The 115,343-nt window shown below is 44.3% G+C and carries 104 protein-coding genes, 1 tRNA gene and 1 pseudogene (1 of these 106 running past the window's edge); 45 read left to right on the top strand and 61 right to left on the bottom strand.

The window, feature by feature from the left end:
• Positions 1-1,148 carry the 3' portion of an aspartyl protease family protein gene (locus tag KJ365_RS05225; RefSeq protein ID WP_214450579.1) on the top strand. It extends 97 nt beyond the left edge of the window, so the window shows 1,148 of its 1,245 coding nt (coding positions 98-1,245); the start codon falls outside the window, past its left edge; its stop codon occupies positions 1,146-1,148.
• A 150-nt stretch (positions 1,149-1,298) separates the two neighbouring features.
• On the opposite strand, the gene KJ365_RS05220 is transcribed toward KJ365_RS05225, so the two are convergent.
• A complete protein-coding gene (locus KJ365_RS05220; protein WP_214450578.1) occupies positions 1,299-1,880 on the bottom strand; it encodes a putative outer membrane beta-barrel protein in 582 nt (193 codons plus the stop codon).
• 246 nt (positions 1,881-2,126) lie between these two features.
• Positions 2,127-3,338, bottom strand: coding sequence for a sensor histidine kinase (locus tag KJ365_RS05215; RefSeq protein ID WP_214450577.1), 1,212 nt, complete (start codon positions 3,336-3,338; stop codon positions 2,127-2,129).
• A 216-nt stretch (positions 3,339-3,554) separates the two neighbouring features.
• Here KJ365_RS05215 and KJ365_RS05210 point away from each other — a divergent pair, with 216 nt between their 5' ends.
• Positions 3,555-4,724, top strand: coding sequence for a serine hydrolase domain-containing protein (locus KJ365_RS05210; protein WP_214450576.1), 1,170 nt, complete (start codon positions 3,555-3,557; stop codon positions 4,722-4,724).
• A gap of 1,010 nt (positions 4,725-5,734) precedes the next feature.
• Here the strand turns inward: KJ365_RS05210 and KJ365_RS05205 are convergent.
• From KJ365_RS05205 to KJ365_RS05195, 3 genes are all read right to left on the bottom strand, one after another.
• Entirely contained in the window at positions 5,735-5,923 is a 189-nt protein-coding gene (locus KJ365_RS05205; RefSeq protein WP_214450575.1) for a hypothetical protein, read from the bottom strand.
• A 105-nt stretch (positions 5,924-6,028) separates the two neighbouring features.
• The gene (locus tag KJ365_RS05200; RefSeq protein WP_214450574.1) at positions 6,029-6,238 is read right to left on the bottom strand and encodes a hypothetical protein; all 210 of its coding nucleotides are present in this window, start codon (positions 6,236-6,238) and stop codon (positions 6,029-6,031) included.
• A 751-nt stretch (positions 6,239-6,989) separates the two neighbouring features.
• On the bottom strand, positions 6,990-7,250 hold the full coding sequence (locus KJ365_RS05195) for a hypothetical protein (RefSeq protein WP_214450573.1): 261 nt from the start codon (positions 7,248-7,250) through the stop codon (positions 6,990-6,992).
• A gap of 278 nt (positions 7,251-7,528) precedes the next feature.
• Between KJ365_RS05195 and KJ365_RS05190 the strand changes: the two genes are divergently transcribed.
• Together KJ365_RS05190 and KJ365_RS05185 are read left to right on the top strand one after the other, a co-directional pair.
• On the top strand, positions 7,529-8,410 hold the full coding sequence (locus tag KJ365_RS05190) for a DMT family transporter (RefSeq protein WP_250884041.1): 882 nt from the start codon (positions 7,529-7,531) through the stop codon (positions 8,408-8,410).
• 118 nt (positions 8,411-8,528) lie between these two features.
• A complete protein-coding gene (locus KJ365_RS05185) occupies positions 8,529-9,095 on the top strand; it encodes an acyloxyacyl hydrolase (protein WP_250884040.1) in 567 nt (188 codons plus the stop codon).
• A 79-nt stretch (positions 9,096-9,174) separates the two neighbouring features.
• Here KJ365_RS05185 and KJ365_RS05180 read toward each other — a convergent pair whose 3' ends face one another.
• Positions 9,175-9,687, bottom strand: a complete 513-nt coding sequence (locus KJ365_RS05180; protein ID WP_214450572.1) for a hypothetical protein — start codon at positions 9,685-9,687, stop codon at positions 9,175-9,177.
• 203 nt (positions 9,688-9,890) lie between these two features.
• Here KJ365_RS05180 and nrtS point away from each other — a divergent pair, with 203 nt between their 5' ends.
• Positions 9,891-10,151: a nitrate/nitrite transporter NrtS gene (gene nrtS / locus KJ365_RS05175; RefSeq protein WP_214450571.1), complete on the top strand. Its 261-nt coding sequence runs from the start codon at positions 9,891-9,893 to the stop codon at positions 10,149-10,151.
• Here nrtS and hslU read toward each other — a convergent pair.
• From hslU to priA, 4 genes are all read right to left on the bottom strand, one after another.
• The gene (hslU, locus tag KJ365_RS05170) at positions 10,141-11,472 is read right to left on the bottom strand and encodes an ATP-dependent protease ATPase subunit HslU (RefSeq protein WP_214450570.1); all 1,332 of its coding nucleotides are present in this window, start codon (positions 11,470-11,472) and stop codon (positions 10,141-10,143) included. The two genes, nrtS and hslU, sit on opposite strands and share 11 nt — an antisense overlap.
• 63 nt (positions 11,473-11,535) lie before the next feature.
• Positions 11,536-12,060 (bottom strand): ATP-dependent protease subunit HslV, encoded by a 525-nt coding sequence (gene hslV / locus KJ365_RS05165; protein ID WP_214450569.1) that lies wholly within the window; start codon positions 12,058-12,060, stop codon positions 11,536-11,538.
• A 131-nt stretch (positions 12,061-12,191) separates the two neighbouring features.
• On the bottom strand, positions 12,192-12,770 hold the full coding sequence (locus tag KJ365_RS05160; RefSeq protein WP_214450568.1) for an SPOR domain-containing protein: 579 nt from the start codon (positions 12,768-12,770) through the stop codon (positions 12,192-12,194).
• Between the two features lie 149 nt (positions 12,771-12,919).
• Positions 12,920-15,115: a primosomal protein N' gene (gene priA / locus KJ365_RS05155; protein ID WP_502793481.1), complete on the bottom strand. Its 2,196-nt coding sequence runs from the start codon at positions 15,113-15,115 to the stop codon at positions 12,920-12,922.
• Between the two features lie 239 nt (positions 15,116-15,354).
• Here priA and KJ365_RS05150 point away from each other — a divergent pair, with 239 nt between their 5' ends.
• The 4 genes from KJ365_RS05150 to KJ365_RS05135 all read left to right on the top strand — a co-directional run bounded on the left by KJ365_RS05150 (position 15,355) and on the right by KJ365_RS05135 (position 19,104).
• Positions 15,355-16,308, top strand: coding sequence for an exopolyphosphatase (locus tag KJ365_RS05150; protein WP_352109331.1), 954 nt, complete (start codon positions 15,355-15,357; stop codon positions 16,306-16,308).
• Positions 16,309-16,455: 147 nt separating this feature from the next.
• Positions 16,456-16,668 carry a 50S ribosomal protein L31 gene (gene rpmE / locus KJ365_RS05145; RefSeq protein ID WP_214450565.1) on the top strand — a complete coding sequence of 71 codons (213 nt, stop codon included), beginning with the start codon at positions 16,456-16,458 and terminating at the stop codon, positions 16,666-16,668.
• 212 nt (positions 16,669-16,880) lie between these two features.
• A complete protein-coding gene (elbB, locus tag KJ365_RS05140; RefSeq protein ID WP_214450564.1) occupies positions 16,881-17,534 on the top strand; it encodes an isoprenoid biosynthesis glyoxalase ElbB in 654 nt (217 codons plus the stop codon).
• Between the two features lie 325 nt (positions 17,535-17,859).
• Positions 17,860-19,104, top strand: a complete 1,245-nt coding sequence (locus KJ365_RS05135) for a malic enzyme-like NAD(P)-binding protein (protein WP_214450563.1) — start codon at positions 17,860-17,862, stop codon at positions 19,102-19,104.
• A gap of 81 nt (positions 19,105-19,185) precedes the next feature.
• Here KJ365_RS05135 and ahpF read toward each other — a convergent pair whose 3' ends face one another.
• The 4 genes from ahpF to KJ365_RS05115 all read right to left on the bottom strand — a co-directional run bounded on the left by ahpF (position 19,186) and on the right by KJ365_RS05115 (position 23,834).
• Positions 19,186-20,784 carry an alkyl hydroperoxide reductase subunit F gene (gene ahpF, locus KJ365_RS05130; protein WP_214450562.1) on the bottom strand — a complete coding sequence of 533 codons (1,599 nt, stop codon included), beginning with the start codon at positions 20,782-20,784 and terminating at the stop codon, positions 19,186-19,188.
• A 179-nt stretch (positions 20,785-20,963) separates the two neighbouring features.
• Positions 20,964-21,533: an alkyl hydroperoxide reductase subunit C gene (ahpC, locus tag KJ365_RS05125; RefSeq protein WP_502793485.1), complete on the bottom strand. Its 570-nt coding sequence runs from the start codon at positions 21,531-21,533 to the stop codon at positions 20,964-20,966.
• A 221-nt stretch (positions 21,534-21,754) separates the two neighbouring features.
• On the bottom strand, positions 21,755-22,327 hold the full coding sequence (locus KJ365_RS05120; RefSeq protein WP_214450560.1) for a rhomboid family intramembrane serine protease: 573 nt from the start codon (positions 22,325-22,327) through the stop codon (positions 21,755-21,757).
• Between the two features lie 16 nt (positions 22,328-22,343).
• Positions 22,344-23,834: a CYTH domain-containing protein gene (locus KJ365_RS05115; protein WP_214450559.1), complete on the bottom strand. Its 1,491-nt coding sequence runs from the start codon at positions 23,832-23,834 to the stop codon at positions 22,344-22,346.
• 82 nt (positions 23,835-23,916) lie between these two features.
• Here KJ365_RS05115 and KJ365_RS05110 point away from each other — a divergent pair, with 82 nt between their 5' ends.
• Positions 23,917-24,513, top strand: coding sequence for a TIGR04211 family SH3 domain-containing protein (locus tag KJ365_RS05110; protein WP_214450558.1), 597 nt, complete (start codon positions 23,917-23,919; stop codon positions 24,511-24,513).
• A 67-nt stretch (positions 24,514-24,580) separates the two neighbouring features.
• Here KJ365_RS05110 and putA read toward each other — a convergent pair whose 3' ends face one another.
• On the bottom strand, positions 24,581-28,393 hold the full coding sequence (gene putA / locus KJ365_RS05105; protein WP_214450557.1) for a bifunctional proline dehydrogenase/L-glutamate gamma-semialdehyde dehydrogenase PutA: 3,813 nt from the start codon (positions 28,391-28,393) through the stop codon (positions 24,581-24,583).
• Positions 28,394-28,706: 313 nt separating this feature from the next.
• Between putA and ftsB the strand changes: the two genes are divergently transcribed.
• The 9 genes and pseudogenes from ftsB (at position 28,707) to KJ365_RS05060 (ending at position 35,227) form a co-directional block, all read left to right on the top strand.
• A complete protein-coding gene (ftsB, locus tag KJ365_RS05100; protein WP_214450556.1) occupies positions 28,707-28,988 on the top strand; it encodes a cell division protein FtsB in 282 nt (93 codons plus the stop codon).
• Positions 28,989-28,994: 6 nt separating this feature from the next.
• Positions 28,995-29,705: a 2-C-methyl-D-erythritol 4-phosphate cytidylyltransferase gene (gene ispD / locus KJ365_RS05095; RefSeq protein ID WP_214450555.1), complete on the top strand. Its 711-nt coding sequence runs from the start codon at positions 28,995-28,997 to the stop codon at positions 29,703-29,705.
• Positions 29,702-30,181, top strand: a complete 480-nt coding sequence (gene ispF / locus KJ365_RS05090; protein ID WP_214450554.1) for a 2-C-methyl-D-erythritol 2,4-cyclodiphosphate synthase — start codon at positions 29,702-29,704, stop codon at positions 30,179-30,181. Before ispD ends, ispF begins: the two co-directional genes overlap by 4 nt.
• Positions 30,178-31,245, top strand: a complete 1,068-nt coding sequence (truD, locus tag KJ365_RS05085; protein WP_214450553.1) for a tRNA pseudouridine(13) synthase TruD — start codon at positions 30,178-30,180, stop codon at positions 31,243-31,245. Before ispF ends, truD begins: the two co-directional genes overlap by 4 nt.
• Before the next feature lie 16 nt (positions 31,246-31,261).
• Positions 31,262-32,014, top strand: a complete 753-nt coding sequence (gene surE, locus KJ365_RS05080; RefSeq protein WP_214450552.1) for a 5'/3'-nucleotidase SurE — start codon at positions 31,262-31,264, stop codon at positions 32,012-32,014.
• Positions 32,015-32,018: 4 nt separating this feature from the next.
• Positions 32,019-32,657 (top strand): protein-L-isoaspartate(D-aspartate) O-methyltransferase, encoded by a 639-nt coding sequence (locus KJ365_RS05075; protein WP_214451285.1) that lies wholly within the window; start codon positions 32,019-32,021, stop codon positions 32,655-32,657.
• A 141-nt stretch (positions 32,658-32,798) separates the two neighbouring features.
• The gene (locus KJ365_RS05070) at positions 32,799-33,608 is read left to right on the top strand and encodes a peptidoglycan DD-metalloendopeptidase family protein (RefSeq protein WP_250884039.1); all 810 of its coding nucleotides are present in this window, start codon (positions 32,799-32,801) and stop codon (positions 33,606-33,608) included.
• Between the two features lie 46 nt (positions 33,609-33,654).
• Positions 33,655-34,641 (top strand): annotated as a pseudogene (gene rpoS / locus KJ365_RS05065) (RNA polymerase sigma factor RpoS); the annotation flags it as partial.
• 64 nt (positions 34,642-34,705) lie between these two features.
• On the top strand, positions 34,706-35,227 hold the full coding sequence (locus KJ365_RS05060; RefSeq protein ID WP_214450549.1) for a hypothetical protein: 522 nt from the start codon (positions 34,706-34,708) through the stop codon (positions 35,225-35,227).
• On the opposite strand, the gene folA is transcribed toward KJ365_RS05060, so the two are convergent.
• From folA to KJ365_RS05040, 4 genes are all read right to left on the bottom strand, one after another.
• On the bottom strand, positions 35,197-35,664 hold the full coding sequence (folA, locus tag KJ365_RS05055) for a type 3 dihydrofolate reductase (protein ID WP_250884093.1): 468 nt from the start codon (positions 35,662-35,664) through the stop codon (positions 35,197-35,199). The genes KJ365_RS05060 and folA overlap by 31 nt on opposite strands.
• 51 nt (positions 35,665-35,715) lie before the next feature.
• A complete protein-coding gene (locus KJ365_RS05050; RefSeq protein ID WP_214450547.1) occupies positions 35,716-36,168 on the bottom strand; it encodes a GNAT family N-acetyltransferase in 453 nt (150 codons plus the stop codon).
• 62 nt (positions 36,169-36,230) lie between these two features.
• On the bottom strand, positions 36,231-39,335 hold the full coding sequence (locus tag KJ365_RS05045; protein ID WP_214450546.1) for an efflux RND transporter permease subunit: 3,105 nt from the start codon (positions 39,333-39,335) through the stop codon (positions 36,231-36,233).
• A complete protein-coding gene (locus KJ365_RS05040) occupies positions 39,335-40,414 on the bottom strand; it encodes an efflux RND transporter periplasmic adaptor subunit (protein WP_214450545.1) in 1,080 nt (359 codons plus the stop codon). The genes KJ365_RS05045 and KJ365_RS05040 overlap by 1 nt, the downstream gene beginning before the upstream one ends.
• 276 nt (positions 40,415-40,690) lie before the next feature.
• Here KJ365_RS05040 and pnuC point away from each other — a divergent pair, with 276 nt between their 5' ends.
• Positions 40,691-41,485, top strand: coding sequence for a nicotinamide riboside transporter PnuC (pnuC, locus tag KJ365_RS05035; protein WP_250884038.1), 795 nt, complete (start codon positions 40,691-40,693; stop codon positions 41,483-41,485).
• Positions 41,478-42,515: a multifunctional transcriptional regulator/nicotinamide-nucleotide adenylyltransferase/ribosylnicotinamide kinase NadR gene (nadR, locus tag KJ365_RS05030; protein WP_250884037.1), complete on the top strand. Its 1,038-nt coding sequence runs from the start codon at positions 41,478-41,480 to the stop codon at positions 42,513-42,515. The genes pnuC and nadR overlap by 8 nt, the downstream gene beginning before the upstream one ends.
• A 124-nt stretch (positions 42,516-42,639) precedes the next feature.
• Here nadR and cgtA read toward each other — a convergent pair whose 3' ends face one another.
• The 3 genes from cgtA to rplU all read right to left on the bottom strand — a co-directional run bounded on the left by cgtA (position 42,640) and on the right by rplU (position 44,576).
• Positions 42,640-43,800, bottom strand: coding sequence for an Obg family GTPase CgtA (gene cgtA / locus KJ365_RS05025; RefSeq protein WP_214450542.1), 1,161 nt, complete (start codon positions 43,798-43,800; stop codon positions 42,640-42,642).
• Between the two features lie 191 nt (positions 43,801-43,991).
• Positions 43,992-44,249 (bottom strand): 50S ribosomal protein L27, encoded by a 258-nt coding sequence (rpmA, locus tag KJ365_RS05020; protein WP_214450541.1) that lies wholly within the window; start codon positions 44,247-44,249, stop codon positions 43,992-43,994.
• A gap of 15 nt (positions 44,250-44,264) precedes the next feature.
• Positions 44,265-44,576, bottom strand: a complete 312-nt coding sequence (gene rplU, locus KJ365_RS05015) for a 50S ribosomal protein L21 (protein WP_214450540.1) — start codon at positions 44,574-44,576, stop codon at positions 44,265-44,267.
• A gap of 246 nt (positions 44,577-44,822) precedes the next feature.
• Here rplU and ispB point away from each other — a divergent pair, with 246 nt between their 5' ends.
• Positions 44,823-45,794, top strand: a complete 972-nt coding sequence (gene ispB / locus KJ365_RS05010; protein WP_214450539.1) for an octaprenyl diphosphate synthase — start codon at positions 44,823-44,825, stop codon at positions 45,792-45,794.
• 12 nt (positions 45,795-45,806) lie between these two features.
• Here ispB and KJ365_RS05005 read toward each other — a convergent pair whose 3' ends face one another.
• Complete coding sequence (locus tag KJ365_RS05005) at positions 45,807-46,283, bottom strand: MarR family winged helix-turn-helix transcriptional regulator (protein WP_214450538.1); 477 nt, start codon at positions 46,281-46,283, stop codon at positions 45,807-45,809.
• Between the two features lie 29 nt (positions 46,284-46,312).
• Positions 46,313-48,283, bottom strand: a complete 1,971-nt coding sequence (locus tag KJ365_RS05000) for a BCCT family transporter (protein ID WP_214450537.1) — start codon at positions 48,281-48,283, stop codon at positions 46,313-46,315.
• Between the two features lie 279 nt (positions 48,284-48,562).
• Here KJ365_RS05000 and KJ365_RS04995 point away from each other — a divergent pair, with 279 nt between their 5' ends.
• The gene (locus KJ365_RS04995) at positions 48,563-51,211 is read left to right on the top strand and encodes a TonB-dependent receptor (RefSeq protein ID WP_214450536.1); all 2,649 of its coding nucleotides are present in this window, start codon (positions 48,563-48,565) and stop codon (positions 51,209-51,211) included.
• 99 nt (positions 51,212-51,310) lie between these two features.
• Positions 51,311-53,278, top strand: a complete 1,968-nt coding sequence (locus tag KJ365_RS04990) for a tetratricopeptide repeat-containing sulfotransferase family protein (protein ID WP_214450535.1) — start codon at positions 51,311-51,313, stop codon at positions 53,276-53,278.
• Positions 53,279-53,301: 23 nt separating this feature from the next.
• Here the strand turns inward: KJ365_RS04990 and pepQ are convergent, their stop codons facing one another.
• Both pepQ and KJ365_RS17005 read right to left on the bottom strand, forming a co-directional pair.
• Complete coding sequence (gene pepQ / locus KJ365_RS04985) at positions 53,302-54,612, bottom strand: Xaa-Pro dipeptidase (RefSeq protein ID WP_214450534.1); 1,311 nt, start codon at positions 54,610-54,612, stop codon at positions 53,302-53,304.
• Between the two features lie 135 nt (positions 54,613-54,747).
• Entirely contained in the window at positions 54,748-56,730 is a 1,983-nt protein-coding gene (locus KJ365_RS17005) for a transglycosylase SLT domain-containing protein (RefSeq protein WP_214450533.1), read from the bottom strand.
• A 268-nt stretch (positions 56,731-56,998) separates the two neighbouring features.
• Between KJ365_RS17005 and fadB the strand changes: the two genes are divergently transcribed.
• The 3 genes from fadB (at position 56,999) to KJ365_RS04965 (ending at position 62,205) form a co-directional block, all read left to right on the top strand.
• The gene (fadB, locus tag KJ365_RS04975; RefSeq protein WP_214450532.1) at positions 56,999-59,149 is read left to right on the top strand and encodes a fatty acid oxidation complex subunit alpha FadB; all 2,151 of its coding nucleotides are present in this window, start codon (positions 56,999-57,001) and stop codon (positions 59,147-59,149) included.
• 19 nt (positions 59,150-59,168) lie between these two features.
• Complete coding sequence (fadA, locus tag KJ365_RS04970; protein ID WP_214450531.1) at positions 59,169-60,332, top strand: acetyl-CoA C-acyltransferase FadA; 1,164 nt, start codon at positions 59,169-59,171, stop codon at positions 60,330-60,332.
• Positions 60,333-60,573: 241 nt separating this feature from the next.
• Complete coding sequence (locus KJ365_RS04965) at positions 60,574-62,205, top strand: arylsulfatase (protein ID WP_214450530.1); 1,632 nt, start codon at positions 60,574-60,576, stop codon at positions 62,203-62,205.
• A 3-nt stretch (positions 62,206-62,208) separates the two neighbouring features.
• Here the strand turns inward: KJ365_RS04965 and KJ365_RS04960 are convergent, their stop codons facing one another.
• The 6 genes from KJ365_RS04960 to KJ365_RS04935 form a co-directional block, all read right to left on the bottom strand.
• Entirely contained in the window at positions 62,209-63,222 is a 1,014-nt protein-coding gene (locus tag KJ365_RS04960) for a formylglycine-generating enzyme family protein (protein WP_214450529.1), read from the bottom strand.
• Positions 63,223-63,512: 290 nt separating this feature from the next.
• Entirely contained in the window at positions 63,513-64,901 is a 1,389-nt protein-coding gene (locus KJ365_RS04955; RefSeq protein ID WP_214450528.1) for an ATP-binding protein, read from the bottom strand.
• 96 nt (positions 64,902-64,997) lie between these two features.
• Positions 64,998-65,534, bottom strand: a complete 537-nt coding sequence (locus KJ365_RS04950) for a redoxin domain-containing protein (RefSeq protein WP_250884036.1) — start codon at positions 65,532-65,534, stop codon at positions 64,998-65,000.
• A gap of 87 nt (positions 65,535-65,621) precedes the next feature.
• Positions 65,622-65,831 (bottom strand): transcription antiterminator/RNA stability regulator CspE, encoded by a 210-nt coding sequence (cspE, locus tag KJ365_RS04945; RefSeq protein ID WP_214450527.1) that lies wholly within the window; start codon positions 65,829-65,831, stop codon positions 65,622-65,624.
• Positions 65,832-66,099: 268 nt separating this feature from the next.
• Complete coding sequence (ilvN, locus tag KJ365_RS04940; RefSeq protein ID WP_214450526.1) at positions 66,100-66,597, bottom strand: acetolactate synthase small subunit; 498 nt, start codon at positions 66,595-66,597, stop codon at positions 66,100-66,102.
• The gene (locus tag KJ365_RS04935) at positions 66,597-68,315 is read right to left on the bottom strand and encodes an acetolactate synthase 3 large subunit (RefSeq protein ID WP_214450525.1); all 1,719 of its coding nucleotides are present in this window, start codon (positions 68,313-68,315) and stop codon (positions 66,597-66,599) included. Before KJ365_RS04935 ends, ilvN begins: the two co-directional genes overlap by 1 nt.
• A gap of 265 nt (positions 68,316-68,580) precedes the next feature.
• Between KJ365_RS04935 and KJ365_RS04930 the strand changes: the two genes are divergently transcribed.
• Genes KJ365_RS04930 through KJ365_RS04920 form a run of 3 tightly spaced genes read left to right on the top strand, consistent with a single transcriptional unit; the run spans position 68,581 to position 72,864 of the window.
• The gene (locus KJ365_RS04930) at positions 68,581-69,261 is read left to right on the top strand and encodes an ABC transporter ATP-binding protein (protein ID WP_214450524.1); all 681 of its coding nucleotides are present in this window, start codon (positions 68,581-68,583) and stop codon (positions 69,259-69,261) included.
• On the top strand, positions 69,254-71,785 hold the full coding sequence (locus KJ365_RS04925; RefSeq protein ID WP_214450523.1) for an ABC transporter permease: 2,532 nt from the start codon (positions 69,254-69,256) through the stop codon (positions 71,783-71,785). Before KJ365_RS04930 ends, KJ365_RS04925 begins: the two co-directional genes overlap by 8 nt.
• Positions 71,773-72,864, top strand: a complete 1,092-nt coding sequence (locus KJ365_RS04920; protein WP_214450522.1) for a lipocalin-like domain-containing protein — start codon at positions 71,773-71,775, stop codon at positions 72,862-72,864. Before KJ365_RS04925 ends, KJ365_RS04920 begins: the two co-directional genes overlap by 13 nt.
• A gap of 54 nt (positions 72,865-72,918) precedes the next feature.
• On the opposite strand, the gene KJ365_RS04915 is transcribed toward KJ365_RS04920, so the two are convergent.
• Together KJ365_RS04915 and KJ365_RS04910 are read right to left on the bottom strand one after the other, a co-directional pair.
• On the bottom strand, positions 72,919-73,299 hold the full coding sequence (locus KJ365_RS04915; protein WP_214450521.1) for a MaoP family protein: 381 nt from the start codon (positions 73,297-73,299) through the stop codon (positions 72,919-72,921).
• 243 nt (positions 73,300-73,542) lie between these two features.
• Positions 73,543-73,618: transfer RNA gene (locus tag KJ365_RS04910), tRNA-Gly, on the bottom strand.
• A 149-nt stretch (positions 73,619-73,767) separates the two neighbouring features.
• On the opposite strand from KJ365_RS04910, the gene KJ365_RS04905 reads away from it, so the two are divergent.
• A complete protein-coding gene (locus tag KJ365_RS04905; RefSeq protein ID WP_214450520.1) occupies positions 73,768-75,006 on the top strand; it encodes a GGDEF domain-containing response regulator in 1,239 nt (412 codons plus the stop codon).
• A 243-nt stretch (positions 75,007-75,249) separates the two neighbouring features.
• Here KJ365_RS04905 and KJ365_RS04900 read toward each other — a convergent pair whose 3' ends face one another.
• From KJ365_RS04900 to KJ365_RS04890, 3 genes are read right to left on the bottom strand one after another with little or no spacing between them, the layout of a single operon-like run.
• Positions 75,250-76,473 carry a hypothetical protein gene (locus tag KJ365_RS04900; protein WP_214450519.1) on the bottom strand — a complete coding sequence of 408 codons (1,224 nt, stop codon included), beginning with the start codon at positions 76,471-76,473 and terminating at the stop codon, positions 75,250-75,252.
• On the bottom strand, positions 76,466-78,820 hold the full coding sequence (locus KJ365_RS04895; protein ID WP_214450518.1) for a putative bifunctional diguanylate cyclase/phosphodiesterase: 2,355 nt from the start codon (positions 78,818-78,820) through the stop codon (positions 76,466-76,468). The genes KJ365_RS04900 and KJ365_RS04895 overlap by 8 nt, the downstream gene beginning before the upstream one ends.
• On the bottom strand, positions 78,813-79,475 hold the full coding sequence (locus KJ365_RS04890) for a methylamine utilization protein (RefSeq protein WP_214450517.1): 663 nt from the start codon (positions 79,473-79,475) through the stop codon (positions 78,813-78,815). The genes KJ365_RS04895 and KJ365_RS04890 overlap by 8 nt, the downstream gene beginning before the upstream one ends.
• A gap of 364 nt (positions 79,476-79,839) precedes the next feature.
• Here KJ365_RS04890 and KJ365_RS04885 point away from each other — a divergent pair, with 364 nt between their 5' ends.
• The 3 genes from KJ365_RS04885 (at position 79,840) to KJ365_RS04875 (ending at position 82,488) form a co-directional block, all read left to right on the top strand.
• Positions 79,840-81,537, top strand: a complete 1,698-nt coding sequence (locus tag KJ365_RS04885) for an alkaline phosphatase D family protein (protein WP_214450516.1) — start codon at positions 79,840-79,842, stop codon at positions 81,535-81,537.
• A gap of 298 nt (positions 81,538-81,835) precedes the next feature.
• Entirely contained in the window at positions 81,836-82,057 is a 222-nt protein-coding gene (locus tag KJ365_RS04880; RefSeq protein ID WP_214450515.1) for an AbrB family transcriptional regulator, read from the top strand.
• The gene (locus KJ365_RS04875) at positions 82,054-82,488 is read left to right on the top strand and encodes a type II toxin-antitoxin system VapC family toxin (RefSeq protein WP_214450514.1); all 435 of its coding nucleotides are present in this window, start codon (positions 82,054-82,056) and stop codon (positions 82,486-82,488) included. Before KJ365_RS04880 ends, KJ365_RS04875 begins: the two co-directional genes overlap by 4 nt.
• 91 nt (positions 82,489-82,579) lie before the next feature.
• On the opposite strand, the gene KJ365_RS17000 is transcribed toward KJ365_RS04875, so the two are convergent.
• The 5 genes from KJ365_RS17000 to orn form a co-directional block, all read right to left on the bottom strand.
• Positions 82,580-82,798 carry a type II toxin-antitoxin system RelE/ParE family toxin gene (locus KJ365_RS17000; RefSeq protein WP_352109351.1) on the bottom strand — a complete coding sequence of 73 codons (219 nt, stop codon included), beginning with the start codon at positions 82,796-82,798 and terminating at the stop codon, positions 82,580-82,582.
• Positions 82,799-82,871: 73 nt separating this feature from the next.
• The gene (locus KJ365_RS04865; RefSeq protein ID WP_250884034.1) at positions 82,872-83,114 is read right to left on the bottom strand and encodes a type II toxin-antitoxin system ParD family antitoxin; all 243 of its coding nucleotides are present in this window, start codon (positions 83,112-83,114) and stop codon (positions 82,872-82,874) included.
• Positions 83,115-83,382: 268 nt separating this feature from the next.
• The gene (locus tag KJ365_RS04860; RefSeq protein ID WP_214450512.1) at positions 83,383-85,737 is read right to left on the bottom strand and encodes a TonB-dependent receptor; all 2,355 of its coding nucleotides are present in this window, start codon (positions 85,735-85,737) and stop codon (positions 83,383-83,385) included.
• 182 nt (positions 85,738-85,919) lie between these two features.
• A complete protein-coding gene (locus KJ365_RS04855) occupies positions 85,920-86,507 on the bottom strand; it encodes a uracil-DNA glycosylase family protein (RefSeq protein ID WP_250884033.1) in 588 nt (195 codons plus the stop codon).
• Between the two features lie 18 nt (positions 86,508-86,525).
• Positions 86,526-87,071: an oligoribonuclease gene (orn, locus tag KJ365_RS04850; protein ID WP_214450511.1), complete on the bottom strand. Its 546-nt coding sequence runs from the start codon at positions 87,069-87,071 to the stop codon at positions 86,526-86,528.
• Between the two features lie 165 nt (positions 87,072-87,236).
• Here orn and rsgA point away from each other — a divergent pair, with 165 nt between their 5' ends.
• From rsgA to KJ365_RS04830, 4 genes are all read left to right on the top strand, one after another.
• Positions 87,237-88,271 (top strand): small ribosomal subunit biogenesis GTPase RsgA, encoded by a 1,035-nt coding sequence (gene rsgA / locus KJ365_RS04845; RefSeq protein WP_214450510.1) that lies wholly within the window; start codon positions 87,237-87,239, stop codon positions 88,269-88,271.
• A 79-nt stretch (positions 88,272-88,350) separates the two neighbouring features.
• Positions 88,351-89,211, top strand: coding sequence for an archaetidylserine decarboxylase (asd, locus tag KJ365_RS04840; protein ID WP_214450509.1), 861 nt, complete (start codon positions 88,351-88,353; stop codon positions 89,209-89,211).
• A 102-nt stretch (positions 89,212-89,313) separates the two neighbouring features.
• A complete protein-coding gene (locus KJ365_RS04835) occupies positions 89,314-90,195 on the top strand; it encodes a DMT family transporter (protein ID WP_214450508.1) in 882 nt (293 codons plus the stop codon).
• Positions 90,186-90,902 (top strand): glycerophosphodiester phosphodiesterase, encoded by a 717-nt coding sequence (locus KJ365_RS04830; RefSeq protein ID WP_214450507.1) that lies wholly within the window; start codon positions 90,186-90,188, stop codon positions 90,900-90,902. Before KJ365_RS04835 ends, KJ365_RS04830 begins: the two co-directional genes overlap by 10 nt.
• Here KJ365_RS04830 and KJ365_RS04825 read toward each other — a convergent pair.
• The 4 genes from KJ365_RS04825 to KJ365_RS04810 all read right to left on the bottom strand — a co-directional run bounded on the left by KJ365_RS04825 (position 90,899) and on the right by KJ365_RS04810 (position 94,234).
• A complete protein-coding gene (locus tag KJ365_RS04825; protein WP_214451281.1) occupies positions 90,899-91,297 on the bottom strand; it encodes a MerC domain-containing protein in 399 nt (132 codons plus the stop codon). The genes KJ365_RS04830 and KJ365_RS04825 overlap by 4 nt on opposite strands.
• 254 nt (positions 91,298-91,551) lie before the next feature.
• A complete protein-coding gene (locus KJ365_RS04820) occupies positions 91,552-92,088 on the bottom strand; it encodes a PH domain-containing protein (protein ID WP_214450506.1) in 537 nt (178 codons plus the stop codon).
• Between the two features lie 81 nt (positions 92,089-92,169).
• Entirely contained in the window at positions 92,170-92,985 is an 816-nt protein-coding gene (locus KJ365_RS04815) for a divergent polysaccharide deacetylase family protein (RefSeq protein WP_214450505.1), read from the bottom strand.
• A 121-nt stretch (positions 92,986-93,106) separates the two neighbouring features.
• Positions 93,107-94,234, bottom strand: a complete 1,128-nt coding sequence (locus KJ365_RS04810) for a MalY/PatB family protein (RefSeq protein ID WP_214450504.1) — start codon at positions 94,232-94,234, stop codon at positions 93,107-93,109.
• A 170-nt stretch (positions 94,235-94,404) separates the two neighbouring features.
• Between KJ365_RS04810 and KJ365_RS04805 the strand changes: the two genes are divergently transcribed.
• The gene (locus tag KJ365_RS04805; protein ID WP_214451280.1) at positions 94,405-95,193 is read left to right on the top strand and encodes an SDR family NAD(P)-dependent oxidoreductase; all 789 of its coding nucleotides are present in this window, start codon (positions 94,405-94,407) and stop codon (positions 95,191-95,193) included.
• Positions 95,194-95,386: 193 nt separating this feature from the next.
• On the opposite strand, the gene typA is transcribed toward KJ365_RS04805, so the two are convergent.
• Positions 95,387-97,222, bottom strand: coding sequence for a translational GTPase TypA (gene typA, locus KJ365_RS04800; protein ID WP_214450503.1), 1,836 nt, complete (start codon positions 97,220-97,222; stop codon positions 95,387-95,389).
• A 503-nt stretch (positions 97,223-97,725) separates the two neighbouring features.
• Here typA and glnA point away from each other — a divergent pair.
• From glnA to glnG, 4 genes are all read left to right on the top strand, one after another.
• Positions 97,726-99,135, top strand: a complete 1,410-nt coding sequence (gene glnA / locus KJ365_RS04795) for a glutamate--ammonia ligase (protein ID WP_214450502.1) — start codon at positions 97,726-97,728, stop codon at positions 99,133-99,135.
• Between the two features lie 123 nt (positions 99,136-99,258).
• On the top strand, positions 99,259-99,771 hold the full coding sequence (locus KJ365_RS04790) for a DUF4124 domain-containing protein (RefSeq protein ID WP_214450501.1): 513 nt from the start codon (positions 99,259-99,261) through the stop codon (positions 99,769-99,771).
• 118 nt (positions 99,772-99,889) lie between these two features.
• The gene (gene glnL, locus KJ365_RS04785) at positions 99,890-100,978 is read left to right on the top strand and encodes a nitrogen regulation protein NR(II) (RefSeq protein WP_214450500.1); all 1,089 of its coding nucleotides are present in this window, start codon (positions 99,890-99,892) and stop codon (positions 100,976-100,978) included.
• Positions 100,975-102,381, top strand: a complete 1,407-nt coding sequence (gene glnG, locus KJ365_RS04780; protein WP_214450499.1) for a nitrogen regulation protein NR(I) — start codon at positions 100,975-100,977, stop codon at positions 102,379-102,381. Before glnL ends, glnG begins: the two co-directional genes overlap by 4 nt.
• Positions 102,382-102,388: 7 nt before the next feature.
• Here the strand turns inward: glnG and panP are convergent, their stop codons facing one another.
• Positions 102,389-104,011, bottom strand: a complete 1,623-nt coding sequence (gene panP, locus KJ365_RS04775) for a pyridoxal-dependent aspartate 1-decarboxylase PanP (protein WP_214450498.1) — start codon at positions 104,009-104,011, stop codon at positions 102,389-102,391.
• A 184-nt stretch (positions 104,012-104,195) separates the two neighbouring features.
• Between panP and KJ365_RS04770 the strand changes: the two genes are divergently transcribed.
• A complete protein-coding gene (locus tag KJ365_RS04770) occupies positions 104,196-104,915 on the top strand; it encodes an EAL domain-containing protein (RefSeq protein WP_214450497.1) in 720 nt (239 codons plus the stop codon).
• Here KJ365_RS04770 and trmB read toward each other — a convergent pair.
• The 5 genes from trmB to nhaD all read right to left on the bottom strand — a co-directional run bounded on the left by trmB (position 104,876) and on the right by nhaD (position 109,416).
• Entirely contained in the window at positions 104,876-105,580 is a 705-nt protein-coding gene (gene trmB / locus KJ365_RS04765) for a tRNA (guanine(46)-N(7))-methyltransferase TrmB (RefSeq protein WP_214450496.1), read from the bottom strand. The genes KJ365_RS04770 and trmB overlap by 40 nt on opposite strands.
• Before the next feature lie 3 nt (positions 105,581-105,583).
• Positions 105,584-106,354, bottom strand: a complete 771-nt coding sequence (locus tag KJ365_RS04760; RefSeq protein ID WP_214450495.1) for an ABC transporter permease — start codon at positions 106,352-106,354, stop codon at positions 105,584-105,586.
• Positions 106,351-107,286: an ABC transporter ATP-binding protein gene (locus KJ365_RS04755; protein ID WP_214450494.1), complete on the bottom strand. Its 936-nt coding sequence runs from the start codon at positions 107,284-107,286 to the stop codon at positions 106,351-106,353. Before KJ365_RS04755 ends, KJ365_RS04760 begins: the two co-directional genes overlap by 4 nt.
• A 107-nt stretch (positions 107,287-107,393) precedes the next feature.
• Complete coding sequence (locus tag KJ365_RS04750; protein WP_250884031.1) at positions 107,394-107,924, bottom strand: hypothetical protein; 531 nt, start codon at positions 107,922-107,924, stop codon at positions 107,394-107,396.
• 70 nt (positions 107,925-107,994) lie between these two features.
• Positions 107,995-109,416: a sodium:proton antiporter NhaD gene (gene nhaD / locus KJ365_RS04745; protein WP_214450493.1), complete on the bottom strand. Its 1,422-nt coding sequence runs from the start codon at positions 109,414-109,416 to the stop codon at positions 107,995-107,997.
• 223 nt (positions 109,417-109,639) lie between these two features.
• On the opposite strand from nhaD, the gene KJ365_RS04740 reads away from it, so the two are divergent.
• Complete coding sequence (locus KJ365_RS04740) at positions 109,640-110,107, top strand: hypothetical protein (protein ID WP_214450492.1); 468 nt, start codon at positions 109,640-109,642, stop codon at positions 110,105-110,107.
• A gap of 84 nt (positions 110,108-110,191) precedes the next feature.
• Here KJ365_RS04740 and KJ365_RS04735 read toward each other — a convergent pair whose 3' ends face one another.
• The 8 genes from KJ365_RS04735 to tuf form a co-directional block, all read right to left on the bottom strand.
• Positions 110,192-110,635 carry a DoxX family protein gene (locus KJ365_RS04735; protein ID WP_214450491.1) on the bottom strand — a complete coding sequence of 148 codons (444 nt, stop codon included), beginning with the start codon at positions 110,633-110,635 and terminating at the stop codon, positions 110,192-110,194.
• A gap of 120 nt (positions 110,636-110,755) precedes the next feature.
• Positions 110,756-111,814, bottom strand: a complete 1,059-nt coding sequence (locus tag KJ365_RS04730) for a CNNM domain-containing protein (protein WP_214450490.1) — start codon at positions 111,812-111,814, stop codon at positions 110,756-110,758.
• 143 nt (positions 111,815-111,957) lie between these two features.
• Positions 111,958-112,146 carry a hypothetical protein gene (locus KJ365_RS04725; protein ID WP_214450489.1) on the bottom strand — a complete coding sequence of 63 codons (189 nt, stop codon included), beginning with the start codon at positions 112,144-112,146 and terminating at the stop codon, positions 111,958-111,960.
• Between the two features lie 141 nt (positions 112,147-112,287).
• The gene (locus tag KJ365_RS04720; protein ID WP_214450488.1) at positions 112,288-112,602 is read right to left on the bottom strand and encodes a hypothetical protein; all 315 of its coding nucleotides are present in this window, start codon (positions 112,600-112,602) and stop codon (positions 112,288-112,290) included.
• 22 nt (positions 112,603-112,624) lie between these two features.
• A complete protein-coding gene (locus KJ365_RS04715) occupies positions 112,625-113,524 on the bottom strand; it encodes a DMT family transporter (protein ID WP_214450487.1) in 900 nt (299 codons plus the stop codon).
• A 30-nt stretch (positions 113,525-113,554) separates the two neighbouring features.
• Positions 113,555-113,839 carry a hypothetical protein gene (locus KJ365_RS04710; RefSeq protein ID WP_214450486.1) on the bottom strand — a complete coding sequence of 95 codons (285 nt, stop codon included), beginning with the start codon at positions 113,837-113,839 and terminating at the stop codon, positions 113,555-113,557.
• Positions 113,840-113,913: 74 nt separating this feature from the next.
• Positions 113,914-114,318, bottom strand: coding sequence for a DUF6010 family protein (locus KJ365_RS04705; protein WP_214450485.1), 405 nt, complete (start codon positions 114,316-114,318; stop codon positions 113,914-113,916).
• Positions 114,319-114,449: 131 nt separating this feature from the next.
• Positions 114,450-115,343: elongation factor Tu (gene tuf / locus KJ365_RS04700; protein WP_214450484.1), on the bottom strand; the 894-nt coding region annotated here is incomplete at its 5' end.

Genomic DNA, 115,343 nt, shown 5'->3' with positions numbered 1-115,343 from the left:
ACAATGAAATCAAACCGATTTGGAAAACGGCACAGCACAATAAACAAATTCTCACTGCTTATTATATTGGCGAAAAACCATATATTAAATTGAAAGTTAATCAACAACACGAACTGCTATTCTTAATCGATACCGGCGCCTCATTCACGATGCTTTTCGATACGCCTGAAGTTTCAAAAATGGAGTTCGAAAAAGGCTTTTCACTTGCCGTGGCAGGCTGGGGCGAAGGCGAAAATACGCCAGCATATCAAACCCAGCTATCTGAAATTGAGATAAGCGATATTTCCTTCGAAAAGGTTGATGTAGCGTACATTCCTATAAGTACTAGCCAATATTATTTAAGAGAAGAAGAGGCGATTTTTGATGGTGTTATTGGACATGACCTAATGAAGCATTTTGTATGGACCTTTGATAAAAGAAATCAAACAATTTCTTTGTCGGCTAGATCAAGTCAGACGCTAGAAACAGACGTGGTACTACCGTTTAAGACCTCACTTTCAAAAATTAGCATACCAAGCACGGTCTATTTTAATGAGCAAGACAGTATCACTAGAAATATTGTGATAGATACCGGTAGTCGACACTATATGAAAATGAATACTGCCTATGCTCATCAAAATGATATCAGACTACCATCGTCTTCAATTAGCGCTGCAGATTTTGGTCTGAGCGGCAAGGCACCTCACCAGCGATTGACACTGCCAGCTTTGCAATTAGGGGACCTCACATTGCGCAATATCAAAACTAACATCATAAAGAGCAATGACGAAGACGATTGGTGGATATTGGGTAGCGCCTTGTTAAACCAATTTGTTACGATAATCGATTATCCAAATCAACAATTCATTATACGTCCCTACGCAGATGTAGAATTCAAAACTCTGTATAATTTAGCTGGTCTTGATCTCAGAAAGTTACGAGGAGGCAATCTTATCGTTCGTTACGTCTATCCAAAGCTTCCAGGAGACGTTGCTACCATTAAAGCAGGTGACGTTGTGAGTTCAATTAATAATAAGGCTAGTGACACAATCTCAGAGGAAGATTGGCTTTTGATGGCAAGCAAGCCCAGAGAGTTTACATTATGCTTTACAACCGACACATGTAAAAACTTTCAAACAGAAGAAATAAAAGGATATTCGGTTCCGTAACATCGCAGTTTGGTAATATTGTTGTGGATGAATTGCTCACAACAGCTGCCACGCCTAGAGCCGATAATAATTGGTGTTGACCGAAAAGCCCAACTTCGTTTTTATAGCGAGGTCAGGCTTCTTTATGTTAATACCGGCGTAGCTACTTAATCAAAATGCGTATCTAATGCTCATATTCACGACTTCTTGATCAGAGTACTTGGTATATTCAATGCCCGCGAAGAAACCCCACAGATCATACAGAGCACCAAGCCTATATGCTTTTTGGTCGGCATCACCATCCCAATTTTGTGCTTCTAATCCACCAAATACCTCTAAGTCTGGTGTTAGCTGGTAGCGGATGTTTGTTGCTGCACTGTAGAAGTCTGTGTCTGCGCTTGCAGAATCATTATCTCTGGTGCCCGTCATATCAAAATTACCTAAACCTAGTCTGTAATCAAGTGTTATTCTGGATGAAATATTATGGATATATCCAAGCGAGAACTGTCGTTGTAATACATCAAGTTTGAAACCATCTAGAGAATCTGAAGTATCGGTATGTTTGTATTCAGCAAAAAAGCCATACCCTATCTCAGCACTTGCTCTGAGTTCATATCCACTCAGATTAAATGATTCAATATCCGCTATTTCTGATTTTACATAACCTGCCTGAAGGTAACTATAAGAGGGTTGAGCTGCATTTGCGAAACTGCAAAGCGATAAGCATAAGGTAGGGAGAATAAATTTATACATGTTTGTCCTTTATTGGTTTATTTAAACGCCATAAAGGTTAGCGTCTCGTTGGTGAATTAATGGTGAAAGCAACATGGATATAACTGTTTGAGTCGATATGCACAATTGAAAGAAAATAAAGTGGTATTAACAATGACGCCGATTGTCCTTACCGGCTTCCTACTTAAAGCTGGTTTTTAATTTCTACACGGTAGATGGTGGCGCAAGCAATAGAGGTGACCTGAATAGGTTTCCGGCCGAGAGGTGCTAAGTTTTTGCTGTATGAATTTCTGCAATATAACGTGTACCTTTTTGCTCAAGATGCAGGGTCCAGTGCATAGCGTTGGCAATTCTTTCTACTAAATACTGGCCATGCCCAAGCCCTTGATAATCCGAGTTTTCATGTTCACCAATGTTGTTTTCAAAAACTAACGTACTGCCCTTATTATAAATCGACATACTGCCATCACCACTGTGATAATAGGCGTTGTTGACCAAGTTTTGACACATAAGAAGCACTAAATATGGATTGCCTATCACCTTAAATTGCTCGTCAAGCGACAGTTTGACATCAAATGTCATGTTTAAGTTGGCTTTGTACAAAGTTAATACACTACGTTCCAATATGGGCAGTACGCGTATTTCATTCAATATAAGGTTTTCGTCCCTTGCTAAGGCTAATAATACTTCTACCGTTTTCTCTAAGTCTTCTGAAACCTGCGTAAGTAAGACTTTGTCGTTTTCAGTAAATGGTGAATCGGCACGCAAAGCGAGAGTGTTTTTAAGCAGCGTAATGGGCGTTCTAAGTTCATGACTGACGTCTCGAGTAAAGTTTTTCTCACGGGCTAATAATAAAGATATGCGCTCGAAAGCAGCAGAAAAGGCAAAATTAAGTTTGCCAATTTCGTCGTTACGCCTCTGCGGCAGAGTAGCGTTAAATTTTTCCCCTACTTCATGATCGAGCACATTTTCAGTGAGTTGTTTTATTGGCTTTGCAATACGCTGAGAAAGCGCATAAGCAATTGTTGTTGATACCAACATTACTAAAGTAGTTACACCAAGCACAAACCAAAACATCATCGAGCTTACGTGGGTTATTACTTGAATGTCTGTACCGTCAATTGTTAACCAAAGGTCTGAGTTGTCACCAAGTAAATAGCGCTCAATATGTATGTTTCGGCCGTGAACTGAAAACTCTTTTTCGAACTTGTTTTGTTCATAACCACGTTTGATAGCCGGTGGAAACTCAGACTCCCTCGTGTACAGCTCAATATAATCCAATCGAGGCTGAATAATATGACCGTTTTTGTCGAAATATTGTTGAATATATTTTGCTTCTTCATGCATCACTTGCCTAACCACATCATCTTCAGTGATGGCGGCAAACAACCATGTAATACATGCAAATAGCACACATATTGCAGCTGATAGGCTGCCAAATGTGATAAAAACCCGGCGACTAATTGAGGCTGATGACATGTTTATTACTCAATTGATTAAAACATTACAGGGTGGTGTTGTTATGTATCAAAAACCACAATTACACTTCAGCGCTTTGTGAATGCAATGAACGATCCTAGCAGAAATCACTTCAAAAATAAGCTTGGTTAACAATGTTCGTTCACCCTTATTTCACTTTGAAGATTTTACTATTTGCTCGTTACGAAACGGTACATTACCTACGAGGATATAAGTATGATAAACATAAAGGTGTTTCAAAAAACGATGTTAGCGAGTGTCGTGTGTTTAGGTCTAGCCGCTTGTGGTTCAAGTAGCGATCCAAACTCATCGATTATACCAACCCCAAAGCCTACGCCAAGTGGCGATTATCAGGACATGTTACAAGCCGCAGTAGATTCTGGCGTGCCTGGAGTAGTGATGGCAATAGAAAGCCCCGAAATAAACTTTATCGGTGCAGCAGGAGTTGCAGACCTTGACACACTGGAACCTATGCAAACGTATCATCAAATGCCTACCGGTAGTTCAGGTAAAAAAGCCACTGCTCTATTAGTGGCTATGCTGCACGAAGAGGGCATGCTGGATATGGACTACCCAATATCAACATGGCTACCCAGTACTATTTTGTCCCGTATTGAAAATAGCGAGAGCATGACCCTTCGCCAGTTGCTCAATCACACTGCTGGTCTTTGGGATTACTTAGATGACGGTAGTTCAGACAAATGGTTTGAAGCTATTATTGACAACCCAACATCGGTTAAAACCGATATTTTTGCCTTGCAGTTTGCCCTTGATCAACCTGCATACTTTGCTCCTGGTGAAGCATTTAACTATTCGAATACCGGCTATTTATTAGCGGGATTAATTCTTGATGAGATACTAGGCGAGCACCACCACAACGCCATGCGCGAGCGCTTGTTTATAGGATTAGGCATGAATAATACTTATTACAATGGCCTAGAAAAAGACATGGGCAGTATTATTTCGGGATACGCAGAATTTGATGATGAAATTGAAAACACCAAATTCATTTACGAAAACATCGGTGTGGCAGATGCACCGTTAGTTTCGACAGTAGAAGACATGTCAATATTATTGCGTGCTATCGTAAGTGAAAACTCAAGCCTAGATAGCGAAGTTACTGATCACCTATTTGCCAATAATCGACTTGTACAGGTAAACAGCGAAACGCAATACGGCCTTGGGATATTTTATCAAAAAATTAACGGTAAAGACGTATATCATCATGGCGGCGGCGACCCCGGTTACATTACTGAAAATTACTACGTGGCAGACAGCGATCTTACATTAACTGTATTTTTTAACTGCAGTGGTTACCAAGCTTGCCAAGCTCCCGCGGCTAACTTTATGAACAATGTACTTGCAACTATTTTCGAGGATAACTAACAGGGTGATGGTTTGCTTTTTGTTGGACTAAGTGTATCAAAATGAATCGTCCAGATTTCATATGACAGCTTTACCAGTGCAGGTAGCTCGAGTCCGTCAGGCGGGGATGCAGAAGCAATACAAGGTTTGTTAATTCTTTAGATAGATGAAATGGTTATTTATACAGACCTAGTATCGGGAAAAGGAAGTAAACTCCAACTATTGAGGAGAGTTTCGAGTAATGAAGCTGGTAACTAACAGAAGAGTTCCCAGCTTCATCACGTTTTGCGGAGAGGGTGTTCTGGTCAATAAAACTCAATCTTACAGAATTCGTCGTATTTGAGTTTGAGGAACTTTAAGCTGATAGCGGTTTGAGATGGAGTCAACGCGGGACTCTAAATGAGGCTGTAACTTAATTTGTGCTACTGTCTACCATAAATTACTCCATTGAGAATTGAATACACGCTAGGACAAATGAATAAGAAAAAGCCAGTGGCTTTTGCCATGGAAGCTGCAAAAGGTATTAAATCCCTTGAAGACCTGCATGAGCTAATCGACAGCCTTTACTGGACAGGTTTCCGTTTGAATTCTTCTAGCTTTTGATATGCTAGCAGTGCATGAACCATCGGTCTATGAAAAAAGTTGAATACCGACTTGCTGATATCGTATTACATAGCGTTCAATGGAGCGATGAGACTTACTGAGTTACTTAGCAGTGTTGGCAATTGCTATCCTGCCTTCAACCACTATAGCAATAATATCAACGGTGAGTTGAGCTTTAGAATCCATCACGATCACCCTCAACATACTTCAAATATTCAAAAAAGAATATTACCAGACATATAAAAAAGTGACCGACAGTTTCCCTTGGTAATTAGCAATTACGACAGAATCGCTTGGTAATTAATATACGACAAAGTCGCTTGGTGTTAACAGCTTTATATGTGCTAGCTCAGACTTGATCTGACACTTACCCGTTATTCAAACAGCCAAACCAGATCTAAATTGACTGCTCGAAACACGGTATCTTTCTAGTTGGTGAGTTTTGCAAAGGCTTTAGGATGTTGCTCTTCACACGAGTCGCTAACGAAAACCTCAAGCAAATCGCTAAAATTAGCTTCTATTTTTTGCTTAATCGCTGATGATTTACCAAAAATCATCCACAAATCCTGTTTTAGCTGGTATTCAGCAATTTTTTTATCTCGTGTAATAGGAGGCAAACCCTCCTGACTTCTCTGATAGTTTTCGATTGAAGTGAACGGTGAAATACAAATTAAGATCCAATACTATTGAGTATTAACTCCAGTACTACGACAAACGTAGCGTTATTTGTCCAACCATTTATCGATAGTTTTTTGATTCTTATGCACCCAAAGATAAATGGCAAATGCACATCCACACAAGGCCAATACTAAAATGAAAACGCCACCGGTGTTTGCAGTTTCGAGCAGCCCAAACTGAATAAAAAATAGTGAAATAGATATTGTGAGCGCTATCCACGCAGCATATAAGAACCGTTTTTGGTTTGAATTCATTGTAAAACTCCTAAAAAGCGCCAACGCCATAGCCAATATACCGAAGCAGCTAGCGAAATCAACGCCAACGCCAAAGATGCCGCTGATAGGGGAAAGAGGCGTATCGGCTCTTCAAGCAGGTAGAGCGCTTGCTAAAAAAGACGAGTAGTTACGCGAAATCGGTGAGTCAGATCGCATGACACCTAAATTCGTTAAGCCCGCTAACTAATCCGCTATTGTAAAAACCAGATAAATTAGTTTAGTTTCCAAGACCTAAACTCGCTCTTGCTGAAGAGCGACTTATTTTCAAAACAGCGATGCTATTTACATTTTCGTTTTATGGTGCCGCTGTCCTCTAATTTGCCGAAAAAATATATAACTAGCTAAGCATCTCTTTGAACATCAATCTTCCAATCGCCCACATAATTTAAATACCCACGCTTAGGCACTCTGGGCATCTAAATGATCACCAGTAGCACCGGTGCAGCCCAATTAATTACTTGTTTTCTTTTTCGTATGATGCACCTTTGCCATAGCAATAACCAAACCATAGAGCTACAGTTAAAAAATACAATATTAGTCCAGTTTCAGATGTTAGGCTCGTAAAAGCCAGTATAATGGTGATTGTTGCCAACAAGATTATTAGAGCAATTAAGCGCAACGGTGTAACTGCAATTTTTAGATGTTTAAACGACATTATATTCTCCTTTTTATAGCTTCTTTTTTAGCTGGGACGGCTTAGAAAAGCCAAACCGACCCAGCTCGCAGTCTATCAGTTGATAAGATCGTACAGCTCAGAACCAAGCCACGCACCAAACTCATCAGCGCCGACAGATGTTGCAGCCAAATACCCAGCAACTCCTGCACCCGAAATCAGGCTGCCTGCAACTGCAGCACCCGCCACAACGCCTATAGATGCGCCAGACGCAGCAGCACCAAGGCCGCCAGCGAAAGCACCCCAAGCGCCTGCTTCACCCATTGAAATCGTACCACCACTCACTTGTATTTGCTCTTCAAGACTTAATTCAGTCATCAAATAATCCTTTATTTAAGTAATAATTAATAGTTAGTTGGAGAGTTAGTTTGTGCAAGCTTCTGATCGACCAGCTTATCTATAATTGGATATTGGCTTTTGTCAATTAGTAACTCTTGCAACAACTCTCAATAACGAGAATACCAGAATAATTATTGCTGTCACCGCAACAACAGGACAGTTTAACTTGCCCTTGATAACTTCACTGCTACAAATCCATAGGTTTGAAAAAGTCTTCATGTTAATCTTTAGTTCTTTGTATCGACGCGCCAGCCATTTTGCTTACAGTATTACGCCCTTATTTCCCAGTATTGTTCTTGCTCGTTTGGAGCGCAGGCTATGCGATGGCAAAGCTCGCGCTAGTCTATACGCAGCCGCTAAACCTGCTCGCATTTCGATTCTTCGGCGCATTCATCGCCTTATCTCCAATAGTGTTACTTTGGCGACTCCCACTTCCTAATCTAAAGCAATCGGGCGCACTCATGGCCACTGGGGTATTTTTGCATATTGGTCACTTTGGCAGCCTTTACGTGGGGATGAAACTTGGGGCGAGCGCAAACATTATGGCGCTTTTTGCGGCAAGCCAGCCGGTTTTAGTGATCATCTCTGCAGCTTTGTTAGCAAGAAAAATACCTGCGTGGAATGTTTGGGCAAGTCTGAGTCTTGGTCTAATCGGCGCAGCCTTGATCATTGGCGTAGACATGCAGGGTAATAAGGGGTATTTGCTCGGTGCAATATTAGGGTTTACCGCAGTTGTGGGCCTCTCTATTGGCCAAGTTATTGAAAAACAGCGTAAATTAGGCGTGCATCCGATTATGGCAACGTGGGTGCAATATGCCTTTGCGTCTGCTATCTCTATTCCTGTTGCGCTTTATTTTGAGGGACTGGTCTTTGAAGGCACATCTGAATTTTACCTCTCAACCGCATTTTTGATATTTGGAAACTCCATTGTGGGTATTTTATTGATGTTTAGCATGGTGCGCCAAGGGTCAATCGCAAAAGTTGCGTCTATCATGTTTTTAGTCCCCGCTGTAGGCGCAGTTATTGCCTGGCTTGTAGTAGGCGAAACTCTAAGTGCGGTGGCCATCCCCGGGTTTATCCTTGCCATGGTAGGCGCGCTATGGACCAATAAAATTGCAACAGGAGCCGTCAAAACCTAGTTTTACACATCACGTAGACGTACAGCCGCCTTAATTGGACTGATTGTATCTATATTGATGAAATTTAACTCAAATCATCTCGTTCTTATACAGCAACTAATGCTGATGAGAACCAACTATGCGCCATTTTAAATATCCCCTATTAAGCACGATTATGCTTGCTGGACTATTAACCCTACCCCATGTTGGACTAGCTGCTGAACAAGCATATAGCAACACCTTCGCGGTGGACTTACTGGTTGGCACCTACGACATTACCGGTGTTCGCTTAGCGTACCGCCCTTACACATATGAATTACAAGATGTGCCCTTTTTCGATAGCTTAGAAGTTTACTGGGAAGCCAGTATCAATCTTTGGGAATACGGTGAGCAAAATGAGCGAGATACCAATTTTGCTTTGGCATTGTCTCCGGTGGTCAAAAAGACCTTTTATCATATCGATAACAAATATCCCTTAAAATGGGAGTTTGGCATTGGCGTATCATTGGTCAACGACACGCAGTTTGCCGGTAAAGACATAGGCTCACATTATCAGTTTGAAGATAGAATAGGTTTGAGCGCCGATTTTGGCCAAGGCTTGCGCCAAACAGTTGCCATCAGATATATGCATTACAGTAATGGCGGATTAAACAGCAAAAACCCTGGGTTGGACTTTCTAAATGTCTCCTATGCTTACAAATTTTAATTCACCGCTTATTGAGCAGGCCAACGTTCGTAGGCCTACCTAACACCATCGCGGGATGCTATGCATTCAACCCACTTATTTACAAAATCCCTTTAGATAATACGAAAATAAGCCCTAGTATTTGAAAGCATAGAGCAATGTTTATCAGAACGTCATTATCCATTTGGGTCGACTGTGCTTGATCTAAAAACTGTTGCTTTACCAAAAATTTTTCATTGATTTGCTCAATGACTAGCTCGCTATAATCATCAAAACTACTTTCTAACACATCAAAGTCAATCTTAGGCTGTTGATCAGCACCATACATCGATAATGTCTCTAAGATAAATTGATTGGTATGAGGGTGTTCAGGCGCCGTTACCAGCAATATAACCGCTGTGTCTTTGCGTCTTTCCAATGCTCGACTGTTTTCCCAAATTTCCTCGATTTGCTGCGCAATATTATTTGCTTCTCGCTCCCAATCCCCTATGCGCTCGTTGTTTTTTGCAATAAAGTAATTCGAAATAACTGCCGAGGAAATGGTTAATGAGACTCCTAAGAATACTACTGCCCATTTAGCAATAAACTTCTTGATAGTTTTGGTACGGGGCATGACTTTCTCCTAAGGGGCAACGTGTGCATATATGAGCTACTTTTTGATGCTTTTCTTTCATCAGTATAGGCGTTTTCGAAAGAATTATGACGCTTTCCCTGTCTTGATGGTATTAGACGGTGTATTTAGAGAGGCTGTATGCATTGTGCGCACCACCACAAAGACTTAGATGGTATCAGCATGCTTTTTCAGGGGCCTTAGTAATGCGCTCACTTTTGACGCTGCTGATTGTGGGTAGCATACTTAACATGATTAATCAGCAAGACGCAATATTTGCTATAGCTGAAATATCGTGGGCGAATATGCTACTAACGTTTGTAGTGCCTTTTTTAGTGTCTACTTTTTCAGGTACCGCTGCTGCCTTACAGTGTCAGCAGCAGCGTACTAATGAGCACCAATATCGTTGCAACAACGGTGCTCAGTTAGCAAACGAAGATATGTCTTCTCACATCGTTACAGAATAAAACGACTCAAATCCTCATTCTCAATAAGCGCGTCTAGATGCGAGTTCACATATTCTGCGTCAATGGTAAAAGACTCACCACTTTTGTCTGAAGCGTCAAAAGAGATATCTTCCATCAAACGCTCAAGCACAGTATGTAGCCGTCTGGCCCCTATATTTTCGGTTTTTTCATTCACCTGCCAGGCCGCTTCAGCAATTTGTTGAATACCCGATTCGGTAAACTCTACATCCACGCCTTCGGTTTTTAGTAAGGCTTTATACTGCTCAGTTAGCGATGCGCTAGGCTCCGTTAGTATGCGCACGAAATCACCCACTTTAAGCGCCTGAAGCTCAACCCGAATAGGCAAACGCCCTTGCAACTCAGGAATTAAGTCAGAGGGCTTTGACATTTGAAACGCACCAGAGGCAATAAACAATATATGGTCTGTTTTTACCATGCCGTGCTTAGTAGAAACCGTTGAGCCTTCAACCAGTGGCAATAAGTCTCTTTGTACACCTTCACGACTGACATCGCCACCGCCGGTGGCGCCCTCGCGCTTACAAATTTTATCTATCTCATCGATAAACACGATACCGTTTTGCTCTAGCGCTTCGATTGCCTGCTCTTTCAAGTCTTCTTGATTCACTAACTTGGTAGACTCTTCTTCAATCAAAAGCTTAAAAGCTTCCTTAATCTTGAGCTTCTTCTTCTTTTTCTTTTCGCCCGAAAGGTTTTGAAACATACCTTGCAGTTGATTGGTCATCTCTTCCATGCCAGGAGGTGCCATGATTTCAACGCCGACTTGCGGTAGCGCGATATCCAACTCTATTTCTTTATCGTCGAGCTGACCCTCCCGTAGCTTTTTACGAAACACCTGCCTGGTACCTTTATCTTCAGTAGGTTGCTTATCGCCAAAGCTATTTTCTGCAGGGGGCAAAAGAATGTCTAAGATGCGCTCTTCGGCCGCTTCTTCTGCTCTGAACCTCACCCTCTTAGCCGCTTGCTCCTTGGTCATTTTAACCGCAATATCCGCCAAGTCCCTGATAATGCTTTCGACTTCTTTGCCCACATAGCCCACTTCGGTGAACTTGGTCGCTTCAACCTTGATAAAAGGCGCGTTAGCCAGTTTTGCTAAACGTCGAGCAATTTCGGTTTTGCCCACGCCAGTAGGCCCTATCATCAAAATGTTTTTTGGGGTAACTTCTTGTCTCAGCTCCGCGGGGAGCTGCATTCTGCGCCAACGATTTCGAAGGGCAATCGATACGGCTCTTTTCGCATCCGCCTGCCCAACAATATGATTGTCAAGCGCGTGAACAATTTCTCTGGGTGTCATTTCCGACATAAATATTCCTAGTAATTACTTTGACCGCGCGCAACTTGTATCCCAGCGCAGTGTAAAAAAAGGTTAGTACTCAAGGGTTTCTACGGTTTGGTGTGAGTTGGTAAAGACACAAATATCACCAGCAATCGCAAGGCTTTTTTCAGCGATATCTTGGGCACTTAAATCTGTATTTTCAATAAGTGCGGTGGCCGCTGCGTTTGCAAAAGAGCCGCCTGAGCCTGTGGTGATTAAGTCATTATCTGTCTGCACGACATCGCCATTCCCTATAATCATCAACGACGCGTCTTTATCTGCCACCACAAGCACCGCTTCAAGTCTTCTAAGTGAACGATCGGTGCGCCAATCTTTGGCAAGCTCGACCGCCGCTCTAGTTAAGTGTCCCTGGTGTATTTCAAGTTTGCTTTCAAAACGCTCAAAAAGAGCAAAAGCATCTGCGGTACTTCCCGCAAAACCGGCTAGTACTTTATTGTGATAAAGGCGGCGCACCTTGCGTGCATTGCCTTTCATGACGGTGTTGCCCTGTGAGACTTGTCCATCACCTGCTACCACAACCTGATTGTTGCGGCGTACGGAAACGATAGTGGTCATTTTACTGCTCCAATATAGACATGCGCAGATAGCGCTCTTTGCTTAAAAGTGGGGAGCAACTTAGAAATTTCAAGGGTGATTAAACGTGCTTTATGGCTTGCTCAGGATCATAAGCAAGCCTGACCGACCTGTTACCAGATTTTACACCCGTTAATACCAGCACGCCTAACCTGATGGCGATGCCTCTCAGCCTCGCGTTTGCGTTCATAAGGTCCAAGCACTACTCGATACCAAATACCAGTGCTTCCTTCACTTTGCAGAATTTGTGCTTCTAAACCTTGCAGAGCGAGTTTTGCACGAAGCTCTTGGGCACGCTCAGTGGTGCGAAAAGAGCCGCATTGCATAATGAATTGACGATCACTTTGCTCGTCTTCAGGAATATCGACTTCAACGGAGTATTCCGGCAGCGCGTCAATAAATGCCCACTGCTCTTCGCCAAGCGTAGGTAGGGGATCACTATTTGGGGGCGCAGGGGTTAGGGCAACATCTGATGTTGTTGGCGATTGCGGCTTAAGTTCAGACAACTGTGATGCGTCATCCGCCTGTTCACTTTCCACATTCAACGGAGTCTTCTGCAGTTGATACAGCCCAAACACAAACGCACTGACTACGCAGATGGCCAGCACAATTCGAAGCCAGGGTGTAGGTGGTTTTTTCGCTGCTTTTTTATTGCGCTTTTGACCACGCGACACATAGTCTGTCGGTGACATAATTCCCCTCTAATCAAACACGATACATGCGCTTTGTGTATCTTCGTAATATACGAAGCGGGTTCTAATGCCCGGTGCGCGTATCTCAATATTACTCAGCAGCAAAGTATAAGGAAGTTTTCAATTGCTTGCTCGTAAATTTGCGCTATTTACGTAAAATCAAGAGGTGCAACGTCTATGCTCCAACGGATTTTAGGACTATTAGGATGGCTTTCTAGGGCCTCTAACGCATTTTGCATTGCTCCATGCAGATATTGTCTTGAAGTCGATTGTACGATCAGCATGAAACGATATCGCCCCTGCTTTTTTTCAATCCCACAGGGCAAAGGTCCTATCATCTTTAACTTAGCGAATTGCGATAAAAGCCCTTGTGCATAATCTAAAAATGGATTGAGAAGAAATACATGTGCTGATTCTGCGCGTAACAGAATTTGATGTTGATAAGGTGGCAAGTTAGCATGCTCTCGCTCTAACAATAAGGTACGAGCATAATCTGCAAAGCCATTTTGCACCAAATCTTGCAGTAGCGGATGTTGAGGCTGATGCGTTTGTAACCATACCTCTCCGGGTTTGTTTGCTCTGCCGGCACGCCCACTTAGCTGCGTAATTAATTGACCTAACTTTTCTGGCGCACGGAAATCTGCGCTGAACAAGGCCCCATCCGCATTAACAATCACAGCCATGGTGACATTTTCGAAATGATGACCCTTCGACAGAATTTGTGTTCCAATTAAAATTTGGTGTTCGCCGCGATTGATTTGTTCAAGCAAATTAGTGAGCTTATTTTTACCTCGCGTCGAATCACTATCAATTCGCACGCAGGAATAATCAGGAAACAACGCTTGAAGACCTTGTTCAATTTGTTCGGTACCTAGGCCAAATGTGTCAAGGGAGGTGTTGCCACACTGTGAGCATTTTTGAACGATGGGCTTATGCTGGGCACAGCGATGACATTGCATATTGTTGGTGACTTTATGCACTGTGTAAGGGTTATCGCAATCAATACACGTTTCTACATGCCCGCACTGGTGGCAAATCAGCGCTGGCGCAAAACCGCGGCGGTGCACAAACACAATCACTTGATTGCCCTGCTGAAGTTGCACCTTCATCTTATCAAGTAACCCAGGTGCGATACCGTATTGAAGGTGCTGCCCGGTAATATTCAGCAACATTTGCGCAGGCATGGTTGCACTGGCTGCTCGCTCAGTTAACTGTAGGTGATGATATTTTTTACTAAACGCATTACATAAGGTTTCTAGCGATGGTGTGGCGCTGCCCATAATCAGCGGCACATTCAGCTGTTTGGCGCGATACACCGCAATGTCTCGCGCATGATACTTAAGCTTGTCTTGTTGTTTGAACGATTCGTCGTGTTCTTCATCCACTATAATCATCCCTGGCGTAAGCATAGGGGTAAAAATCGAAGAGCGCGTGCCAATGATAATCCCAACCTGATTTGCGATGGCTTGCTGCCAAACGCTGAGCCGCTGGGCATCGTTTAAGCCAGAATGCATCACCCCTACGATGTCGCCAAAACGTTTTTCGAATCGTGCAACGGTTTGTGGTGTTAGGCCAATCTCTGGCACTAAAATAAGTACCTGTCGACCACGACGCAGCACCGGTTCAATGACCTGCAGATAAACTTCTGTTTTGCCGCTACCGGTTACCCCCTCTAGCAAAAATGTCGCAAAACCACTGGCTTCATTGACAGCAGAAATGGCAATACTCTGCTCTACATTTGCGCGCATTGGCGCAGCAATATGAAGGCGTTCAGGCCAAGCAGCGATGCCTTTATTTGAGGTCAGTTGCACTTCAGCTAAACCTTTCTCGATAAGGCCTTTTACCACAGCACTTGAATATCTAGCTTTTGCTTGCGACAGTGGCACAGAGGTATAATCGAGTTCATTGCAAAGTGCCAACTGACGCTTGGCGTTAGAGAGGGTTTGGGCAAGCTCTTGAGAATTTGAAAACCGTTTTTCTAGTATCTCAATATCAGGCAAGGTGGCTGCTTGCCCTTTTCGTAGCGCTGTGGGGAGCATGGTGGCAAATACTTCGCCAATAGGATGCAAGTAAAATTGCGCCATCCAGCGACCTAGCTCTAAAAGAGCTTTGTTGATAACCGGCGAGTCGTCGAGCTTCTCAGTGATGTATTTTAGCTTGTCCGCATCGATGGAAGACTCAGTGCCAATAGCAAGCACAACTCCCACTTGTTCACGCCGCCCAAACGGCACCCGCACACGACACCCTACCCAGCTTTCATTTAAGGTTTCTTCGCTAGGTACCAGGTAATCGAATGTTTTACGCAGTGGCACAGGAAGTGCAACTTGCACAAGTTGAAACGTCACTTTGTTTATCATTTTATTGCTACGTCAGATAGCATGAAGAATAACAACAAGTAAGTCGCTCTACCACACACATTTCACGTGGGCTTAGGTGACTTTATGTTGCTTAACTAAATTTGTCACACAGACATGCAAGCGCTTTTGATGTTTGCGATATTGGCGCTTGTATATTTGTTGATACCTTAAAACTGTGCTCTCTACAGTATGCTTGTTTGCAAATGTAACATCCTTGGAGAATGGTCGTGTCAGCATTAGCAACGTCGGTAGAAAGTAAATTTAGATTAGTCACGCGCAGCGATTTTGATGGTCTTGTTTGTGCAGTTTTATTAAAAGAACTAGGGTTAATTGATGAAATAAAATTCGTCCATCCTAAAGATATGCAAGATGGCATTATTGAAATTACGCCAAACGACATCACCACAAATCTTCCGTACGTGCCCGGTTGCCATGTAGCATTTGATCATCACTTAAGTGAAGTGACGCGTAATAGTGCAAATAAAACCGTTAATCACATTATTGATCCAAAGGCGCCATCGGCCGCGCGAGTAGTATACGATTACTATGGCGGAAGAGATGTTTTCCCTGAGGCATGGGATGACATGATGGAAGCGGTAGATAAAGCAGATGCAGCGCAGTTTAGCCGAGATGAAATTCTCAACCCCACAGGTTGGGTGTTACTTAATTTTATTATGGACAGCCGCACCGGGTTAGGTCGCTTTAGAGAGTTTAGAATCTCGAATTATCATCTTATGATGGAGCTTATTGACTACTGCCGCGATCACACGATTGACGAAATCATCGCCTTACCTGATGTGCACGAGCGCGTAGAGCTTTATAATTCTCACAAAGAACAATTTGAAACACAGCTGAAACAATGTACAACCATATATGGTAATTTAGCCTTGCTAGACCTGCGCGAACAAGAGACTATTTATGCAGGCAATCGCTTCATCATTTATGCATTGTTTGAACAGTGTAATATATCTATGCACTTGATGTGGGGGGTTAAAAAACGTAACACCGTGTTTGCGATTGGCAAGTCTATTTTGAATAAGACCTCCAACACCAACGTAGGCGAGCTATGCCTAACCTTTGGCGGCGGTGGGCATCAGGCAGCCGGAACGTGTCAGGTCACTACCGGCAAGGCTGAAGCAACCAAAGCAGCGTTGATTGAAAAAATTAATGCCGATGGCTAAAGCCTATTGACCGAAAGGTATAGATCAAGTACACTCCGCGCTCGAAATTTACTGCTTCGTGCGTGATTGCGCGGGGTATTTTAACTTAACACGCTTGGTGTGCGACTTCGGGTTGTATAGCGAGGCGGCCTAACGGTAGGTAATCCAATGAAAGACGGTATCCATCCTCAGTACAATGAGATAAAAGCCACTTGCTCTTGCGGAAACGTAATGGACATTCGCTCAACACTAAACAAAGACATCTTCTTGGACGTATGTTCATCTTGTCACCCGTTTTACACTGGTAAGCAACGTAACGTTGACACTGGTGGTCGTGTTGACCGCTTCAAGAAGCGTTTTGGTGCACTTGGTAAAAAGTAAGCTAAACATTTACAACAAAAAGGCGCTACTAAGCGCCTTTTTTTATGCCTCTCTTTCGTCCTCACTGACAGGGACACATTTGAAACCTCTTTTTAAGAGTATCAATGCAATCCATTGCTATGACACGTCCTTCTCGCTTCGCGCTTTACACCTATATGTAGGCTCGCTATATTTATCACAGACGATTTTCTAAAAAATTAAAGGTACACAAAATGAAAAAAGTGGCTGTCGTATTATCTGGATGTGGTGTGTTCGATGGTGCAGAGATCCAAGAGTCTGTTCTTAGCCTTCTGCACATAGCTAAAGCTGGGGCATCCTACCAATGCTTCGCGCCCGATGTTGCACAAATGCACACGCTTAACCATATTACTGGCGAAGAAATGGGCGAGCCTCGCAATGTGCTTATTGAAGCATCGCGGATTAGCAGAGGCGACATCAAGCCAGTTGATGAATTGGACGCAGCATCTTTTGATGCGCTTATCGTACCTGGTGGGTTTGGGGCGGCAAAAAATTTATCGGACTTTGCCGTTAATGGTGCAAACTGCAATATTGAAAAAAGCACGTTTGAAGCCTTACAAAGCTTTGCTAAAGCAAAAAAACCAGCTGGCTATATTTGTATCGCCCCAGCAATGATTCCCTTGATTTATGGAGAGTCGGCTAAAGCGACGATAGGCACCGATCCTGATACTGCGGCCGCTATCAACACAATGGGTGGTCAGCATGTTGAATGTGCCGTTCGCGACATTGTCATAGATGAAGCAAACAAACTCGTTTCGACCCCCGCATATATGCTAGCCGAGTCCATTCTTCAGGCCGACGAAGGAATCAAGAAGCTCGTTGATGAAGTGCTTAACATGTGTGAGTAAATACCTTAAACATATTGATGCGGTGCGTATTTTACCACCGCATCAATACTCAATAAGGGACAATCGCATTGCAATGCTTTAACCATATTCGACTGCGATTTAAGTTAAAACACCACTATTCACGTAAGTATTGTAATTAATTCCCATCATCACACTGATGAATGTTGATTTAATTTCTCATTAAAAACATGGTCTTACCAGTATCCCTAAGCAAATAGGAATATACGATTTCGGATTTTATCTTAAAATATTTGTGTTATTGTTGTTTACGAGATGACGCATTGCGCGTTTCCACACAACACCTGAGTTAAGGATCCCATCCGAGATGTCTGATTTTCGCCAAAAAGCCTTGGACTACCATGCCCTGCCAACCCCCGGAAAAATAAGCGTAGAGTTAAGTGTACCTGCTGATAATGTAGAAGACTTAGCATTAGCCTACAGCCCTGGTGTGGCAGAACCTGTTAAAGAAATTGCAGCTGACCCAAACGCTGCTTACAAATATACGGCGAAAGGCAACATGGTTGCGGTGATTTCCAACGGCACCGCTATTTTGGGCCTTGGCAACTTAGGTCCGTTGGCCTCTAAGCCCGTGATGGAAGGTAAAGCGCTGCTATTTAAACGCTTTGCAGGCTTAGATTCCATTGACATTGAAGTGCAACATCGCACAACTGAAGAATTTATTAGCACGGTAGCCAACATTGCAGACACCTTTGGCGGCATCAATCTTGAAGATATCAAAGCACCTGAATGTTTTGAAATAGAAAAAGAGCTCATTAAACGCTGCAAAATCCCTATCTTTCATGATGACCAACACGGTACTGCCATTGTCACCGCCGCAGGTATGCTAAATGCCTTAGAGATTCAGGGAAAAAATATCAAAGATGTACGCATTGTGTGCCTTGGTGCCGGCGCCGCAGCCGTTGCTTGCATGGAGCTGCTTATAAAATGCGGTGCCCAGCGCGAAAAAATATACATGCTAGACCGTCAGGGAGTCATTCATACCCGACGTGATAACTTAACTGAACATAAAGCCTTGTTCGCAAACAACACCGACAAACGCACCCTTGAGGACGTAATGGATGGCGCAGATGTTTTCTTGGGCGTATCAGGCCCTGACTTGCTGCCCCCTGAAGTGCTCGAACTTATGGCAGACAAGCCTATTGTATTTGCCTGCTCTAACCCCGATCCTGAAATCAAACCAGAACTTGCCAACGCTGTACGCGACGATTTAATCATGGCAACCGGCCGCTCAGACTATCCAAATCAAGTCAATAATGTGCTGTGCTTCCCCTTTATCTTTAGAGGCGCGTTGGATGTACGAGCGACGCAAATCAATGATGAAATGAAGGTAGCCGCTGTTGAAGCATTGAGGAATATTTCAAAAGAGCCTGTTCCTGATGAAGTACTCAAAGCCAGTAATACAAAGTCACTTAGCTTCGGGCGCGATTACATTATTCCAAAACCTATGGACCCGCGTCTTTGCCAGCGCATTGCCACGGCAGTTGCGCAAGCTGCAATAGACTCAGGCGTGGCGCAAATAGATGAATTGCCTAAAAACTATCTAGCCTAGACAATAAAAAAGCCCTGAAAGTATGTTCGTCTTTTCAGGGCTTGTTTTATTGCATTTGATGTTAATCTAAGCGTATTTTTATTAAGCAGCTTGCTCTTCGCCGGCCTCTTCACTCACTTCCACAGGGTGCATCAGTAAGTAATCATAAGCGGCTAATGCAGCTTTTGAACCTTCACCCATTGCGACCACGATTTGCTTGTATGGCACAGTTGTAACGTCGCCACATGCGAAAATGCCTTCTTCGCTGGTTAAGCCTTTTTCATTGATAACCACTTCGCCATACTTCGTCAAATCCACCACGCCCTCAACCACTTTCGAGTTAGGTACTAAGCCAATTTGTACAAAAATACCGTGTAAGGCTTGTTGATGCACTTCTTCAGTTACTCGGTCAATGTATTCAATGGCATTGACTTTACCGTTTTCAGCAAGTACTTGCTTAGTTGCTGCATTGGTTACTACCGATACATTGTCGCGCTTCATCAATTGATCAATGAGTACTTGGTCGGCTTTCAACGTTGGCATAAATTCATAAACGGTTACTGACTTTACAATGCCGGCTAAATCAAGCGCAGCCTCTACACCACTGTTTCCGCCACCAATGACCGCAACATCCTTGCCTTTATAAAACGGTCCATCACAGTGCGGACAATAAGCAACGCCATTACCGATGTTCTCTTTTTCACCCGGAACACCAAGCTCACGCCAGTTTGCACCGGTTGCTATGATAAGAGTGCGGGTTTTAATCACCTCACCAGAACTAAGCGTCAGGGTCTTAATCACACCTTTCTCAATCTTCTCGACACGAATGTGCTCTTTGAGTGTCACCTCATACTCATTCAGGTGCTTCATCAAAGAACCCGTCAATTCAGGACCTGTTGTTGTGGGCACCGAAATCAAGTTTTCAATGCCCATAGTGTCTTTCACCTGACCGCCAAAACGGTCAGCAATGATGGTCACATTAACACCCTTACGTGCAGCGTAAATTGCCGCAGCAACACCAGCAGGACCTCCGCCAATGACCGTGACGTCTTGGAGCGGAAGCTCAGGGGCATTCTCATCAGCCTGCAAGATTTCAGGGGCAACCACGCCAAGTTTTTCAATGATCCCGGCAATCTCTACTTTACCGCTGGCAAACACTTCACCATTCAAAAAGACGGTGGGTACGCCTTGGATCTTGTTTTCATCGACTAAATCTGGATATACCGCACCATCAATCATTTCACTGTTAATATTGTCGTTTAAAAGCGCAAATTGATTCATCGCTTGCACGACATCTGGACAGGCATGACAGCTCAAGCTTACGTACACTTGAAAGTCGAGCTTACCATTCACTTTCTTAACCATGTTTTGAATACTATCATCCAATTTTAGCTTGCTACCGCCAGCTTGTAAGATAGCTAAAATGAGCGAATTAAATTCGTGACCACCCGGTACCCCTGAGAAGGTAATGCCCGTTGGCTTGTTGTTTGCTTCAATAGCGAAGGTCACAGGTGAACGCAACACACCTTGCGTATCGCGCTCTTCTAAGGTGATGTGCTCAGAAATGCCAGCGATTTGGGTCAGCATGTCTTTGAGCTCATCACGCTTGCTGTGCTCGCCTGTTTGTAAGACAAGGGTGAGTTCGTTACTAAGGTCTTTAAAATACCCCTTTAGGGCATTAAGAATATCTTGTGTAAGCATAATATTGCTCCTTTCATTTAGGCAACACTCACCCGCGAGTGAAGTTGCAGTTCTCTCATCTATCAATCAAATACGGTTGGGGTAAAAGGTTACAGCCTAATATAAGCCTAAGCCGCAAGCATTTAACCCAGTGTGGCTCGCAGACTACCTGCGAGCCAATGGTCTTACGCTCAACTAGCTTAGATTTTACCCACTAAGTCTAGGCTAGGAGTTAAGGTTTTTTGACCTTCTTCCCATGCTGCTGGACAAACTTCGCCATCGTTATTTGCAACATACTGCGCCGCTTTTACTTTACGTAACATATCTTTAGCAGAACGACCAATGCCTAAGTCATGAACTTCAGCAACCTTCACAATCCCTTCAGGGTTCGCAAGGAAAGTACCGCGAAGCGCTTGACCCGCTTCTTCGATCATCACGTCAAATCCACGAGCAAGTTTAAATGTCGGATCAGCTAGCATTGGGTAAGTGACTTTACCGATTGCATCAGATGCATCGTGCCACGCTTTGTGTACAAAATGCGAGTCAGTAGAAACTGAATATACTTCTACACCAAGACTAAGTAGTTCGTCATGAATTTTTGCCATGTCTTCTAGTTCAGTTGGGCATACGAACGTAAAATCGGCCGGATAAAACAAGAAGATTGACCATTTGCCTTTCACATCTTCACTAGTGATAGTTTTAAATTCACCGTTGTGAAACGCTTCAACAGAAAAGTCTGGGATCATCTGGTTTATAATTGACATTTGCAGTTTTCCTCTTTAGTTAGGATAGTTAAATTACGTGTTTAATTACGTTAAACGTAAAGATATAGATGTTTTTGACTAAATTAAATTGAAAATAAACGATGGGGTTAATCTTAAAAAACGATTACCAAAAGAGATATTCATCGGTAAAGCTGTATGCGACTGAATTTATTGAAAAACTTTTACGCTGTCAGCATTTGCCACACGCTATCAAGGTTCGCATTGATTTATACGATAGTTGACTTAGCTTTGTCTCTCATAAAATATGCGACGATCAAACCTGAAAGAAAGCCAAACAAATGTGATTCCCATGAGATATACGGAGATGAAGGTAAAACACCGAAGATCATGGTGCCATAAAAGATCGCGACAAAGATTGAAATGAGCGTGAGTGTCACCTTTCGACTTAACATGCCTGCCAACACCAAATATCCAAAGTAACCATAAATGACGCCGCTCGCGCCAATATGTATTGCGCTTCTGCCAAACACCCAAACCAAAAGACCTGTTAATGTAATAAGTAACAGACTCACTTGCACAAAGCGCACGCGACCAAATTGAAATACCAGCGCGGTAAATACTGCCAGCGTCACCATATTCGATGCAAAGTGCGTGACGCTGCCGTGAATAAAGGGCGCCGTGAATATAAAGCCTAATGATGATGGCGTGCGCGGAATGACGCCAAATGCACTCAGCATTCGCCCGGTAAGTAAATTCACTATTTCAACAATGAGCATGAAGCCTAAAATCCAACCAAGCCACTTGAGCTGCTCACTGATATCCATCGACGTATTTGTCATATTATCTCCGCTCTAATTACCAATAGACTTCGGCTTGCATGGCGATTTTGCGAGAGCGCTCCATCACCGCCAGTAAGCTCTCTAGCTTCTCATCTATCCATTGTCGAAACTCAAGTGGGTCGTCCACGTCACATTCCAATGTCGCTTCTTGCAAGAAGGCAATGGCTTTTAACTCGTCAATACCTTGCAATAAATCGAGCCATGGCGCACGAAAATTTCCACGGCTATCAACAAACAAATCACCTAATAAAAAGCCATTTAATAATGACTGTTTAAGGGTCGTTTCGAGCGCTACATATTTTGCGCTGTTCATTTCGTTATTTCTAGGTAATGACTGCATAACCGTCTGCCAACTTTGCGATAGCCAACCGTTAGCGTGCTTACGAACAGGTATATCTGCGCCATCAGTTTGCTCACGCCACGGCTTTTCTACGAGCAGTCGAGACGCAGCGAGCTGCACTTGTGAACTCAGGTTAGACATGAGCAACGTTTGGGGCTCATAGGCCATAATTAATCCTTCACGCCTACCTAACAAGTAATTCATCATTGCTAGATTTTTAGGGACGCGCTTGCAAAAAGGTCCTTTACGCGAACGTAATTGATGAATGCTACTTAAATCTTCTTGCCAAGACCATTGCTGAACAAGTTGAAGCAATTGCTTATGAATTCTTAATAAGGCATCCGACTGAAGCACCGGCAGGTAAAGAGACACGCTTTGTAACAGCAACAACAAGCTCTCACGCACTTGTGTTAGAGCCTTTGGGTCCTGAGTTTCGAGATACAGTCCCTGGTGAAACTGCCAATGCCCGAGTGAGCACTCTATCGCTTTACAAAGTCCTAATTCGGTTGAATCTGTGTTGTCCAATGGCAAAAACTTAGGTAAGGCTATACTCTTGGTTCTCGCGCCTTTAAGCAGGCGATAGCCGCGCGCAGCTTTGGTAACATTGCTAAGCCGAGCGGGCATTGCCACACATATTTTGGCGGCGATATCAAACAAGAGGCTAGCATGCCCCCGTTTTAATTCGAGCTCGATTTCTTGGATAGGTAAAACATCATCCTGTGTTTTGACTTCGCCAGAATCGAGTACCAACTCCACTAAGCCATCATCAGTTTCGATATCAAACTGCGTGCGGTGAAAGTGAGTGGTGAACAACTTACCGATTTGTTTGTTAACCTCGTCAACATCAAAATCTTCACCCCAGATACCACGGTCGAATTTGCGCAAATCTGGCGACGGCGAGGGTAAGTCAATGTTGAATTCGGGTCGCTGATGCAGGCCACCTTGCACTTGCCCTTGTGTTTTAACCGTTTGCTCAAATCGGCCATCTATCGCTCTGACCCTAAACCCAATTTTGCGGCTACCTAACAAAAACTCAGGGGTATCGTAGTACTCATTAAATACGTCTTTGCTAGAGCGTGTGATAGTTGCCTGTAGGTTCGGTAATATCTCATCTTCAAGCACGCTAAGCGCATCAGCCTCAACCACCAGTTTTAACTCAATTTCCATCTTGGCTCCCTCAATCGAGCTGGCTTGTTATTTCACTATATTAAGCATACCATCTAATTAAAAAATGGATGAGTAAACAATCATGAAACGCCTTCTTTTAATACTCCTAGTAATGTGCACAGCCACGCTATCTTTGGCGCAGACCACGCCAGGCCAAGCGGCGCAAGGAGAAGCGGGTTATATTTCTAACGACCTCTTTATTTATATGCGAGCCGGACCTAGCCCAAACTTCAGATTAATTGGCACTATTAACGCAGGCACGCCCGTCACCAAACTACAACAAGACGGTGAATACGTTCAAATTCTCGACGACCGAGAGCGTACAGGTTGGATCGAAATTGAGTTTTATAGCGCAACAGAGTCACTTCAGTCACAAATAGAGCGTATCACAAACGACCTTCAGCAAACCCAATCCGATAGCTCGCTTATGGCCTCACAAAACGCAGCCTTACAGCAAGACTTAAGCGCATTGACCACACAGAACAATCAGCTCAATCGAGAGTTAACCGAGCAACTTGAAATGGTGAGTGTTTTGCAAAACGAAGCACAGATGCGCGACCGCAATAGTCGTGTCGAGTGGTTAACACGAGGCGCTATTATTGCTTTGGTAAGTGTGCTTGTAGGCTTTATTCTCGGTTCAATCTCACGCAAAAACCGCTCGCGAAACCGCTTAATGTAAATGGCGTGAACATCCGTTATAACAAAAGAGCGCCAGAAGGCGCTCTTTTTAGTTACTAAGCATCTGCCTACTCTTCGTCATCTTCGGTGAGGGTCATCAGTGACGTATTTCCACCAGAGGCTGTCGTATCAATCGATATGGTTTTCTCGGTCATCAAACGACCAATCATATTATCGTTATATTCGGCAGTGATCATAGGTAGTATTGCGCCTTTGCGTTTAGCTAACTCGCGCGCGACATTTGCCGCACGAGAGGTGTTACTGTCAATAACAACGCCCGATAAATGCTCATGCTCCAACAACGCTTGAAGATGCTTTAAGCGCGCCACCTGAAAGATGTTATCAGGCGCGCCAGTGGTCTCTAGCTTGCTCTTGAAGGCCAATGCTTCATCATAAAACAGCTCCGAAACGACCGATATGACCACGTTGCCCGTAGCCAACGCTGTCACGATAGACAACATCCAGTATTCAAACGTCACTTCTTTGTCTGCAAAAGTAACTAAAATCCCGCGTGGCTCAAGATGTAAGGTGTTTGACTCACCCGTCGGGCCAGGTAATACCTTGGGTTTTTTCAAGCGCTTTTCGATTGAAATGAGCTGGGCTCGCGCCGTCGCCAAAGTGATATTTAAATCATCCGCGAGTTCGTCAACAATATCGACATTGGCAATTTTTGCCAACAATTGACGCACCCATGAAATACGAGATGTTAATGACGTTAAGCGCCATGCTTGCGCAACGCCACTGGCACTTTTCATCATTGCCGCAACATCGTCAAAGTCTCCTGCCTCACTGATAAGTGCTCGGTCGTCGGTAAAGTCTTCCGAGATAGGCTCCGCATCAGGCGTCGCTTTTTCTACCATTAATCGCGGCAGATAGTTAGGGCCACCTGCTTTTGGTCCCGTTCCCGATAGGCCTCGCCCACCAAAAGGCTGCACGCCAACAATCGCGCCAATCATATTACGATTAATGTACACATTGCCCGCATTTGAGAGCTTAGCAAGCTCATGGGCTCGCTCTTCAATGCGCGAATGGATGCCCATTGTTAACCCAAAGCCAGTACCATTGATGGCGTCAATCACTTCACGGATTTTTTTGCCATCAAAACGCACTATATGCACACAGGGACCAAAAACTTCCCGCTCTAATTGGTCGATAGACTGAATCTCATATAAACGAGGCGCAAAGAAGGTGCCGTTTACCGATGGGTCTACCTCGCATTGATACAATAGTTTCACGCCGTCTTTGGTGCGCATTTGCTCAGCATGATCTTCTAATGCTTTAAGTGCTTTTTTGTCAATCACTGGACCTACGTCTGTCGACAACCATTGCGGATCTGAAACTTTTAATTCTTTTAAGGCGCCAATCAACATTTCAATTAAATCGTCGGCAATGTCATTTTGTACGTATAGAACGCGAAGCGCCGAACAACGTTGCCCAGCACTCTGGAAACCAGACATGATGACATCATCGACCACTTGCTCAGGTAGGGCGGTAGAATCTACAATCATGCAGTTTTGTCCGCCAGTCTCGGCAATTAGCGGTACTTGTCCAGTCCCTCGCTGCGCTAGCTTTTGCGAAATAAGAGTCCCGGTTTGCGTAGAGCCGGTAAACATCACACCTTGAATCCTTAAATCAGGAAGCATGACTTCACCCACTTGTGAACCCGGTGCTAATACTAGTTGCACCGCACCTGTGGGCAAACCCACCGACTGCATTAACTCAATAGCACGCTTGGCGATCATGCTGGTTTGTTCAGCAGGTTTCGCAATGACCGTGTTACCGGTCACAACCGCAGCGGCAACTTGACCAAGAAAAATGGCCAATGGAAAGTTCCACGGACTGATGCACAAAATCACACCCCGTGGTGCTAAGCGATCATCTGGGTCCAGCTCAATCGCTCGTGCAGCATAATAACGACAAAAATCAACGGCCTCGCGCACTTCATCTATGCCATCTTGTGCCACTTTACCTGCTTCTTTTATACATAAGCCAATGAGCTCATCCATATGTCGCTCAAGGATGTCTGCAGTGCGGTTTAACACCAACGCTCGGTCTTTTACTGGCGTTTTAGACCAACTGTCGAAAGCTTCATGAGCCACGCTTAGCTTCTTGCGCATCGCTTCTGCATCATCAAAAAGATGATAACCAATAATTTCATCGTGATTTGCCGGGTTAATCACCGGTACATGGTCTGATGTAATGTCCATTTTCGAAAGCGCTAGCATATGCTTGGCAAAACGCTTTTCAAGATTAAACTTGGTGTTAATTAATGCATTAATGTCATACAAATCCTGCCCTTTGGAGTTATTTCGTTCACTCCCAAACATGGCGATAGGCATAGCAATTTGGTCATTCTCTCGGCGCGCTAAACGCTGGGTATGCTCTACAGGATCACCTAAAAGTTCTTCTACTTCTTTTTCATCATCCACGATGGCATTTACAAAAGACGAATTGGCGCCATTTTCGAGCAAACGTCTTACAAGATAGGCCAATAAGTCTTCGTGCTCGCCCACTGGCGCATATACGCGCACTTGTATTTTGTCTTCTTCAACAATTTGGTCGTACAGCGTGTCGCCCATCCCATGCAAGCATTGGAACTCAAAGTTCTCTTTATCGTCACCAGCAAGCTCTAAAATAACTGACGCGGTGTATGCATTATGCGTGGCAAATTGCGGGTAAATGGTATCGCGATACGCGAGCAAACGGTTTGCACAGGCATGGTATGACACGTCAGTAGACGACTTTCTTGTAAATACGGGAAATTCTGCAACGCCAAGTTGCTGAGTGTGCTTGATCTCGGTATCCCAATACGCACCTTTTACCAGCCTCACCATCATGCTCTTGCCAACCGTTTGGGTCAGCTCTCGAATCCATTCGATGACAAAAATAGCGCGTTTTTGATAAGCCTGAACGGCAATACCAAAGCCGTTCCAACCACTTAGGTCTGCATCACTAAACACGCGTTCAATGATATCTAGCGATATTTCTAAACGTTCCGATTCTTCCGCATCGACAGTTAAGCCAATGTCATATTCTTTGGCCATCAAACAGAGCGCTTTTAGCTTTTCACTGATTTCATCAACAACCGTTTCATGTTTTAGAAAGTCAAAGTGCGGATGTATGGCAGAGAGTTTAACGGAAATGCCAGGGCTCTTTTTAGGGCCGCGTCTATTTGCTGCTTTGCCAATGACTTTAATCGCTTTTACGTAAGAGTCGTAATACCGCTTTGCATGCAAGGCTGAGCGGGCGCCCTCGCCGAGCATGTCGTAAGAATAAACATAACCTTTACGTTCTTTTTCTTGTGCCCTTTCTACGGCATCTTCAATGGTTTCACCCATCACAAACTGTTTGCCCATCACCTTCATGGCAATATTCATTGCTCGGCGAATAACGGGCTCACCTAAACGCCCAAGGGTCTTTTTCAAGAGACCTAACTGCTCTTGTTTACGCTTGTCGGCATAGGTCACCATGTTACCGGTAAACATCAAACCCCATGCAGATGCATTGACAAACAATGACTCACTGTTGCCCAAATGAGGGGCCCATTTACCTTGGGATAACTTGTCTCTAATTAATTCATCTTGGGTGGCTTTATCTGGCACGCGAAGAAGCGCTTCGGCCAAACACATTAACACCACCCCCTCGGCGGTAGACAGCGAGTACTCATTTAATAGCGCATCGACACCGCCATGTGCGGAGTTCTCGCGGCGAATTCTAAGCACCATAGTGCGAGCACGCTCCCAGGCGCGGCTGCGCGCTCGCATGCTGACTTCGGCCTCAGGAAGTATATGATCGATAGCACGGGCCTCGCCAATACGATAAAAGTCACGGATTTTCTGGCGGATAAGTGACTTGGTAGCAAGATTACTGCGTACTAACATAAGGTACCTCTAATGAGCGTGTAAACATTAACGACATGCGCTGTATGGTAGCGCGATAGCAAAAACAAAGCGATGCTCAGTGAAATCCAATGTATACATTTAGAAACACACTGTAAAAATTCATAAACGCATGCATTGCAGACTCAAATCAAAAGGGGCAAATCCTATTCGCATGATGCAAGTTGGTCACCCAAATATGCGTGCACTATAACGAAGAATTAGCAATTGCCAAGCAAAATTATGATGGCATTGTTTAACCGCGCTATTTGCCCTAAAATACACATCAAAATCGAAGCAAAGACGCAGGTATAAAATGAAGCACAAGTGGCTCGCCGTTGTCCTAATAGCGCTATTAATCGCGCTTCAGGCGCGCTTGTGGTTTGGTAAAAACAGTATCGCTGATTACCAAGAGATGCAGTCAAGTATCACCGACATGCAGCAACAAAACGCAAACCTACGTCAACGCAATGCGCTACTTAAGGCCGACATTAACGACCTAGAATTAGGAATTGATTCAATGGAAGAGCGTGCGCGCAACGAATTAGGCTTAATTAAAGAAGGCGAAACGTTTTACCGCATCCTGCCTAAAGAGTAATGTATTTTGCAAACCCCTAAGCAATTTTCGGTTGTTATTCCTGCTGCTGGTATAGGCGCTCGTATGGGGGCCGACCATCCTAAGCAATACTTGGTAATTGGTACTAAATCGATTATTGAGCGCACCCTTGAGGTATTTACCTCTCATCCACAAATTGCCGAAATTATTGTCTGCTTGCATCCAAATGATACCGATTTTGCACGCTTGGATATCGCATCACACAAAAAAGTAACTGCCATTGAGGGCGGCGAAGACAGGGCATCTTCAGTTTTGAATGGTCTTACGCACTTGCTTGACCAGCATGCAGACAAAACCGTATTGGTGCACGATGCAGCGCGCCCAGGGCTTAGCCATACAGCCCTAAATCGCTTACTTAGTGTAAGTGTTACAAAAGGAAACGGCGCAATTCTGGCGCTTCCGGTAATAGATACTATTAAGCAATGCTCACCTACTGAGCCCAGCAAAGTGAAGCAAACCCTTGATAGAAGCACACTTTGGCAGGCGCAAACACCACAAATGTTCAATGTAAGTGATTTGCATAAGGCCCTTAAGCAGGCTAGCGAACTAGGACAAACAGTGACCGATGAGGCTTCGGCGATAGAGTTGGTAGGCGGTAATGTGACACTTATATTAGGAGAGCCTTGCAACCTAAAAGTAACCCAGCCAGAGGATTTAGATTTAATGCACTACTATTTATCGCAACGAGGATGTTTATGATCAGAATTGGCCATGGGTACGACGTCCATAAATTTGGCTCTGATAAACCGCTTATTTTATGCGGTGAAACGATTGAGTATGAGCATGGATTAATCGCCCACTCCGATGGAGACGTTGCCTTACATGCATTATGCGATGCCCTGCTTGGCGCACTTGCCATGGGCGACATCGGCAAACACTTTCCCGATACTGATGCGGCATATGAAAATGCTGACTCTATCAACTTGCTATGTCACGTTTATGATTTGATTAAGCAGCGCGGGTTTGCGTTAGTTAACGCCGATATTACGATTGCAGCGCAAGCACCAAAACTAGCCCCTCATATTACCAACATGCGAGAAAATATTGCTAGGGCGCTAAACGTCAGCATTGAGCAGATAAGTGTGAAAGCCACCACCACCGAAAAACTCGGGTTTGTTGGTCGTAAAGAAGGCATCGCATGCGACGCAGTCGTGCTACTTGAGTCAAGTCATTGAAATCACTTTCCACATCTCATTGGCAATATTTGCATGGTGAACCAGAGTTTTGCGGGGTTATCAAACAGCAAGCAGATGACTTTGTGGTCGATGAGCAACTAGGTTTTGAACTAACGGGTGAAGGTGAGCACCACGTGTTGTGGGTAGAGAAAATTAACACCAACACCGCTTATGTCGCCGAGCAGCTTTCCGCATTTTCTGGTATTCCACTTCGCGACATCGCTTATGCGGGGCGTAAAGATAAATTCGCTCGCACCCGACAATACTTCAGTATTTACCAAGGTAAGCATGAGGCTCCTAATTGGGATGATTTTGCGTGCGCTAACGTAAAAATCTTAACTGCCACACGCCACAATAAGAAGTTTCGCTTGGGCGCATTAGCCGGTAACAAATTTACACTCACTATTCGAGATGTTCATGTGCAGGATGTATCACAGTTGCAAGCGCGAATAGAAGCAGTAAGCGAATTTGGTGTGCCCAATTATTATGGTCAACAACGATTTGGCGAGATGCATACTGCAAGTGGCATAAAGTTAAATGGGAATCTAGAACTTGCCCTTAGAATGACGCAAGGCGAAAAAATCAAGAATCGCAACAAGCGCTCCATGGCAATATCGGCGCTGCGCAGCTGGCTGTTTAACGAAATGCTAAGCTATCGTATTGCGCAACAGCAGCATCGGCGCATTATGACTGGTGATGCACTGCAATTATCAGGCTCCAACAGTTATTTTGTTGTCACACGCGAAGATGACATGGTCACTTTGCAACAACGACTGCTTGACAAAGACGTGCAGTTAACCGCACCTCTGTTTGGAGATGGTAAAACCGCAGTAACAGACCAAGCGCAAGAATTTGAGGCAAACGGTAGCCAGGCATACGCCAAAATGATTAAAACACTAGCAGGGTTAGGCCTCAAACAAGAGCGCCGACCTATAATCCTGTATCCAAGAGACTTAGACTATCAGTATATCGATAGCGCACTGACATTAAGTTTTTCACTACCAGGAGGATGCTTTGCCACATCTGTCTTGCGTGAAATCGTCAATACTAATCAGCAAAGCTAACGAAGTAAGGAAAGACATGCGAATTCTATTGAGCAATGACGATGGTGTATATGCCGAGGGTATACACACTATGTATCAACACTTATCTGAGCACTTCGACGTCACTGTGATTGCACCAGACAGAAACTGCTCTGGAATGAGCAACGCCCTATCGCTGCATCAGCCCCTGCGTGTTCAAAAAACCGAAAAGGGATTTTATTCGGTAAACGGCACACCATCTGACTGCGTGCAGCTTGGTGTTAACAGTGGACTTTTTGAAGAGCCTGACTTAGTGGTTTCAGGTATTAATCACGGGCCAAATCTTGGAGACGATACCGTGTATTCAGGCACCGTGGCGGCTGCCCTTGAAGGACGCCACCTTGGGCACCCCGCGATTGCTGTGTCGTTATGTGCTAAACAAGATCAGCACTTTGACACCGCCGCCGCGCTCACCGTAGACATTATTAAGAAGCTCAAAGGTCATCCGCTACAAAACAATCAAATTTTGAACGTTAACGTCCCTAACCTTCCGCTTGAGTCAATTAAAGGTATAAGAGCCACGCGCTGCGGCAAACGTCATCGCGCTGAAACCATGGTGGAAGATACCGACCCATTTGGTAATCGCATCTTTTGGTACGGACGCTTAGGAAACGAGGCTGACGCAGGCACGGGAACGGACTTTTATGCCATCAAGCATGGATATTGCTCAGTCAGCCCCCTATCTACAGATATGACGGTGCATGACCAAATCGATAGCATGAACACCTGGCTACAAGAATATGTTAGATGAGATGATGATCAAACCCACCCGCAAAGGCCAACAACTTGCTGCTTTACTAAAGCACGAAGGTATCTCTCACCCACGAGTATTAGAGGTAATCGCCAGTACACCACGAGAGCTATTTATACCTGACGCGCTCAAACATAAAGCATACGAAAACAACGCCCTACCGATTGGTCAAGGGCAAACGATTTCGCAACCTTACACGGTAGCTAAAATGACCGAACTGCTACTAGGGCAAAAAAATCATGGACAAACGGTTTTAGAAATCGGCACGGGCTCAGGATATCAAACCGCAATTTTGGCTCAGCTATTTAATAAGGTCTACACCGTTGAGCGCATCAAAGCTTTACAATTTCAGGCAAAGCGCAAAATGAATCAACTCGATTTGCATAACGTGCACATGAAGCATGGTGACGGATGGGAAGGCTGGAAAAGCAAAGCGCCATTTGATGCCATTATTGTCACTGCGGCGGCATCTACATTACCCGAGGCTTTGCCTGCCCAGCTTTCTAATGAGGGTACGCTAGTGCTACCAGTAGGCGAAAAACAGCAGCAATTGAAACACATTCGCCTAGAGCAAGGAGAGTGGATGGAGCAAACTATCGAAACGGTAAAATTTGTGCCATTGATTGCCGGAGCTCTTAGCTAGATAATGTGAGTGCTTAACATAGCTCTTAACCCGGTTAGTATTAACGAGATTAAAGTGCTCGTCCTGTTTGCTTGGCCCGTAACATACTATCGTTAAGCCAAGTCAATCGAGTAAATGAAAGGAAATTTAAAAGGAATGATAATGCGCGTGTTCGTGGTTTTTATTTGCAGCATGCTTGTAGCCTCTTGTGCAGGCAGATTTGAACCCGCACCAGTAGTATCGCTCTCTACGCGTCTTGCCTCCGAAAACAATCTGACTGAAATTACCGGCAACACTTATATTGTTCAGCCTGGTGACACACTCTTTGCCATTGCGTTTTATAGTGGAAATACATATCGTGAATTAGCAAAAATCAACGGTTTATCAGCACCTTATACGATAAACGTCGGGCAAACATTGAAACTGACCGCCACTGAGCCGCCCCCTCATACCCGACCTAACATTGATTTAGCACAAACTAATACACCGAAGTCAGATATAAGAGTTGACCCTTTACCTGCACAGGCGTATGGTGAAGGTGAAAAGGAAAAACATCGGAATAATCATAAAGCACACAACAAATCCTCGATAAATTCTGTTAAACGACGATGGGTTTGGCCTGCCTCAGGCGAGCATACGATAGCAACCGTCGGTTCAGATGGTACTAATCGAGGCTTAGACATCAAAGGGTTACTTGGCAGCAAGATAACCGCAGCAGCAGACGGAAGGGTCGTTTACGCTGGAAATGCACTGAAAGGATACGGGAACTTAATCATCATAAAGCACGATGATGAGTACTTGAGCGCATATGCTCACAACGATAGCATTTTGGTAAGCGAACAAACATATGTAAAACAAGGACAGCAAATTGCCACAATGGGCCAATCTGGGGCTAGTGAGGTAATGTTGCACTTTGAAATACGTAAGAAAGGTAAATCCCAAGACCCGTTTATCTATTTGCCAGATATATAAAGAATTTAAAAAGCATTGGTTTTAATTATTCAACCAATGTCACAAAAAGGCGGAGACGCACATGATGACGCAAAGTTCTGAAACCGATAGCCGAGATGTAGAAGGGCTCGATTTTGAAGCAATCGAAGATAGCACCGACGACAACCAAGAAGAGGCAAAACCTTCAGAGGTCAAAGCAGAACCGGTATCCGTTAAGCAGTTAGACGCCACTCAAATCTATTTGAACGAAATCGGTTTCTCTCCCCTATTGAGCGCCGAAGAGGAAGTAAAGTTTGCTCGTGAAGCCCTCAAAGGGAATGTAGCTTGTAGAGAACGCATGATTGTCAGTAATTTACGCTTAGTCGTCAAAATTGCTCGACGCTATAACAATAGAGGCTTAGCGCTTCTTGATCTTATCGAAGAGGGTAACTTAGGCTTAATAAGAGCCGTTGAAAAGTTTGACCCGGAGCGCGGCTTTAGGTTTTCCACCTATGCCACATGGTGGATACGCCAAACTATTGAGCGAGCCCTGATGAATCAGACGCGCACCATTCGTTTGCCTATTCATATTGTGAAGGAGTTAAACCTTTACTTGCGCACCGCTAGAAAGCTGCGTCAAGAGCTAGATCATGAACCTACGCCAGAAGAAATTGCAACTGAGACGGGTGAGCCAGTCAGCAGCGTACAACGCATGTTAAAGCTCAATGAGCGCATCAGCTCTGTCGATATGCCTATTGGTGGAGACGGTGACAAAGCCCTGCTCGACTTAATTGCCGATGAAAACGCAAGTGGCCCTGAAACCCAATTACAGACCAATAATATCAAAACCAGTATTGTAGATTGGCTTGATGTGCTTAATTCAAAGCAAAAAGAAGTGCTTGCTAGGCGTTTTGGTCTGCTAGGACACGAAGCCGCAACGCTCGAAGAAGTAGGTGTTGAAATCGGTCTGACCCGCGAGCGCGTGCGTCAAATCCAAGTAGAGGCACTGAAAAGATTGAAAGAAGTGCTTAAACATGAAGGTCTAAGTATAGAGTCACTGTTTGGCGTTGAGTAAACGCCAAACCCTTACTCTGAAAAGGTCGCTCGCGGCTTCTAGACAAAATGTGTTGGTTCATTAAATGGCAGCAATTCGATTATTAGCGTCCGCCGCAGTAGCATTTATTTTTTACAGCGCTTGGGCATTTTATGCCAATAGCCTGGTTACGCAAGATCAAGCTATACTTGTCAAAGCCGCCCTTGTTCAAGGGATTTACAGTTCGGCGATCACCCTCTTTTTTAGTATATTACTAGAGTTTTTCCACGCGAGGCTTGCGCAAAAAGGTTTATGCTTAACTTGTATCATTCCATGCTGGTTCGTAGATGACCGAGACCACCCATCGCCGGCGCGACAGAGTATCCAAAGCGCTTTAGAGAAATTAAGAACGAAATTCAAGGGCAATGAAATTCCTGGCATGTTAATCGTGCCATTACCGGCCCTATTGATTCAAAGCGTCTTGGTCATCGCCATTAATGTGATATTTGCCACGCCAAATTTATGGCTTACGGTTGCACCGTCTATTTTCTTTAGTGGGCTTTATGGATACAGCTACAGCATTGCTTTAAGCCGCCGTCAGATGCGCGCCAATGTCACAAACTCGTAGTTATACGGGTTTTTATCGTCTTTTTGATGAGCGGCACGTTCAACCTCATGCCAATTACCGTCACCGTGCCAGTCAGGAAAGTGTGTATCGCCGGTCACCACTAAATCAATAAATGTCAGATATAAATGCGTTGCTTGAGGCAGAAATGTCTTATAGATAGTGCCGCCGCCTATGATCATGACATCATCTGATAATGGCTCTGCTGCGGCTAAAGCTTCCTCACAGCTGGCCACTACAAGCGCGTCATCGAGCTGATAATCTTGCTGACCGCTAATCACGATATTTTGTCTACCAGGTAAGGCTTTGCCTATGGACTCATAGGTTTTTCTGCCCATGATCACCGGCTTTCCTAATGTCACTGCTTTAAAATGTTTTAAATCTGCAGACAAATGCCATGGCATCTGATTGTCTTTGCCAATGACTCTGTCTTTTGCCATGGCGGCAATTAACGATACTTTCACTAACGCTGTCCTTTGAAAATCGAGATATTAGGTTTTAGTCATGTCGACATGCATAATACCATCTTCAGGATAATGCGCCGAGACTTCTTTAAAGCCAAATGCTTGATACAAGTGCGATAAATGACTTTGGGCGCCAATGGTCACCGCTCGATTCGGCCATATAGTGGAGAGCGTATCTAAGCTAGTTTGAATGATTTCACGACCAATGCCCTTGCCCCTTATCGACTCGGCGGTTAATACTCGACCTAAACTAGGGTCATCATAACTTAAGCTAGGCGGTAAAACTCTCGCATATGCAACGAGGTCATCAGCTTGATACCATAACAGATGGCGGGTTTGTGAGTGCAGGTCTTTATTGTCAATATCCTGATAGACACACTTTTGTTCCACGACAAAGACTTCGCTGCGAAGCCGCAACATTTGATAGACCTGCAGTGCATTGAGTTGTGCAAAAGTAGCACAGAGGTGGGAAAGCTTCATAGTTGGCCTTTAAACAAATATGTGTGCCCTGAGACCACAGGGCACAAACAAACTAGACGAACTTAGATCTGCTTCTCGGCTGCTTCTAGTTCACGATTAAGGCGTAACTCCTCATCTGCACGAGGCTTAGAGAAGCGCGCGAGTGCATAGTATAGCACCGGGGTAAGGAACAGTGTAAAGACCACGGCTAAGCCAAGTCCACCAAATACGACCCAACCAATTGCATTTCGAGCTTCTGCACCAGCACCAGTCGATAAGATAAGCGGTAAGCCTCCGAGTATTGTCGAGACCAACGTCATCATAATCGGACGTAATCTCACCTTACCCGCTTCGATGATCGACTCTTTCACTTCCATACCTTGATCGCGTAGCTGATTGGCAAATTCCACTAGTAGAATGGAGTTTTTCGCCAACAAACCAATTAACATCACCAAGCCAATCTGCGAATAGATGTTGACCGACGTGCCCGTTATATAAAGCGCGTAGATGGCCGCTGCGATCCCAAACGGCACGGTCAATACGACTACCACAGCACTGTTAAAGCTTTCAAATTGTGCGGCAAGTACCAACAAAACAATCAAGAAAGCCAATACATAGGTGAGCATGACCTGTTGATTAGTTTCTTGGAAAGTTTGCGCCTCACCTAAAAATATAACGTTTATGCCACTAGGTAGGGTTTCGTTTGCCAAGTCTCTTATCGCCGTCACGGCCTGTTCAATAGTGACTTCGGCAGGCAACTCCATTTCAAGCTCAATAGCGCGGCGCTGAGCATGGCGCTCAAGTTCTGCGGCTACGCCTTCTTCTGTTACAAAGGCAACACTCGACAATGGCACCAAACTGCCGCTTGATGAACTCACGTAAAGATTTAGCAGATTCGATGGGTCTAGTGAATTACGAGAATCCGCTTCCAAAATAATCGGTACAGCTTGGTCACCCACGTTCAAATCAACGATATTGTCACCATTAATAGCCGAGCGAAGCGTTCTTGATATATCGTTAAATTCGACCCCTAGCTCCTCGGCTCGACGACGGTCAATATTTACTCTCAGTTGCGGCTGAGTTGGCTCATAAGAAATATCTACATTACCGAGCTCTGGTAATCTTTCTTCAATCACTTTAGCAAAATCGAGCGCAGCTTGATATATCTCTAAATAGCTCTCACCGGTGAGCGCCATTTCAAAACCGCCACCAAATCCACGTAAATTCAAGCTGTTTGAACCAAAAGCTCGGCCAGGGGCACCGGGAACTTCAGACAATATTGGACGCAACTCGTTGATGATCTCTTGTTGCGAGCGCTCGCGATCTTCCCAATCAACTAGCGGAACGGTAATAAATAGAACGTTTGGATCCCAACGTCCGACAACCGTATAAATAGATTCGATTTCACTTTGAGCGACATTAGGGAGTAACAGCTCTTCTGTGGCGATGGCTTGGCGATCCATAAAATTAATACCGGTACCATCTGGGCCTCTGGCAAATACTCGAATGACACCTCTATCTTCTGTAGGCAACAATTCGTTCTCAAGCTCATTGAAAACATAATACGCGCCACCCGCTATGCCTACGCAAAACAGTACAACCACAAGGGAATACTTCAGTACAAAGTGCAAAGAACGTTCGTAACCATTCACACAGGCGGTTCCAAACTTACTAAGCAGACCTGGCGCTTTCTGTTTGCTCAGATCAATTGCCGGGATTTTTGCAGTTAGCGCTGGCACCAACGACAGTGCTACGAACGATGAAATGATTACACCGCCAGCAAGCACACCACCAAACTCTCTAAATAGTCGTCCGGCAGTAGACGGCAAGAATGCAATAGGTACAAATACAGCAACAAGCACTGCAGTAGTGGCTACCACGGCAAAAAATACTTCTCTTGTGCCGATTACCGCAGCGGCTCTCGCACCCATACCGGCTGCTCGGCGGCGCTGAATGTTTTCTGATACTACTATCGCGTCGTCAACAATCAAGCCGGTGGCTAACACTAGCGCTAAAAGCGTGAGAATATTGATAGAAAATCCAAACGCCCACAAAAGCGCTAAAGACCCTACTAGAGAGACGGGGATAGCCAAAGCCGGGATAAGCGTGGCTCTGAATTTTCCAATAAAGACCCAAAGTGTGCCAATTACCAAAATAATAGTTAAAACGAGTGATTGCAAAACTTCATCGACCGAGTCTCTAATAAACTCCGCATCATCCGACGTTACGGTAAGTTGGAGATCTGGGAAGCGCTCTTTGAGGCCCTCCACCAGCATTAACACTTCATCTGAAATTTCAATTGTGTTGGAGCGGGCTTGCCGGATAACTCCCAAGCCAATGACGGGTTTTCCGTCTAAGCGTACAATGCTTCGCAAGTCAGCTGGACCAAAATAAACATTAGCAACATCGCCAACCTTCACATCACCCGCAATCACAATGTCACGGACGTCCTGCTCTGACACGGATGTTGCGTCGGCTCGCACTATCAACTGCTGGTCAGTAGAACGAATGCTGCCTGCTGGCACATCAAAAGGCGCAGTACTAAGGGCTGCAGCCACGTCAGAAATCGATAATTGAAAACTAGTTAAGCGCAACGAATCAACGCTGACCCGCAATACTCGCTGACGGTCGCCGTCCAAATTAACATCCGCAACCCCAGGAATGTTTAAGAATAATGGAGATAGGTCGGTTTCAACGATATCGGTCAGGGTTTCCAAATCGTATCGGTCGCTTGATACTGCGATGTTTACTACCGATTGGGCGTCGTTATCGGCTTTGATGACCGACAGCTGCTCTACTTCGTCTGGTAATCCTCGCTGCACCCGTGCAACAACCTCACGGGTTTCGTTTGCGGCATCTTCAATATCCACCCCAGGACGAAACTCAACACGCACGCGGCTGCTGCCTTCTTCAGAGTCAGCTCTGATACTTTTAACCCCGCTAACGCGCGCTACGGCCCCTTCTAAGCGACTCGTTACTTCTGAGTCTACCGTTTCAGGCGCTGCCCCTGGATAATTTGCAGAGACAGTTATAACGGGGCGATCAACATCGGGTAACTCACGAACTTCAAGACCATATAATGCTGCAATACCGGCGGTAACAATCAACAAGTTAATAACAAGAATGAGTACCGGACGGCGAATCGAAAGAGAGGGTAAATCATCTTTGAAAAGAGAGTTCTTAAACATTAGCCTGCAATCCTTGGTTCATCTGCTTTTTTGCTCATCATCGCGCCATTGTCAGGATAGGTCAGAGGCTGTCCGGCACGAAGGCTTTGAATGCCCTCTACGATGAGACTTTCACCATCACGTAGGTCACCTGATACCAGTATACGGCCACGCATTCTTTGCTTCACTTGCACATCTACGCGCTTGGCCTTATCGTCTTGGGCCAACCAAACATAGGCACCAGAGGCACCCCATGAAAGCGCCGCTTCAGGGACCGCGACATAACGCTCTCCGCGCACCGCTAGACTAACGCGAAAACTCATACCTGGCCGATATTGATCGTTCGTGTTATCGAGTAATGCTCTGACCCGAATAGTTCTATCTTGCAAATTGACTCGTGAATCAAGCTCACCAATTTTAGCCTGCAGGGATACCGTGCGGTCCGTCCAAGGTTGTAACTGTACGTCTGGCTTTTCCATCAAATACGTTACCGCTAACTCGGGGGCTACAAAATTAACGAATAGCTCGCGTCTATCATCAATAGTCGTGACTTCAGTTTGTGCCGTCACTCTGTCGCCCACCTCAACATCCGTGAAACCTACTACACCATCAAAAGGTGCTCTTATTAGTCTATCTTCTTTGTTTTCTTTTGCTTCTTGCAGTGCAACTTTCGCTAGCTTTGCAGCGGTGTCAGCATCGTCTAATTCTCGTTCTGTAACCGCGCCTCTTGCAAGGCTTGCCTTTACGCGTTCTAAATTACGTTGGGCGTCGACTAGTTGAATTTGTGCACGCTCAATGTCTACATCTTGTAGGCGACTGTCTAACTCAACTAGAATATCTCCTTTAGCGACATTTTGACCTGGCACGAAATTTACCGCAGTCACTTCATCAGCGACACTTGGGAATAGAGTTACCGAACGTTTAGCTTGGGCGCTGCCAACAGCCTCAATTAGTGTGCTTTCATATTCAAAACTTAGCGGCTCTACAGACACAAGACGTGGACGGTCGCCGCCTCTAAACTGTGCCAGCGAAGAAAAACTACTTAATAGGAGCGCGGCAAAAAGTGAAAATGAGATAAGTCGAACTGAAAAGACAGACATGCGATATATTATCCTACGTAAAAAAAACGTTAATTCTTTGAGAACTAATTAAGTACGCTTGAAACTGTAAAGCGGACGTTTTCGATCACATTTGTGACGAAAAAACCCACTAATCGTTCACAACAATATAAAAAAGTTTGTAGCTGGTGTAAGCGAGTTGTTAGTGTTGACAGCTATATAACAACCTGCGCTAATTGGCCAGATAGCACTGTAGTTGCTATTGTTATGTCGTTTGTTATTCCACATTATCGTTAGAGAGAATTCATTTTGTTGCTTTTGTCTGATCTACAGCGCTTAAATCCATTAGAGCGCCGTTGGCTACAGCTTTTTCTGATTACTATTTTAAGCACCACGATTTGGTTTAGCTGGCAAGGTACCGATTGGCAAAGTAACCAATCCATTGTGTTGAACTGGTTGGTCAGCCCCATCAGTGCAATTAGCGGTGTGCTTTGCGTAGTCATGGTTGCTAAGGGCTTATTGTCGAACTGGATTTGGGGCTTAATCAGCGCTTCAACCTATGGCTTTTTAGCATGGAAATCGGGCTACTATGGCGACTGGTTAATTAATTGGTTTTATTTTTTACCGGCTCAGTTTTTTATCTACTTTACTTGGCGACGCAACTTAGAAAGTACTAGCCAAATCATTATAATGCGCCGCTTAGGCTGGCACTGGCTCTGGGTCGTTGTACTAGTGCTCTTCGCAATAATGTTGCTAGCAGGTGCATTACAAAACTTAGATGGGTTCTTCTCCGATGCATTAAAACGCAACTCCTCAGTCTACGATAGCTTAGCATCGCTCAGCGGTTTTAATATAGCTGGGCCGCTTCTCGACAGTTGCACGGTTATTTTACAAATTACAGCACAACTGTTGATGATTAGAATGTTTGCCGCGCAGTGGCCCTTTTGGATTTTAACGAATATCCTTACCATATTTGCTTGGGCGCTAGTATTAACGACCGACCCGAGCTCAGCCCCATACGCGGTGCCCACACTGATTATGTGGGGTGCGTTTCTCATTAATTCTATCTATGGCGCAATCAGTTGGCATAAAGGAGCACAACAAAATGACTAATGTGGGGGTTTTCCCAGGCAAGTTTTTACCACCGCATCGCGGACATTTAACGGCGATCCTGAGGGCTCATGCACTTTGTGAAAAACTGTATGTAGTGATTAGCGAACGTAGTGTAGAAGATGGCGAACTTTGCCACACAGCAGACATCCCCTATCTTGATGGCGTTTTACGCCAGCGCTGGTTATCCCAAGAGCTACAAGGCTTGGATATCACCGTGTTGTTGCAAAACGAAGATGCCATCGCCCCCTTTCCTCAAGGTTGGGGCGACTATGCGACATTGTTGCAGCAGACGGTTCCAGAAGCGTTTCAAGTGATTTTTGGAGGTGAAGAGGATTATCGTACAGGTCATAAGGAGCACTTTCCAAACATAGTCTATAACGTGCTAGACCCGCAGCGTATGCAGTGGCCTATCAGCGGCACAGAGATCCGAAATCGGCCTTATTTACACTGGGATTATATTGCCGGCGCTGCCAGACCTTTTTTTGCGCGCAAAGTGTTAATTACTGGGCCGGAATCTTGCGGTAAAACCACCTTAACTCGCAAATTGGCTAAAGTATATTGCACCTCATGGTCAGAAGAGCTAGGCCGTGATTATCAAGAAGACGTTGTTGGCGGTAACGGCGACCTCTTTAACTTAGAAGATTTTAATCGCATCACCCACTTACAGTATGAGCAAGATTGGCATGCGCTTCGTAGCGCCAACAAAGTGTGTTTTTTTGATACTGACGCCGTAGTAACCGCGTTTTTCAGTAAGGCATTTTTAGGCGACATTGCTAGTAGGGTTGAAAGTTTTATCGACCCATTAAAATATGATTTGATTATTGCCCTAGAGCCCACGGTGCCATGGGTAGCTGACGGTATGCGTGAACTAGGCACGCCCGAGTTGCGCAAACAAAGCTTTGAACAATTAATTGCGTTGTACCAGCAATATGGTTTTCCGGAAGACCGTATTTTGCGAGTGAGCTCTTCGGACTATTACGAACGATTAGAGACCTGTATGAGTGCAGTAGATGCCTTATTACACAAGTAGCACTTCCACATGCTTTCGACAGAATTTATAAAAACAAATAAATGAAATTAAGAAGTCTCACGCTATTTATAGAAATGAAGACTCATTTTCATAAATAGCGTGCAAATAACCCAAATCATTTGGATTATTCGTTGGTATAAATCACATTGGGATGATCATCATCCTCGTCGTCATCTTCATCATCATATTCATCTTCAGCGGCTTGTATGAATTTGGCTTTTTGAGGTTTATCCCAAGAAAAGTCAATTTCTTCATCGGTTTCAGTAAGATCTTGTGGCCCAAGCTCATCGATAAATTCCATAATGTCTTGGCAAATTTCCATCACGCCAAGTTTATGAAACGCAGAAATTTGATAGTAATCCTCATCCCAACCCATTTGCTCAGCAATGTCACTGCACAGTTGCTCTGCTTCCTCTTCAAGCATTAAATCGACTTTGTTAAACACTAACCAACGAGGTTTTGCAGCTAATTTTGGACTATAGGTTTCTAATTCATTGATGATGGTAAGCGCATTTTCAACGGGATCTGAACCGTCTGCAGGCATAATATCCACTAAATGCAATAAGATTCGACAACGCTCTAGATGCTTCAAAAACTGAATACCTAAGCCGGCCCCTTCAGAGGCGCCTTCAATAAGTCCTGGAATATCAGCAATGACAAAGCTCGCTTGAGAATCAAGACGAACCACACCTAAGTTTGGCACTAAGGTTGTGAAAGGATAATCAGCTACCTTGGGCTTAGCAGCTGAAACGGAGCGAATGAAAGTAGATTTACCCGCATTAGGAAGCCCTAAAAGGCCTACATCGGCGAGCAGCATTAGCTCTAATTGCAAGCTTCGAACTTCACCGGGTGTACCATTCGTTTTTTGACGAGGGGCACGGTTAGTACTGGTCTTAAATCGTGCATTTCCAAGTCCATGAAAACCACCTTGGGCAACTTTCATACGCTGACCATGAACCGTTAAATCACCAAGTACTTCTAAGGTTTCCTTATCGGTAGCTCGCGTACCTACCGGTACTTTGAGTATAAGGTCTTCGCCTTTGCGCCCGGTGCAGTCACTGCCTTGACCGTTTTGTCCGCGCTCTGCTCTGTGAAAACGTTCAAAGCGATAGTCAATCAAAGTATTTAGGTTTTCATCTGCTTCAAGAAACACGCTTCCGCCATCACCGCCGTCTCCGCCATCTGGGCCGCCTCGAGGGATATATTTTTCACGTCTGAACCCGATAGTGCCATTACCACCATCGCCTGCTTCAACGCGTATTTCTGCTTCATCTACAAATTTCATTTTCTGTTACTCTGATTGCCTAGGGTCAGACTACTAAAAACCCCGTGTATGAGCAATCTCTGTGCTCATACATATGCCAAACCATTGCTGGCCAAATATATCGCCTACCGATGCCACGCTGCGATATAGGCGTGAGTGCTGAGCAAAAAAAACCCCGCGACAGCGGGGTTTTTGCAATCGATTTAAGCTACTTATTCAGCAACAATACTTACGTACTTGCGATTCTTAGGGCCTTTTGTTTCAAATAAAACTTTGCCGTCAGAAAGAGCGAATAAAGTATGGTCTTTACCAATACCCATGTTATCGCCTGCATGAAACTTAGTGCCACGTTGACGAACAATGATGTTACCCGCCAATACGTCTTGGCCACCGAAACGCTTAACGCCTAGACGTTTACTTACCGAATCGCGACCGTTTTTAGTACTACCACCAGCTTTTTTATGTGCCATGTGTTCGTCTCCCGCTTATGCTGTTATTGCAGTGATTTTCACTTCTGTGAACCACTGACGATGTCCCATCTGTGAGCGTGAATGCTTACGACGACGGAACTTAACTACTTTAATTTTTTCACCACGACCATGAGTCACTACTTCTGCAGTCACTTTGCCGCCATTTACATAGGGCGTGCCGATTTTAATATCGTCACCATTGCTAACCATCAAGATGTTATCGAACTCTACCGCTTCACCCGGCGCTACTTCGATCTTTTCAAGACGAACGGTTTGACCTTCGGCCACACGGTGTTGTTTACCACCACTTTGGAAAACCGCGTACATAATTTACTCCGCTCTGCGCACAACTGCGCTCAATTCAAAAAACAGGGCGCGAATTGTACGTAATGTTTGACAAACTCGCAAGGCTTATCTACCGATATTTGTACATTATCTTGCATAAACCTAGCTTGGCTTGCAAAAATGCCATAAAAACATTGGTAATTTATACATTTAGTAGCCGAATCGCGAGATAAATGTAACAATATTTGCCATAAATAAACAATGATTTAAGTAACCCACGGATTCAGATTGGATTTAGATAGCATTCGCAAGCTTTCAGATAATGATATGAAAGCGGTCAACCATCTTATTGGTCAACAAGTTAGCTCAGATGTCGCCTTAATTAATCAGTTGGGGTTTTACATTGTCAACAGTGGCGGAAAACGCCTTCGCCCTTTACTTACCGTGTTAGCAGCAAGGGCACTGAATATTCAAAATGAGCAACACCATACCTTAGCGGCAATTATTGAATTCATTCACACTGCCACCCTCCTTCATGACGACGTTGTCGATGAGTCAACAATGCGACGTGGTAGAGAGACCGCAAATGAACTGTTTGGCAATCAAGCCAGTGTCTTAGTGGGCGACTTCTTGTATTCCCGCGCATTTCAGATGATGGTTGAATTAAAACGTATGCGCGTGATGGAAATACTGTCTGACGCAACAAATCGCATTGCGCAGGGCGAAGTCATGCAGTTAATGAATTGCAACGACCCCGACACCTCACAAGAAAGTTACCTTGAGGTCATTTACAGCAAGACTGCACGCTTGTTTGAAGCTGCTACCCAGCTTGCCGCTGTATTGACCGACCAGCGACACGACATCGAAGTTGCAATGCAAAACTACGGAAAACATCTTGGCACCGCATTTCAGTTGATAGACGATGTGCTCGATTACACTGCACAAAGCGAAGACATGGGTAAACAAGCGGGTGATGACTTAGCAGAAGGCAAGCCCACACTGCCCTTGTTACATGCAATGTGGAATAGCGAAGCACAAGATGCTGAGCTCATCAGAGAGGCGATTGAGAAAGCCAATGGCATGGAGCACTTTGACCATATATTAGATGTGATGAAACGTGCTGGTTCAATCGAATATACCCGCGAACTTGCTGTCGCAGAATCCGAAAAAGCAAAGGCCGCGATTGAGATTTTACCTGAGTCAATTTACAAGCAATCACTCATAGGTTTAGCGGACCTTTCTGTCAATCGCGATAGTTAGACGCGGAAAGTACTACACTTTGTCTTGAATACTACCCACTTCTAACATGGGGGATGCATCGATATCATGAGCGTCCATCATTCTGGCAATGCGCTGCATCGTTGCGACCATCTGACTTTGCTCCCACTCTTCTAACTGATCAAAGCGGTTGATGAAATGCTCCTGCAGCGGTAAGGGAGCAGTAGCTAACATTTGCTCACCCGCTGGACTTAAAAATACTCCAACCCTGCGCTTATCTTCAGTACTTCTGACTCGCTGAACTAATGCCTTTACTTCAAGGCGGTCTAAAATACTCGTCACCGTTGCAGGGCTAAGGTTAATGTTTTCAGCGAGTTGCCTGACCATGATGCCCGGCGTCTTGCCAATGTTTTGCATCACCAACAGCTGCGGGCCGGTAAGTCCCGCTTCTTTGTTAAGCTGCCTAGAGCGCAAGTCAATTGCTCGTATAACTCTCCTTAGTGCAATCAGGAGTTCTTCGTCTTTTTGCATAAACACTTCCTCTTCATCAACACGCGTGATTACCTAACAAGGTGCAAAAAGTGCTGATGCTTGTGATACTGATCAATGATGTCATGGATGACAGCATTACTTGACCATCCCATGATGTCATAATCCTGTCCACCTTCACTCAGATGAACTTCAGCGCGATAATAGATTTGTTCATCATCTTCGTCTACTGAATCATCATCATTTTGCACAAAATCGGGTTGATGATGCTTGGTGCGATGCACGCCATAGATAAAATCTTGTTCTTCACCTAAAAATACATAGAGCTCTACCGATCTATCGAATTTTCTGATCTCAGTTTGTATACCATGACCTTTCAACTCTTTCGCAACAGACTCAAATGCTTTCATTACAATAGATTGCTGGTATTTTTCTACCGCTTGTTTATTTGGGAAGTTGACAATATTTTGTAACCTTTCTTGCCAAGCCTGCTCATGCTCTATTGGATAAGACGGCGATGCATTAAATTGCAGTGATTCACGCTTGTACTCATCAACTCTTAAAGCTTTAATCAACCCTATTAATGATAATAAAATAACCACAGCAAACGGCAAGGCCGACGCGATTGTCATGGTTTGCAATGCTGTGAGCCCACCTGCAGTAAGTAAAATGGCAGCAACAATCCCCACACCTAAGGCCCAATAAATACGTTGCCAAACGGGTGTATCATTTTTTCCGTGAGAACACAGCATGTCGACTACCATGGCGCCAGAGTCACAGGAGGTTACAAAGAACACCACGACCATCATAATTGCGATGCCTGACAGCACCTCGGTCATAGGGAAATATTCAAAGAATAAGAACAAGGCCGCAGAGGTGTTGTCGTTGACCATAGAGCTAAGCCCAAGGGTGGGGTCGCTGATGATGGCATCAATCGCAGTATTTCCAAAAACCGTCATCCATAATAATGTGAACGCAGTAGGAATTAATAATACCCCTAGAACAAACTCTCGAATGGTGCGACCGCGCGAAATACGCGCAATAAATAAGCCCACGAACGGCGCCCACGCAATCCACCAGCCCCAATAGAAGATAGTCCATCCACCAATCCACTCGGTTTTATCATAAGCAAATAGGTTAAATGTATTGCGCACAATATCAGACAGGTAGGCACCAGTATTTTGTAAATACGCCTTAAGCAAAAACACCGTAGGGCCAAGTAGTAAGATAAATACGAGTAAGGCAATGGCCAGAATCATATTAGCTTCTGACAACCGTCTAATCCCCTTATCAAGACCCGAAACGACCGAGACTATCGCGATGGCAATAATACCGGTCATTAATACGATTTGATGAAAGGTCGAGACCTCTAGCCCAATTAGATAATTTAATCCGCTATTAATTTGAGATGCCCCCAAACCCAGTGAAGTCGCAACGCCAAATATTGTGCTCACCACTGCAAAAATATCGACGGTATGGCCGGTCCAACCGTAGATACGGTCGCCAATCAGCGGATAAAGAGCAGAGCGCATTGTCAGAGGTAAGTTATGTCGAAAGCTAAAGTAAGCGAGGACTAAAGCCACCACAGCATAGATGGCCCAAGCATGGAATCCCCAATGAAAGAAAGTCATCTTCATGGCTTCTCTGACCGCTTCGGTGGTTTCGGGAGTTGCTGTGGGAGGTGCGAGATAGTGCATTACCGGTTCGGCAACACCAAAAAACATGAGACCAATACCCATACCTGCTGCGAACAACATCGACAACCACGTGGGTAAAGAATAATCCGGAAGCGCATGATCCGGCCCTAGCCTGATGGTTCCATATCGAGAAAACCCAAGATATAAAACCGTTACAAGTATTACTGCAACGCTTAATACATAAAACCAGCTGCCATTGGCAATGATAGAAGACTGCGCGAGGCGAAAAACCTCATCTGCCTTTTGAGGCGTGATAACGGCAAACAATAAAAGAGCCAAAATAATTAGAGAAGCGGGAATAAACACCTGTTTATTGAGTGGAGATTGCGTCTTACTTTGCTGCACGCACTAGTTACCTTTGAGCTGAAAATCAATGGTGAGCAGATTAACGCAGATTCAGATAAATTACTAATTGCACCTGCACAAATTAATTGTACAAGATGTATTTAATATAAAAATCCGCCCAAAAACATCGAAAAAACTCCGTAAATCGCTTAAAAAGCGAGAAAATATTACATCGTGTTCAAACTAATTTGCAGTTTAATTGCAACGTAGTATCATAGGAGAGTTATTACACATATTAAATTTTGACAACTAAAAACATACTAGGGGTAAAATACTTTGATGCTCAAAACTAAAACCAGCTTAGCCGTCATAGCCGCACTTGCGTCGTCTGGCGTTTATGCACAAGAGCAAAGTACGACTAAAGCAAAAATCGAAACCATTGAAGTCACGGCGACTAAGCGTGCAGAATCAATACAAGACGTGCCAGTCTCTGTCACCGCTTTAAACGGCGAAGCACTAGAAACGCTAGGTATTGACGATTTTAATGACTACGTTGAGTTTTTACCGAATGTGACTTTCCAAGGCACAGGCCCAGGACAAAACGAAATATATATCCGCGGCGCCGCAACGACCCAAACCAATATTTCAGTTTCTTCAGTACAAGCATTGCAGCCATCTGTTGCCCTTTATCTAGATGAGCAACCTATTTCCATGCAAGGTCGTAATCTAGATGTGTTCGCCACTGATATGGAACGCATCGAGGTTTTACCTGGACCACAAGGGACACTGTTTGGCGCTAGCTCACAGTCTGGTACCGTAAGATTGATTACTAAAAAACCTGACCACTTTGGTTTTTCTGCTGGTGTAGACACTGACTTCTCGGCCACCAAAGGCGGCGAAAACAGCAATTCAGTTGAAGCGTTTTTCAACTTCGTGCTTACTGACGATATCGCAGTAAGGGTAGCAGCATACAATTCTAGACAAGGCGGATGGATCGATAACATTCGCAACGTTCCTGGTGAAGGCGGATACATTGGTAGCGCAGTCGTTATCGATAGAATCTCTGGTGGCGTTTTATCTGATCCAGAAAATACACCAGTCATCTCACCAAACAACGATGCATTAGTCGAAGATGACTTTAACGATGCTATCTACTCAGGTGCTCGTTTTGGTTTGTCATACATTATCAATGACGACTGGTCGCTACTTGTTCAGCACACACAGCAAACCCTCGAAACAGAAGGGGTTTTCTCATATGATCCGAATCTTGCTGGAGAGTCATCAACTAATCGCTTCATTCCAGAAGATAATGACGACGAGTTTGGGTTGACCACTTGGACCTTAGAAGGCCGTTTAGATAAGCTTGACGTGGTTTACACAGGTGGGTACTTAGATCGTGAAATTAATTCAACCATTGATTACACCGGCTACACCAATGGCGGTTTGTTTTCAGCATATTATGTATGTAATCACTACGAAGCGGCCACTCCTGCTGACGAGCGCTGCCTAGACCCAACAAAATTCTATAAAGAAGAAACAAGTACCTCTCGTATGACACACGAGCTAAGGGTGAATACCGACGTTGAAAATGACTGGCGCATCACCGCAGGTATTTTCTATGATGAACAAGACGTAGATACCATAGGCTTGTTTAACATCGCTAACACTGAGCTAGGCTTTTTCACCGACCTTCAAAGAACCACGGTAGGCACAGATGGCATCAACAGTGACGGCGGCCCTTTCCCGTCAGAAATAAGCTTTATCAACGATGTTCGCCACGGCATTGACCAAATTGCGGTCTTCGGTCAGTTAGAATATGACCTTACTGAAACATTAACGGCAAGCTTAGGTGCTCGTTGGTATCAGATCGATGATATCTACAAAGGCTCTACTAGCACCGTTGACGTCAGTCGCAGATTACAAGCCTTTGGCACCTTAGATCCAACCGAACTTGCAGCAGTTGGCCTTGACCCTGCAGCGGTTCAGGAAGCCGTAGCCAGCGGACAGTTGGAAGTTGATCTGCTTGACGATGATGGTGTGCTAACCGTTGACGATACCATCTTCAAGTTCTCATTAGACTGGAAACCGATGGATGACTTGTTGTTGTTTGCAACCTACTCAGAAGGTTTTAGACCGCCGGTGACAAACCGTGTCGGTGGCGGACTAGCTACCAATCAACAAGGCGCGTTCACCGACTTTAGGATCCCCGTTTATTCACTTACCGATACTTTGGATAACTTCGAACTCGGTATGAAGGGTGATTTCTTAGACGGTATCTTACGTGTTAATGCCACCGCGTTTTACTCTGAAATCACTGATTTACAAACATCACGTTTTGACCCAACCAATATCAGCTTCTTGGTATTTACCGACAACGTCGGCGATGCTGAAATTAAAGGTTTGGATTCAAACATTACTTGGTTAGCGTCTGACAACTTAGTTATCGATGCAGCATTTAGCTTACTCGATACAGAGCTCACATCAATTAACCCAGAGTTACAAGGCATTGCTCTTCCTGTTGGGGCAGAACTGCCGTATTCAGCGAGTTTCTCAGGTAACTTACGTGCGCAGTATTTCTATGAACTAGACGGCGGCTTAAGTGGCTACATCAACGGCTCAATTTCATATACCGGCGATAGATTGGCGGGAATGAATATGGATGCCTTCGTGGTTGAAGATGCTACGCAACTGGTTTACGGCACAGGCTCTGGGCTACCAATTCAACAAGAAGCCGCGGTTTACGATGGTGTGGTATATCCTGATGCAAACGGCAATACCTTCAGAGGTGGTCGATATGTGCAAGAAAGCTATGCTATTGCAAACGTTGCCTTTGGTATTACCAATGATGAATGGAAAGCTGAACTTTACATCGATAACCTCTTTGACGAAAGTGCTGTGTTATATATAGATACGCAGCAGTTTACGCCAAAAGTGGTAACCAACCGTCCTCGCACAATAGGTGTTAGATTGTCTTACGACTTCTTCTAACATACATCGAGCACAAATAAGGCAAGCATCTCGCTTGCCTTATTTTTGCAAGCTTGTAGCCTAATATAAGCTTTTACAAAAACGCTACTGAGATAAGCCGTGACACCAGAGCAAATAATTAAACAAGCGATCAGCAAAGGGCAGTTTGTTGACGCCATACAAGATGCTGAGCGCCAACTTAAGACCCTTGATAACTCGCAACATAAAGCACAAATCATTGAGCTTTTATACCTTAAAGGGGTGGCGTACCGTTTATCTGGCAATTTACAAAATGCGATCGATTGTCAAAAGCGAATTTTGTCTTTGCATGCCAGTCACTCGCGCGCTCATCAAGAGCTTGGTTACGTTTACCGAGCAAGTGCAAAACCACTTGAGTCAGCGTCTCATTTCTATCAGGCAACGCAGAGTAACCCTGCGTTGTTATCGAGTTGGAAGACGCTTTATGAACACTATAAAAGTACCGATAATCAAACTGCGTTGAACCTTGCTCAAGTGCAACTGGATTATTTGAACGCTTTGCCAAAGCCTATTTTGCATGCAAGGGATTTAATGTATGAAGGTCAGCTGCACAAAGCCAACCAACTTTGTCGCCAGTATTTGCAAACTGACAAACATCACCCAGAAGGCATGTTGCTACTGGCAGAGATAGGCATTGCCCTAAAAGTCTACGGCGAAGCAGAGTTTCTACTTGAGAGTTGCCTAACGCTTTATCCTGAGCACAAGGCGGCCGGTATTGAATATTTAAAACTCTTAAGCAAAATGGGCCGGTTTCAAGCAGCAAAGGACCTAGCTGAAAAACTCGATGCAGCCCACCCTGCACACCCTCCTATCATGGTAGCTAAAGCGAGTGCTATGGTGGGTCTTGGAGAAATTGACGCGGCCATTGAACTATACCAGGCACTGTTAGCGAAAACGCCTGAACAGGCTGGCTTACAGCTTTTGCTTGGGCATGCATTTAAGGCCGCTGGAAAGCTAGACGACGCTATTAGGGCCTATCAAACAGCATACAAACAAAAGCCCGATTTTGGCGACGCTTATTGGAGCTTAGCCAACACAAAGACTTATGTGTTTAGCGATACCGAAATACAAGATATGCAAACACAAGCGAACTTAGATATTGATGAAGATGACAAAATTCATTTTTACTTCGCGCTAGGCAAGTCTTATGAAGATAGAAACGCGTTTACCGAATCGTTTGAGTATTACGCAAAAGGTAATGCACTAAAACAAGCACAAACCGGATATAAGCCACAGGCACTAGAGACGCAGATTAACAAACAAAAACAGGTGTTTATATCATCTGTTTTTGCTCAGTTGGAAAATCAAGGGTGTCAGCGCCCCGACCCTATTTTTGTACTAGGCTTACCGCGCGCAGGCTCGACTTTATTGGAGCAAATTTTAGCCTCTCACTCACAAGTAGATGGCACCATGGAGCTGCATAACATTCTTGGATTAGCCGCAAAACTCAATGGGCCTTCCAACCGCTACCCAGAGATTATCACTAGCTTAAAACCTGACTACTTCGCTCGGTTTGGAGAGCAATACTTACAAGAGACACAGGCATATCGTGGCAATGCACCGCGCTTTATCGATAAAATGCCTAACAACTTTATCCATATTGGTTTAATCAAGCTGATATTACCAAACGCAAAGGTAATTGATGCGCGTCGCGAACCGATGGCATGTTGCTTTAGTGGCTTTAAGCAACTCTTTGCTGAGGGTCAAGAGTTTACCTATGGTTTGGATAATATCTCTCACTACTACAAGCATTATGTAGAACTTATGAATCATTGGGATGAGGTTTTACCCGGTTTTGTATTGCGCGTTAAGCATGAAGATGTCATCGAAGATTTGGAAGGCCAAGTAAAACGGATGCTCGATTTCTGCGGATTGCAGTTTGAACAAGCGTGCGTCGATTTTCATAAAACCAAGCGCACTATTAAAACACCTAGCTCAGAGCAAGTGCGCCAACCTATTTTCAAAGACAGCATGTTACAGTGGAAAAATTACTCAGCGCCATTACAAGAAATGCATGATTTCTTTGTCGCTGAGGGCTTAATCAAGTGAGCATTTAAGCGCGGCGGGTAGGTTTAAATACCCGCTTCTCTGCTCATATTCTCGTTACGCTCTTTATGCACAATCACATTGTCCTCAATGCGAATACCGCCATATGCACGCAAACGGTCAACCACATTCCAGTTAACATACTTCGAATGCTCCGAACCTTTCAGTTCAGCTAGCAGCGAATCGATGAAATACAGCCCCGGTTCAATGGTGAAAACTTGGCGTGGCTCAATGGTGCGTGTACATCTTAAAAACGGATGCTCTTGCGGAGGCGGGAACGGTGTGCCTCTGTCATCTGCAACGTGACCACCTACATCATGTACTTGCAGGCCTAAAAAATGCCCGATGCCGTGGGGGAAAAATGTGCTGACAATGCCGCTTTCAACGGCATCTTCTGCGTTCATATTCAGCACTTCTATCTCTTTTAATATCTGTGCAATTCCTGCATAAGCCGTTCGGTGGACGTCAATATAACTCACTCCCGGAGCAAGTTTATCTACGCACGTTTTGGTAAGCGCTTCGACTCGCTCAATGATATCTTTAAACTCGCCATCTTCAGCACTGTAGGTGCGGGTAATATCGGCGGCATAACCATGATAACTGGCGCCGGCATCAATCAAAAAGCTTAGATGTTGTTTGGGCACCTCGGTATCTAGGCGCATATAATGCAAAATGGCGCTGTGCTCATTGAGCGCGACGATATTGTTGTATGGAACGTCGTTATCGCCTTGTTGTGCACCTAATAAATAAGCTTGATTAATATCGAATTCACTACGATGTGCAAAAAACGCATCGCGAGCGCTGGCATGGGCGATAGCCGCTGTCGCATTTGCTTGACGCATGCAATCTAGCTCATAGTCTGTTTTATAGGCTCTTTGATAATGCAAGTAATGCAGCACTCGATCTGGATTAACTAACTCAAACCCTAGTGCTTTGGCCACTTCGATATACTCGCCCACATACGCATATTTAGACTTGTCGTAAGGTAGGTGTTTTTCAACGGCGTTGGCATGCTTGAGCAGTACAATATCAAAGTGCTGCGCCCAGAATTCACTCGGCTCGTCAGGTACCCAGTGCCAGAAGTCTTGGGGACGATAAAAAATCAATTTAGGCTTATTAACCCCATTCACCACTAACCAACAGTTTGGATTATCTACCACCGGCAGCCATGCTTTGAATTGGGGGTTCACTTTAAACGGGTAGTGATTGTCATCTAAAAACTGATGCTTAGACTGACCTGAATGAATAATCAAGCCATCAATACCTTCACGCTGAATGGCATCTAAAGTGCGTTTTTGCAAAATATTAATATGTTCAGCGTATTGAGCTGCATGCATGGGTGGTCACCTCTTTATTAGGCTAGCTGATTAGCACAAGGCATCATCTAAATGGACTTATTGTTGTGGCGAAAGGCTACCATGCCCATGCGTAAAAGTCAGGTTAAGTGAGGTTTACTATATGAAATATACTGGCTAATCTGCTTGTAGTTCCATCGTAGAGAATTCGGCAAATACCGTTTGCTCAACGGGCTTTTCACTCAACTTATCTTGGTAAATTTGCTGATACGCCAAGACTGCCTTTACGTAATTACGGGTCTCGCGGTATGGAATGGTCTCCACCCATATATCAGCAGGCACCGCACCACTTTGTGGCAGCCATTCGCTGACTTTACGCCAACCGGCATTGTAAGATGCCGTTGCAAGCAGAGCATTATCGTCAAGCTTGTTTAGTAAGTACCGCAGATACTTATTGCCTATTCGCGCATTGACGTCAGCGTCGAGAAGATCTTTGGCGGATATTCTGCGGCTTTCTAAATAACGAGCCGTGCTTGGTAATATCTGCATAAGTCCTCGCGCATCCGCTGAGGAAATCGCATCGGTCATAAAAGAGCTCTCTCTCCTGGCGATCGCAAACGCCCACTCCGGCGGAATATTATTCTTTTGCGCCTCACGAGTTAAAAGTTCGGCAAACGCCGTTGGAAAACGTCTGTCCACATCATCCAAATAACCTTCTCGGCTCAAGGTGAAAATGGATTGGTCGTGCCATTCCCAAGCACTACTTACTACTGCCGCGAGCACTTTTTCATTATCATCCAGCTGACGCTGGGCATGATTCCATTCTAATCGTGCAGGATAATAACGCCCAAGTGCACGAAGTTCATATGCGCGTTGCGTTGCTGGCAGGTTGATGATTTTACGAAGGGCATCGTGTGATGCTTGTACAGGCGCATTATGTAAGCTGTGTGGTATGCCTAACCTTGCACTTGCCAAAAAACCGTAATAATGACGCTCGGTAGCTAGCTGACGATATAAAGGCAGGGCCTGCTCATCGCGACCGAGCTTTTCATACGCCCTCGCTAACCAGTATTGAAACTGATTTTCATTGGTTAACTGCGGCGGTGACTTTTCAATCAGCAATGCAATACGTTGCCAATCTTGTTGTTTTAACAAATACGCTAAATGCCATCGCATCGTTTCTGATTCTGGCTCAACCTGAGAGGCTTGAATCAGCCAATTCTCAGCCTGAGGATGCTCATCTAGCGCCAAGGCAACAGCAAAGCGATGAATAATACGAGCTCGTTGAGCATCTGAAAATACTACCTTTTGTTTAGCTCGCTCATACGTGCTGAGCGCTAAATCTCGGTCTCTCCATATCAGCCTTGCAAGTGCATAACTGATAATGTCAGCTTCAATATTTGGATATTTACCTGAGTAGCGCACTAAATGACGCACATTGGCTGGGTTGCGTCTCACCTCAGCCCATCTGTCGGCAAGATATTGTTTGTCGCTCGGAAGCAAGGTCCTCAAATAGGGAATTAAGGTGTGCTGCCCGCCGTCGGCCGATTTTTCAATGCGGTGTAGAATAAGGTCTTCACTCAACAAGCCTGCCTGCATCCACTTTTTAAATAATGGGTCACACTCTTTTGCTTGGGATTTTCCAACATTCCAAAGCGCTGGAAGCTGCGCAAAGACCTCCTCTTGAGCCAGGCCCAGTGCATAGCGATATTCTAAAAAGGTGCATTGTAATGAAGCATTGTTAGGATAATCATAGAACTCAATAAAAAGCTGCTTTTGGTCTCGCTTAGCGAGGTATTGCAGCCAATCACGCCTTAAATCACGGGCAAGGACAGTATTATCATACTGACGCAAGAACTCCCTGATAGCATCTTCATCTCTAAGGGACATGCGGTGGCCAAGTTTCTTGGCAATTAAGTATGGAGCTAGCGGGTAATCATCAAGATCATTGATAACCGCTATTAAATCCTCATTGTCCATGCTCCAGACACGCCTTTCGGCGCGCAAGAAGGCGGCACGCTGATCTGCTCTTTTTGCTTCATCTACAAAAAATAGAGCATCAAAGTCACTAGTCTGCGCAATCGCTGGTGTTGCGGTAACGATTAACAAGCTTAAAGCGACACTAACCTGAAAAAATGTATTAAATATAGGGTGCTTCACACAGTTCCTAAAACATACAAAAAATAATGATAGATATTCAACGCACTCACTACACAAGTGACAGTGCTTATGATGCGTGTTTATCACCAAAAAAAATAAGCCCTACCGGGTTGAATTACGTAATATAGATAACAACATAGTTTATACAGCACAAATCGTGATTGGTTCCTCCTTTTTAAGGAAGTACTCTCATTATAATCCACCTTTTTGAATCTGTGGTCTAATCTTACACAGATTCTTTTTTAATATTTTGTCACAGGAGAAAAGCATGATGTATGAAGGCAAAAGTCTATCAGTCAACATGACGGACGATGGCATTGCTGAACTCGTATTTGATGCGCAAGGTTCAGTCAACAAATTTGACCAACAAACCGTTGCAGAGTTAGAACAAGCAACCAGTGCAATTGTCAGCGCCGACGGCGTAAAGGGCGTGCTTGTGCGCAGCGCAAAGAGCACCTTCATTGTAGGGGCCGACATAACAGAGTTTACTGCATTGTTTGCCATGCCAGATGCTGAAGTACTTGAATGGGTGACAAAAACCTCACAAGTATTCGATCATTTTGAAGACATTCCTGTGCCAACCATTGTTGCAATCAATGGTTTTGCCTTAGGTGGTGGTTGTGAGATGGCTTTGGCCGGCGATTTACGTGTTGCTGATACCACTGCACGAATAGGTTTACCTGAAGTTAAATTAGGCTTAATGCCTGGCTTTGGTGGAACCGTGCGCCTGCCGCGTATTATCGGTTCAGACAACGCCCTAGAGTGGATGACTACTGGTCGCGATCGCGCTGCTCAAAAAGCTTTAGACGAAGGTGCTATAGACGCCGTTACATCCCCTGAGAATTTGCATAGCGTAGCTCGTCAAATGCTTAAAGACGCTATCGACGGAAAAATTGATTGGCAAGGCAGACGCGCACAAAAACTTGCACCACTGACGCTTAATACAAACGAAGCGATGATGAGCTTCTCTACTGCAGCGGCCATGGTTGCCGCTCAAGCTGGTAAACACTATCCAGCCCCCCATAAAATGGTAGAAACCGTACAAAAGGCAGCCGCATCAGGCCGGGCTGGCGCACTTAAGTTAGAAAACGAAGGATTCGTTGCTCTTGCCAAGACAGACGCATGCCAAGCCCAAGTAGGTATTTTCTTAGCCGATCAACTCGTTAAGGGTAAAGGTAAGAAAATGGCTAAAGCGGCTACCAAAGAAGTCAAGCAACATGCAGTGCTAGGCGCAGGTATCATGGGCGGTGGTATTGCCTATCAAGGCGCGGTAAAAGGCGTACCGACCATTATGAAAGATATCGCTCAGCCTGCACTAGATTTAGGTTTAGCTGAGGCAGCGAAAATTCTTAGCAAGGGCATGGAGCGCGGTAAGGTCAACGCACAAACCATGGCCAGCACGCTGAATAACATCGTGCCAACCTTAGACATGAATGCCATCAAAGACGCAGATTTGGTGATTGAAGCGGTTGTAGAAAACCCCAATGTTAAAGCCGCTGTGCTAAAAGAAACTGAAGAGACCGTGGCAGACGATGCGATCATCTGTTCGAATACTTCGACGATATCGATTAACCAGCTTGCACAAAGCCTAAGCAAGCCAGAACGCTTCTGCGGTATGCACTTTTTCAACCCTGTGCACAAAATGCCTTTGGTGGAAATCATTCGTGGCGAAAAGACCTCTGATAGCACCATCGCCGCAGTAGTTGCGTCTACTTTGAAGATGGGTAAAACCCCTATCGTAGTAAATGATTGCCCTGGATTTTTAGTTAACCGCGTATTGTTCCCATACTTTGCAGGCTTTAGTCGTTTGGTGCTCGACGGCGCTGACTTTACTGCCATTGATAAGGTGATGGAAAAAGTATTTGGTTGGCCAATGGGTCCAGCATATCTCCTTGATGTGGTGGGCATGGATACCGCAGATCATGCCTCAGGCGTGATGTCGGCAGGCATTCCTGAGCGTATGCAAAAGATAGATAACGACCCTGTGACATTGCTTTATAGCAACCAGCGTCTTGGTCAAAAGAACGGTAAAGGGTTTTACGATTACGGCAAAGACAAGCGCGGTCGTCCTTCAAAAACACCAGCTCAAACCGCATATGACTTATTTGCACCGCATGTAAGCGAACGCAAAGAGTTCAGTAAAGAAGAAATTATCGCCAGAGTGATGACCCCCATGGCAAATGAAGCCATCCGTTGTCTTGAAGAAGGCATCGTGGGCAGTGCAGCAGAAGCTGATATGGCGTTACTGTATGGTCTAGGGTTCCCTCCATTTAGAGGCGGCATATTCCGCTACATTGAAGCAATGGGACTGGATAACTTCGTAAAACTGGCAGACAGCTACGCAAGCCTTGGGCCGGTTTATCAAATTAGTGATGGTGTGCGCGAAATGGCGGCATCTGGCAAGTCATACTTCGCCTAAGCTTACGGGAGATTAGAACATGAAAGATGTAGTAGTTATTGATTGTATTCGCACACCAATGGGTCGTTCAAAAGGCGGTGTATTTCGCAATGTGCGCGCAGAGGATTTATCGGCGCACCTAATGAGCAAACTGCTTGAGCGTAACCCAAATGTTGACCCTGCAGAAATTGAAGACATCATTTGGGGTTGTGTACAGCAAACCAAAGAGCAAGGCTTCAACGTTGCGCGTAACGCGCAGCTTTTAACCAACATCCCTCGCAGCACTGGCGCGGTAACGGTTAACAGATTATGCGGCTCTTCGATGCAAGCCCTACATGATGCGGTATCGGGTATTATGACCGGTCGTGGTGACGTGTATATGATTGGTGGTGTTGAGCACATGGGTCATGTCCCTATGAATTATAATATCGACTTTCATCCAGGACTGGCGAAGCATACTGCCAAAGCCTCAGGTAGCATGGGAATGACGGCAGAGTTGTTGGGACGCCAAAACGGGATCACCCGTGAAATGCAAGACGCGTTTGGCGCGCGCTCACATCAAAAGGCAGCAGCCGCGATGAACAATGGCGGTTGGGATAATGAAATTGTGGCTATTGAAGGTCATGATGCCAATGGTGCCCTAGTATCGGTTGATTATGACGAAGTGATTCGTCCAGAAACGACTGTAGAGACGCTTGGCGGTTTAAGACCGGTATTTGACCCAGTCAACGGCTCAGTAACCGCAGGCACCTCTTCAGCGATTTCTGATGGTGCAGCAGCAATGCTAATAATGTCGGCCGATAGAGCAAAGGCCCTTGGGTTAACTCCTCGCGCTAAAATCAGAAGCATGGCAGTTGCCGGTTGTGATGCGGCTATCATGGGCTTTGGCCCAGTGCCAGCCACCAAAAAAGCATTGGCTCGCGCAGGCTTGACCATGGAAGATATTCAGTTAGCAGAGTTTAACGAAGCCTTTGCTGCACAAGCCTTGTCGTGCATCAAACAATTAGGCTGGTTAGATACCTATGAAGACAAAGTGAACCTAAAAGGTGGCGCAATCGCCCTTGGACATCCATTAGGGTGCTCTGGCGCGAGAATATCCACTACGCTTATCAATAACATGGAAGAGCAAGATGTAAGTATTGGTCTTGCGACCATGTGCATTGGTCTAGGCCAAGGGATCGCAACCATATTTGAGCGCACATAAGCGCTCTTTTACAGCTTAAATAAAAAAACCTCTGGCATTTGAATGTTGGAGGTTTTTTATTGGCTCTTGGTTTCTCTGGTATAAGCGTTAGTTGCGACTTAAATACAGCCTTGCAGATGAATGAGCGTCTAAAAGGTTGCTAATAATACCCTTTCAAACCAGTGATAATAATAAGAGTGAAACGCTCGCTCTTATATCCATGCTACACTCAGACCCTTAACAATCATCGAGCACCTACAGCATGTCAATTCTAAGAACCAGCTTTTGTATTTTAATTGTTATGTCTTTCTCATTTTTATTAGTGGGTTGCGCCGACAAACAGCCTGAAGAAGATAATCGGCCTAATATCTTACTCATTGTTGCAGATGACCTTGGCTATTCCGATTTAGGGGCTTACGGTAGCAATATTAAAACTCCCAACATTGATGCATTGGCAAAAAAAGGTCTGTTGTTTACGCAGTTTCATACCGCTCCGATGTGCGCACCTACTAGAGCGATGTTGCTTTCTGGCAATAACAATCATGTTGCAGGCATGGCAGGACAGAGCAGACGCTCCTTAGGTGGCCAAAAGGTGCTTGGTTACGAGGCCAGCTTATCGGACCGAATCATTCCATTTTCTAAACTTTTGCAAACTTCTGGATACCAAACATACACAGTAGGTAAGTGGCATCTGGGTGCAAGTCCTGAAACTAGCCCAACCGCAGCAGGTTTTACTCGTTCATTTAATTTATTGCACGGAGCAGGAAACCATTGGGATGACCTAGGTTTTTTTGAAGGTGGCTCTAAATTTTGGGCAGATGGCGATTTTACCGAATATCCAGACGGTGAGTACTCAACCGACGTGTATACCAATAAACTGATTGAGTTTATTGACGATGGTAGTGATGTAAAACGCCCCTTCTTTGCTTTTGCCGCTTACACCTCTCCTCATTGGCCGTTACAGGTGCCTGATAGTCAGCTCAATCTATATAAAGGTGCTTACGATGAAGGCTATGATGTGCTCAGAGAGCGAAACTTTGCGCGCGCACAATCTGCTGGGATCCTATCAAGCAACCACGAACTACCACCAAGAAATGAAGCCATTACCCCTTGGGAAGACTTAAGCCCAGAGCAACAAAAGCGTGAAGCAAGAAAAATGGAATTATACGCGGCAATGGTTGAAAACCTTGATGAACACGTTGGCCGCTTAGTGGAGCACTTGAAAGCTCGCGACCTATACGACAACACAATGATTGTTTTCATGTCAGACAATGGTGCCGCGGCTGAAGATTTCTACAACAACGCACCTTACTCAGAATTTGTGCAAAATAACTACGATAATAGCTATGAAAAAATGGGCACGCGAGAATCGTTTGTTTCTTATGGCCCGCCATGGGCAGAGGCGGGTTCAGCGCCCTTTAGTAGGCATAAAACCTATCCATCTCAGGGTGGTATCGTTGCACCTATGATCATGTCGGGTCCAATTGTAAAGGCGAGCCATGAACCTAGCTCTACCTATATTACCTTAATGGACTTAGCCCCTACTTTTCTTGATGTGGCTAACGTTGAATATCCGCAAAGCGAACAAATTAAGCCCATGTTAGGTGCAAGCATGTTGCCATATATAAGAGGTGAGCAAACTTCAGTACATGATGAGGAGTATGTGACTGCTTTATTTCATCTTGGGCGCGCTTTTTTGCGCCAAGGCAATTGGAAAATCACCGTGTTAGAGCAACCCTTTGATGAATCAAAATTTGAGCTATTCAATTTAGCATCTGACCCAGGGGAAACCAAAAACCTTGCCAGTGAATATCCAGATAAGTACAAAGAATTGATAGAACTATGGCGAGTTGAACGCAAAAAGCTAGGCATAATCTTACCCGAAGATCTGTGATGTTTAATTTACCGATTTTACCGTTCTAAACCCAATATGTGTGGTACCAAGACCAGTATCTTGCGCTTGCCTAGCGGCTGGTCTGTATCGCATACAAAAGTCATCAGCGCATAAATACGAGCCCCCCTTAATCACGCCAACGGCTATGCCCGGTTGATTTGGGTCATATCCTTGGTTAGGAAAGTGAGTAGGAATTTGCTCGTTATCTTGGATATGTTGAGGGTAGTAAGTAGATTGGGTCCACTCCCATACATTACCAATTAAATCATGAATGCCATAGCGGTTGGCATCGTAACAACCAACAGGCGCAAGGCCTGCATGACCGTCGTCACCATCGTCACTGAACGGGAATAAGCCCTGCCAAGTATTTGCGGTGTGTTTATTGTTAGTGGTTAAACTATCACCGCGAGCATACTGTGAATTTTTTAGTCCGTTTCTCGCGGCGTATTCAAACTCTTCTTCTGTGGGCAACCTATGGCCTTTCCATGCTGCATAAGCCTGTGCGTCTTGATACGCGATATGCACAACAGGGTAGTTTTCTTTGCCAATGATGGAACTGTTGGGTCCTGTTGGTTGACGCCAGTACGCACCCTCCACAAAATGCCACCAATTCATGAGCGTGCCGGCAGAGACCGCTTCGTTAAGTTTTACAAACACGGCTGAACCTGCGACCAATAAATCGGGCGGCAAATCTGGGTAAAGGCTAGGATCAGGGGCTTTCTCGGCCATCGTGACGTAACCGGTGGCCTCTACAAAGGCTTTAAACTCAGCATTAGTTACCTCAGTTCGGCTCATATAAAAACTATTAACCTTACGCTCAACAACAGGAAACTCCTCTGGGTACATGCCGCCTGCTCCCATCAACATATCACCGCCTTGTACAATTACCATGCTAGATTCAACACTGCATGCGTGAGCTTGCTTAGTAGGCTTTGTATTCGGCGAATAAATCTCATAGACAACAGCGCTAATAATCAAAATGAAAGCAACTGATAATATGGCTAGCGTTTTATTCATATAAGTTTGTCATTGTGTTTTGTGTCAATCATTCAATGGTGCACTGATAACAAAATATCATATTTTGGCTAAACGTAATAAATTTAAGCTGGGGCTATATTTTTAATAACACCGATGACACTTTGGAAATATTGATTAGTAACTTTTCTCCAAACTCTTTGGGTGTATCCAAGTATTTCCGCAGGCATACTGCGCCATTTTAGGGCGTAGCGCCGGATAAGGAGCCCCTGTTTCGCTTGTTTGTTGAGGGACTAACTTCGTAAAGCGTGGGTACGTTGTTGTATATAGCTTCATGAGATAGATTTCCCTTGCTTTCGCAACTCTTTTTGATAGCTTTGCTTAAGATCGAGTTGAGTGATTTCACTTCGCTTACCTCGAAGCGCAAGTAAAGCAGCATTTCTGATCACATTTGTCATCGCCCCACCTGATACTTCGTAATCTGCGGAGAGTTGATGTAGGTCTACATCATCCGCTAGCGGCGCTTTGTCAATTAGCATCGAGCGAAGTAGGCTTTCGCGTTGTATTGCCGTTGGCATCGAAAAATAAATGGTTGATTGAAACCGGCGGGTAAATGCTTCATCAATATTGTCTTTCAGATTAGAGGCGAGGATCACAATACCGGCAAAATCTTCGATACGCTGAAGCAAATAGGATACCCCTTGATTTGCATGTCGGTCTTTGGAATTACTGGTTTGCGTGCGACTACCAAATAGTGCATCGGCTTCTTCGAAAAATAGGATCCACTGCTTGTTTTCTGCTTGGTCAAAAATGCCGGCCAAGTTTTTTTCAGTCTCACCAATATATTTTGACACCACAGAAGACAAATCTATGTGGTAAACATCCATGCCAACATGTTTACCAATCAAAGTAGCTGTTAATGATTTCCCCGTTCCTGGAGGACCATAAAATAATGCGCGGTAGCCTTTCTTAAGGTGCTTAGAAAAGCCCCAAGATGACATAATTGTCTCACTATTCTCACACCATGCTAGCACTTGCTCCACTTCATCCATCACCGAAGGTGCTAAGACCAAATCTTTCCACTCAAGCTCACTTGTCAATAATTTTGCAGGAAAGGCGCTATTGAAATCAGGTTTGTGGAAGATGCCTGTGGTAAAGGCTTTCAAATATTCTTTGTTCAGCGATATCAGAGCACTGTTGTACGGCTCCATTGATTCATTAAGACCGAGTTGGATGATTTTGTTTTTCATCAGTAATGCGTCTTCATCAAACATTTGCAAATGCGAAAAGCGCGTCACTAACTCTTTCCCAGAGCTTATAAATAATAGCGTTTCGATGGTCGGTAAAAAGCCGCGATGAGATTTACCCACCGCGCCACCAAACTCAGTATATGGTTTATCTAATTGCTTACTTTTAATAAGCAATGTATCCAAAGAGTCAGGCTTTATGTGAGGCAGCATCGCCAGTATTAAGCAAAGGCGCTGGATGCTAGTGATATTATTTTGGGTAATAAAGCGTGCATAAATAGCCTCAAGGCCGCTCATATCTGGTGGTGGTAAACTATCTATATCTAAATGCCTGTCTTTCTCAAAATAATATTGAAAACGCATGTCTAACACAGACTCAAACCACGCTATCTCCAGATTTAAAGCGTGCGCATTACTTTGCTCTAAATCGGTCTGATTGAGCGTGTGTTGGCTGAGTTGCTGTAGTTGGATCATCGAAGTTCTCTCATACTAATTCCACTTCCGTTTGCGGCTGGCTGTATCCATGAAAAATGCAAATAGCGTTTTGATGAAACTAAATTAAAATCAGACTTAACTGCCAAAAGTTTCTCTAAGCTTAAGTCCAACCGCTGTGGAGTAACCATAAGAGCGACTGACGATGGTAAAGCTCTCATCAATTAAGTAGTAGCTAGGATAGCCTTTAATTTGAAACTGTCTTTTTAAATCGGCGTGCCCATATAAAACCTGCATCGTGACATCATGCTCAGCAACAAACGCCTCTACCTCTTCGGTGCTTGAGTAATCAAGTGCAATAACCACTACGTTGACCTTATCTTCATTTAGGTAGTCAAGGTTATCGATACTCAATGAACATATCTTACACCAAGGCGCAAAAAAATAGACCAGATTGGGTTTATCGTCTGCCAGCATGGGCATGACCAAGCCATCTAAACTCACGAGGTTTTGTTGCTCAACAATGACCGTGCCGTCAGTTTCAAGCATGTCTTTTGTTTGCCAATAGGTAATGCCTACTACAATCAATACAAACAAGGTGATGTCACGAAGGTACGTGCGGTAGTTTTTGGCAAGCGCCTGCTTGAACGTGAGTTTTTTATTTTCTACTTTCAAGGTGCACTCTCAACCGGGTATAAAAACAAAAATGGTGCGTATATACGCACCATTTTATAAAAATTTTACTGCACGTTTAAATAGTGTCTAGATTGGTTCAACGTTAGCTGCTTGTAAACCTTTCTGACCTTCTTCGACTTCAAAAGAAACACGTTGACCTTCTGGTAACGTTTTGTAGCCTTCCGCAACAATTGCGCGAAAATGAACAAAAACGTCTTTACCGCCATTGTCTTGTGTTAGAAATCCATAACCCTTTTCAGGATTAAACCACTTAACTGTGCCTGTAACTTTAGACATGTAAACCTCAAACTAATAAACAAAAACGCGCAAAAATGATGCGCAATCACATTTTTGACAAGGGCGTTTTATAGAATGTTTACTAACGAAGGACAACGTCGAGAACTCGTCACCGGGGTGAATCTAGAGCTTACTACACTTACAATATCAAACAAAAAAACAAACGAATTTCTTACCAAAAACAATTTAAGTGTAGCATAGTTTCAAATACTGCAAGTATTTTCTAAACAATTTTCGAAACTATAACTACCCTTTCTTTCTTTGCGTATTACGGACGCAAAGCTCTGTCTCCACGAGACAATCCACACACGCCTGTTCTTGCAGATTCAGTGATTTCTGCACATTGTGCCATTACGTCACTAAACGCTGACAGCTTGTCGCTCGTGCCGGTCACTTCAATGGTGTAATGCTGCGAAGTGACATCAAGAATACGTGCTCTAAAGATATCAACGTTGCGCTTTACCTCTGCTCTGGCGACTTCGGTAAGCGTAGATACTTTAATTAGCATCAATTCACGCTCTACGTGCGCAGAGTCAGTCAATTCGGCCACTCGTAATACATCTATTAACTTGTTTACCTGCTTGGTAATCTGCTCGGTCACTTTGTCATCAGCTTCGGTGATGATAGTCAGACGCGATAAGCTTTGATCAGCGGTTGGCGCCACGCACAAAGAATCCACGTTATATCCGCGCTGTGAAAATACTCCCATGATACGTGATAAAGAACCGGGAGCGTTTTCCATTAATACAGAAATAATTCTTCTCATTAGGTACGCTCCGTCTTGCTTAGTCTCATGTCATCCATAGCGCCATACTTTATCTGCATGGGGTACACATGTTCATTTTGGTCAACAGCGATATCCATAAATACAAGGCGTTCTTTTTCAGCAAAACAGCGCTTCATTGCGTCATCTAACTGATCTAGCGTGTCGACTTTGATGCCAACGTGCCCATAAGCTTCGGCTAATTTCACAAAGTCAGGCATAGAGTCCATATAAGAATGTGAATGGCGTCCTTTATAGTTCATATCTTGCCATTGGCGCACCATACCTAATGCACGGTTGTTGAGCGAAATAATTTTAATCGGTAGGTTGTATTGCAAACACGTTGAGAGCTCTTGAATATTCATTTGTATGGAGCCATCACCAGTCACCACCACTGAGCATGCATCGGGTAATGCGAACTGCACACCCATTGCCGCAGGCAGACCAAATCCCATGGTGCCAAGACCACCAGAGTTAATCCATCGACGCGGCTTAGCAAACGGGTAGTAAAGCGCAGCAAACATCTGATGCTGACCCACATCAGAACTAACATAAGCCTCACCATTGGTATGCTCGTACAAAGCTTGAATCACTTTTTGTGGTTTAATGACAGTATCGCCCTGCACATAATCGAGGCACTTTCGGGCGCGCCAATCATTGATTTGCTCCCACCAATCGGCCAGCTTCTCTTCTTGGCCACTTAAGTCATGTTCGTCAAGTACCGCATGGATTTGATTTACCACTGTTTTTACCGAACCCACCACTGGGACATGAGCGTTCACAATCTTAGAAATGGATGCCGGATCAATATCAACGTGAATAATATCTGCATGTGGGCAAAATTTCTCGACGTTATTGGTCACGCGGTCATCAAAACGCGCGCCAAGAGAAATAATACAGTCTGCATTGTGCATAGACTTATTAGCTTCGAGTGTGCCATGCATGCCTAACATACCTACAAACTGTTTGTGCACACTTGAAAACGCACCTAGCCCCATCAGCGTGCTCGTTACAGGAGCACCCAAGCGCTCTGCAAGATAGGTAATGACCTCACTGGCCTCACTGGCAATAGAGCCACCGCCCACATATAAAACCGGTCTTTTCGCTTTTAATAAACAGGCAACCGCCTTTTTAATTTGTTTGTTGTGGCCTTTCAGCGTTGGGTTGTATGAACGCATGGTCACATCGTCTGGGAACACATACGGATGGGAATCTTGGACGTTAACTATATCTTTTGGCAAGTCAACTACGACGGGCCCTGGACGCCCAGAGTTAGCAATATAATAGGCTTGCGCGATTGCTTTGGGAATATCCACTGCTCGCTTTACCAAAAAACTATGTTTAACTACCGGTCTAGAGCAACCCACCATATCGGTCTCTTGGAAAGCATCCTCGCCAATATGCATGGAAGGTACCTGCCCAGAAAGCACAACCATTGGAATTGAATCCATATACGCTGTAGCAATACCAGTGAGGGTATTAGTTGCACCAGGCCCAGAGGTTACCAATACCGTACCTGTTTTGCCGGTTGCTCTCGCATAGCCATCTGCCATATGTGAGGCACCTTGCTCATGACGCACTAAAATGTGTTTTACCACGTCTTGCGCAAATAAGGCATCATAGATATCTAAGACCGCTCCACCTGGGTAACCAAATAAATGCGTTACCCCAACGTCTTTCAACGCTTCAACCACCATCGCGGCGCCCGACATCATCCTCACGTGCTTGTCTCCTAAAGTATTTATTCGTAAACGCAAATATACCTGTTTGCACGCAAAGGAAAAACCCAAAACCGGCAAAAGGTGAAATATTTATCCCTATATAGGGAATAATTAGGATGAATATTCTAATTATTGCGATTTTATGCAGGCTAATTCAGTGGTCATCGATTGATAAAAACAGATAAGTGCGCAACATGCTTTTGATAGGCGCTAAACTTAACGGTGATCTGTACGTATGTAAAGCTAAAGCAACATGAGAATCGTAGTGCTTAGACTAAAAGATATATGCAAACGCTATAAAGACGGAAATTCATCTTTTTTGGTACTCGATGGAGCATCGCTAGACCTTGAAAACGGCGGCAGTATATCCATTCAAGGACCCTCTGGATGCGGAAAGTCAACGTTATTGCATCTCATCGGCGCCCTCGACAAACCAGATTCTGGAACGATTGCATTTACCCCCGCAAACAACGCGACCCTCGATATTCATAATTTTACTGAACATCAGGCAGATGATTTTAGACGCAAAAACTTAGGTGTCGTGTTTCAACGCTTTAATCTTATTGACTGCATTAGCGTTCAAGAAAACATTCGACTTCCCGGACGGCTTAATGACAATCTCGACGAGCATTACATTGCTAGTCTGTGCGGCACCCTTGGCATTTCTCGGCTTCTGAACAAGTTTCCAACGCAGCTTTCTGGAGGGGAACAACAGCGCGTTGCAATAGCCCGAGCACTAGCACATAAGCCAGACTTAGTGCTGGCAGACGAGCCAACCGGTAATTTAGACGAAGAAAACTCTAATATTGTGAGCAAGCTCTTATTCGATACCTGTCAAAAACTCAACACGACATTAATCGTGGTAACACACAGCGAAGCTGTCGCCAAACAAGCGCAGCGCCAACTGGTGGTGCGTCATAAGAAGTTGGCAGACATCCATGCCTAGGACTCAACCTAAGCTGTTTGAAGTGGCTCGAATGCTGGTACTAAGCTATCGGCAAACTTGGTTTAGTTTAGCCATGGTCTGGTTGTCTTTGCTCACCGCCTGCGCTGGTTTAAGCGCTGTGTTGCTAATCAATCAAAGCGCCAAACAAAGCTATAGCGCAGATAGCGCAAACGCCATATTAAGTGCTCGCCATCAGATTTTACCTATCCAAGATTCAAATCCAATTTCGTTGGAAAACTATCGCCTCATTAAACAACAAGGATTAAGCGAAGCGATCGCGATAAGCACCGCAAGGGTCACGCTATTTGCTGATTCAAAGCCGCTGGGGCAAAGAATAGATTTAATTGGTGTAGATGTGCTTGCTTTACTCAACCAAGTCAAAGTTAGCGATAGTCAGGCCGATTCATCGGCGAACATGCAAAAGGCGCCAACGAGTGCAAACCCATTGCAAATCGGCCAACGCATGGGGTTTAACCAAGACCTTATTCTAGCCCACCCACGATTGCTCGAAGAGCTCAGCATCACCGAAGATACCGTGTTAAGTCTCGATGCTAACATGCAAAACCGATTGCCTCGTATTCGAAGCGCCCAGTTAAGCGGACTAGGCAATGAACTGCTCCTTGATATAGGAGTGCTATTAAGCCTTTTACCGAGTAACGATATTACACGCATTCTTATACCAAGCCCACTCAATGACGCACAGCTAGCAAACATAAGAGAATGGTTACCTAATCATCTGACTATTACCCCTATAGAAGATGTCCAAGACTCAGCGCAATTGACGCAAAGTTTTCACTTAAACTTATTTGCCATGGCCCTGTTAATGTTCGCAGTTTGCTTATTCATTGTAATGAACGCCTGCAATCTATTGATATTTAAGCGCTTCGCCATGCTCAAGACTTTACGTCAATTAGGCGTGTCTCGCCGAATGATCATCATCACTCATGCCGCTGAGCTCCTGCTGTTTGCTGCGGTGATCAGCGCTTTAGGTGTATTAGTAGGCACGCAAGTCGCGTTTTGGGTAGCCCCCACCATCCGAAGCATTTTGGAAGGTTTGTATCGCGTTCAGGTTGGCTTTATCGATACGCAGTGGCTATTTCTTTATCTGAAAATATTCATGACCAGTGTTGCAGGGCTTACATTAGCGTTGCTACTTCCAATGCAACAACTCAAGCAATCTTTGGCAACTACTAAATCCGCAATAGCAGATGTGAAAATCGATGCACCAATAGTATCTGCATTACTGTTTTTTTCATTACTGGCTATTTGCCTATTTGCCTTTAGTAACCATCTAGGCGCACTATTACTTGGTGCAGCAGCAGTTGTTTTAGCGGGTAGCTGTCTGTTAATATTGCTCTTTCCTCATCTGCTCAGCGTTTGCTATCGCGTTGTGTCAAGTCAATATACATTTTTACGATTAGGCCTTGCGCAATCACGTGCTCTTTCACAAAAGACTAAAATAGCATGCTGTGCATTTTTTATTGCGGTGACCAGTAACTTAGGCATGAATCTGATGGTGGATAGCTTTCGCGCAAGCACCGAAAGCTGGCTAGACCAACGTTTAGTCGCAGACCATTATCTGTATTCTGACAATCCCGCCATCAATCAGCAACTGATGCCCCTAGCAAAACAATATAGTGTAGAGGTGCATCCACGCTTTGAAAAAGAATATGAATACGCGGGTCGCGCGGTGCAACTGTTTAGCTACCCTAGTGCTGAACGTTTTGCCCAAGCGATGGTGTTTCAAGACACCAGCGCCAATGCATGGCAGAGCTTCGAGGGCGGTAAAAGCGTGTTTGTAAATCAACAGTTCACGATACGTAACGCCTTGTCATTAGGCGATGAGGTAGACATTCAGGTACCTATTACGGCAAAAACAGAATCATTTACCGTAGCAGGCATCATTTATGACTATGGCAATCCAATGGGGCAAATCCTAATGCCACCTACGTTATTTGAGCAAAACCCGGCCAGTGCTAGCATTTTTGCATTATTGGGTGAGCAGGCAAACATTGCGGCCTTTTCAGACGCGCTCAAAACCCTCGATATCAAATTAGATGAGCAGCTATTTGAAAGCGCACAAATTTTAAGTGGCTCGATGGAAGTGTTTGACCGCACCTTTGTGATCACAGACGGTTTAAATTTAGTGACCTTGCTGGTTGCCGCGCTTTCATTAGCATGCACGCTCGTGACCTTAATCGACCAAAGTCGACCGCAGACTATGCTGCTACGTGCACTCGGGATAAGCGCTTGGCAGGGACGTGGCCTACTGCTATTGCAATACATGCTGTTATGCTTTGTGGCGCTTTTGTGCGCGACGCCATTTGGGATTTTGTTAAGCTACATACTCATTGAGCAAATCAATTACCATGCTTTTAATTGGTCTTACCCATTAGTAATCGAGGCTTCAAAGATAATGCAACTGTATGGGATTAGCTTTATGGTGGTATTCATGGTTATTAGCGCCCCTATTGTCCTATCCACCCGAAAAAGTCTTGCACAGGAGTTAACATGTTTAGATTAGCTGGGCTTTTGGTCACTGTGGTTGCGTTGCTAGGATGCGAAAAGGCGCCAGGTGATGATGAGCAAACGCAAACCATTAACCCCAACTTTCTGGTTTCACAAGGAAAAAAGGCGGACCCTAATTACGTTCTGTCGTTTCCCAAAGACCATTTACCACACGATGCATTTGATATTGAGTGGTGGTACCTAACCGCCAACCTTAGTGGTGATGACGGACACCAATACGCCTTGCAATGGACTTTATTCAGATTCGCCCAATCCTCTCAACAAAACCAGTGGTATCAAGGGCAGTCGTTTATGGGCCACGCGTCTTTGCATTCACCTGACCAACACTGGTTTTCAGAACGCTTTGCCCCTGGCGGGCTGGGCAGTGCTGGGGTAAAAACCATAGACAATAAGCTGAATCTATTTATTGACGATTGGCTGTGGCAGGGTAAGTCGACTGAAGGTACGCTTTTTCCTTCCGTACTCAATACGAAAATCATCAATAACACTTCTAGTATGGAAGTGGATATCACACTGACGCAAACAGGTCCGTTTGTGCTGCAGGGAGAAAACGGATACAGCATTAAGTCCAAGCAAGGCAAACATGCTTCTCACTATTATTCATTACCTTTTATCGACGTAACTGGAAGGCTCGAGTTACCGACCGGTGATGTTGAGGTAAGCGGAAAAGCGTGGTTTGATCATGAGTGGACCTCAACGCTGCTAGATCAGACTACTCTTGGCTGGGATTGGATGTCTCTTCACTTTGATAACGGCGATAAACTCATGGCGTTTCGGATGCGCTTAAATGATCAGGAAGATTATCAGACCGGCACTTACATTTTTAAAAATGGCGACGCTATTACGTTATCACCGCAACAAATCACCTTGACCATAGAAAAATCGTATGAGGTGGAAGGAAAAACACTGCCCTTAGAGTGGCAAGTTGTAATACCTAGCCAGAAGGTGGATATCAAGGTGACAGCGGTAAAGCGCAATGCCTATAACCCTTCTGTATTCCCATATTATGAGGGAGCAGTTAAGGTAAGCGGAAGCCAAACCGGTAAAGGCTTTTTAGAATTGACGGGGTACTGAATCTCAAAACATGCTTCTCATCACGCTCTAAAAGAGCGAAATGAAGCTTATTGCTTAATCGTCGAGCTCAATACCCATATCATCATCAGCATCCATTAACACCTCATCGTCTGAAGAGGAACTAGAGCTGACTTTTTTCGTGCCATAAATGCTACCGGCTTTAGGTCGGTTAATGCGTTTTTGATACTTCAGCCAAGCGCGTTCGGCAACGCTAGCGGGCTCAGTCTGCCCTAATGCACTGGACAAAAATTGCTCATCTTCCTCATCAGATGGTGCCAGTTTGCCATCTACCAAAGCAGCAATTAAGCAACCATATTCATTAAGCGCTTTACTCTCTGAAATCGAGAAATCGCCAGAACGTGAAAATCCATAAGGATAATTTTTAGTATCGCTAAACAAGCGTTTTAATAGGGTTTCTTTGCTTAAACTAGACACGTCACATTGCTCCAATTGTATTCACAAACAACAAGCCTTGGATTATTTTGCCGTTGTACCCTCGAATATCGGCAGTGTCAATAAAATAATGACGCATTTGTACGCTTTAACAAATTCTTCAAAAATTTGTCATGTTTATACGAACAAAACTAACGTGTGTGCAACGTAATTGCTGTCAACGGCATGTTGAATTTAACGATAAATGAGAGGTATCAAAACAGCAAATTGACATGCTGTAAAAAATGGAGCGGGAAACGAGATTCGAACTCGCGACCCCGACCTTGGCAAGGTCGTGCTCTACCAACTGAGCTATTCCCGCAAATTGGACGCGCATTATAAAAAAATATAGATAGGTTGCAAGCTCTTTTCGTCATTTTCTACAAATTGCCTATTAATTTTAGGATATGCCAGCCGATATTTAGACGTGGTGAGACACATTTTTGATGTAATGAGGTTGTAGGAGCCCAAGTGAAATACAAAATTTTATTGGTGGAGCACGATGGCAGTAGCCTGCGCGTGCTCAAACGTGTTATTGGCAAGGCCAATCTCGATGTAGTAACGGCCACCACATTGACCGAAGCCAAAATAATCTTTGAAAATTCTACCCCCGAATCTTTTTTATGTGCTGTCGTTGATTACGCTTTGCCAGACGCCCCTCATGGCGAGGCGATTGATTTTGCCATTGCCTCTTTCGTACCGGTCATCGTGATTACCAGCCAAACCGACAAAGACGTGCGTGAACGCATACTTAGCAAGGCCGTAGTTGACTACATTCCCAAAAGTAACTCGCAGATATACGAGTATCTATCACGCCTTCTAACGAGGCTCGAAAAAAACCGAGACGTCGGTGTATTGGTAGTGGGAGGCAATACCCGCAGTCGCAACGACATTTATGCGTTGCTAAATCGGCATAACTTTATCAGTTATCAGGCGGCGAATGGTGAAAAAGCGTTAGAGATGCTTAACCAAAATCCTCATATTAAGCTAATTATCACAGACCAGAAACTGCCCGATATGACCGGAGTAGATCTCGTTTCTAAGGTGAGAAAAACACACACAAAAGAAAGCTTAAGCGTTATCGGGACAAGTGAGAAAGGGGATGCTGCATTGCTTGCCAACTTTATCAAAAGCGGCGCCAACGATTACTTAAGACGCCCCTACTGCCATGAAGAGTTCTTCTGTCGCATCTTGCAAAACGTCGAATATGTAGAACAAATAGAGGTTATTAAGAAGACCGCGAATACCGACTATTTAACAAAGTTACCTAACCGAAGACACTTTTTCGCACAAGTTGAAAAAATCATGCACAGCAAACCCCAAAGCGTGTCGCTAGCGCTAATTGATCTAGACTATTTTAAGACGGTCAATGACAACTATGGCCATGACTTTGGTGATGTTGTGCTAAAAGAGACTGCACGGATGATGCAAAAACACTTTGCACAAGATGTAGTATCTCGCTTTGGCGGCGAAGAGTTTTGTGTGTTTTTAAGTAATATTGAAGCATCTGCAGCAAAGGAAAAATTAGATGCTTTTCGAGAAGCGATAAGCGAAAAATCATTTAAGTATAAAGACCAGCAAGTTCATTGCACCTTAAGTATTGGCATATCTCATAAACGAACAGGAAAGATAGAATCTCTGCTTAGCACGGCCGATGAATTCTTATACAAAGCAAAAGCTCGCGGACGCAACTGTATTGTGGATGAGTGATGGTAGTGCTGGTATTAACCTAAGTTAGAGAATCCTCCATAAGACAATGAGTTCCACTTAGCTCAACCATCCGCTGCGCATAAATCTTCCGTCTGCAAATATATACTGGTCATAAAAGTTAGCATTCAACAGCTTACCATGGCGTTGGGGAAATCCTTGCCTGCGCAAAAGTGACGTGGGGGATGTGTTGCACAACTGGTTGGGTGGGCTTTTAAGTGTCTTTTGTCAGACAGTGGTTATGCTCTAAAAATTCAGCGCCATCACCGCGAGGGCTTGGGTTTGTTTTAAACGGGCTTGTTCGCCTACTAAAATGCGATTGGCGACAAAGTTGTCATTTTGGTGCCATTCCATCCCCAGCTCTACCATCGGCGTGATTTGATACCGCCAAGCGATGGTAATAGCTTGGCCATCGCTGTCGTTTGGGTCTTGTGGTTTGAGATCATCCTCTTGCACATCAAAATGCTCTAACCGCAAAGACACGCGATGCTTGTTTTGACTATAACTCACCAGACCAAATATAGAATCAAAATCGGCATAAACGCCCCGCTCACCCATCTCTGTCGAGCCATATAACCAATGTGCCAAAAAACGCCAATTGCGATTAAGCTCATGAATGTAACTTAAACTGTGAAATTTTGTGTGCCAAGCATAAAGTCTTTCTTGGTTGACAACGGTGGGGTCGGCAAAGTTGTCATAGTAATAATAGCGCACTTCGCGCTTTCTGAAATAGCGTAAATGCGCCCCCACATAGCCCCCCCATTTGCCGTCAACCTCAATAAAGGGCTTGGTATACGTTGGCGTGGGAATGCCTTCAACGAAGGTTTCAACGCTTGGGATGGGGGCAAATTGAATAATGTCGTTATTGAGACTTTGGCGATCGTGGGTTGCAAAACCTCGCCACGTTAATAATGTGCCGGTTGTATCATTGCCCTTGTATAAGCCTGAGTTAATTTCCCAACTCCAAGGACTATTGCGTTTACGACCGCCTGAATACAGACTGACCTGCGCGCCTAAAACTCGAAGCTCCTCGCCTATCCAGCTATTGATGGCCGATTGTGTATAGGTATAGGGTGACAACCAGCCCTGTGCCGTATTTTCAAGGGAAAGGCTGGGATAGAAAAACCCCAACTTGGCTTTCCATTTTACTTTATCAGGGCTTAGTGGCTTATAAATAAAGGAAGCTTGGGTCAGGCCTAGGTTTTGTTCACCATCGATATAAAGGTTGGCAACGGCGTCAAACGTCCAGTCTTTATTTATACGAAAATTGCCGTGCAAAAACGCCTGCTGAATCGCAAAACCGCTTTGCTCAGCACGCAAAACCCCCACACCTTTTTCTTGGTAGCTTGCGTTTGTATCAGCATTAATTAAAGCGCCTTCAATGCGGCCACTCAGGTTTTGCGAGTAAACTTGGCAACTGATGCTGACAAGTATCAGCATGCTGAATATTTGCTGCACCGTCTTAGGCATTGGCTCGGCTTACATTGGTGGTACACGCGTTAACAAGCCATTTGTTCGCTTCTTGAACCGGCATTGGACGGCTTATAAAATAGCCTTGCGCATATGTGCATCCCATGCTTTTTAAAAGGGCTAGGGATTGTTCGTCTTCCACACCTTCGGCAACGGTTTTTAAGCCTAAATTTTGCGCCAAATCGATTAAGGTTTTGACCATGACCTGGTCTTCTCGGTTAGTGGCAAGCTCTAGTACAAAGGCTTTATCAATCTTAAGCTCGTTCACCGGTAGTTTTTTAAGCTGCGCCATTGACGAGAAGCCGGTACCAAAATCGTCAATAGACACCACTATGCCTATTTGAGAAAGCAAGTTGAGTGACTGCAATGCCACCTCGGGCTCGCTCATGATGGCACTTTCAGTCACTTCCAATATTAATTTTTGCGGGGCCACCTGATATTGGCTCAAAATGTTAACAACCTTACGAGCAAAGTCATTATGCACCAGATCAATAGCCGAAATATTCACTGCCATGGCCACCTCAATACCTTGCTCACGCCATTTTGCATGTTGTGCAATGGCAGTTTCAATTGCCCACATGGTGATTTGTTTGATGGCCCCAGACTGTTCCGCTAACGGAATGAATTCATCGGGGGGAATAAAGCCTTTTTCTGGATGGATCCAACGTGCCAAACACTCTACGTTCTCAATGGTGTTAGTCACCAGGCAAAGCTTAGGCTGATAATACAACGAAAGCTGTTGTGAGCTTACAATGTCTTTTAGTTCAGACATGGTTTGCAGACGCTCAACAGAGAAGCTATTGAGCGCATCTGAGTATTCTAAATAGGCGTGATGACTTTCTTTACAAGCCTGCAGGGCAATATCCGCTTCTAGTAAAAGATCTGCGGCTTTGTACTTACCCTTAGCATCCGCTTCTAATAGAGTACCGCCCATGCTCACGTCGATGCTCAAGGCTACCTCATTGACCATAAATATGGGTTGAAAGCACTGTTTTACATCTTCCATTAGCGCTTTAAGCATCATGCCTTTTAAGCTTAATAGCGCAAATTCATTGCTACCCATGCGCGCGATAAATACATCGTCATGATAACGCTGAGTCAACCTTTGTGCGACTAAGGCAAGTAGTGTATCGCCTGCTGCGTGGCCGATAGAGTCGTTGACCTCTTTAAAGCGTTCAATATCAACAAGAATTAAGCTCAGCGTGGCGGTTTCATTTAATACCAGTTGTTCATCCAAATATTGGATGAACTTGACGCGGTTCGGTAGGCCACTTAAGTCGTCAAAAAAGGCCAGTCGGTTGATTTCTGATTCGCGCTGCAATAAGCCGCTGTGCATCTGTGATACAGCTTTGGCAAGGGTATTCACTTCTTTGGTGTCGCTGCGCGGAAAATCGTTCACCGTATCGCCTTTACCAATTGCATCGGTGACTTCAATCAGCGCGAGTATGGGTTTTGAAATATTACGGGCTATTAGCGTGGCCATGAGCAATACCGCGATCGAAATCACCACAAGTAAACCAATCAATTGGCTCACCAAGCTTCGGTAAGACAAATAGGCCTCTTCCTCAACGGTTGAGAGCATCAGTGACACCGTTGCACCATTGGCATTACCTATGGGGGTTAGCATATACAAATAGTGACCCGATGGCACATGCATGTCTTGAATGGTATCGAGCTGTTGCATGGGATTAAGCATAAACTCACTGACAACTGCTTTTTCATAAGTAGATGCGATCATGGTTTTCGCGTCTTTCATTAAGCTCACGTCAAGCTGGGTCAGTTGCGACAACTCTTCATTAAAAAGTTGCTGCGCCGGCTTTGCAAACAATAGCCATGCCATCACATCACGTGATCTTGGTGTATTTCTGACCGGCACTGCCTTGGCTAAAAATACCGAATCGGCGTTGATATACCAGGTGATATCTTCTGTTGCCAAACGACTAATGTCGGTTAAAGGCGCCATTAGAAAGTCAGGTGAGGTAGTGATAATTGCGCCGTCCCCTGCAACAACAGCGAACTCACTGGCGTTGAAGCGTGTCGTGAAGTTTCTCATTGCAACGTTGAGTGATTCGACGTCATCTTGAGAATCGAGAATTAGTTTTTTGATGCTAAAATCAGATGATAGGTTAGAGGCCGCTTTAAACAATACATTTGCGGTGTCTTTAAAGTGCTCGCTGATCAAGGTGGTACTGATTTTGGTATTGTTACTCAAGAGTTTTTGTGAATGAGCAAAAGCTGCTGTTTGCACAAAATACAGCGTTACTAGAATTACCAGCACCACAATGGCAAAAAAGCTGGCAAGCAGCTTTGTTTGCAGCGAAACAATAAATTTGTTGGGACTACTCATAGACATCTAGCCCTTCAATTTCATCAAACTCAGAGAAGCTTTCTAACAAATCAGTGCTTAGCTGTAGGGTAAATGTTTGTGCCGAAGCGCTAACGGTGAATGTGTGTTGCTTAGTTATCTCTGGTTTGTCAAAACGAGGATGCCAGATATCGACCGTGTAATTTCCATCAGGCAGCGAAACTTGAAAAGCACCTGCTTTATTGGTTTTACCTGATAAGTCGCCCTCTGATACATAAATATAGCCTAGCATCCAATCGTGAATGTTGCAGCCAAGCTCAACAATACCCGACTCTCCAAATTGAATAGGATGCTCGTCAAGTTGTTCCTGAAGCGATATTTCAAACGTTTTTGCTGGCGAAAAAGAATATACGTGATGCTTCACCGTGTCGGTGTTCGGAAAACTAACGGTTGCACCTTGTTGAACGACGAGAATATGTGGCACAAATTGCTGATCAATTTGCTTCATTATAGCGCTTTGCGCTTGGCTTGCTTTGGGTTGAACAGGATTGTTAGGGTCAGCTTTGATGGATACCACCACATCTGCTAAGGTCAGACCTTGATTTGATAAGACGTTCACCGTAATTTTATTGTCGGCTAAGGCCGCCTGCGCCGTTAAACACAACCCTGCAAACACCATTGATAACATCAAGCGCATGAAACCTTCCCAAAAAACCATTGAACTCAATGTATCGGCTGCTTTGCACGATATCTTAGGCTAATTCCCCAGCATGGATATGGCATGTTCAAACGCCCCTCACTAATCACTCGGCGGATAAGACATCGATGCGATGACTGACTATTACACCCTATAATTTGGGCTGGCTATGTTCACTATCTACCAGCAAGCTAAGAAAACCATTTTCCATATCACGTTCTACTTCGCTGACATTCCTTAAACATCGATCACTGCGTTTGCTCGCCTTTGTTTCAAAAAACTTAGGCAATATGCAGCCCTGTTATTAAGTCGTCATATTTCTTGATTACGCTTTACCAAGTAAACATTAAAAGGGAAGTAAAAGATGAAAGCGTTAAACCGTCGAGAGTTCTTGAAATTAACCAGTGTATTAGCTGGAAGCGTTGTGGTTTCTAGCGCGGTGAGTGGATGTCGCACCATGGTTCATCCATCTGAGGTGAGTTTTACCCATGGCGTTGCCTCTGGCGATCCGAGCAACAGCTCTGTGATCATTTGGTCAAGAGCAGTGCCAGCAGGACAAGCTTCAACAAACACGCTGGATGTAAATTGGGAAGTTGCTAGTGACCGTGAATTTAACAATATGATCCGGACAGGAAGCGCATCAACTTCAAGAGCGCGCGACTTTACCATAAAAATAGACGTGCAAGACCTAGAACCGAACACAACATACTATTACCGGTTTTTAGGTAAAAACAACATAAGCACAGTAGGAAAAACGAAAACCCTTCCGGTTGGCAATGTGCAAGCGGTAAAACTAGCGGTTTTTTCTTGCTCTAACTATCCAGCAGGTTACTTCACGCCCTATTCCCTTGCGGCACAAATGCAAGACATTGACGTGGTCGTGCACCTAGGGGATTACATCTATGAATATGCGGCCGACGGCTACGCAACCGAAAAAGCCGAGCAAATCGGGCGCTCACCCGATAAAAACAATCTCACCGAAGTGATTAGTCTTGCTGACTATCGTCATCGTTACGCGCTATATAGAACCGATGAAGGTCTGCAAGCCATTCATGCTAGCGCGCCATTTATTGCAGTGTGGGACGATCATGAAATTACCAACGATACCTACAAAGAAGGCGCGCAAAATCATAACGAAGGAGAAGGCGACTTTTTTGCGCGCCGTGCCAGTGCGGTGCAAGCCTACTACGAATGGCTGCCCATTCGTCCCCCATTTGGTGAAACATCGGCACAGATTTATCGCAGCTTTGATTTTGGAAATTTGCTAAGCCTGCACATGTTAGATACGCGCCTGATTGGCCGAGATAAGCAGCTTGCCTATGCAGACTACATGGACCAAGAAGGCAAGATGGATACCCAGTCGTTCATGCAAGACTTACAATCTGAGCAACGAACCTTGCTCGGCCAGCATCAGTTTGATTGGCTAAGCCAAAAAGTTCAGGCATCTAGCGCGGTTTGGCAAATACTAGGTCAACAAGTATTGATGGGCAAAATGACGTTTCCAGCAGAGGTGCTAGCTAATCAAGACAGAACCAAGGCGGCCCAGATTATCCATGCATTAGCGACAATCAAACGACGTGCTGACCAAGGTTTACCGATTAGCGAGCAAGAAAAAGCTCGTATCCAACAGGTGATGGCTTACAATCTGGACGCATGGGATGGTTATCCGGCAGAGCGCGAAAAACTTTACGCCATGTTAACTTCTCACAATAAACGCTTGGCCGTAATTGCCGGCGATACTCACAATGCGTGGTGCAACCAATTGGTCGACAGCGACGGAAAAGCCGTAGGTTATGAATATGCTACGCCTGGGGTTTCTTCTCCCGGAATGGAGAGCTATTTGTCGTTAAGTACAGAGCAGGCTAAGCAGATGGCGGATGATTTGTCGGTTGTGATTGAAGATGTGCAATATTGTAATTTGCACCAAAGAGGCTTTTTGACCTTAACGATACTGGCATCTCAAATTGAAGCGAAGTGGCACTTTGTTGATACAGTCGACACACCACAAGGCCGTATTGCCAATACCTTCACTATGAGCCACACGCCAGTGAATAAAGGGTAATCGGTAAATAAAATGCTATTTGCATTGTGAGGTTGGAAATTGTTTTTTTGACTTATATCAATGAACATAGCACTGGGTGGGAAATAGGTTGGCAAACGGCTCCTTCGGGGCAGAAAGCGGACGGATCTAATTTCTTCGGTTACTTGTAGTTTTGCCTGATTGCTGACGTAAGCCATTCGAGATCTTTGAGCGTCAAAGTCCTACCACATTAAAAACTTAATGAATCACTCCTTACCAATTGACATATAGTAAAGAAATGATAATCTTTACTATATCTAGAATGGTAAAGAGAATATACATGGCTAAGGTCAGCGCAAAAAGACAAATTACATTACCTGTTGAACAGTGTGTTGTTGCACATATCAATGCTGGTGACGATATAGAGAGCTTTGTCGATAGGCAAGGCGTTATCTCTATTGTTAAAAAACAATCGGGTGCGGCTAAAGGTATGTTGAAAGGCATCAAAGCTAATATCAATGTAACAGAGGAAGAATCGTTAGAAAGTGCTATCAATAAATGATTGCTATTGATACTAATATTCTACTGCGATATTTATTGCAGGATGATGCAAAACAAGCAGCGAAAGCAAACAACTTGGTCCTTGGCACTGAGGAAGTTCTTATCACCGATGTGGTATTAACGGAAACGATTTGGACGCTAAAAGGTAAGCGTTATGGTTTAAGCAAAGAGCAGATTGTGGATGTTATTCATGCTCTATTTGCGGAGCCTAATATTAAGTTTGAAGATGGTTATGCTGTTTGGGGCGCTCTTAAGGATTTCATGAACGCTAAGCCAATAAAAACAGGAGGCAAAACTAAACAAGCTGACTTTCCAGATGCACTCATCGTTAATAAAGCTAAGCAGTATGGCCAGTCAAATAAAACAGAAATTTTGGCGGTTTATACTTTTGATAAAGCCGCACTAGAAATCGACGGAACTAAAGAACCCTAGTTGAAAAGTTTTATCCCTAAAGTCAGCTATGTCGCACCTGCTAACTTTAGCTACCATGTCGCGAACGACCGTTGTGGATGGCACTTGCCAGTTAAAGGTGGCGAACAAAATCCATTTTTTTATAAAGTACTCGCAGTATCCTCACGCCATACTTAGTTTTACGAAAAATGATAATATGCTCATTAATACTTGAGGATAAGCATCCCTTTCTTAACTCGCTTCGATCTTTAACTGTTGGGTGCTCAGTATTGCTAGCAAGAGTTTCAAACCTAGCTTCAATATCGTTCAAATAATTATCTCTTTGGCTAATTACTCTTGTTCGGTGTAAGCGTCAATATCTATTAAATCGTTGAACGCAGCCTCAGAAACTTTATACGCAGGCACTATCGGTTGTTCAGTTTTTGTTTAATTAGTGACATAGAAAAATCTTCAATATCGGGACTATTGTCACCTTCATCAATAAGTTTTCTCAATTGAGTGATCTTCGACTTGGCTTGTTTTTCTTGTAAAAGTCTAATTGCGGCGCGTATGACCTCACTTTGATTTCCGTAGTCACCAGAAGTCACGAGTGTTTCTATAAACTCATCCATTTTGGGGCTTGGTTGAAAAGTAATAGTTCTAGGCATAACCAACTCGATGTAAGCAATTTACTTACATCGATAATAGGATAGGTTAATAACAATGGACATAGCAACGGCGGCTTTGGATGTTTTTTTGTCAGCCATTTCAATAGAAAAACTACAAAGCTTGGCTAAAGCTACCATCTTTTGCACAAGACAGATGTAAGTCCCTTACCATTTAAATCGTTACTTCCAACCTCAAAAAGCAAATAGCCAGATAAAATAAAAAAGGGCACATCATAGATGTGCCCCAAAACCGCGATATCTAGGGAAACTAACGCGAAAACTTCATGCTTAATTCAATTCCATAAAATCGCGGAGGTCCGGCTACGAAGGTTGGGTTACCAAAACTGCCGCCGGTATTCCCAGCATCCACTAAGTATTCTTTATCAAACAGATTGCTAGCAAACAACGTCAACGACCACGTTTCGTCAGCGTTACTAATTCCTACTCGAGCACTCGCTAAACTAATGGCATCTTCACTGATATCTAAACCTGAAATAGGCGCGTTATCTGGCTCAAAAAATACGTCAGAACGGTAGCTGTAGATGAACGATGACGTTAGATTCAAGGAGCTGCTAATGGGGCGAGAATAGAACATGCCGGCACTGGCGGTCCATTCAGGCTGAAGCCTAAAACGATTGCCCGCGAGATTTCCGTTGCTAGAATCATCGTCAATTTCAGCGTCGATATAGCCAACATTTGCAAATACTTCAAAAGAATCGCTTAACACGGCTTTGAGTTCACCTTCAAAACCGATATTCGTGGCTGAGCCTGCATTTGCGGTAAAAAAGTTACCGGCTGAGTCCTGCAGCGTAACCTGAAAATCAGAATAGTCTTGATAGAATACCGATGCAGCATAGGTCAGCTTTCGGTTATGACTCTCACCCTTGATGCCGGTCTCGTAATTCCAAATGATTTCAGCAGGCACCTCTGTAACGTCGGCAATGATGCCGTCTGCAGGGCCAACCCTTGAACTAACATCAAGCACCTCACTTCTTCGGCCCTTTGAAATGGTTGCATAGAGATTTATCTGATCGTTGAGCACATAAAGGGCATTAAAACGCGGCAGCCAATCGTCAAAATCCGCTTTTGCTTCTACCCTGACATTATTTGTATCAATTACCGGCAATAGCGGACCACCGCTTAACACACTATTTGGCGCAAGCGAGCTATAGCCACTGACTTTATCTTCGGTCACATAACGCAGACCAACGGTCAGCTCCAATGCATTGTTCATGGCGTAACTAAAGTCAGCAAATACCGAATAAATATCATTTTCACCAAAGTTACTAAAGGTTGCTGTATAGGGCAATAAGTCTGCAGCACCCTGGGTCAATACTGGGGTTAATATATTTACGCTGCCATCACTATTGATGCAGGGTAAACCACTACCTAAAACGCCTAAACAGTTTAAGTAGATGGATTCTTCTGTGCTAAACGGCACGACTTGACTACCGTCTTCGGTAAAGTAGCTTGCCCCGTAGATACTGGTAAGCTTTTCGCTATTGTGAATGATGCGGAACTCTTGGCTAAACTGATCGCCTTGTGCATCTTCTGCAAATTCTAAAAACCAAGCTTGCGTGCCGTCTGCATCAAATATTTCGAGGGATTCAAAGCTTCTTGTAGCGGTGATAGAAGTGAAGCTTAATTGATCGCTAAGTGCGTATTCAATCGTCAAGCTTAGGTCATCGACTTCTCGCTCCACACCTAATTTTTCAGCGCCTAAGTGCTGCACCGACAATGGCGAGCCTGCCATCTCAACAAAGCTAAATGGACTGGTGTCACCACCTGTTGGCGCAAATAAGCCATTCTTAAAGGATGTGCCAGAGTCTTCATTTTTTTCATAGCTGTATACGACATCTATGGTGAGATCGTCGTTTGGCGTGAAACGTATAGAGGGTCTAAAAGACGTGCGCTCTATTGCATGCATATCGTCTTGAACCAGTCCACCGGGATTTTGCGAATTGCTGTCACCTGCAATGTTTTCGATAAACCCATCACGTTTGCGGTAATTGAACGCAAAGCGCCCCTGGACCAAGTCACTCCCTCCTGTAATGAATCCCGAGGCAGTTTGCGCCGAAAAGTTACCCGTACCCACCCTTAATTCCGATGAAAAATCTTGCTCAGGTCTTTTGGTGATTACGCTAAGTGCGCCAACAGACGCGGCTGTGCCAAACAAAGTGGCTTGAGGGCCTTTAACAATCTCAACCCTTTCTATGTCGTATAACTCAAAGTATGAACCTCTAGAGCGCGATACATCGGTGCCGTTGTAATAAACCGACACTCGCGGGGATGATTGCGCAGAACCACTGTCTGATGTTATTCCGCGGATCACAAAGCCAGGATTGTTCGGGCTTTGCTCTTGGATGACTAGCCCAGGAGTTATTTCTGACAAAACGTCGAGTTCAGCAATGCCAATCTCACTTAAAAAATCGCCGTCAAATGCGCTTAATGTGACAGGAACATCTTGAATAGCTTGTGCACGCTTTTGCGCAGTGACAATGATTTCCTCAATTTCGTTCGTATCGTTTGAGGAGGAGTTTTCTTGCGCAAGCGCTCCTTGACTAAGTGCAGCACTTACCATTAATGAGAGCATGGATAGTGGTCGTTTTTTAGTTATTTTCATAATGTGTTCTCTGCTAATTTAAAGGCAAGAGCACGTTATTCGAGTTGTAAGAAATTTTAATGACGCTGGTATGACAAGTTGATTGCAAACACATGTAAGAAATGTGAACGTCCGTCAACCTTTAGCACTCGGTGGCATGCCCGTTACAGCCATTAGGTCGCTTCAAAACGTAAACTGTTGAATTAAGCGTTCGTACCTGATGATAAAACGCCTGCGACACATTGTTTAAGCGAAGGCAAAAGCGCCCCCTCAAACCAGTTATGTTTTGCTAGCCATCGATTATTCCTTCCGGAAGGATGAGGTAGGACAATCCTAGCAGGCAATAAATTTTCAAAATCACTTACCGCTTCGGTCAATGTTTTGTATTGTGGCAAGTAGCTCTGTTGGGCGTAACGACCAACAAAAATAGTCAATGAGGGCTTAGCTCGTGAGAGAAATTGATGATGCCATTTAGGGGCGCATGCTTTAAGTGGTGGGGCGTCAGCGCCATTTTTATAGCCAGGAAAACAAAAGCCCATAGGCAAAACGGCGAACGCACCACTTTCGTAAAATGTACCGCGTTCAACCCTGAGCCATCCCCTCAAACGTTCGCCCGAAGCGTCGTTCCATGCAATACTTGACGCATGTGCAAGTCTTCCCGGCGCTTGACTAATGAGGATGATTTTTGGCGCATCAGGCCATACAAAAACAGGGTTAGGAGCATGTGGCATTTGGCCTGCGCAGTCCTTGCAAGCATTTGCTTGCTCACGCAGTTGTTGCAGATTATTCAAATTTCACTTAACCGCAACTTAAATTTTAAACACATGCTTGCGATAATACTGAAGCTCTTCAATAGACTCTTTAATATCATCTAGTGCTAAATGTACGCCCTTCTTTTTAAATCCACTTGCTACATCAGGCTTCCAACGGGCGCATAGTTCTTTAATGGTGCTAACGTCGACATTGCGATAATGGAAGTAGTCATCCAAATCGGGCATATATTTAACTAAAAATCGTCTATCTTGACTGATAGAGTTACCGCAAAGAGGCGATTTGCCTTTTGGTACCCACTGCTCTAAAAAGGCTATCGTCGCGTTAGTGGCATCATCTACGCTATATTCACTCTCTTGACAGCGTTTGGTCAGTCCCGACTCTCCGTGCGTTCGAGTGCACCACTCATCCATTGCGTCGAGTATTTCATCACTTTGGTGCACCGCAATAACAGGGCCTTGTGCTAATACGTTTAACTCTTTGTCGGTGACAATACTGGCAATTTCTAAGACCACACATGTTTCGGGGTCAAGTCCCGTCATTTCCATGTCTATCCATACTAAATTTTGCTCATGAAATGCCATATATCCCTCTTATAAAACTTGTAAAATCAATATCGCTCGCAGCAAACACGTTATGGTGTGCAAGCCAGTTGGCAAAAAGGTATCATGAAGGCCTCTAATCAACAAATGTGATTTTACAGACGCGAAGCAATTGATGTCTTTGCGCACACAAAGCAAAAGTGAATCGTGGCCAAAAAACCAAAGCTGTCAAAAAACCAAAAACGTCAGGTATCCATCAATAGAAGTAAGCGCATGCTTAGCCATGAAACGCGTGAACAAAATAGTTCAGAGCATCTTGGTGCGCAGCAACCGGGTCGGGTTATTAGTCGCTTTGGTAAGCATGCCATTGTAGAAGATGAACAACGTCAAAATCATAAGTGTCATATTAGGCGCACCGTCGAATCAGTGGTGTGTGGCGACCATGTGCTATTTAGGCCAAGCGAATCTGATGAACAACGAGATCGCGGCATCATCGAAGTCGTTTTGGACCGAAAGTCCACTCTAACACGCCCTGATTATTATGATGGGGTAAAACCCATTGCCGCGAATATTGATCAAATTATCGTTGTCAGCTCTATCGTCCCTGCACTCTCAACGCACATTATTGACCGATACCTCGTCGCCTGTGAAGATGCGCAGATTTCTCCTGTGTTAGTCATCAATAAAGTCGAGTTGCTTAACGAAGAAGCATTAGCACAAGTAAACGAAAGCTTGGCCATTTATCGTCAAATTGGTTACGAGCTCATATTAACGAGCTGCCAAACCGATGAGGGGTTAAGTGAACTCAGCGAACATCTTATCGACAAGGTAAGTGTATTTGTTGGTCAAAGTGGTGTGGGTAAATCAAGTATTGTTAATCAGTTATTGCCTAATGCGGCGGAGCCGGTGGGCGATGTTTCCGCTAACTCAGGACTCGGACAACACACAACAACCGCCTCTAAACTTTTGCACTTCGCTAAGGGTGGCGAATTAATTGATTCACCCGGCGTTAGAGAGTTTGGCCTTTGGCATCTCAATGCAGAGGCGGTTACGTCAGGGTTTATCGAGTTTCGCGACTATATCGGTGGCTGTAAGTTTTCAGATTGCAAACACCGACAAGACCCAGGGTGTTTAATTGTCGCGGCGGTGAAAGAAGGCAAAATTTCCGAAGAACGCTACAACAGCTATATCAAAATCATTGATAGCTTGGATCAAAATCGTCCGTCTTATGCAAAAGGGTAATGGTAATAAACGCTTTTGTGGCTACTTATTTCTCACTTCTATTGTACAATAGGGGCGAGTAAACATTCGGAGTTATCCTGTGCTAGATTGGATTAAAATCAAAAGCCAATACATATTACCAAAGCATTTAATATCGCGCCTACTAGGCTGGGCAGCATCTAAAGAACTTGGGGCGGTCACCCAGTTTTTTATCACCACTTTTATCAAAGCCTTTGACATCAATATGAGCGAAGCGCACTTTGAAGACCCTCGCGCTTACAAAACCTTTAACGAGTTTTTCACCCGCCCGCTAAAAGAAGGCATACGCCCTATCAAAGCCGATGATCAGCAGCTTTGTCATCCGGTTGACGGTAGCGTCAGTCAGTTTGGGGATATCAACGGTGACAGCATCTTTCAAGCAAAAGGGCATGACTTCAGTTTAACGACCTTGCTAGGCGGCAAACCTGAATTAGCGACCCCCTTTAAAGGTGGAAAATTTGCGACCATTTATTTGGCCCCTCGAGATTATCACCGTATTCATATGCCTATCGATGGCACACTCACCGACACGCTGCATGTGCCGGGCGAGCTTTTTTCGGTAAATCCATTAACTGCACAAAATGTTCCCGGCTTATTTGCTCGTAATGAGCGCGTTGTTGCATTGTTTGACACCCCTATAGGTAAAGTAGCAATGGTCTTAGTAGGTGCGACCGTTGTAGCAAGTATCGAAACCGTTTGGGCTGGAAATATTACGCCTCCAGCGGGCAAATATGTGCAACATTGGCAGCACGAAGGTGAACAGATAAGTCTCAAAAAAGGCGACGAAATGGGACGATTCAAACTCGGCTCTACGGTCGTGATGTGTTTTGAAGCAGACAAAATTGACTTTGAAGATATGTCACCGGCAATGACAACCCGTCTAGGTGAAGTCATGGCAAACATCATAAACAGTAAAGCATAAACACTTTGACTGACAATGGCGTGCAAAGTAATGCTCCTTGCCTTGTGCAGTGCACGCTTTGCGTAATCTGCGCAGGCTATGCCATAAGATGATGCCCTGATAATGGATCCCGTAAAGCGCAGCCTCATAAACCTTCACCTCACCGTCATGCTTTTAGGCGGTACGGCACTGTTTTCTAAATTAATTGAACTCAATGCCCTAGACATCACCTTCGGGCGTTCTTTACCCGCTTGCTTGTTTCTCTTTGCTTATTTAAAGCTCAGTGGAGAAAGCATGCGTTTAAACAATTCAAAAGACTATTTTATTGCGTTGGGGCTTGGCGTTGTGATGGCCGTGCATTGGGTCACCTATTTTGCCGCTATGCAATACTCATCTGTTTCGGTAGGAATCATTGCGCTGTTTACCTTTCCTGTGATCACGGTATTACTTGAACCATTCTTTGAAAAAACACGCATTCTTTGGCAAGACCTAGCAAGTGCATTGGTGGTGCTGATTGGTATTTTTCTTATTGTCCCTGACTTTTCGTTAAGCAATGACGTTACGCTCGGTGTGATTATTGGGGTCTTCTCAGCATTTTTATATGCAATGAGAAACCTTTTACATCGCCGTTATTTTAATCAGTACAGCGGTGCTAAGGCGATGGCCTATCAGATTGCAGTCATTTGTCCTTGCCTGGTTTGGTTTGTGTCTGATGACATGATATCGATGGATATGAACGCCGCTCTTTTGCTTCTATTGTTAGGTACGGTGTTTACCGCATTGCCGCATGCCCTCATCGCCGCGTCATTGGTTCACTTGCGAGCAAAAACTTTTTCACTTGTTGCTTGTATGCAACCCTTTTATGGTGTTGTATTTGCCATCATATTGTTAAACGAAGCGCCAACATGGCAAACCTTAATCGGTGGCGTGCTGGTTGTTTCTGCTGCAGTATATGAAACTGTGAACACGCACCGACAACATAAGAAGGCACAACAATGCTCCTAATTGCGCATCGCGGACTAAGCGCTCACTATCCCGAAAACACAGAGCAGGCTTTCACAAAAGCAATAGATGCTGGCGCCAAGGCGATTGAATGTGATGTTCATCAAGTAGGTGATACTTTCGTTATCTACCACGACTACCAACTGCAACGTTTAAGCGAGCAGAGCGGATATTTGACAGACTTATCTCCCAGTGAGCTTTCAGAACTTAGGGTGCATTCCACGCATAAAGTACTCACGTTAGAGCAATTTTTTGCGCTTATTGATACGCCAATATTGATTAACCTTGAAATCAAGGCGCTTGAAAACACTCAAGCATTTATTGAAGCCCTTTGTCGCTGCGCAAAAGAACACCCCGCACAAATAGTGCTATCGTCATTTAATCATCCACTACTTGTAGACTTACAACAAACGTTGCGCGATACACATTTAGATAACCACCTTCGGCTTGGCGCATTAATTGCGCATTTACCCTTGGATAATGATCGCTATTTTACTGATGTCATTCGCTTAGGTGCGCAAATAGCTGCCATAGATGCACATTTGGTAGACCAAAACTTTGTGAAACAAGCTCATCTGAATGATCTTGAGGTATGGTGCTATACGGTAAATGACGAAAGATTGCTTCGTTTACTTTACTCGTTTGGGGTAGATGGAATTTTTACTGATGATGTAACGTGGGCGCAAGCAGCACTAAATCAAGCTGATTAACAAGCCTTACACTGCTTACACAAGCGCAAATTAATCAAATGCGCAGCGATTATGAACAAAGCGCCCGCAGCCACGGTGAATGGCTCATAGTCATGGCCGAAAATATCTTTATTCCAATATATGACCGCGCCTAGACCGAGTGAATACATAGGATAGAGCTGACGATGATATTGGCGGAACCCGATAAATAGGGCCGCAAATCCGATGATAATAGAGATGGTAAGAATACTGCGTTCAAACCAATCTTGCGCCACGAAGGTTGACGCGATAATTGGTAAAGCTGGCAGTAAAATAGGCAGAATCAAACAGTGGATACCACACATTGCAGACACCCATACACCCATTTTATCTAAAACGCGATTATTGATTCTGCGAGCTGTCGCCTTTTCAGGCATCGCTTCTAACTTGTCAGCGGTAAGCGAGATATCAGAGCTTTTCATGTACGGTAATATAGCCTAATGTTTAACATTGCACTTTCGCAGCGCACTTAGCGCCACATCGAATGATATAGTATAACATCAAATTGCTAATGTGCGATGTTTATTTAGGCAATTAATTACTCTTCAAGCGCAGAGTTTCCTTGGCAAGGCAGAATTTGCTAAATCCCTCGTCACCTTTTGGGTGGCGCGATTAAGAATACGTTTTCGAACTATTTAGGTTTATTGACTGATTGCTCGAGTAAGGCCTCTATTCTTTTTACACTGGCGAGAAGCTGAGTCATCTCATCATCACCGGCTGAGCTTGCTTTGGCTTCTGATTGAAAACTCCCCGAAATCTTGTCTTTTTGCGCCAATATTTTCTCGCGAAACTCAGCTGGATGCTCAATGCCAAGCATCGAAACTAAAGCACCTGGTCCAGATTGACCTGCAGTTTCAAAATTTAAATGATGAAGACCAAAGGCTCTCATCAAAGGTCCTTGAATCATCCCAACATCGGTTATCTTTTCGAGCGGAATCGATTTCTCAACTTTAAATAAAATGCCGCGTTTAACCACTAACTTTCGCTCAAGTAACTCAGCAGACATCGCATCTAACATACGTTGCGCAACAAATAACACAACAATCACCACAATAGGTATCAGCGGGATCGCCATAACAGTCGCCATACACAATAGTAGCCAAAACACTAACCAATATCGTTTTACCTTCGGGTCAAAGGTTGCACTTGCTAATACTTTTTCTTGCATATAATCACCATATTCTTGATGTGAAACTCATCTAGTTATTGGGGCGGTAAAATAATCAACAACGCGATTACATTAGCATGCCTAGTCAGGAGTAACACTCTCTAACTGGGTTTGAGTATCTTGTATAGGTTGTTGACTTGCTCGGGCCAACTTAGGGTTTATTCGGAATTTATCGGTTTCTTGCAAATACTGACTGACGGTAATCAAAACCACATCTTCGGGCAAATCATCAAGCGCATTGTGTAAAAATGCCAGGGTTTGTTCGTGTGGATGAGCAATACCAATGGCCTTACCGTGTTTGCGCCCTTTTGCAATGAGTAGATCAAATTGTTGCTGTAAAAAGTCCATCGTTTGCAGATGGTCTAAAAATACATGTCGGCTTGCAGTAGTCACCCCATATTGATTGGCAATACTACGAGCTTTTGTAAAACGCGTGGTTCGACTGTCGACAAAAAACAAATTGTTTTGCGATAACACCCGCATAACACTCTGCATAGGTAAGGTCATCTGCGTCACTTTACTGCCCATATGATTGTTCACGCCAACAGCATGAGGAACCGTGGCTAGCGCCGCCATCAGCGCCTGCTGAATTTGCTGGGGATACATATTCGACAAAATAGGCCCTTCGCCTAAAGCATTATCGTTAAGGGACTCCATTGGCATATGCAGCATCACCTCACGGTTTTGCTGAGCCGCTCGATATGAAAATTCAGTGGAATATGGCGTGTGCGGCAAAATAGAAAAGGTGATATTTTTGTCCAACGAGAATGCAATATCATCATTGGGTTTGCCGCCCATATCATCAACGATAATGGCGATTTGCGCGGTCGGCAAAGTCGATGCGTTGATAAAAAACGCACTGACTAACAGGCTGCAAGTCATGATATGTTTTAGCACAATATTATAATTATCTTATTTAGTTTTTATTCACATACCTACTCGATAAATAGTAGCAGTAGTCAGTAAAAATTGCACCTATCTGATTTTACGCGTTTTTTAAGCACGCGGGTCGACTTTACTATGGCACTGACAGCCTCGTCACTATCTCTTCTAGGTAAGATTTTGCGCAACCAAAATTCACACGAAAAAAATCTGGAGCGCCAAAGTCTCGCCCTGGCGAAGGCCCAACCCCGCGTTGTTCACACCATTGCTGCGTATCTTCCACTCCTAGGCCGCTAGCATCTACCCACATCAAGAAGGTAGCTTGTGGGGAGTATGCACGCAAACCGTTAATTTGATTTATTTCTCTCAATAAATAATCACGGTTATCACGCAGGTACTTGCGTTGCGCCAGATACCAATCATCACACCGAGTAAAGGCCGCTTCGGTGGCAGATAAGCCCATCACCGTGACCCATGGCACAATGCCTGCCCCCGCAGAGACAAACTGTTGCCGAGTCTTTACATCGGGAATAATTGCAAAGGATGTCCCTAACCCAGCAATATTAAACGTTTTGCTAGCAGCCATTAGCGTGATTGAGTTTTGCGATAAGGCCTCGTGCTTTGAAGCTGGAATATGGGTTAAATCATCTAAGATGAGATCACAGTGGATTTCGTCACTACAAATGGTCACGCCATGGCGATTGCAAATGTCTGCCACCTTATCAAGCTCATCTTTTGTCATAACCGAGCCGCTGGGGTTCATAGGGTTACACATGATAAAAAGTTTGCTCGATGGTTTTGCAGCATGCTCTTCAAGCACATTTAGATCCAAAGTCCATCGTCCGTTTTCGAGCACGGTTGGAACACACAATTGCTCGCGCTTATTTATAGCAGGCGCAGCCAATAAAGGGGGGTAGTTAGGCGTTTGCACAATAATGCCTTCACCTTCCCCACAGAACGCTCTGCTTGCCATATTAAAGGCGGGCACAACACCTGGCGTCCATACAATCCAACTTGGATGAACTGCCCAGTCGTAGCGTTTTTTACACCACTGCACGATGGCAGAAATGGCAGGCTCATGATGTTTTGGAAGCGTATAGCCAAATAAACCATGTTCCGAGCGCTCTTTTAACACATCTATAATCGGTTGAGCGCATCTAAACTCGGTGTCTGCAATCCAACACGGAATGATATCTTTCCCTTTATATTTTTCCCATTTGTAGGCAAAAGATGGCGAGCGGTCATGGCGTGTATCAAAATTCATATGGACTATCATGTAATGGCATTTGTGCACATACTAACATTTCAAATAAACAGGTAAATTGGCTTTTTGTCGCGAATGCAAAAAAGGTGCATATCAAAGTGTGAATTAGTCCACATCAAGGCTAAAGTGTTCTAAAATGTAGTGTCTTTTTATATTAGGTAGGTGCGGTTATCTCATCTTCAGTTTTTATCACCGGTTACGCAAGCGGGTTAGGTAAGCAACTTGCTAAGGATTACTTGGCCAAAGGTTACAGTCTATTGTTGTGCGATATGACCGCCGACGAAACGTTTCTGCAAGCGCTTAAAACCGCCGCCAGCATGCAACAAAAGGTAGCCGCTTTTCATGTGGACATCAGCGAGTCGGTGACACTGCAGCAGCAATTAGATTATGCCATGCGCAGTTTCGGGCAAATAGACATATGCATACACTGTGCTGGGATCTTAATTTCAAAACCTTTTATGCAAATATCTAACAATGAGTTTCAACAGATCATGGACATTAACGTGATTGGCACACGAAACGTGGTTGCAGCAGTCATTCCACATTTAGAAAATGGTGCGCAATTAGGATTACTTGCTTCGATGGCCGGCCTTACGGGCGTGTATGGATACTCAGCATATAGTGCATCTAAGTTTGCCGTTGTGGGCTTAGGAAAAGCCCTTCAACTTGAGCTTAAACCGCTAGGGATTGACGTAAGTTTAATTTGCCCACCATCTGTAGACACACCGATGGTGCAAACCGAGGCAAAGAGCATCCACCCAGCGACAAAAGTGCTCAAAGACATGGCCGGAACGCTGACGGTCAACGATGCCTGCTCGCAAATCATTGAAGGCCTAGAAAAACGCAAAGCCATAGTGATGCCAGGCAAGCGTGCCAAAATGGTGTATTACTCACAACGTTATTTACCTTCTTCCATCATGCAAAGAGTGAGTGAGTACTTGATCTCAAAGCTGACCTAGTCTCATTGCTTTAAAAGTGCTGCTGTTGAGAAGCTAGATTTAACGACATTCACTTAGATATCATTTCAGATAAGCACGCTAGATTATAATTAGGGGGGAGGCGATAGTCTTGCCCTTGCAAAGTTGTTCAACCTAAAAACAAAAACGCCCACTATAAATGAGTGGGCGCTTTAAAGTCGTTACTAAACGAACACTAGCTTTCTTTAGATTTAGCTCGTGAGTCGCGCTTACGCTCATTTTCGGTCAGTTTCTTCTTACGAATCCTGATGCTAGCAGGAGTCACTTCTACCAATTCATCATCATCGATAAACTCAAGCGCTTGTTCTAATGACATCTTCACTGGTGGCACCAATGTTTGCGCTTCGTCTGTACCAGATGCACGAACGTTAGTAAGCTGCTTACCTTTAAGTGCGTTTACCGTCAGGTCATTATCGCGACTGTGAATACCAATCACCATGCCTTCGTATACTTCCACACCATGACCGATAAATAAGCGACCGCGCTCTTGTAAGTTAAACAAAGCGTTGGTTAATGCTTTACCTTGTGCATTAGCAATCAATACGCCATTTTTACGCTGACCAATGGTACCGCCTTTGTGAGGACCGTAGTGGTCGAATGTATGATATAGCAAGCCAGAACCTGAGGTCATGGTCATAAATTCCGTCTGGAAACCAATTAAACCTCGACTTGGAATCACAAAGTCCATACGAATACGACCACGGCCATCTGGCGACATGTTTGTTAGTTCAGCTTTACGTAAGCCTAACTGCTCCATGACTGAACCTTGGTTTTGCTCTTCACAATCGATAGTAAGAGTTTCAAACGGTTCCATTAACTGACCGTTTTCTTCTTTAAGAATAACTTCAGGACGAGATACCGCTAGCTCATACCCTTCACGACGCATATTCTCTATTAAGATACCTAAGTGAAGTTCACCACGTCCTGATACTCTAAATTTATCTGGATCCTCAGTCTCTTCAACACGTAGGGCTACGTTGTGAATTAATTCGTTTTGTAAGCGCTCTAGAATGTTACGTGAAGTGACGTATTTACCTTCTTTACCCGAAAACGGCGAGGTATTTACTTGGAATGTCATAGTAACTGTTGGTTCATCAACCGATAATAAAGGTAACGCTTCAACGGTGTTTACATCACATACTGTGTCGGAGATTTTCAATTCGCCAAGACCGGTAATGGCAACGATGTCCCCGGCAGTCCCCTCTTCAACATCATGGCGTTCAAGGCCCATGTAACCCAGCACTTTTCCTATTTTACCATTGCGCTTTTGACCATTGGCCATGGCAACGGTTACTTGCTGATTTATCTTTACTCTTCCGCGTTTGATACGACCAACGCCAATAACACCAACATAGCTGTTATAATCAAGTTGAGATATTTGCATTTGGAAAGGGCCATTTGCGTCTGCATCGGGTGCTTCAACTTGGTTAACAATCGTTTCGAACAACGGCGTCATATCATCGCTTGGTGTATCTGCATCCATAGATGCCCAACCGTTAAGCGCAGATGCATAAACGACTTGGAAGTCTAACTGCTCGTCTGTTGCGCCTAAGTTATCGAACAAATCAAATACTTGGTCCATTACCCAATCAGGGCGTGCGCCAGGCTTATCAATTTTGTTGATGACCACGATTGGTTTAAGGCCTTGCGCAAATGCTTTTTGCGTCACAAAACGAGTTTGTGGCATTGGACCTTCTTGCGCGTCAACAAGTAACAAAACAGAGTCTACCATTGACATCACTCGCTCTACTTCACCACCAAAATCAGCGTGTCCTGGGGTGTCAACGATGTTGATGCGGTAATCATTCCAGTTAATGGCAGTGTTCTTTGCCAAGATTGTGATGCCGCGCTCTTTTTCGATATCGTTTGAATCCATAACGCGTTCTTCGGCGTCACCGCGACTTTGTAGCGTGCCCGACTGCTGTAGCAACTTATCAACCAAAGTAGTTTTTCCATGGTCGACGTGGGCTATGATAGCGATATTTCTTAGATTAGCGATTGAAGCTGACATATTTACTCTCAAAACAAAAAACGCATAACTGACATTTACCTACGATTAAGCAAAGCGTGATGCGGGACAATTGGCGGCGGATTGTACAGCTTTATGTGAATGAGCGCTAATCAATTCGCTAAATAAACGAGGCTTTTTGGCGACTTTGACAAAAAAAAACACCAGATTAACCATACCGTAACGTAATTAGAATAAAGTTGAGTAAGTATAGGCCTCAAAAGAAACTTTGAGGCTCAATATTTGTTGCACCTTAATGGGTATTTGAGAGGTTTAGCTTGCACCATGTCAGTGCGAAAAGCCAAAGGCGTTTTGAGTTATTCGTCATGTTTATGCATAAATTCAAGCACTTATATTTGTATGGTGTATGGCATGATTATGGCTTATAGTGAGAACAGGTATGTCTAAAGATTTGCTGTCTTAGCGAGTAATGTGTTCACAAACCAGTGATTTCCTCAGACGACCTTATCTTTGTGATCCGCACAACAAACTTTTTGGAGGACAATATGTCAATAGAGTCGGCATTAGAATTGATAAAAGAAAGCGAAGCAAAATTTATTGACTTGCGCTTTACAGACACAAAAGGGAAAGAGCAACACGTATCAATCCCTTCACACCAAGTTGACGACGATTTCTTTGAAGAAGGTAAGATGTTTGACGGTTCGTCTATCGCTGGATGGAAAGGAATCAACGAATCAGACATGGTGTTAATGCCAGATCCTTCTACCGCTGTACTCGACCCATTTGCTGAAGAAACACAAATTAATATTCGTTGTGACGTTTTAGAGCCGTCTACTATGCAAGGTTACTCTCGTGACCCTCGCTCTGTTGCCCGACGTGCTGAAGAGTATCTTAAATCTACCGGCATTGGTGATACGGTATTGTTTGGTCCAGAGCCAGAATTTTTCTTATTTGACGATGTTAAATTCCACACAGATATGGCCGGTTCTTTTTATGCTATCGATTCAGAAGAAGCAAAATGGAATTCAGGTGCTGACTATGAAGGCGGAAACATGGCTCACCGTCCTGGCGTTAAAGGCGGTTATTTCCCAGTACCACCTGTAGATTCTGCACATGATATTCGTGCCGCTATGTGTATGGTCATGGAAGAAATGGGACTAACGGTTGAAGCGCATCACCATGAAGTTGCTACCGCAGGTCAAAACGAGATCGCGTGTCTGTTTAACTCACTTGTGGCTAAAGCCGACGAGATCCAAATTTATAAGTATGTTGTGCACAATGTTGCTCATGCGTATGGTAAATCTGCGACATTCATGCCTAAGCCTCTTGTAGGTGATAACGGTTCTGGTATGCACTGTCACCAATCCATCAGTAAAGACGGTAAGAACATCTTTGCAGGTGATAAGTATGCAGGTCTTTCTGAAGAAGCCTTGTTCTACATTGGCGGCATTATCAAACATGCGCGCGCAATCAATGCTTTCGCAAACGCTTCAACGAACAGCTACAAGCGTTTAGTACCTGGATTCGAAGCACCGGTAATGTTGGCATACTCAGCCCGTAACCGCAGTGCATCTATCCGTATTCCATATGTAACAAGCGACAAAGCAAGAAGAATCGAAGTACGATTCCCAGACCCAACAGCAAATCCTTACTTGGCATTTGCTGCAATGTTGATGGCTGGCCTTGACGGAATTAAGAACAAAATCCATCCTGGTGACTCTATGGATAAAGATTTGTACGACCTTCCAGCAGAAGAAGCGGCAAGCATCCCTACGGTCGCAAGTTCACTTGAAATGGCATTAGCAGCGCTAGATGCTGATCGCGAGTTCTTAACCGCTGGCGGTGTAATGAGCGATGAAATGATTGATGCATACATTGAGCTTAAATCAGCTGAAGTAGAGAAGTTGAATATGACGACTTCACCAGTTGAATTCGATATGTATTACAGCGTGTAACGTTACTATTAGTGACCAACGGTTGGCACGATAGTATCGACGATAATACAAAAGCCTGCATTTGCAGGCTTTTTTTTTCAATTAGATCCAGTAAACTGCCGATAGAGAAGTAGGAGGTGCACAATGCGCAGTGTTGTTTTATGTATTTTGTTGCTTACGCTATGCAGCGTAACTGCACAAACGAAGATCTACAAAATTGTAAATAAGGATGGGACCATCAGTTTCTCTGATACGCCTGCGCCTGGTGCAGAAGAAGTAATTCTCAATAAGACTGAGAATACTATGCAGTCCATTCTCACTCCATCACCAGCTCTACCTTCGCAACAACCCCAAGGTCCTCAGTACTCCCTAAGCATCCTTAGCCCTGAACCTGACGCTACCGTGCGTAATAATTCAGGTAAAATAAATATTGCCTCACAAATCGTTCCTGAGGTCAGAGGTGTTTATTCTTTAGACTTTGGCGGCGAACGCTACACCTCCAATTCAGGTGTATTTAATCTAGAGGGGATAAACAGAGGAAGCTATTCTTACACGGTGAGCTTTACCGACAACTCAGGCAAGGTAATTGCATCGTCAGAGCCAAGAATGTTGCATATGCATCAAGCGTCGGTTCTGATCCGAAACGCGGTAAACTAAATACCTTTAAACATGAGGGCTCAAGCCCGTTGATTGTTTTGATTGCGTAATTTACCGTATTCAGTAACAATGCGACAAAATGATGCTATGCACTGTAATAGTGCAAAAGGCTTTAATAATGTCGCTCAAACCCGATACGTTCGATTTACATCAGCTGATTCATACTATGAAAACGGCCGTCATTGTTGTAAACGAGCAAATGCTGGTTCACTTTATCAATGACGCTGGTTTGAATCTCCTGGAAACTGGCCTAAGTCAAATCAAAGACCGCTCTTTAAGCACAGTGCTACTGGGTGATAGTATCGATTTTGATAAATTTACGCGCGCATTATCGCATAACGAAGCGTTCACAGAGGCCGAGCTTCAATTTTGCTTTAAAGATGGACGCAGCGTGATGGTAGATTTACACGCAACGCCACTTGATCATGAAAGCGATACTTTTTTACTTATCGAAGTTCTCCCCATCGATAAGCAACGGAAAATCTCTCAGGAAACCCAGCAATACGCGCAGCAAGTAGCGGCAAAGGAGCTGATTCGTGGACTTGCCCATGAGATCAAAAATCCGTTGGGTGGCATCAGAGGCGCAGCGCAACTCTTAGGCAAAGAACTTAAGGACCCTTCCCAAGCAGAATTTACACAAATGATCATTGATCAATCTGATCGCCTCAGAGCGCTAGTCGACCGCTTGCTAGGTCCAAACTCGCTTCCGCAAAAGCGGATGTGCAATTTGCACGAAATTATTGAAAAAGTACTAACCGTTATCTCTGCCGATATTATGTTTAATATTCATGTTGAGCGCGACTATGACCCCTCTATTCCTGAAATTCATGCCGACCCCGACATGATTCAGCAAGCGCTCCTAAACATCGCCCGCAATGCAAGCCAAGCGCTCAAGAGTGCCAAAGCTACTAATCCAGTGATTGGTTTTAGAACCCGTATTGAGCGTCAGTGCGTGATTAAAGGAAAGCGGCATGGACTTTGCGCACTCATTAGCATTATAGACAATGGCCCTGGTGTGCCCGCTGAGCTTAAAGACACCTTGTTTTACCCCATGGTAACGAGCAAGCGCAAAGGCTCTGGATTAGGGCTTTCTATTGCACAAACACTGGCAGACCATCATCAAGGGAAAATTGATGTTGAAAGCTTCCCCGGTTATACCGAATTTACCTTACACCTCCCAATAACAATAAAGGACGATACTCCATGATTGAACCAGTTTGGATAGTTGATGACGACAGCTCCATCAGATGGGTCTTGGAAAAGGCATTAAAAGCCGCACAGATAGGATGTATGAGTTTTGATAACCCAGAAGATTTACTGCTACAAATCGAATCTGGGCAGGCGCCTCAGGTCATTATCTCAGATGTGCGCATGCCGCAGATGGATGGGATGACTCTGCTTGAAGAAGTGCACCATCATTTTCCAGAGCTACCTGTCATTATCATGACGGCGCACTCTGATTTAGACAGTGCAGTAAATGCATATAAGGGTGGAGCATTCGAGTATCTTCCTAAACCCTTTGATGTTGACGACGCCATTGCATTAATAAAGCGAGCGCTGGAACATGCTCGCGAAAACACTCGCGCGAAAAACACAGAAGTCACCAACCCGAGTAAAGAAATTATTGGTGAAGCCCCTGCGATGCAGGAAGTCTTTAGGGCAATTGGGCGCTTGTCTCGTTCGTCAATTAGTGTGCTGATAAATGGTCAGTCAGGCACAGGAAAAGAGCTTGTCGCACAAGCCTTACATAAACACAGCCCTAGAGCTAAAGAGACTTTTGTTGCACTAAATATGGCCGCCATTCCCGCCGACCTTATCGAATCAGAATTGTTCGGCCATGAAAAAGGAGCCTTTACCGGCGCACAAACGGCACGACAAGGTCGTTTTGAACAAGCCGATGGTGGCACTTTATTCCTCGATGAAATTGGTGATATGCCAATCGATGTGCAAACGAGGCTACTTAGGGTGCTAGCAGACGGTCAGTTTTACCGCGTTGGCGGGCACAACCCTGTTTCAGTTGATGTACGAATAATTGCCGCAACCCACCAAAACCTTGAGACGCGGGTGGCACAAGGTAAATTTAGAGAAGACTTATACCATCGCCTAAATGTTATTCGTATACACATCCCCTCTCTCAATGAGAGGCGCGAAGATATCCCCCTACTCGCAAAGCACTTTTTGGCGAAAGCTGCAAATGAATTGGGCGTTGACCCAAAGAGCTTAGGTAAAGCCGCCTCGCAAAAGTTAACGGAGTTAGCGTGGCCAGGTAACGTTAGGCAACTTGAGAATACCTGTCGGTGGTTAACGGTGATGGCGAGCGGGCAAGAAATATTACCTAACGACCTGCCACCTGAGCTTACCACTACCAACGAAGAGGTAGAAAAGGCTGCAGAACAGGGAGATTGGACTATATTGTTATCTAACTGGGCAGATCAGCAGCTTTTAGCCGGTAAACGCGACATCCTAGATGATGCACAAGCACAATTTGAGCGGGTGCTGCTTGACTGCGCCCTGAAACATACGCATGGGCATAAACAGGAAGCGGCAAAACGCCTTGGATGGGGTCGTAATACCCTGACTCGCAAGCTGAAAGAGCTCAATATTCAGTAAGCGCTCGCTAAGCAATCTTGACCTGTTTGAATTGGGTAAGCGCTAACCAAACTGGGTGATCTTGAGCAAGAGCAAGTTGCTCTTCCAAAATGGATGACAAATCTTCTACGGTCGTCAGCGGATTGGCTAGGACAACCCTAAATACAGTGACCGACTCGTTATTGTATTGTTCAAGCTCAATGCGGGTTCGAGAAACAAACGATCGGCCCGCTTCGCGCTGACGTTTTTGGATAGACACAGTTAACTCATCGAGCTGATGGTTAAGAGTTTGAATTTCGCTTTGCGAAAGGTCAGGCAAATCGTGCAAAGCCTCTGGACGCAAGCGGTAGGTGAGTAAAGAAAGCACTGGCGAGGTGGTCAGCTCAAAACAGGGGTGTTGAGAGATCATATCGGCAAAAAGTTGAGCTTTCTCAATAGCGTTATCAATTAACAACTCATAGCCTCTTCTGCCCAAAATATGAAACGACGAGTACACCATCATCGCCATGCCGTTGCGGGAACCTTCCAGTGTGGTTGCGCCTAAGTCTTTTGAGCCTTGTCGCAAAATATATTGGGCATGATGACGCACTGAATTGCTTGCCGCTGGATCTTTGAAAAGGGCCATGCCTGCACCCATTGGCACATACATTTGCTTGTGAGCATCGATGGTCGCTGAATCAGCATCTTCAATGCCTTTGAGCTTGCTACGGTAAGTATCCGAAAACAACGTAGCGCCGCCCCAGGCTGCATCTACATGGAACCAGCAACCTAACTCTTTGGCAACCTCTGCTAGTTCATCTAGCGGGTCTACGTGTCCGGTTTCTGTTGTGCCAGCAATCCCCACAATCGCCAGCAGCTTATTGCCCCTTTCTTGATACGCTTTCCCCGCTGCCAATGCTTTTTCAGGAGATAATATTTGTTTAGGACTTTCAATGCTCAGCATGTTGTCCCGACCTATGCCTAACACATCGACCGTTTTGCCAAGCGAGTAATGCCCTCTGCGTGATGACATAATCCCTAAGTTTTCAATATTGAAGTGCTTGTAAGCGGCCACGAGGCCCGTTTTCGCAACGCCTTTAAAACCGTCTTGTGGGCCAAGCAATAAATTACGTGCAACCCACAAAGCGGTAATATTGGCAACGGTACCGCCTGAACAAAACGCACCAAGAGAGTGCTCGGCACTGTGCAAATAATCAGCATAAAAATCATCCTCGCGTTGATAAATGAGATTATGCATCATGCCAAGCGTTTGTCGCTCTAGCGGGGTAAATGCTTTTGATGTTTCTATTTTGACAAGGTTTTGATTCAACCCCACCATCAGCTTTGAAAGCGGTAGGTGAAAATAAGGAAGAGCCGAGGTCATATGCCCTATAAAAGTGGGCGCGTAAGTATTAACCGAATGCGCGACAAGTTTATCTAACAGCGCTTCAGCATGACTAGATACAAATTCAGGCGAGTCAGGCACACGGGCGCTAGAAAAGTCTTGCTCAATCTCTTCAAGTGATGTTTTCTTTGTGACCACATGCTGAGATAAGAAATCCGATACATTATCAGACAAGTGACGCTCAATTTTCGCAAGTGTGGAATCATCATGCTCGGGTTTAGTAAATACCCGAAACAAGTGCTCTAAGCTAACTTCTGCTTTTGCCAAACTATATACCCTGCCTGCGACTAAGAGCCGCACTTTAACCCAGTTCTGAAAATTTACCAAGTGGGCGACAAATAATTTATATACGTCAATAGATGCAAAATTGCACATTTATGACATTTTTATTAAAGGCTTCAGAGATTTGACTGATAACACTATATAGAACATATTTTAAACAGGACAAGTCGTGCACGCCCAGCCAGTTCACACACATGTTGAATTAGAGCAAGTCATTCCCTTTTATCAGCCTATTTACGCATTAAAAGCGAAGACGGTTGTGCGCTATGAGTGTTTAGCCCGATTATTGAATGCACAACAACAAGTTATCTTGCCAAACGAGTTCTTGTACATTATCGAAAAACATGATGACCGAGTTGATATGACCTCGCGGATCCTAGAGCTTTCCCAAGCATACTGTAAGCCGAGACAGATGAGTTGGTCAGTCAACTTGTTTGCATCAGACTTGCAAGACGCAGAGCTCGTAAATAGTCTGCAACGTATTTGCACGGATAGCTCTAAAGGCTTATGTGGCATCGAGATTCATTTTGCTTATATTAAAGATTACTTACCGCAATTAAGGCTGTTGCTCACCCGTATTCCCCATTTACATATCACAGTAGATGAAATTGAAGAGTGCACCGATACGCTAAAAGGCGTAATTGCCAGTGGTATACATGCCATCAAAATAAAAGGTGAGTTGATCAAGCGCTTTGCCTCTAATGAGCATGGGCGTCAAGTGATTGCTGATTTTCGCGAACACTGCCAAACACATCAATGCGCATTGATTGCTGAGCATATTGAAGATCAAGAAACCTTAGATGCAGTACAAGCTTTAGGCATAGAATATGGGCAGGGATTTTATCTTTCTCATCCAGTGCCTAAAGTTTTTGCGGTCCATAGCGACTGACCCGATGCCGAGTACTTTCGCTCAAAGGGCGTAATAGCTGGGTTCTGCTTGCTTATATCTAACGTATCAATAGCCATTTTATAGCCGAGCGTTTTTGCCGCGATCACAAACTCTTGTAAGTATACTAGCCAGTTAGAGCGCACTTCTATGTTCGAACAGCATGACATGATGTCTGGAAAGACTGAGCTGGCGTGCCATCGTTTGCCAACTTGCGCCTTTTTAGGATAAGGGTTGGGGTATAAAATAAATTGTTTGGTTAAGACCCAATTCTGTGCAAGAGACTTACGCTCAATATACACGCGCAATAGTCGCCAAAAGTCGTTAAGGTCAGCCTGTATCACTTTGTAGTTTGAGCGCTCACCACCTTGCTTACCTGCATAGCTTTCGTGCTTTTGAAGTCTAGAGGCCGACTTGTCTATCCCAATTATGCGAATGTGCGGATACAGCTGTGCTAGTCTCGCGGTGCTTTCACCTACCCCACAGCAAGCATCTAGGTATACCTCTCCTTTCCACTCATCCAGCCACTGAATAATCTCATTAAATGCGGTTTGCGTATGCTCAGCAATAGGGCGTTGCGAACCATGTTTAGCGTGCTTCAACACCAGCTTAGACACATCCTCGTGGGGCCCTTGTTGGTTAGAAGTGATTTCACGCGCCTCATTCATAAACTAGCTTCTTATCCCAACGCCTTTCTTCAATAACCGATATGCAACTGAAAAGAGCACCGCATTAAAGACGATTAGTAAGCCCAGCGAAACAAGATAATTGACGTCTGACACACCCAAAAAGCCATATCTAAAACCATTGACCATATATACAATCGGATTCGCCTGACTCACCGTTTGCCAAAACTCAGGCAGCAGCGTCAATGAATAAAATACGCCACCTAAATAGGTAAGCGGCGTGAGCACAAAAGTAGGAATAACGCTTATATCATCAAAGGTCTTTGCAAAAATGCCGTTGATCAAGCCCGCTGTTGCAAACAATGTTGAGGTTAAAATAAGCGTAACGACGATGACCAAAAAGTTGTGGATGCGCAAGTCGACAAAGAAGGTCGATACACTAATCACAATCACACCAATCAACATCGCTCTGGCAACGCCACCACCAACAAAGCCCATAATAACAACCCATGTAGGTACCGGGGCAACTAGCATTTCCTCTATGTTGCGTTGAAATTTGGCACTAAAAAATGACGATGATACATTGGCGTAAGAGTTAGTAATGATCGCCATCATTATAAGGCCCGGTACAATAAACTCCATGTAGGTAAAACCGCCCATGTCGCCAATACGCTTGCCTATAAGATTGCCAAAAATCACAAAGTACAATGACATGGTGATGGCCGGCGGCACCAGCGTTTGGATCCAGATTCGCAAAAAGCGCGTGCACTCTTTAATCCAAATTGTTTTAAGGGCAACAAAATTTAAACTATTCATGCGCTTTCCTCTTTTGCTTGCGCCTTGCCGCTTTCAACTAACCTGACAAACAGTTCTTCTAGGCGATTAGATTTATTACGCATACTCATGACGTCGATATTTTGTTTGGAGAATTGCTCAAACACGCTGTTTAAACCCGTTTCTTTAGGCACGTCTACCTCAATTGTTTGGTCATCGGTTGCACGCGTAACAAACTCTGAAATACTGATATCTTTGGCACCACTTGCCACATCAAACAAAAAGGTCTCAACGTTTAAGGTTGCAAGAAGGGCCTTCATGCTGGTGTTTTCTACAATCACACCTTTATCGATAATGGCAATGTTCCTGCACAGCATTTCTGCTTCTTCAAGGTAATGAGTGGTTAAAATGATCGTTATACCTTGTTCATTAATCTCTTTTAAGAAAGACCACATCGAGCGACGCACTTCAATATCTACACCCGCTGTGGGCTCGTCTAAAATAAGCATTTTAGGTTCATGCATCAAAGCCCTAGCAATCATCAAGCGTCTTTTCATACCGCCGGATAATTCTCGCGCACGTGCATTACGCTTTTCCCATAAATCTAATTGTTTTAGGTATTTTTCAGCTCGTGTTTTTGCGATATTTCGTGGCACACCATAGTAACCAGCTTGGTTGGTCACAATTTGCATGAGCGTCTCGAACTGATTGAAGTTAAATTCTTGTGGCACAAGGCCGATGCATGATTTCGCGGCTACTTCTTCGGTGACTGAATCATAACCAAATACTGAGACTGTGCCCGAGGACTTATTGACCAGTGAGCAGATTATGCCAATCGTGGTGGACTTGCCGGCGCCGTTAGGCCCAAGCAGTGCAAAGAAATCACCTTGGTCAACCTCTAAGTCGATTCCCTTAAGGGCTTGTACGCCACCTGAATAGGTTTTCTCAAGCGCTTTTATATCTAGTGCTTTCATGCAATTCTCATAATTGAATAGATAACAGACTGTGGATAACGATCATTGGCATTGATATGCCAATTTGGGAGGCAATGATAACAGTTTAGGACAACACGCGCATATAACTATTGGCTATGTTGCATAAGTTGCTTAGTACGTTGGAAGGTTTGCTGAATAATGACCGCGTCGGTGCTAGCACGATGGCGCTGCATACCAGATTGCGCAATCACTTTCGACTTTTCTGCATCCCAAATAGCAAGTTGTGGCTCAGACATCACCATTTCTATCGCACTTACTGAAAACGTCATCGGAACCGCAGCCTGAGCAAACAGCTTCACCATCCATGGATGATCCACAACCCAAGCGTCTGAATAGAGCGTGTGGCCATCAACAAAATCATTTAGCGCTAAGCATACACCTACCGCCTCCTCGCCCCGCGCATGCAGTTCAGCACGGGTAATGCCATGCACAGACTCTGCCGCCTTATCCCAAAACTGCCATTGTGCAAAAGGCTTGATAAGCTTACAGAAACGACGGCCGTCAGGCATAACGACTCCCACTTCAATAGGGAAGCTATCGGCACCAAACCCACTTGCTTCGACATCTAAGATAGCCGGTAACGCTTTTGTTAAAATGGGACATCTCGCAACGTACAAACGTTAGTTTATTGTAGCGATAAATCCACAACTTACCAGTATCGTTTAGATTTGCGGTATGCAGCGGTCTTTAACCGTTAATGAGCAAATGCACGCCTATGCTTAGGAAATAGCCTAAGGCAATAACAGGTGTCCATTTCAAATGCCCAAAAAAGGTATAGTAGCCTCTGGCTTGGCCCATAAGTGCAACACCCGCTGCGCTGCCGATAGACAGCAAACTCCCGCCAACACCTGCGGTCAATGTAACCAGCAACCACTGAGACGTATTCATATCAGGGTTCATGGTAAGCACAGCAAACATAACCGGGATATTGTCGACAATAGCAGACAAAATACCTACTAATACGTTAGCCGGTAAAACCCCTAGCTCCCCGTACATAAAGGCTGAGGCTAACCCCAAGTATCCCATAAAGCCTAATCCACCCACTGCAAGAATAACCCCATAGAAGAAAAACAAGGTGTCCCACTCCGCTTGTGCAATTTTATTAAAGATATCAAATTTTCCATAGCTACCATGAGGGGTGCTACCAGGCGAAGCATCTGGGTCTTGCTCCCAGTTTTGTGACTGAAGCTTGAGAAAGTAACTATAGATTTTGAGATATGAAAAACCAAACATCATTCCAAATACTGGCGGAATATGCAAAAAGCTATGAAAACTGACTGCAGTTACAATAGTCAGTAGGAATAAAAATACGATGGGGATCCCACCAGGACGAACAGAGACCGTTAAATCCTCATTGCCTACATCTGGTTTGCCACTTGGGAGCGCAAAACTCATAACAAATGCAGGAACAACAAAGTTAACAACCGATGGTAAAAACAAGGAGAAAAACTCACCAAATTCAACCATACCTTTTTGCCATACCATTAGCGTTGTTATATCACCGAAAGGGCTAAATGCCCCACCAGCATTGGCAGATACCACGATGTTGATACAACCGAGGCCAATAAAAGTTGGTTGGTCTTTACCCACAGCCATTAGCACCGCACACATCACTAAAGCAGTGGTTAAGTTATCGGCGATAGGAGAAATAAAGAAGGCCAAAATGCCGGTTAGCCAAAACAATGCTTTGTAACTTAATCCTTTGGCAACCAGATAGTTTCTTAAGGCATCAAAGACACCGCGCTCTAGCATCGCATTGATGTATGTCATTGCCACAAGCAGGAAGAAAAATAGCTCCGCATATTCTAAAAAATTATGACGAATCGCTTCTTCTACGACGAATTTATCAGCACTGTTTTGATAGGCAATTGCAATTAATACCCATATCAGACCTGCAGCAAGAAGAACCGGTTTTGATTTTCGTAAATGAATTTGCTCTTCTAGAATCACAAATATATAAGCAACAACAAAAATAACGAGTGCAATATAGCCAAAGTAAGAGTGGGTCAAATCAATTATACTGCCAACACTACTTTGTGAAGCAAGCACCGAAACGGGAAATATCAAGGTAATGATAAAGACGAAAGTAGGTAACGCCCAACTTTTCATAATAGGTCCTTACGACGTAAATCTATTGCTATTAAAACGCATGGATGTGTGAGTACCGCAAGCTTAGTGACAAATGCTGTTTTCACTTATAAGACATTGGTAGCGCAATCGTACTTTACAGCTTCAACCTGGTTGATTTAACACGATATACTGACGTATTAGAGGTTTATTGATAATATGAATAGTGAGTATGGTTCGGAACAACGAGGCACAGTAATTTACCATGCAAGATGATAAATTTGTTGACCCGCGCTTACAAGCGCGTGAAGCGATATTTCAACAGCTACATCTGAGCACCTTTGAAACAATGGGGTATGCTCGCGCAATCGCACAATACGTCGAAGAAACCGGCCATGATATTGAAACCGATAATGCGGATTACCAGCAATTGCTACGCGATTATCAAATTACTAAAAATCTCGCACCCATCGAGGGCTCACGTGTGGAAATGCTGTGCGTGCAAACCGACGCTTCACTCAATACCAATTCGCAAGCTCATGCAACCTATGCACAGCTGTGCGCAGCGGCCACTAGCGCCCTGAATCATTGGCGTATATTGTCAGAAATACCAGAAGATTTGAGAGACAATGAAGAGGTGACACGTGCGTTGAAGGATAAGTTTCAGCAACAAGTACAGACTTGGGAATACATACTGACGGATATTTCTGATGGGCAAAGCGATATTGAATAAAAACACTCGGTTCTAATTGATACATACAAAAAGCCCCGTTAAACGAAACCGTTAAGGGGCTTTTTAATTACATTGTTTGACGTTTTAAGATACTCGTTTAGCGATGATGTTATCGAGTGAGAATTTACCTGCGCCCGATACAGCAAGTGACGCTGACATAGCAAGTAAGGCAAGACCAAACGCATAGCCATTGTTTGCCATAAATAGTCCATTTGGTAGATGCACGGTGACGATGGCAACTAACATTGTGACTGCCAAAGCAATACCTGTCGCTCGGGTAAGTAAGCCAGCAATTAAAAATAAGCCACCAAAAAACTCCGCGCTACCTGCCATCAGCGCCATAAAGTATCCAGGCTCTAAGCCAATAGAAGCCATCCATTGACCCGTTCCCTCAAGACCAAAGCCCCCGAACCAGCCAAATAACTTCTGAGCGCCATAAGCAACAAAAATAATGCCGGCGGTTAGGCGCAAAGCAATAGGAGATAAAGCAGTGTTTTTAACAAAAGCATGTGAAAGTAAGTTATTCATTTTCAATTCCTCAAAGTGATTAATTAGTTAAATCGTCGTAAGCGATGAAACTAATATACACCTATAAATTGAAAAGAATATTGCGATAAATTGCTTATACCTTTCTATTTTTTAGAATATTTATTTCTCGGACTGACCTTGCGACATGAGGCGCTTCTCTCTGCGCCGCCACATAACCTTTGCTAACTTTTTCATGCTAACGGTCGTGTCTCGTTCATCCACAATTTCTACGCCTAGCAGGCTTTCGAGCAAATCTTCTAATGTTAATATTCCCTCAAGCCCTCCATATTCATCGACGACCAACAAAACATGTACTCGAGAATTCAAAAAATGATCGAATGTAGCTGCTAGTGGCATATTCGCTAATAGCGTGATCATCGGCTTAACATAGTCTTCTAAAGTAGTGTCACCCTTGTTATTTGCCCCAGCAATTAAGATATCTGTGCGTAATACATACCCTATGATGTGTTCGCTTTCTTGATTCTCGTACACCGGAATGCGTGAAAAGGGATTATCTCTATATTTATCTATAAATTCAGACACCGTCGTTTGGTCGGATAACGAAAACACCACCGTGCGATGCGTCATCGCGTCACGAATCTTTAATTCGTGCAGACTAAGTAGATTCTGTAAAAATGCCGCTTCCTGCTGTGCTAACTGACCCTCTTGACCAGAAAGTTCCGCCATAGCCAATAACTCGTTACGACTTAAGCCCTTTAGTGGGCTTTCTTCAGTAAAACCGCTGGTGAGCTTTTGTGACATTTTGACAAAAGGATACAGGGCGAAAATGAGGTACTTTAAAAAATACGCTGTGGCAGGCGCAAGAGGCCGCCAAAACGTGGCACCCAAGGTCTTTGGAATGATTTCTGAGAATACCAAAATCAATAGCGTTAGCACCGCCGAAATCAGCCCAAGGTAAGCATCGCCAAACACTTTTGCCGCTTGTGCTCCAGCGCCTGCTGCCCCCATGGTGTGAGCGATAGTGTTAAGCGTTAATATGGCCGCTAAAGGTTTATTGATATCTGAGGTAAGCTTCGATAGAAGGGCACCTGAAGGCTTCCCGTCTTTTTGCAATAATGAAATATAAGCCTGAGATACACTGAGAATAACCGCTTCGGCGATAGAGCATAAAAATGAAAAGCCTAGCGCGATAAAAACGTAAATAAACAGCACTAACATTGAAGATAAAAACCTTGCGATACTAATATCTTTTCAGTGTAGCACAGCATAACGAATGCATGCCCAGCTTTCAGCAAAAAGATAGCATTACCGTGATAAAGATCACGGTTTGAGCAGGTGTTATAAAATGTCCAGCAACAAGCTTATAGCTTTGGCTTACGCATATAGAAGTAAACGAACAAGCTAGCAATCGAAGTAGTAATTAATACATCTGGGCTAACGTTAATGTTCAGGCTAAACAAAGATGGGTCTACAAACTCTAATAGCACCAAACCATACACCAGTGCTAAAACGCCGAAAAAAATCCGAAATAAAATACGTGAAACTTGCACGATACTACCTATTTATTTTCCAAGCTGACGCGACTTGGTTGTTATTATTATGCGAGGTTTTTGCGCCAATTTTTTGACGCTTTGATTGTGCGTTAACTTGAATGTAAATTCAAGAAATCTTTTGCTGATCAGTGAATAAATTTAATGCGAGGACGTCGCCGAAATGACCTGATTGTTTTCATCAAAGATAATTTCGCAGGTCACATAGTTCATGGTAAAGCGAGACGTGGCTAAAAACACTGGGTTGCCGTCAACTTCATACTTTTCTATATGCAAGAACGTGCCTGTGTCTAACTGCCGCTGAACACTTGCAAGGGTCACGCCTTTAGTGAAATTACCACATAGGTAAACCACCTCTTTACGCGCCTCATCGATAAATATGCCACTCATGATTAATGTAAAAAGCATCAACGCTATGCTGATCAAGCGAATGACTATGCGTCGGATATTGTTCATATGCTAAATCCACTCAATGTTGCTAGGCAACCTTCTTCATTACAGGTTTACAAAACAGTACAAGCACCACGCCACCAAGAACCAAAACACAAGACAAGACTAGCCTTAAACTAATCGCCTCATGTATGAATAACCAACCGCCAAACGCAGCGATGACCGGTACGCTTAATTGCGCAACAGCGGCGGTCATAGATTCAAAGCGTGGTAATACTAAATACCAAATCGCGTAACCTAAACCAGATGCAAGGGCACCTGACAATATTGCGTATATCACACCGGCAGTCGTGAAACTTAGTAGCGGATATGACAGGCCAATAAGTAGGGCTACGAATGCACAGCAGCGCACAAAATTAAATGCCGTGTCAGCGAGAGCATCTTTGCTCCCTTTGCCAATTAATGAGTAAATACCCCATGCTAATCCGGCCATTACCATCGCAATCGCTCCCACTGCAGAGGGCGTGCTTAAGGTCGGCCAAAGCAAGTAGACTAAGCCAATGCACGCAAAACAAAATCCTAGCCATTGCCACAATCCAAATCGTTCGCCCTTAGTCAGTCCATATGCAATCATACTCACCTGCACACTGCCAAATAAAATTAAAGCACCAACGCCCGCGTCAATCTGCACGTATGCATACGAAAAACCAGCCGCATAGACAAACAGCGCTACCGCGCCTAGCCAGCTACCTCGAGCATGGCTCAAATTTGAGAATTGTTGCACCCGTCTTTGTCGAATGAGCCAGATGAACAGAAGCATGACACTGCCCGAAAAAATTCTTACGGCAGTAAAGCCAGCAGGGTCGATGGAGCCATCAGCTAACGCTAACCTGCAAAGCACCGAGTTCGCCGCAAAGGCGATGATTGCAACAACTAAGAGAAAGTATGTTTTAAACTTTGCATGGTGCTCACCCGCGTTAAGCATCATCGCAGGAAAGTTCGGACGTTTAATAGGGGTTTACAACTTAAAGAAGACAAAAGCGATAACGCCTACGCTTAATAATCCAACCCATAAAATAGGCGATTGAATAATAGATAAAGGTCTAGCGGCAGCGGCTCTTACTTTGCTGATGCGAGATTGGTGCTGACTGTCTTGAGGGTCTGATTTATCTTCAATGATAAACACCGGAGCGGCAACAACGAGCAAAACAAGCGCTAGATAACCAATCGCCGTGTCGGTATCAATGACCACATAGGCAATGTATATGGTCATTAAGATGTAAGCGTATTTTAAGTATTTCAAGGTCGCTTCCTTTACTACATTATTACGTCAATTTTGCCTATCAGGGGCAACTATGTCTATCAAAATCGTACACGTTAAGATATGGACTGGCGCTGTGTTTTGCGCTTATGCGTCTGGTAAATAACCCATACTCCAATCACTAGATCAAATCCACCACAGAAACTGCGCCACCAAATAGGCACACCTGGATTGACGATGAAGTGAGGATGCACAAGATCAAATAGCGCATGCAGGATAAGCGCAATGCCTATCAACATAGGGACAAAATGCATGCCTACGATAGCTAACGCAACAAATATCAACGCAAATAAACTTTCTATAATCAGTGCTTGACCAGAGATTACCGCGAATAAAACATAATACGAGGCTATGACGATTAGGACGGTAGGATAAAAGCTTTTATCTTTATCAAATGCCGCTATATTTGAAACGAAGGCAATAAAGGCAGCAAGTGCAATACCGATAATAAAGGACAGCATAATAGTCATCTCATTTTTGAATTGGTTTTATTCAGCACTGCGTATTGTGCAGACTCTTTTGTCATTATCGTATCAAATAAGCAATAAAAAAGGCCGCATAATGCGGCCTTCTCAAAACGTGTGCGATGTGCTTAAGCTAAAATCTTAGCTACAACACCGGCGCCTACTGTGCGGCCACCTTCACGGATTGCAAAGCGTAAACCTTCATCCATCGCTATCGGAGCAATTAGCTCTACGACGAATTTAAGGTTATCACCAGGCATTACCATCTCTACGCCTTCAGGTAGCTCTACTGCACCTGTTACGTCAGTTGTACGGAAGTAGAACTGTGGACGATAGCCTTTGAAGAATGGAGTATGACGGCCACCTTCATCTTTGCTTAGTACATATACTTCTGCTTCAAACTTAGTATGCGGGTTGATTGAACCAGGCTTAGCCAATACTTGACCACGCTCTACGTCTTCACGCTTTGTACCACGTAATAGAACACCTACGTTCTCACCAGCACGACCTTCGTCTAGAAGCTTACGGAACATTTCTACGCCCGTACAAGTTGTCTTCGTAGTGTCTTTGATACCTACGATTTCAACTTCTTCACCTACTTTAACGATACCTTGCTCAACACGACCGGTTACAACCGTGCCACGACCTGAGATTGAGAATACGTCTTCGATTGGAAGAATGAACGGCTTGTCGATGTCACGCTCTGGCTCTGGAATGTAGTTGTCTAGCGCTTCGCCTAGCTCTACAATCTTCGCTTCCCATACTGGGTCGCCTTCTAGCGCCTTAAGTGCTGAACCTTGGATTACCGGTAAGTCATCACCAGGGAATTCATATTCAGTTAATAGCTCACGTACTTCCATCTCTACTAGCTCTAGAAGTTCTTCGTCGTCTACCATGTCACATTTGTTCATGAATACGATCATGTAAGGAATACCAACCTGGCGACCTAACAAGATGTGCTCACGAGTTTGTGGCATAGGACCGTCTGTAGCAGCTACTACTAAGATACCACCGTCCATTTG

The organism is Glaciecola sp. XM2 (assembly GCF_018595715.1).
Classification (GTDB): Bacteria; Pseudomonadota; Gammaproteobacteria; order Enterobacterales; family Alteromonadaceae; genus Glaciecola.
This window is presented reverse-complemented; position numbering and strand designations above follow the sequence as displayed.

Excerpts from the sequence above, each read along its gene's own strand:
- KJ365_RS04760 (WP_214450495.1), bottom strand. The coding sequence starts at position 106,354 with ATGAATAGTTTAAATTTTGTTGCCCTTAAAACAATTTGGATTAAAGAG.
- rpmA (WP_214450541.1), bottom strand. The coding sequence starts at position 44,249 with ATGGCACATAAAAAAGCTGGTGGTAGTACTAAAAACGGTCGCGATTCG.
- KJ365_RS04790 (WP_214450501.1), top strand. The coding sequence starts at position 99,259 with ATGCGCAGTGTTGTTTTATGTATTTTGTTGCTTACGCTATGCAGCGTA.
- KJ365_RS04735 (WP_214450491.1), bottom strand. The coding sequence starts at position 110,635 with ATGAATAACTTACTTTCACATGCTTTTGTTAAAAACACTGCTTTATCT.
- KJ365_RS04885 (WP_214450516.1), top strand. The coding sequence starts at position 79,840 with ATGAAAGCGTTAAACCGTCGAGAGTTCTTGAAATTAACCAGTGTATTA.
- KJ365_RS04875 (WP_214450514.1), top strand. The coding sequence starts at position 82,054 with ATGATTGCTATTGATACTAATATTCTACTGCGATATTTATTGCAGGAT.
- ftsB (WP_214450556.1), top strand. The coding sequence starts at position 28,707 with ATGAAGCACAAGTGGCTCGCCGTTGTCCTAATAGCGCTATTAATCGCG.
- KJ365_RS05070 (WP_250884039.1), top strand. The coding sequence starts at position 32,799 with ATGCGCGTGTTCGTGGTTTTTATTTGCAGCATGCTTGTAGCCTCTTGT.
- folA (WP_250884093.1), bottom strand. The coding sequence starts at position 35,664 with ATGGCAAAAGACAGAGTCATTGGCAAAGACAATCAGATGCCATGGCAT.
- KJ365_RS05045 (WP_214450546.1), bottom strand. The coding sequence starts at position 39,335 with ATGTTTAAGAACTCTCTTTTCAAAGATGATTTACCCTCTCTTTCGATT.
- glnL (WP_214450500.1), top strand. The coding sequence starts at position 99,890 with ATGTCGCTCAAACCCGATACGTTCGATTTACATCAGCTGATTCATACT.
- surE (WP_214450552.1), top strand. The coding sequence starts at position 31,262 with ATGCGAATTCTATTGAGCAATGACGATGGTGTATATGCCGAGGGTATA.
- trmB (WP_214450496.1), bottom strand. The coding sequence starts at position 105,580 with ATGAATGAGGCGCGTGAAATCACTTCTAACCAACAAGGGCCCCACGAG.
- glnG (WP_214450499.1), top strand. The coding sequence starts at position 100,975 with ATGATTGAACCAGTTTGGATAGTTGATGACGACAGCTCCATCAGATGG.
- KJ365_RS05195 (WP_214450573.1), bottom strand. The coding sequence starts at position 7,250 with ATGACTGAATTAAGTCTTGAAGAGCAAATACAAGTGAGTGGTGGTACG.
- rplU (WP_214450540.1), bottom strand. The coding sequence starts at position 44,576 with ATGTACGCGGTTTTCCAAAGTGGTGGTAAACAACACCGTGTGGCCGAA.
- nadR (WP_250884037.1), top strand. The coding sequence starts at position 41,478 with ATGACTAATGTGGGGGTTTTCCCAGGCAAGTTTTTACCACCGCATCGC.
- KJ365_RS05115 (WP_214450559.1), bottom strand. The coding sequence starts at position 23,834 with ATGGAAATTGAGTTAAAACTGGTGGTTGAGGCTGATGCGCTTAGCGTG.
- KJ365_RS04955 (WP_214450528.1), bottom strand. The coding sequence starts at position 64,901 with ATGATCCAACTACAGCAACTCAGCCAACACACGCTCAATCAGACCGAT.
- KJ365_RS04825 (WP_214451281.1), bottom strand. The coding sequence starts at position 91,297 with ATGCCTGAAAAGGCGACAGCTCGCAGAATCAATAATCGCGTTTTAGAT.
- KJ365_RS05220 (WP_214450578.1), bottom strand. The coding sequence starts at position 1,880 with ATGTATAAATTTATTCTCCCTACCTTATGCTTATCGCTTTGCAGTTTC.
- cspE (WP_214450527.1), bottom strand. The coding sequence starts at position 65,831 with ATGTCTAAAGTTACAGGCACAGTTAAGTGGTTTAATCCTGAAAAGGGT.
- fadA (WP_214450531.1), top strand. The coding sequence starts at position 59,169 with ATGAAAGATGTAGTAGTTATTGATTGTATTCGCACACCAATGGGTCGT.
- ilvN (WP_214450526.1), bottom strand. The coding sequence starts at position 66,597 with ATGAGAAGAATTATTTCTGTATTAATGGAAAACGCTCCCGGTTCTTTA.
- hslV (WP_214450569.1), bottom strand. The coding sequence starts at position 12,060 with ATGACCACTATCGTTTCCGTACGCCGCAACAATCAGGTTGTGGTAGCA.
- putA (WP_214450557.1), bottom strand. The coding sequence starts at position 28,393 with ATGTTAGTACGCAGTAATCTTGCTACCAAGTCACTTATCCGCCAGAAA.
- KJ365_RS04720 (WP_214450488.1), bottom strand. The coding sequence starts at position 112,602 with ATGAACAATATCCGACGCATAGTCATTCGCTTGATCAGCATAGCGTTG.
- KJ365_RS04900 (WP_214450519.1), bottom strand. The coding sequence starts at position 76,473 with ATGCCTAAGACGGTGCAGCAAATATTCAGCATGCTGATACTTGTCAGC.
- KJ365_RS04705 (WP_214450485.1), bottom strand. The coding sequence starts at position 114,318 with ATGCTGTCCTTTATTATCGGTATTGCACTTGCTGCCTTTATTGCCTTC.
- KJ365_RS05060 (WP_214450549.1), top strand. The coding sequence starts at position 34,706 with ATGGCAGCAATTCGATTATTAGCGTCCGCCGCAGTAGCATTTATTTTT.
- KJ365_RS04730 (WP_214450490.1), bottom strand. The coding sequence starts at position 111,814 with ATGTTAGTGCTGTTTATTTACGTTTTTATCGCGCTAGGCTTTTCATTT.
- KJ365_RS04715 (WP_214450487.1), bottom strand. The coding sequence starts at position 113,524 with ATGATGCTTAACGCGGGTGAGCACCATGCAAAGTTTAAAACATACTTT.
- KJ365_RS04995 (WP_214450536.1), top strand. The coding sequence starts at position 48,563 with ATGCTCAAAACTAAAACCAGCTTAGCCGTCATAGCCGCACTTGCGTCG.
- pepQ (WP_214450534.1), bottom strand. The coding sequence starts at position 54,612 with ATGCATGCAGCTCAATACGCTGAACATATTAATATTTTGCAAAAACGC.
- elbB (WP_214450564.1), top strand. The coding sequence starts at position 16,881 with ATGAAAAAAGTGGCTGTCGTATTATCTGGATGTGGTGTGTTCGATGGT.
- KJ365_RS05075 (WP_214451285.1), top strand. The coding sequence starts at position 32,019 with ATGATCAAACCCACCCGCAAAGGCCAACAACTTGCTGCTTTACTAAAG.
- KJ365_RS04880 (WP_214450515.1), top strand. The coding sequence starts at position 81,836 with ATGGCTAAGGTCAGCGCAAAAAGACAAATTACATTACCTGTTGAACAG.
- KJ365_RS04860 (WP_214450512.1), bottom strand. The coding sequence starts at position 85,737 with ATGAAAATAACTAAAAAACGACCACTATCCATGCTCTCATTAATGGTA.
- nrtS (WP_214450571.1), top strand. The coding sequence starts at position 9,891 with ATGCGCTCACTTTTGACGCTGCTGATTGTGGGTAGCATACTTAACATG.
- nhaD (WP_214450493.1), bottom strand. The coding sequence starts at position 109,416 with ATGAAAAGTTGGGCGTTACCTACTTTCGTCTTTATCATTACCTTGATA.
- glnA (WP_214450502.1), top strand. The coding sequence starts at position 97,726 with ATGTCAATAGAGTCGGCATTAGAATTGATAAAAGAAAGCGAAGCAAAA.
- KJ365_RS05160 (WP_214450568.1), bottom strand. The coding sequence starts at position 12,770 with ATGTCACCGACAGACTATGTGTCGCGTGGTCAAAAGCGCAATAAAAAA.
- KJ365_RS05040 (WP_214450545.1), bottom strand. The coding sequence starts at position 40,414 with ATGTCTGTCTTTTCAGTTCGACTTATCTCATTTTCACTTTTTGCCGCG.
- KJ365_RS04895 (WP_214450518.1), bottom strand. The coding sequence starts at position 78,820 with ATGAGTAGTCCCAACAAATTTATTGTTTCGCTGCAAACAAAGCTGCTT.
- KJ365_RS05135 (WP_214450563.1), top strand. The coding sequence starts at position 17,860 with ATGTCTGATTTTCGCCAAAAAGCCTTGGACTACCATGCCCTGCCAACC.
- KJ365_RS04925 (WP_214450523.1), top strand. The coding sequence starts at position 69,254 with ATGCCTAGGACTCAACCTAAGCTGTTTGAAGTGGCTCGAATGCTGGTA.
- KJ365_RS04740 (WP_214450492.1), top strand. The coding sequence starts at position 109,640 with ATGCAAGATGATAAATTTGTTGACCCGCGCTTACAAGCGCGTGAAGCG.
- KJ365_RS04890 (WP_214450517.1), bottom strand. The coding sequence starts at position 79,475 with ATGCGCTTGATGTTATCAATGGTGTTTGCAGGGTTGTGTTTAACGGCG.
- KJ365_RS05180 (WP_214450572.1), bottom strand. The coding sequence starts at position 9,687 with ATGCCCCGTACCAAAACTATCAAGAAGTTTATTGCTAAATGGGCAGTA.
- KJ365_RS05210 (WP_214450576.1), top strand. The coding sequence starts at position 3,555 with ATGATAAACATAAAGGTGTTTCAAAAAACGATGTTAGCGAGTGTCGTG.
- cgtA (WP_214450542.1), bottom strand. The coding sequence starts at position 43,800 with ATGAAATTTGTAGATGAAGCAGAAATACGCGTTGAAGCAGGCGATGGT.
- KJ365_RS04960 (WP_214450529.1), bottom strand. The coding sequence starts at position 63,222 with ATGAATAAAACGCTAGCCATATTATCAGTTGCTTTCATTTTGATTATT.
- KJ365_RS04810 (WP_214450504.1), bottom strand. The coding sequence starts at position 94,234 with ATGAATTTTGATACACGCCATGACCGCTCGCCATCTTTTGCCTACAAA.
- KJ365_RS05120 (WP_214450560.1), bottom strand. The coding sequence starts at position 22,327 with ATGACAAATACGTCGATGGATATCAGTGAGCAGCTCAAGTGGCTTGGT.
- fadB (WP_214450532.1), top strand. The coding sequence starts at position 56,999 with ATGATGTATGAAGGCAAAAGTCTATCAGTCAACATGACGGACGATGGC.
- KJ365_RS04920 (WP_214450522.1), top strand. The coding sequence starts at position 71,773 with ATGTTTAGATTAGCTGGGCTTTTGGTCACTGTGGTTGCGTTGCTAGGA.
- KJ365_RS05110 (WP_214450558.1), top strand. The coding sequence starts at position 23,917 with ATGAAACGCCTTCTTTTAATACTCCTAGTAATGTGCACAGCCACGCTA.
- KJ365_RS04755 (WP_214450494.1), bottom strand. The coding sequence starts at position 107,286 with ATGAAAGCACTAGATATAAAAGCGCTTGAGAAAACCTATTCAGGTGGC.
- KJ365_RS05050 (WP_214450547.1), bottom strand. The coding sequence starts at position 36,168 with ATGAAGCTTTCCCACCTCTGTGCTACTTTTGCACAACTCAATGCACTG.
- KJ365_RS04830 (WP_214450507.1), top strand. The coding sequence starts at position 90,186 with ATGCTCCTAATTGCGCATCGCGGACTAAGCGCTCACTATCCCGAAAAC.
- rpmE (WP_214450565.1), top strand. The coding sequence starts at position 16,456 with ATGAAAGACGGTATCCATCCTCAGTACAATGAGATAAAAGCCACTTGC.
- KJ365_RS05185 (WP_250884040.1), top strand. The coding sequence starts at position 8,529 with ATGCGCCATTTTAAATATCCCCTATTAAGCACGATTATGCTTGCTGGA.
- ahpF (WP_214450562.1), bottom strand. The coding sequence starts at position 20,784 with ATGCTTACACAAGATATTCTTAATGCCCTAAAGGGGTATTTTAAAGAC.
- hslU (WP_214450570.1), bottom strand. The coding sequence starts at position 11,472 with ATGTCGGAAATGACACCCAGAGAAATTGTTCACGCGCTTGACAATCAT.
- KJ365_RS05215 (WP_214450577.1), bottom strand. The coding sequence starts at position 3,338 with ATGTCATCAGCCTCAATTAGTCGCCGGGTTTTTATCACATTTGGCAGC.
- typA (WP_214450503.1), bottom strand. The coding sequence starts at position 97,222 with ATGTCAGCTTCAATCGCTAATCTAAGAAATATCGCTATCATAGCCCAC.
- orn (WP_214450511.1), bottom strand. The coding sequence starts at position 87,071 with ATGGCATTTCATGAGCAAAATTTAGTATGGATAGACATGGAAATGACG.
- KJ365_RS04835 (WP_214450508.1), top strand. The coding sequence starts at position 89,314 with ATGGATCCCGTAAAGCGCAGCCTCATAAACCTTCACCTCACCGTCATG.
- KJ365_RS05200 (WP_214450574.1), bottom strand. The coding sequence starts at position 6,238 with ATGAATTCAAACCAAAAACGGTTCTTATATGCTGCGTGGATAGCGCTC.
- KJ365_RS05005 (WP_214450538.1), bottom strand. The coding sequence starts at position 46,283 with ATGCAAAAAGACGAAGAACTCCTGATTGCACTAAGGAGAGTTATACGA.
- ispF (WP_214450554.1), top strand. The coding sequence starts at position 29,702 with ATGATCAGAATTGGCCATGGGTACGACGTCCATAAATTTGGCTCTGAT.
- KJ365_RS04865 (WP_250884034.1), bottom strand. The coding sequence starts at position 83,114 with ATGCCTAGAACTATTACTTTTCAACCAAGCCCCAAAATGGATGAGTTT.
- KJ365_RS04820 (WP_214450506.1), bottom strand. The coding sequence starts at position 92,088 with ATGCAAGAAAAAGTATTAGCAAGTGCAACCTTTGACCCGAAGGTAAAA.
- KJ365_RS04965 (WP_214450530.1), top strand. The coding sequence starts at position 60,574 with ATGTCAATTCTAAGAACCAGCTTTTGTATTTTAATTGTTATGTCTTTC.